This window comes from Rhodococcus sp. NPDC054953, from assembly GCF_053609225.1.
The window spans coordinates 1-115,343 of record NZ_JBSGXD010000009.1; the positions used below are offsets into that span (position 1 = coordinate 1).

General features: G+C 71.7%; 93 protein-coding genes and 3 pseudogenes (1 of these 96 running past the window's edge). 51 read left to right on the forward strand and 45 right to left on the reverse strand.

What is annotated here, in order from left to right:
- From ACWF62_RS08560 to ACWF62_RS08595, 8 genes are all read right to left on the reverse strand, one after another.
- Window positions 1-303 (reverse strand): hypothetical protein (locus ACWF62_RS08560; protein ID WP_452629830.1); only part of this gene is annotated, 303 nt, incomplete at its 3' end.
- Between the two features lie 120 nt (window positions 304-423).
- A complete protein-coding gene (locus tag ACWF62_RS08565; protein ID WP_378507137.1) occupies window positions 424-804 on the reverse strand; it encodes an RNA-binding S4 domain-containing protein in 381 nt (126 codons plus the stop codon).
- A gap of 21 nt (window positions 805-825) precedes the next feature.
- Window positions 826-2,256 (reverse strand): lipase maturation factor family protein, encoded by a 1,431-nt coding sequence (locus ACWF62_RS08570; RefSeq protein ID WP_378507138.1) that lies wholly within the window; start codon window positions 2,254-2,256, stop codon window positions 826-828.
- Window positions 2,257-2,322: 66 nt separating this feature from the next.
- Complete coding sequence (locus ACWF62_RS08575; protein ID WP_452629831.1) at window positions 2,323-3,195, reverse strand: SGNH/GDSL hydrolase family protein; 873 nt, start codon at window positions 3,193-3,195, stop codon at window positions 2,323-2,325.
- Window positions 3,196-3,268: 73 nt separating this feature from the next.
- Window positions 3,269-3,670 carry a YchJ family protein gene (locus tag ACWF62_RS08580; RefSeq protein ID WP_378507140.1) on the reverse strand — a complete coding sequence of 134 codons (402 nt, stop codon included), beginning with the start codon at window positions 3,668-3,670 and terminating at the stop codon, window positions 3,269-3,271.
- Window positions 3,667-5,052, reverse strand: a complete 1,386-nt coding sequence (locus ACWF62_RS08585; protein ID WP_452629832.1) for a metallopeptidase TldD-related protein — start codon at window positions 5,050-5,052, stop codon at window positions 3,667-3,669. The genes ACWF62_RS08580 and ACWF62_RS08585 overlap by 4 nt, the downstream gene beginning before the upstream one ends.
- On the reverse strand, window positions 5,049-6,563 hold the full coding sequence (locus ACWF62_RS08590; protein WP_378507142.1) for a TldD/PmbA family protein: 1,515 nt from the start codon (window positions 6,561-6,563) through the stop codon (window positions 5,049-5,051). Before ACWF62_RS08590 ends, ACWF62_RS08585 begins: the two co-directional genes overlap by 4 nt.
- A 21-nt stretch (window positions 6,564-6,584) precedes the next feature.
- A complete protein-coding gene (locus ACWF62_RS08595; protein WP_378507143.1) occupies window positions 6,585-7,358 on the reverse strand; it encodes a TSUP family transporter in 774 nt (257 codons plus the stop codon).
- Between the two features lie 234 nt (window positions 7,359-7,592).
- On the opposite strand from ACWF62_RS08595, the gene ACWF62_RS08600 reads away from it, so the two are divergent.
- Complete coding sequence (locus ACWF62_RS08600) at window positions 7,593-9,620, forward strand: TerD family protein (RefSeq protein ID WP_378569416.1); 2,028 nt, start codon at window positions 7,593-7,595, stop codon at window positions 9,618-9,620.
- A 13-nt stretch (window positions 9,621-9,633) separates the two neighbouring features.
- On the opposite strand, the gene ACWF62_RS08605 is transcribed toward ACWF62_RS08600, so the two are convergent.
- Entirely contained in the window at window positions 9,634-10,221 is a 588-nt protein-coding gene (locus ACWF62_RS08605) for a dihydrofolate reductase family protein (RefSeq protein WP_378569414.1), read from the reverse strand.
- Window positions 10,222-10,369: 148 nt separating this feature from the next.
- Between ACWF62_RS08605 and ACWF62_RS08610 the strand changes: the two genes are divergently transcribed.
- On the forward strand, window positions 10,370-11,422 hold the full coding sequence (locus tag ACWF62_RS08610; RefSeq protein WP_452629833.1) for an alpha/beta hydrolase: 1,053 nt from the start codon (window positions 10,370-10,372) through the stop codon (window positions 11,420-11,422).
- Here the strand turns inward: ACWF62_RS08610 and ACWF62_RS08615 are convergent.
- The 6 genes from ACWF62_RS08615 to ACWF62_RS08640 form a co-directional block, all read right to left on the reverse strand.
- Window positions 11,381-12,796: a sensor histidine kinase gene (locus tag ACWF62_RS08615; protein ID WP_378507147.1), complete on the reverse strand. Its 1,416-nt coding sequence runs from the start codon at window positions 12,794-12,796 to the stop codon at window positions 11,381-11,383. The two genes, ACWF62_RS08610 and ACWF62_RS08615, sit on opposite strands and share 42 nt — an antisense overlap.
- Window positions 12,793-13,488 (reverse strand): response regulator transcription factor, encoded by a 696-nt coding sequence (locus ACWF62_RS08620; protein WP_378507148.1) that lies wholly within the window; start codon window positions 13,486-13,488, stop codon window positions 12,793-12,795. The genes ACWF62_RS08615 and ACWF62_RS08620 overlap by 4 nt, the downstream gene beginning before the upstream one ends.
- A gap of 37 nt (window positions 13,489-13,525) precedes the next feature.
- Window positions 13,526-13,825: a hypothetical protein gene (locus ACWF62_RS08625; RefSeq protein WP_378507149.1), complete on the reverse strand. Its 300-nt coding sequence runs from the start codon at window positions 13,823-13,825 to the stop codon at window positions 13,526-13,528.
- 139 nt (window positions 13,826-13,964) lie between these two features.
- Window positions 13,965-15,029: a site-specific integrase gene (locus ACWF62_RS08630; protein WP_378507281.1), complete on the reverse strand. Its 1,065-nt coding sequence runs from the start codon at window positions 15,027-15,029 to the stop codon at window positions 13,965-13,967.
- A 197-nt stretch (window positions 15,030-15,226) separates the two neighbouring features.
- Window positions 15,227-16,378, reverse strand: a complete 1,152-nt coding sequence (locus ACWF62_RS08635; protein WP_452629834.1) for a sensor histidine kinase — start codon at window positions 16,376-16,378, stop codon at window positions 15,227-15,229.
- A 4-nt stretch (window positions 16,379-16,382) separates the two neighbouring features.
- A complete protein-coding gene (locus ACWF62_RS08640) occupies window positions 16,383-17,054 on the reverse strand; it encodes a response regulator transcription factor (RefSeq protein WP_378507282.1) in 672 nt (223 codons plus the stop codon).
- 100 nt (window positions 17,055-17,154) lie between these two features.
- Here ACWF62_RS08640 and ACWF62_RS08645 point away from each other — a divergent pair, with 100 nt between their 5' ends.
- The 8 genes and pseudogenes from ACWF62_RS08645 to ACWF62_RS08680 form a co-directional block, all read left to right on the forward strand.
- Window positions 17,155-18,240, forward strand: coding sequence for a heparan-alpha-glucosaminide N-acetyltransferase domain-containing protein (locus tag ACWF62_RS08645; protein WP_452629836.1), 1,086 nt, complete (start codon window positions 17,155-17,157; stop codon window positions 18,238-18,240).
- A gap of 85 nt (window positions 18,241-18,325) precedes the next feature.
- A complete protein-coding gene (locus ACWF62_RS08650) occupies window positions 18,326-19,174 on the forward strand; it encodes a trypsin-like serine protease (protein ID WP_452629837.1) in 849 nt (282 codons plus the stop codon).
- 49 nt (window positions 19,175-19,223) lie between these two features.
- Window positions 19,224-19,835 (forward strand): AAA family ATPase, encoded by a 612-nt coding sequence (locus ACWF62_RS08655; protein ID WP_452629838.1) that lies wholly within the window; start codon window positions 19,224-19,226, stop codon window positions 19,833-19,835.
- 210 nt (window positions 19,836-20,045) lie between these two features.
- Entirely contained in the window at window positions 20,046-20,828 is a 783-nt protein-coding gene (locus ACWF62_RS08660) for an alpha/beta hydrolase (RefSeq protein WP_452629839.1), read from the forward strand.
- Window positions 20,829-21,326: 498 nt separating this feature from the next.
- Window positions 21,327-22,406 carry a hypothetical protein gene (locus ACWF62_RS08665; protein WP_452629841.1) on the forward strand — a complete coding sequence of 360 codons (1,080 nt, stop codon included), beginning with the start codon at window positions 21,327-21,329 and terminating at the stop codon, window positions 22,404-22,406.
- 61 nt (window positions 22,407-22,467) lie between these two features.
- Complete coding sequence (locus ACWF62_RS08670) at window positions 22,468-22,857, forward strand: ArsR/SmtB family transcription factor (RefSeq protein WP_452629842.1); 390 nt, start codon at window positions 22,468-22,470, stop codon at window positions 22,855-22,857.
- Window positions 22,854-23,954: an ACR3 family arsenite efflux transporter gene (gene arsB, locus ACWF62_RS08675; RefSeq protein WP_452629843.1), complete on the forward strand. Its 1,101-nt coding sequence runs from the start codon at window positions 22,854-22,856 to the stop codon at window positions 23,952-23,954. Before ACWF62_RS08670 ends, arsB begins: the two co-directional genes overlap by 4 nt.
- A gap of 4 nt (window positions 23,955-23,958) precedes the next feature.
- A pseudogene (locus ACWF62_RS08680) lies at window positions 23,959-24,348 on the forward strand (arsenate reductase ArsC); the annotation flags it as partial.
- A 23-nt stretch (window positions 24,349-24,371) separates the two neighbouring features.
- On the opposite strand, the gene ACWF62_RS08685 reads toward ACWF62_RS08680, so the two are convergent.
- Entirely contained in the window at window positions 24,372-24,866 is a 495-nt protein-coding gene (locus tag ACWF62_RS08685) for an ArsI/CadI family heavy metal resistance metalloenzyme (protein ID WP_378507158.1), read from the reverse strand.
- Between the two features lie 94 nt (window positions 24,867-24,960).
- On the opposite strand from ACWF62_RS08685, the gene ACWF62_RS08690 reads away from it, so the two are divergent.
- The 5 genes from ACWF62_RS08690 (at window position 24,961) to ACWF62_RS08710 (ending at window position 30,097) form a co-directional block, all read left to right on the forward strand.
- Window positions 24,961-25,320, forward strand: coding sequence for an Rv2640c family ArsR-like transcriptional regulator (locus ACWF62_RS08690; RefSeq protein WP_378507159.1), 360 nt, complete (start codon window positions 24,961-24,963; stop codon window positions 25,318-25,320).
- 187 nt (window positions 25,321-25,507) lie between these two features.
- Window positions 25,508-26,068: an FxsA family protein gene (locus tag ACWF62_RS08695; RefSeq protein WP_452629844.1), complete on the forward strand. Its 561-nt coding sequence runs from the start codon at window positions 25,508-25,510 to the stop codon at window positions 26,066-26,068.
- Window positions 26,069-26,074: 6 nt separating this feature from the next.
- On the forward strand, window positions 26,075-27,652 hold the full coding sequence (locus tag ACWF62_RS08700) for an amidohydrolase (protein WP_452629845.1): 1,578 nt from the start codon (window positions 26,075-26,077) through the stop codon (window positions 27,650-27,652).
- On the forward strand, window positions 27,642-29,324 hold the full coding sequence (lnt, locus tag ACWF62_RS08705) for an apolipoprotein N-acyltransferase (RefSeq protein WP_378507162.1): 1,683 nt from the start codon (window positions 27,642-27,644) through the stop codon (window positions 29,322-29,324). Before ACWF62_RS08700 ends, lnt begins: the two co-directional genes overlap by 11 nt.
- The gene (locus tag ACWF62_RS08710; protein WP_378507163.1) at window positions 29,321-30,097 is read left to right on the forward strand and encodes a polyprenol monophosphomannose synthase; all 777 of its coding nucleotides are present in this window, start codon (window positions 29,321-29,323) and stop codon (window positions 30,095-30,097) included. Before lnt ends, ACWF62_RS08710 begins: the two co-directional genes overlap by 4 nt.
- A 62-nt stretch (window positions 30,098-30,159) precedes the next feature.
- Here the strand turns inward: ACWF62_RS08710 and ACWF62_RS08715 are convergent, their stop codons facing one another.
- Complete coding sequence (locus ACWF62_RS08715; RefSeq protein ID WP_378507164.1) at window positions 30,160-30,498, reverse strand: RNA polymerase-binding protein RbpA; 339 nt, start codon at window positions 30,496-30,498, stop codon at window positions 30,160-30,162.
- Between the two features lie 315 nt (window positions 30,499-30,813).
- Between ACWF62_RS08715 and ACWF62_RS08720 the strand changes: the two genes are divergently transcribed.
- The 8 genes from ACWF62_RS08720 to ACWF62_RS08755 all read left to right on the forward strand — a co-directional run bounded on the left by ACWF62_RS08720 (window position 30,814) and on the right by ACWF62_RS08755 (window position 61,550).
- Window positions 30,814-31,137, forward strand: a complete 324-nt coding sequence (locus tag ACWF62_RS08720) for a hypothetical protein (RefSeq protein ID WP_378507284.1) — start codon at window positions 30,814-30,816, stop codon at window positions 31,135-31,137.
- A gap of 190 nt (window positions 31,138-31,327) precedes the next feature.
- A complete protein-coding gene (locus ACWF62_RS08725) occupies window positions 31,328-58,225 on the forward strand; it encodes a non-ribosomal peptide synthase/polyketide synthase (protein ID WP_452629846.1) in 26,898 nt (8,965 codons plus the stop codon).
- A gap of 47 nt (window positions 58,226-58,272) precedes the next feature.
- The gene (locus ACWF62_RS08730) at window positions 58,273-58,869 is read left to right on the forward strand and encodes a hypothetical protein (protein ID WP_452629847.1); all 597 of its coding nucleotides are present in this window, start codon (window positions 58,273-58,275) and stop codon (window positions 58,867-58,869) included.
- 8 nt (window positions 58,870-58,877) lie between these two features.
- Entirely contained in the window at window positions 58,878-59,516 is a 639-nt protein-coding gene (locus ACWF62_RS08735) for an RES family NAD+ phosphorylase (RefSeq protein ID WP_378569391.1), read from the forward strand.
- A gap of 72 nt (window positions 59,517-59,588) precedes the next feature.
- A complete protein-coding gene (locus ACWF62_RS08740; RefSeq protein WP_452629917.1) occupies window positions 59,589-60,128 on the forward strand; it encodes a hypothetical protein in 540 nt (179 codons plus the stop codon).
- A gap of 58 nt (window positions 60,129-60,186) precedes the next feature.
- Window positions 60,187-60,666: a hypothetical protein gene (locus ACWF62_RS08745; protein ID WP_378507169.1), complete on the forward strand. Its 480-nt coding sequence runs from the start codon at window positions 60,187-60,189 to the stop codon at window positions 60,664-60,666.
- Window positions 60,663-61,019, forward strand: a complete 357-nt coding sequence (locus tag ACWF62_RS08750) for a hypothetical protein (RefSeq protein ID WP_378507170.1) — start codon at window positions 60,663-60,665, stop codon at window positions 61,017-61,019. Before ACWF62_RS08745 ends, ACWF62_RS08750 begins: the two co-directional genes overlap by 4 nt.
- 78 nt (window positions 61,020-61,097) lie before the next feature.
- A complete protein-coding gene (locus ACWF62_RS08755) occupies window positions 61,098-61,550 on the forward strand; it encodes a VOC family protein (protein ID WP_378507171.1) in 453 nt (150 codons plus the stop codon).
- Window positions 61,551-61,559: 9 nt separating this feature from the next.
- Here the strand turns inward: ACWF62_RS08755 and ACWF62_RS08760 are convergent, their stop codons facing one another.
- From ACWF62_RS08760 to ACWF62_RS08785, 6 genes are all read right to left on the reverse strand, one after another.
- Window positions 61,560-62,504 (reverse strand): diiron oxygenase, encoded by a 945-nt coding sequence (locus ACWF62_RS08760; protein WP_378507172.1) that lies wholly within the window; start codon window positions 62,502-62,504, stop codon window positions 61,560-61,562.
- Complete coding sequence (locus ACWF62_RS08765; protein ID WP_452629848.1) at window positions 62,501-63,373, reverse strand: prephenate dehydrogenase dimerization domain-containing protein; 873 nt, start codon at window positions 63,371-63,373, stop codon at window positions 62,501-62,503. Before ACWF62_RS08765 ends, ACWF62_RS08760 begins: the two co-directional genes overlap by 4 nt.
- Window positions 63,370-65,445: an aminodeoxychorismate synthase component I gene (pabB, locus tag ACWF62_RS08770; RefSeq protein WP_452629849.1), complete on the reverse strand. Its 2,076-nt coding sequence runs from the start codon at window positions 65,443-65,445 to the stop codon at window positions 63,370-63,372. Before pabB ends, ACWF62_RS08765 begins: the two co-directional genes overlap by 4 nt.
- Before the next feature lie 9 nt (window positions 65,446-65,454).
- Window positions 65,455-65,808, reverse strand: coding sequence for a chorismate mutase family protein (locus tag ACWF62_RS08775; RefSeq protein ID WP_452629850.1), 354 nt, complete (start codon window positions 65,806-65,808; stop codon window positions 65,455-65,457).
- A gap of 123 nt (window positions 65,809-65,931) precedes the next feature.
- Complete coding sequence (locus ACWF62_RS08780) at window positions 65,932-66,729, reverse strand: MBL fold metallo-hydrolase (protein WP_452629851.1); 798 nt, start codon at window positions 66,727-66,729, stop codon at window positions 65,932-65,934.
- Window positions 66,722-68,167: a flavin-containing monooxygenase gene (locus tag ACWF62_RS08785; protein WP_452629852.1), complete on the reverse strand. Its 1,446-nt coding sequence runs from the start codon at window positions 68,165-68,167 to the stop codon at window positions 66,722-66,724. The genes ACWF62_RS08780 and ACWF62_RS08785 overlap by 8 nt, the downstream gene beginning before the upstream one ends.
- A 94-nt stretch (window positions 68,168-68,261) precedes the next feature.
- On the opposite strand from ACWF62_RS08785, the gene ACWF62_RS08790 reads away from it, so the two are divergent.
- The gene (locus ACWF62_RS08790) at window positions 68,262-70,256 is read left to right on the forward strand and encodes an alkaline phosphatase family protein (protein ID WP_452629853.1); all 1,995 of its coding nucleotides are present in this window, start codon (window positions 68,262-68,264) and stop codon (window positions 70,254-70,256) included.
- 26 nt (window positions 70,257-70,282) lie between these two features.
- Here the strand turns inward: ACWF62_RS08790 and ACWF62_RS08795 are convergent, their stop codons facing one another.
- Together ACWF62_RS08795 and ACWF62_RS08800 are read right to left on the reverse strand one after the other, a co-directional pair.
- On the reverse strand, window positions 70,283-71,023 hold the full coding sequence (locus ACWF62_RS08795) for a GAF and ANTAR domain-containing protein (RefSeq protein WP_452629854.1): 741 nt from the start codon (window positions 71,021-71,023) through the stop codon (window positions 70,283-70,285).
- A 93-nt stretch (window positions 71,024-71,116) separates the two neighbouring features.
- Window positions 71,117-71,845: a GAF and ANTAR domain-containing protein gene (locus ACWF62_RS08800; RefSeq protein ID WP_452629855.1), complete on the reverse strand. Its 729-nt coding sequence runs from the start codon at window positions 71,843-71,845 to the stop codon at window positions 71,117-71,119.
- A 315-nt stretch (window positions 71,846-72,160) separates the two neighbouring features.
- Here ACWF62_RS08800 and ACWF62_RS08805 point away from each other — a divergent pair, with 315 nt between their 5' ends.
- Window positions 72,161-72,568 carry an ATP-binding protein gene (locus tag ACWF62_RS08805; RefSeq protein ID WP_452629856.1) on the forward strand — a complete coding sequence of 136 codons (408 nt, stop codon included), beginning with the start codon at window positions 72,161-72,163 and terminating at the stop codon, window positions 72,566-72,568.
- On the opposite strand, the gene ACWF62_RS08810 is transcribed toward ACWF62_RS08805, so the two are convergent.
- Window positions 72,552-72,725, reverse strand: coding sequence for a hypothetical protein (locus tag ACWF62_RS08810; RefSeq protein ID WP_452629857.1), 174 nt, complete (start codon window positions 72,723-72,725; stop codon window positions 72,552-72,554). The two genes, ACWF62_RS08805 and ACWF62_RS08810, sit on opposite strands and share 17 nt — an antisense overlap.
- Window positions 72,726-72,863: 138 nt before the next feature.
- On the opposite strand from ACWF62_RS08810, the gene ACWF62_RS08815 reads away from it, so the two are divergent.
- Window positions 72,864-73,277, forward strand: a complete 414-nt coding sequence (locus ACWF62_RS08815; RefSeq protein ID WP_452629859.1) for an ATP-binding protein — start codon at window positions 72,864-72,866, stop codon at window positions 73,275-73,277.
- A 74-nt stretch (window positions 73,278-73,351) separates the two neighbouring features.
- Window positions 73,352-74,059 (forward strand): SigB/SigF/SigG family RNA polymerase sigma factor, encoded by a 708-nt coding sequence (locus ACWF62_RS08820; RefSeq protein WP_452629918.1) that lies wholly within the window; start codon window positions 73,352-73,354, stop codon window positions 74,057-74,059.
- Window positions 74,060-74,080: 21 nt separating this feature from the next.
- On the opposite strand, the gene ACWF62_RS08825 is transcribed toward ACWF62_RS08820, so the two are convergent.
- Genes ACWF62_RS08825 through ACWF62_RS08835 form a run of 3 tightly spaced genes read right to left on the reverse strand, consistent with a single transcriptional unit; the run spans window position 74,081 to window position 76,041 of the window.
- Entirely contained in the window at window positions 74,081-74,323 is a 243-nt protein-coding gene (locus ACWF62_RS08825) for a CDGSH iron-sulfur domain-containing protein (protein WP_452629861.1), read from the reverse strand.
- Window positions 74,304-75,005 carry a methyltransferase gene (locus ACWF62_RS08830; RefSeq protein WP_452629862.1) on the reverse strand — a complete coding sequence of 234 codons (702 nt, stop codon included), beginning with the start codon at window positions 75,003-75,005 and terminating at the stop codon, window positions 74,304-74,306. The genes ACWF62_RS08825 and ACWF62_RS08830 overlap by 20 nt, the downstream gene beginning before the upstream one ends.
- Window positions 75,006-75,033: 28 nt before the next feature.
- On the reverse strand, window positions 75,034-76,041 hold the full coding sequence (locus ACWF62_RS08835; RefSeq protein WP_452629863.1) for an iron-containing redox enzyme family protein: 1,008 nt from the start codon (window positions 76,039-76,041) through the stop codon (window positions 75,034-75,036).
- A gap of 87 nt (window positions 76,042-76,128) precedes the next feature.
- Between ACWF62_RS08835 and ACWF62_RS08840 the strand changes: the two genes are divergently transcribed.
- Window positions 76,129-76,626, forward strand: coding sequence for a CinA family protein (locus ACWF62_RS08840; RefSeq protein WP_452629864.1), 498 nt, complete (start codon window positions 76,129-76,131; stop codon window positions 76,624-76,626).
- A gap of 19 nt (window positions 76,627-76,645) precedes the next feature.
- On the opposite strand, the gene ku is transcribed toward ACWF62_RS08840, so the two are convergent.
- Entirely contained in the window at window positions 76,646-77,779 is a 1,134-nt protein-coding gene (ku, locus tag ACWF62_RS08845) for a non-homologous end joining protein Ku (protein ID WP_452629865.1), read from the reverse strand.
- 115 nt (window positions 77,780-77,894) lie between these two features.
- Here ku and ACWF62_RS08850 point away from each other — a divergent pair, with 115 nt between their 5' ends.
- Window positions 77,895-78,911: an SDR family oxidoreductase gene (locus ACWF62_RS08850; RefSeq protein ID WP_378507286.1), complete on the forward strand. Its 1,017-nt coding sequence runs from the start codon at window positions 77,895-77,897 to the stop codon at window positions 78,909-78,911.
- Between the two features lie 3 nt (window positions 78,912-78,914).
- On the opposite strand, the gene ACWF62_RS08855 is transcribed toward ACWF62_RS08850, so the two are convergent.
- Complete coding sequence (locus ACWF62_RS08855; protein ID WP_452629866.1) at window positions 78,915-80,027, reverse strand: enolase C-terminal domain-like protein; 1,113 nt, start codon at window positions 80,025-80,027, stop codon at window positions 78,915-78,917.
- Window positions 80,008-81,822: a thiamine pyrophosphate-requiring protein gene (locus tag ACWF62_RS08860; protein ID WP_452629867.1), complete on the reverse strand. Its 1,815-nt coding sequence runs from the start codon at window positions 81,820-81,822 to the stop codon at window positions 80,008-80,010. Before ACWF62_RS08860 ends, ACWF62_RS08855 begins: the two co-directional genes overlap by 20 nt.
- A 147-nt stretch (window positions 81,823-81,969) precedes the next feature.
- Between ACWF62_RS08860 and ACWF62_RS08865 the strand changes: the two genes are divergently transcribed.
- From ACWF62_RS08865 to ACWF62_RS08875, 3 genes and pseudogenes are all read left to right on the forward strand, one after another.
- Window positions 81,970-84,876 carry an FAD-binding and (Fe-S)-binding domain-containing protein gene (locus ACWF62_RS08865; RefSeq protein WP_452629868.1) on the forward strand — a complete coding sequence of 969 codons (2,907 nt, stop codon included), beginning with the start codon at window positions 81,970-81,972 and terminating at the stop codon, window positions 84,874-84,876.
- A complete protein-coding gene (locus tag ACWF62_RS08870; RefSeq protein ID WP_452629922.1) occupies window positions 84,876-85,004 on the forward strand; it encodes a hypothetical protein in 129 nt (42 codons plus the stop codon). The genes ACWF62_RS08865 and ACWF62_RS08870 overlap by 1 nt, the downstream gene beginning before the upstream one ends.
- A pseudogene (locus tag ACWF62_RS08875) lies at window positions 84,953-85,228 on the forward strand (DJ-1/PfpI family protein); the annotation flags it as partial. The gene ACWF62_RS08870 and the pseudogene ACWF62_RS08875, both read left to right, overlap by 52 nt.
- Before the next feature lie 13 nt (window positions 85,229-85,241).
- Here ACWF62_RS08875 and ACWF62_RS08880 read toward each other — a convergent pair.
- Window positions 85,242-85,856, reverse strand: a complete 615-nt coding sequence (locus tag ACWF62_RS08880) for a flavodoxin family protein (protein WP_452629869.1) — start codon at window positions 85,854-85,856, stop codon at window positions 85,242-85,244.
- Window positions 85,857-85,960: 104 nt separating this feature from the next.
- On the opposite strand from ACWF62_RS08880, the gene ACWF62_RS08885 reads away from it, so the two are divergent.
- Window positions 85,961-86,188: a DUF6480 family protein gene (locus ACWF62_RS08885; protein ID WP_452629870.1), complete on the forward strand. Its 228-nt coding sequence runs from the start codon at window positions 85,961-85,963 to the stop codon at window positions 86,186-86,188.
- Here ACWF62_RS08885 and ACWF62_RS08890 read toward each other — a convergent pair.
- The 3 genes from ACWF62_RS08890 to ACWF62_RS08900 form a co-directional block, all read right to left on the reverse strand.
- On the reverse strand, window positions 86,181-86,618 hold the full coding sequence (locus ACWF62_RS08890) for an STAS domain-containing protein (protein ID WP_452629871.1): 438 nt from the start codon (window positions 86,616-86,618) through the stop codon (window positions 86,181-86,183). The genes ACWF62_RS08885 and ACWF62_RS08890 overlap by 8 nt on opposite strands.
- A 185-nt stretch (window positions 86,619-86,803) precedes the next feature.
- Window positions 86,804-87,994, reverse strand: coding sequence for a carboxylate-amine ligase (locus ACWF62_RS08895; RefSeq protein ID WP_452629872.1), 1,191 nt, complete (start codon window positions 87,992-87,994; stop codon window positions 86,804-86,806).
- Window positions 87,991-88,497, reverse strand: a complete 507-nt coding sequence (locus ACWF62_RS08900; protein ID WP_378507194.1) for a DUF2231 domain-containing protein — start codon at window positions 88,495-88,497, stop codon at window positions 87,991-87,993. Before ACWF62_RS08900 ends, ACWF62_RS08895 begins: the two co-directional genes overlap by 4 nt.
- 374 nt (window positions 88,498-88,871) lie before the next feature.
- Here ACWF62_RS08900 and ACWF62_RS08905 point away from each other — a divergent pair, with 374 nt between their 5' ends.
- The gene (locus tag ACWF62_RS08905; RefSeq protein WP_378507195.1) at window positions 88,872-89,027 is read left to right on the forward strand and encodes a DUF6131 family protein; all 156 of its coding nucleotides are present in this window, start codon (window positions 88,872-88,874) and stop codon (window positions 89,025-89,027) included.
- Between the two features lie 34 nt (window positions 89,028-89,061).
- Here ACWF62_RS08905 and ACWF62_RS08910 read toward each other — a convergent pair whose 3' ends face one another.
- From ACWF62_RS08910 to mbp1, 3 genes are read right to left on the reverse strand one after another with little or no spacing between them, the layout of a single operon-like run.
- Window positions 89,062-89,265: a hypothetical protein gene (locus ACWF62_RS08910; protein ID WP_378507196.1), complete on the reverse strand. Its 204-nt coding sequence runs from the start codon at window positions 89,263-89,265 to the stop codon at window positions 89,062-89,064.
- Between the two features lie 48 nt (window positions 89,266-89,313).
- On the reverse strand, window positions 89,314-89,481 hold the full coding sequence (locus tag ACWF62_RS08915) for a hypothetical protein (RefSeq protein ID WP_452629873.1): 168 nt from the start codon (window positions 89,479-89,481) through the stop codon (window positions 89,314-89,316).
- On the reverse strand, window positions 89,478-89,723 hold the full coding sequence (gene mbp1, locus ACWF62_RS08920; protein WP_378507197.1) for a microaggregate-binding protein 1: 246 nt from the start codon (window positions 89,721-89,723) through the stop codon (window positions 89,478-89,480). The genes ACWF62_RS08915 and mbp1 overlap by 4 nt, the downstream gene beginning before the upstream one ends.
- Window positions 89,724-89,879: 156 nt before the next feature.
- Between mbp1 and ACWF62_RS08925 the strand changes: the two genes are divergently transcribed.
- The 3 genes from ACWF62_RS08925 (at window position 89,880) to ACWF62_RS08935 (ending at window position 93,196) form a co-directional block, all read left to right on the forward strand.
- The gene (locus tag ACWF62_RS08925) at window positions 89,880-90,842 is read left to right on the forward strand and encodes a TIGR03557 family F420-dependent LLM class oxidoreductase (protein WP_452629874.1); all 963 of its coding nucleotides are present in this window, start codon (window positions 89,880-89,882) and stop codon (window positions 90,840-90,842) included.
- A 22-nt stretch (window positions 90,843-90,864) separates the two neighbouring features.
- Window positions 90,865-92,661, forward strand: coding sequence for a glycoside hydrolase family 15 protein (locus ACWF62_RS08930; RefSeq protein ID WP_452629875.1), 1,797 nt, complete (start codon window positions 90,865-90,867; stop codon window positions 92,659-92,661).
- Between the two features lie 76 nt (window positions 92,662-92,737).
- On the forward strand, window positions 92,738-93,196 hold the full coding sequence (locus tag ACWF62_RS08935) for a cupredoxin domain-containing protein (protein ID WP_378507200.1): 459 nt from the start codon (window positions 92,738-92,740) through the stop codon (window positions 93,194-93,196).
- Window positions 93,197-93,224: 28 nt separating this feature from the next.
- Here the strand turns inward: ACWF62_RS08935 and ACWF62_RS08940 are convergent, their stop codons facing one another.
- A complete protein-coding gene (locus ACWF62_RS08940) occupies window positions 93,225-95,342 on the reverse strand; it encodes a catalase (RefSeq protein ID WP_452629876.1) in 2,118 nt (705 codons plus the stop codon).
- 67 nt (window positions 95,343-95,409) lie between these two features.
- Window positions 95,410-95,937: a DUF6328 family protein gene (locus tag ACWF62_RS08945; protein ID WP_452629877.1), complete on the reverse strand. Its 528-nt coding sequence runs from the start codon at window positions 95,935-95,937 to the stop codon at window positions 95,410-95,412.
- A gap of 155 nt (window positions 95,938-96,092) precedes the next feature.
- Between ACWF62_RS08945 and ACWF62_RS08950 the strand changes: the two genes are divergently transcribed.
- The 6 genes from ACWF62_RS08950 to ACWF62_RS08975 all read left to right on the forward strand — a co-directional run bounded on the left by ACWF62_RS08950 (window position 96,093) and on the right by ACWF62_RS08975 (window position 102,023).
- Window positions 96,093-97,421: an NAD(P)/FAD-dependent oxidoreductase gene (locus ACWF62_RS08950; RefSeq protein WP_452629878.1), complete on the forward strand. Its 1,329-nt coding sequence runs from the start codon at window positions 96,093-96,095 to the stop codon at window positions 97,419-97,421.
- A complete protein-coding gene (locus ACWF62_RS08955) occupies window positions 97,418-98,137 on the forward strand; it encodes a DUF1365 domain-containing protein (protein WP_452629879.1) in 720 nt (239 codons plus the stop codon). Before ACWF62_RS08950 ends, ACWF62_RS08955 begins: the two co-directional genes overlap by 4 nt.
- Window positions 98,134-99,417 carry a class I SAM-dependent methyltransferase gene (locus ACWF62_RS08960; protein ID WP_452629881.1) on the forward strand — a complete coding sequence of 428 codons (1,284 nt, stop codon included), beginning with the start codon at window positions 98,134-98,136 and terminating at the stop codon, window positions 99,415-99,417. Before ACWF62_RS08955 ends, ACWF62_RS08960 begins: the two co-directional genes overlap by 4 nt.
- A 136-nt stretch (window positions 99,418-99,553) precedes the next feature.
- Window positions 99,554-100,195 (forward strand): ECF RNA polymerase sigma factor SigK, encoded by a 642-nt coding sequence (sigK, locus tag ACWF62_RS08965; protein ID WP_452629882.1) that lies wholly within the window; start codon window positions 99,554-99,556, stop codon window positions 100,193-100,195.
- Window positions 100,188-100,934 (forward strand): anti-sigma factor, encoded by a 747-nt coding sequence (locus tag ACWF62_RS08970; protein ID WP_452629883.1) that lies wholly within the window; start codon window positions 100,188-100,190, stop codon window positions 100,932-100,934. Before sigK ends, ACWF62_RS08970 begins: the two co-directional genes overlap by 8 nt.
- 126 nt (window positions 100,935-101,060) lie before the next feature.
- Window positions 101,061-102,023 (forward strand): SDR family NAD(P)-dependent oxidoreductase, encoded by a 963-nt coding sequence (locus ACWF62_RS08975; RefSeq protein ID WP_452629884.1) that lies wholly within the window; start codon window positions 101,061-101,063, stop codon window positions 102,021-102,023.
- 17 nt (window positions 102,024-102,040) lie between these two features.
- Here the strand turns inward: ACWF62_RS08975 and ACWF62_RS08980 are convergent, their stop codons facing one another.
- Window positions 102,041-102,472 carry an SRPBCC family protein gene (locus ACWF62_RS08980; RefSeq protein ID WP_452629886.1) on the reverse strand — a complete coding sequence of 144 codons (432 nt, stop codon included), beginning with the start codon at window positions 102,470-102,472 and terminating at the stop codon, window positions 102,041-102,043.
- Window positions 102,473-102,549: 77 nt separating this feature from the next.
- Window positions 102,550-104,124 (reverse strand): molybdopterin-dependent oxidoreductase, encoded by a 1,575-nt coding sequence (locus tag ACWF62_RS08985; RefSeq protein ID WP_452629919.1) that lies wholly within the window; start codon window positions 104,122-104,124, stop codon window positions 102,550-102,552.
- 177 nt (window positions 104,125-104,301) lie between these two features.
- Here ACWF62_RS08985 and ACWF62_RS08990 point away from each other — a divergent pair, with 177 nt between their 5' ends.
- From ACWF62_RS08990 to ACWF62_RS09005, 4 genes and pseudogenes are all read left to right on the forward strand, one after another.
- On the forward strand, window positions 104,302-104,949 hold the full coding sequence (locus tag ACWF62_RS08990) for a fasciclin domain-containing protein (RefSeq protein ID WP_452629921.1): 648 nt from the start codon (window positions 104,302-104,304) through the stop codon (window positions 104,947-104,949).
- Window positions 104,946-106,343 carry a cryptochrome/photolyase family protein gene (locus ACWF62_RS08995; protein ID WP_452629887.1) on the forward strand — a complete coding sequence of 466 codons (1,398 nt, stop codon included), beginning with the start codon at window positions 104,946-104,948 and terminating at the stop codon, window positions 106,341-106,343. Before ACWF62_RS08990 ends, ACWF62_RS08995 begins: the two co-directional genes overlap by 4 nt.
- 63 nt (window positions 106,344-106,406) lie before the next feature.
- Window positions 106,407-107,771, forward strand: coding sequence for a TIGR01777 family oxidoreductase (locus ACWF62_RS09000; RefSeq protein ID WP_452629888.1), 1,365 nt, complete (start codon window positions 106,407-106,409; stop codon window positions 107,769-107,771).
- Window positions 107,768-108,815, forward strand: a pseudogene (locus ACWF62_RS09005) (DUF2867 domain-containing protein). The gene ACWF62_RS09000 and the pseudogene ACWF62_RS09005 overlap by 4 nt, the downstream one beginning before the upstream one ends.
- An 18-nt stretch (window positions 108,816-108,833) precedes the next feature.
- Here ACWF62_RS09005 and ACWF62_RS09010 read toward each other — a convergent pair.
- Complete coding sequence (locus ACWF62_RS09010; RefSeq protein ID WP_452629889.1) at window positions 108,834-109,367, reverse strand: lipocalin family protein; 534 nt, start codon at window positions 109,365-109,367, stop codon at window positions 108,834-108,836.
- Between the two features lie 1,692 nt (window positions 109,368-111,059).
- Here ACWF62_RS09010 and ACWF62_RS09015 point away from each other — a divergent pair.
- The 4 genes from ACWF62_RS09015 (at window position 111,060) to ACWF62_RS09030 (ending at window position 114,667) form a co-directional block, all read left to right on the forward strand.
- On the forward strand, window positions 111,060-111,872 hold the full coding sequence (locus ACWF62_RS09015) for a NucA/NucB deoxyribonuclease domain-containing protein (protein ID WP_452629890.1): 813 nt from the start codon (window positions 111,060-111,062) through the stop codon (window positions 111,870-111,872).
- A gap of 111 nt (window positions 111,873-111,983) precedes the next feature.
- Window positions 111,984-113,105, forward strand: coding sequence for a hypothetical protein (locus ACWF62_RS09020; RefSeq protein ID WP_452629891.1), 1,122 nt, complete (start codon window positions 111,984-111,986; stop codon window positions 113,103-113,105).
- Between the two features lie 621 nt (window positions 113,106-113,726).
- The gene (locus ACWF62_RS09025) at window positions 113,727-114,104 is read left to right on the forward strand and encodes a TA system antitoxin ParD family protein (protein ID WP_378507203.1); all 378 of its coding nucleotides are present in this window, start codon (window positions 113,727-113,729) and stop codon (window positions 114,102-114,104) included.
- Window positions 114,101-114,667, forward strand: coding sequence for a zeta toxin family protein (locus tag ACWF62_RS09030; RefSeq protein WP_378507204.1), 567 nt, complete (start codon window positions 114,101-114,103; stop codon window positions 114,665-114,667). The genes ACWF62_RS09025 and ACWF62_RS09030 overlap by 4 nt, the downstream gene beginning before the upstream one ends.
- Before the next feature lie 423 nt (window positions 114,668-115,090).
- Here the strand turns inward: ACWF62_RS09030 and ACWF62_RS09035 are convergent, their stop codons facing one another.
- On the reverse strand, window positions 115,091-115,343 hold the 3' portion of the coding sequence (locus ACWF62_RS09035) for a hypothetical protein (protein ID WP_452629892.1). Its footprint extends 263 nt past the window's final position; 253 of the gene's 516 nt are visible here — the last part of the coding sequence; the start codon falls outside the window, past its right edge — the gene reads right to left on this strand; the stop codon is at window positions 115,091-115,093.

A 115,343-nucleotide genomic window follows, 5' to 3' on the forward strand; every position in this document is an offset into this window, starting at 1 on the left:
CTCGACGATCGCGCCGCGACCGCCCTGCGCGCCCCGACCGCTGCCGCCCTCGGCGATCACATGCACCGACACCACGTCCGCCGGAATGTCGAGGAAGTACTCCTCGATCCCGTGCAGGCTGTCGTACGCGCACGTCGTGTGCCCGTTCGCGACGCCGCACCCGGTGCTCGCGGTGGGCTGGGCGTGCACCCCGCCCGCGCCGAGGATCCCGGTCGCGGTGCACGCGGCAGCCACCACCGCGGCCGCGCGCACCGGCCTCGGTCCGCGCCTCCGCTCCCGTCGACTGCCGACCTGATCGAACATCAACCGCACCTCGCTCACTGCCGTCCATGCCGCGGCGGGCGCCAGCGGCGGCGGGAAGCATGACATGGACACGGGTCCAGGAGTGACGAAATGGGCGAATGATTGCGCTCGACGGTGCGCCTAGTCCTCGTTGAACCCGCGCAACCGATCTAGTTCGCGCCGTTCACGTTTCGTCGGGCGGCCGGTTCCGCGGTCCCGCTGCGGCACCGCGAGCAGCACCTCACGCGGCGGCGGTGGGGGAGACCGGTCGATCAGGCAGAGCGCGGCCTCGGGTGCCCCGACCCGCTTCCGGATCAGCCGGGCAACGACCACGATCCGTTCCCGGCCCCCGACCCGCATCCGGATCTCGTCGTCGACCCGAACCAGCTGGGCGGGCTTGGCGGACGACCCGTTGACCCGGACGTGCCCGGACCGGCAGGCCGCCGCGGCCGCGGAGCGGGTCTTGAACAGCCGCACCGACCACACCCAGCTGTCGAGACGCACACCCGAGGAATCTGACACACCGCCAGGTTACCGACGCGGTCAGGAACGCCCGAAACGCGCCAGGCTCACCGGCTGCAGGCACACGCCGATCAGCTCCCGCTCCCACCAGCGCCCGGTGGCGCGCCGGGTGCCGCGGTCGGTGAACCGGTACTCGAACAGCCGGGCCCGCACGAGACGCGGCGGGTGGTCGGGAAACGGGTTGCGGTGCAGCAGCGTCAGCGTGTCCGGGTCGTTCTCGAGCAGGCGCCGGACGAACCCGCCGAACCAGCGGTCCCCGTAGCTCGGCGAGATCGCGGCGAACCACATCAGCCAGTCCAGCCGCAGGTGATACGGCGCGTACTGCCGGGGCCTGCGGCGCGGGTCGCCGGGCTTGCCCCGGAACTCGTACTCGCGCCATACCGTGGTGTCGGTGACGGCGTCGTCCGCGGTGCCCTCGACGACGATCTCGGTACGCACCCGGGTCACCGTGCCGAACGCGCCGTAGGTGTTGACCAGATGCCACGGGCTGAACGAGGCGTTCATCAGCTGATGGCGCCCCGCCATGTTGCGGACCGGCCACCAGCTGAGCACCGCCACCCCCGCGGCCACGACGAGGGTGCTCGCGGTGAACCACGTCGGCGTCGGGGCAGGCTCGGGGACGTCGATCGGCAGGATCGGACCGAGCACCTCGTCCGGCAGCACCGAGCAGGCGAGGACCACCGCCAGCCAGTTCAGCCACGCGAAGTTGCCGCTCGCCACCAACCACAACTGGGTCACGATCAGCACGCCCGCCGCTCCGGCGGCGATCGGCTGCGGCGCGAACAGCAGGAACGGCACCACCAGCTGGGTGAGGTGAGTGCCCGCCGCCTCCACCCGGTGCAACGGTCGCGGCAGGTGATGGAAGTACCAGCTGAGCGGTCCCGGCATCGGCTGCGTCTCGTGGTGGTAGTACAGGCAGGTCAGGCGCCGCCAGCACGGGTCGCCGCGGATCTTGATCAGCCCGGCACCGACCTCGAGGCGCAGCAGCAGCCACCGCACCAGCAGCATCATCGTGATCGGCGCCGCGATGTCGGCGTTGCCGACGAAGATCGCCAGGAACCCCGCCTCGAGCAGCAGCGACTCCCACCCGAAGCCGTACCAGAGCTGGCCGACGTTGACGATCGACAGGTACGCCACCCACATCAGCAGCCACACCGCCATGCACAGCGGCAGCGGCAGTCCCGCGGTCACCCCGGCAACGGTGACCGCGGCCAGCGCGGCCCCCGCCCACGCGACCGCCGCGTACCAGCGGTCCGAGTAGTACCAGTGGAAGATGCTCGGCGTCCGGCGGAACGACGATCGAGCCAGGTGGTCGGGGATCGGCAGCATGCCCCGGCTGCCGAGCAGCGCCCGGAACTGGCGCGCCGCGGAGACGAACGCGACGAGGTAGATGACCGCGAGCCCCTCCGTGAAGAGCCACCGGCCGAGATACCCGACGCCGAACCAGTCCATCACCACCTGCCGCGACCGATTCGAACGCTACTCCGGTCCCCGCGACGCGGCAGGCGGGCGCAATGCTCAGCCGCGCACCACGGCAAGCACCCGATCCGCCATGTGCCGCATCCCCGCGGCGTTCGGGTGCAGCGGGCTCGCGGACGGGCCGGCCTGGCGTCCCTCGAACCACCGCTGGTCGGGTGCGGCACACCCGTCGTGCCCGCGCGAGGACACGGCGACGTCGACGTACTCGGCGCTGGCCGTCGCTGCCGCCGTCGCCAGCACCCCGCCCAGCATCGCGAAGAATCCATTGACCCAGACGGCGTCGGGGTCGCTGATCGGGAGGCTCGGCCAGCATCCGCGGTCCCCGACGATCCCGCCGTGCCCGACCAGGATGATGCGGGCGGCTGGCGCCTTCGCCCGGATCGCGGCGAGCGTCGACCACACCCTCGGGCCGAGGTCCGCCAGCGCCGCCATCGCATCGCGCGCCAGGGCGGGATCGGTGCGGCAGCCCGCGTCACCGCCGGGGGCCGCCGCGTAGCACCGGGAAACCAGGGTGGGCCAGCGGATGTCGTTCCCGCCGATGCTGAGGGTCACCAGGGTGGTGTCCGGCGGCAGCCCCACGATCTGCGGGGGCACCGCACCACCCGACGTCGGCTGCGGCGTCGTCGTCACGTGCTCGGTGCGGGCGCCGGTGCAGGACAGGTTGCGGAACGAGCTTGTGTTCAGCCCCCGCGCGACGAGGTTCGGATAGCCGAGGTCCGAGCGTTGGCACCCGTTGGTGTCCGCGACCCGATCCAGCGACGGCCCGGCGGCGCGGGAATCGCCGAGCGCGACGTATCGCACCGCGGGTTGCGCCGGGGCGGCGGCCGCGGCCGGGAGCACCGGCGGCACCGCGGTGGCGGTCGCGACGATCGCAGCGGTGATGGCGGCGCGAACTCCAGCGGACCAACTCATGGCGCCAGTATCCGCGACAAACGCGGTGACGGCGGGGAGGTGGTTGCCGTGTCGAACGACAGCGTGCCCGCCGTCACGCCAACGCGTCGACGTACCACCACTTCCCATGCTCGCGGACGAACCGGCTGTGCTCGTGGAGGGACTCCCGCGCCCGCCCGTACCGGTAGTGCGCCTCAAACTCGACGGTGCCCGCGGAGTCGAGGGGGCCACCCCCGGACCTGCCGAGGATGTCGAGGCGCAGCCACCGCTGCTCGCCGTCGAGGTCGAGCGATGCGGGACGGGTGCTCGGATGCCAGGTGCGCAGCAGATAGTCGGCGTCCCCGACCGCGAACGCGGAATACCGGGACCGCATCAGCGTTTCCGCGGTCGGCGCGTCGACCCCGCCGCGGTGGTAGCGACGGCAGCAGTTCCCGTAGGTCTCGCCGCTCAGGCACGGGCAGCGGGCGTCGTCGGCGAGCCGGATCTCGATACTCACTGCGCGGCACTCACCGAGGACATGTGGAAGTCCGGGATCCGCAGCGGCGGCATCGCGGTGCGGGTGAACCAGTCCTTCCACTCCCGCGGCAGCGTCGCCTCGGTTGCGCCCGCCTCGGTGACCCGCCGCAGCAGGTCGAGGGGGCTCTCGTTGAACCGGAAGTTGTTCACCGCGCCGGTCACCCGCCCGTCCTCGACGAGGTACACCCCGTCGCGGGTCAGGCCGGTCAGCAGCAGGGTCGCCGGGTCCACCTCGCGGATGTACCAGAGGGTGGTCAGGAGCAGGCCGCGCTCGGTGCCGGCGATCATCGCGTCGATCGTCGCGTCGGAGCCGCCGGTCAGCAGCAGGTTCTCGCCGGGCACCGCGACCGGCGCACCGAACTCGCGGGCCGCGTGCCGCGGATAGGCGAGCGCGGTGATCGTCCCGTCCCGGATCCAGTCGACCCGCCCGGCATCCATGCCGTTGTCGAACACCGACACCGACTCACTCGATCCGGCCGCCGTGACGAACGGTGTGTACTCGAGTCCGGGGGAGTGCGGGTCCGAGAACAGGGTCAGCGGCAGCCCGGTCAGGCGTTCCCCGACCCGGGTGCCGCCGGCCCGGGACAGGGCGGTGTGTCCCTCCTGCGCGCCGCGCCCCTCCATCGTCCACATCAGGTAGATCATCAGGTCCGCGACCGCGGACGGCGGAAGCAGCGTCTCGTAGCGTCCGGCGGGCAGGTCCACGGCGCTGCCCGCCCAGTCGAGGCGGGTGCTCAACTGCGCCAACAGGTTCGGCACGTCGATGTCGGTGAAGTCGACGGTGCCCGCCCCGACCCAGGCGCTGGCGTCGCCGCGTTTGCCGTTGATCTCCACCGACCCGGTCGGCTGCGTGAACCGGCGCCGCAGCCCGGTGGTGGTGCCCAGCCAGGTGGAGTGCAGCTGGTGGTGCGCGAAGCCGTACAGGCGGTCGGCCGCATCGGATCCGGCTGTCCCGCGGTCGAATCCCGCGGCCAACGCGTCCGCGAGCCCACCGAACACCTCGACCCCGGTGACGGCAGGTCCGTCGGCCCAGCCGGGGTCGGGGGTGCCGGACGGGCCGATCAGGTCCATCGCGTCCTCGGCCGGCCGGGCCGTGCGGGCGGCCTCCTCCGCGGACCGCACGACCGCTGCGACGGCGTCGGCGTCGACGCTGGACGAGGTGACGGACCCGACGCGGGCCGTGCCGCCGTCGCGGACGATCGCGACGACGGTCCAGCTGCGGAAGCGTGCGTCCCCGTTGGTGGTCATCGAACTGCCCGCCCACCGCAGCGAGGTTTCGGCGGCGTCGGTGACGAGGACGATCGCCTCGTCGACGGTGACCAGGGCCAACGCCTGCTCGATCAGCTCCTGTGCGGCGATCACTGGCCCCCCTCGGTTCGGGTGTTGAGCACGTTGACGCCGCGGAACAGCGCGGCCGGGCAGCCGTGGCTGACGGCGGCCACCTGTCCGGGCTGCGCCTTGCCGCAGTTGAAGGCGCCGCCGAGCCGCCACGTCGACGGCCCGCCGACCGCCTCCATCGACCCCCAGAAGTCGGTGGTCGTCGCCTGGTAGGCGACGTCGCGCAGCTGCCCGTCCAGCCTGCCGTCACGGATCCGGTAGAACCGCTGGCCGGTGAACTGGAAGTTGTAGCGCTGCATGTCGATCGACCAGCTCTTGTCGCCGACGACGTAGATGCCGTCCTCGACGCGGGCGATCAGATCCGCGGTGCTGGTGTCCCGGTCGGGGTCGGGTCGCAGCGACACGTTCGCCATCCGCTGGATCGGCACGTGATGCGGGGAGTCGGCGTAGGAGCAGCCGTTGGACCGGGACAACCCGAGCCGCGGCGCGAACACCCGGTCCAGCTGGTAGCCGACGAGGACACCGTCCCGGACCAGGTCCCAACGCTGCCCGGCCACACCGTCGTCGTCGTAGCCGACGGTGGCCAGCCCGTGCGCCTCGGTGCGGTCCGCGGTCACCTGCATCACCGGGGTTCCGTACCGCAGCGTGCCGAGCAGGTCGGGGGTCGCGAAGGAGGTGCCCGCGTAGGCGGCCTCGTAGCCGATTGCCCGGTCGTATTCGGTGGCGTGCCCGATGGATTCGTGGATGGTCAGCCACAGGTTGCTGGGGTCGATCACCAGGTCCGTCGGCCCCGCCGTCACGGTCGGCGCCGTCACCTTCTCCGCCAGCCACTCCGGGATCCGGGCGAGCTCGTCGTCCCAGTCCCAGCCGGTGCCGGTGAGGGCCTCCCACCCGCGGCCGACCGGGGGAGCGAGGGTGCGCATCGTCTCGAAGCTACCCGCCGCCGCGTCGACCGCGGTCGCCTCCAGTTCCGGGTGCAGCCGCACCCGCTGCTGCGTGATCCGCGAGCCGGCCAGGTCCGCGTAGTAGGTCTGCTCCTTGACCTGCAACACGCTGGCGGTGACGTGGTCGACGCCCGCGGCGGCGGACAGTCGCCCCGAGTAGTCGGCCAGCAGGGCCACCTTGTCGGCGGTCGGCACCGCGAACGGGTCGACGTCGTACTCCGACACCCACACGGCGTCCCGGTACACCGGTTCGTCTGCGAGGTCGACGGGGTCCCGGTTCAGGGATCGCAGCGCCAGCGCGACCTCCACCGCCCGCCTCGCCGTCCGGGCCGCGGTGTCCGCGGTGAGCTCGGCGTGCGACGCGAAACCCCAGGTGCCGTCGATGATCACGCGGACCGCCAGCCCGAGTTCGTCCGCGTCGGACACCGACTGAACGGCGCCGTCGCGCAGCCGGATCGACTGGGTGCGCAGCCGATGCACCCGCAGGTCGGCGTGGGTGGCGCCCGCGGCCCGCGCCGCCGTCAGCGCCGCGTCGGTGAGTGCCGACAACGGCAGGGTGAGGAAGTCCGGATCGACGTCGTGTGCGGCCACCCGGTCAACCTATCCGAACTCTCACCCGAACTGCTGCCACCCGAGCCGGACCACCATCACCACCACGACGACGAGCAGCACGATCCGGATGAACCCCGCGCCCCGCGCCAGCGCGGTGCGGGCACCGAGGACCGCACCGATCACGTTGCATACCGCCATCGCAAGGCCGAGCGCCCACCACACGTGGCCGGTGGCCGCGAAGTAGGCGAGCGCACCGACATTCGAGCCGAGGTTGATCACCTTCGCCATCGCGGCGCTGCGCACGAATTCGGTGCCGAGCAGCACCGCGAACGTGATGATCAGGAACGTGCCGGTCCCGGGGCCGAACAGTCCGTCGTAGAAGCCGAGAGCGCCCGCGGCGACGAGGACGGTGGTGACGATCCTCGGCCGGGACGGCCGGTGCCGGGCGAGGGTGGTGCCCACGGTCGGGCGTACGGTGACGAACACCGCCACCGCGATCAGCAACCCCATGATGATCGGGATGAACAGGTCCTTGTCGATCAGGGACACGGTCGCCGCCCCCGCCGCGGACAGCGCCGCGGCGAGCAGTGCGGCAGGCACCATCAGCCGCCATTCGAGGCGAACCTTCCGCGCGAAGGTGACGACGGCGGCGGCGGTGCCGTTGACGGCGGTCAACTTGTTGGTGGCCAACGCTTCCTGCGGCGACATCTGCGGCATCGTCAGCAGGATCACCGGCAGCAGGATCAGCCCTCCGCCCCCGACCACGGCGTCCACCCAGCCCGCCGCGAGCGCGGCAGCCATCAGAACACCCCAGTCGGTCCACACCACGAACATGACCCAACCACATGGCAGACGTATTGCCCCGCGGGTGTCGGCCTCGTCTTCATGTTCGGGCCGTCCGGGAGCGGCCGAAGAAGTCGTTTTCGCCTGTCCGCCTGTGTCGTTCACCTGAAGGACAGGTCATGACCGGGGTCCGTACCCAACTAGGATGCCGTCTGACGCGCCGGTTGCCGCAGCCGTGGTCGGCCGTGCATGCGACTACGTCTCCAAGTCAAACAAAGGTGTCCGATGACGATTCCGATGCTGTCCAAGGGGCAGAACTTGCCCCTCCCGACCGACGTGGTGCAGGTCGACGTGGTCATCGGCTGGACCGAGTCGGAGATCGACGTGGATGCGTCGGCGTTGCTGCTCAACACAGATGGCAAGGTTCGGTCGGATGACGATTTCGTCTTCTACAACCAGCCGGAATCCGCCGACGGGTCGATCAGGTTCCTCGGCACGGGTGCGACCGAGGACGGCGCTCAGGCCCGCATCGCGATCGATCTGCCCGCCATTGCCGATGACGTGTGCACCGTGGCACTCGTCGGTAGCGTCGGCACCGGAAGCTTCGGTGACCTCGGCAAACTCACCCTCCGACTGGTCGACGGAACGGGACACTCGCTCGCGGAGTACGTCACGGCCGACGCCACCACCGAGTCCGCATTCGTCTTCGGCGAGGTGTATCGACGTGGCACTGAGTGGAAGGTGCGGGCGGTCGGCCAGGGCTGGGAATCGGGGCTGCCCGGACTCGCCGCGGATTTCGGCGTGGACATCGACGACGACGCGGACCCTCACCCCACTGACGCCCTCGAAACCGACTCTGCCGACGCGGAACCCGCGTCGGCAGGTAGCGGTTCCTCCGGCCGGGTCCCGCAGGATCCGCCCACACCCACCACGGACCGATCGGCGAAAGCGAGCCGGCGCGGCGTGCGGACCGCGAAGCGGGTGGTGAAGAAGTCGAAACCGATCGAGTTCACGCTTGCCGAGCACGACACCTGGCAGCCTGCGCGGCTGTTCTCGGTCATCGGAGTCGGCGCCGGGGAGGAGCAGGAACGCCGCGCGACATCGGCCTTGATTGCCACCATGCAGGCAGTGCGTCCCTTCGCGCGCGCACTGTGTGCACGGATGGGCGCGCCTGCTGGCAATTTCGAAGGCTACGTCGAGGTTCAGTACGAACGGGGGGAGACGAAAGTGATCCCCGACGCCGTCCTCAAGGTCGCCCGCGGATCCCGTCAATGGACCGGGCTGCTCGAGGTCAAAACCGGCAACGGCAAGCTCAAACGAGAGCAGCTTGAAAGCTACCTCGACGTGGCCCGCAGGAAGAAGTACGACGTGGTCGTCAGCCTGTCGAATGACGTCCCTGCCAGTGCCGGAGAACTCCCCGTCGAGGTCGACCGGCGCAAGCTGGCCAAGGTCGCCCTCCGACATCTGTCGTGGGCCGAAGTGGCGCACGAGGCACGGATGCTCCTCTCACACGGAGACATCGATAATGCACTCCATGCCTGGATTTTGAGCGAGTTCCTCCGGTATCTCGATCACCCTCGGTCCGGTGCGACCGAGTTCGTCGACATGGGTCGTCACTGGGTCACCATCCGTGACGCGGTGACGGCAGGAACCCTCCGCTCAGGCGATCAGAAGGCGCTGACGGTGGCCGAGTCGTGGGTGGCCCTGTCGCGGCACCTCGCACTGCGGATGACCGCTGAACTCGGTGTCACCGTCAAGCACATCGTTGCTCGTCGATACAACAACGATCCTGCGGCACGAAACGCGTCTGTCGTGGATCGGTTGGCGGGCGATGGAGTATTCGAGGCCGTGCTCCGAATCCCCGAGACCGCTGGCGATCTCACCGTGATCGCGGATGTCCGTACCAGCAAGATCCGCTGCCGCACCACGGTGGACGCCCCGAATGAAGGAACGTCGAGCCGCAGGGTGGCGTGGCTTCTGAAGCAGTTGAAGGACGTTCCCGGCGATGTCCAGGTCGAAGCGGTGTTCTCCGAACGCGGCAACGAGACATGCGAATACCTGGATGTGGTGCGCGGGAATCCGAAGGTTCTGACCGACAATCGGTCCGGCGACATCGTGTCTTTCAGTCTCGAACAGACCTTCCCGATGAGTGGGCGGCGCTCGGGAACCGCGGCGAACTTCGTCACGAGCGTCACTTCATCGACCGACGCCTTCTATGGAGGGGTGGTCCAGAAGCTGCGCGAGTGGGTGCCCGCCGCACCGAAGCAAACCCAGCCTGCGGCTCCCGAGGCGGCCGACGAACAACCCTCGTAGGCCGTCAGGACACCTAGCGGCGCACGGGGTACCGCAGGTGCAGGGCGCGGCGCCCCTGAATCACGAACGGATCCTCGAGCAGTTGATGGCCGCGGGCCAGGGCCGCGAAATAGGGGATGCCCTCGCCGAACAGCACCGGAACGATGCTGACGCACACCTCGTCCACCAGGCCGAGGTCGAGTGCCTGCTGCGTGATCGCGGCGCTCGCGATGGTGACGTCCCTGTCGCCCGCGATCTCCCTGGCACGGGCGACCGCGGCGGCGACACCGTCAACGAAGGTCGTTGTCGGCCAGGCGGTTGCAGCGTCCTCCGGCGCACGATGGGTGACCACCACGACCGGGGCGCCCGCCGGGTGGGTGCCGCCCCAGCCGTGCGCGATGTCGAACAGGCGTCGGCCCGCGACGAGTGCTCCGCAGTTCTCGGTCAACTCGCGCAGCGCCTGAGCGCCCGCATCGTCGACCCGAAACGAGACGGTCTCGTTCGGGTTCGGCACGGTCACCTCGCCGCCCTCGTACCACTCGAACAGTTCCCCGACCTCGTCGTCCGGGTTCGCGACGAACCCGTCGAGTGACATCGTCATGTGACTGAACACCTTGCCCATCGTGGACCTCCTTCTGTGTGTGCTGACCTCCGTACCGACCGTCCCCGACCGTGGAACTCATCGGCCGCGCGAAACGGGTGCGCAGATCCGGGGACAGATCAGGGTTGGCCCCGATGTGGGGACGGGCCAACTTCCCTAGCGTCGAGGCATGGTTGATCGACAACGCGGAAACAAGCTCGGAGCAGGCCTGGCCGGCCTGCTGCTGACGGCATCACTGGTGGCCGGGTGCGGGACGGACACCGGACACCCTGCACCGACGCCCGCCGCGGGTGTGTCGGGTGCCGCGGTGACCGAGCAACAGCAGATCGGTGATCGGGTGGTCGACCTCACCGTCGACTCGCCCGCGCTCGGCGGCCCGGCCCAGGTCCGCCTGCTCACCCCGGACGGGTGGGGTGAACGGGCGCCCGGCCGCACCTGGCCGGTGCTTTACCTGCTGCCCGGTGGCGACGGCGATCACCTGAGCTGGACCAGCGACAGCAACATCGCGACCCTTCCGGAACTGCGGGACGTCCTGGTGGTGGTGCCGGGCATGCCGATGTTCGGTTTCTACAGTGACCGGTACAACCAGGGGCGCGGCGGGCCGCCCGCGGTGCGGTCATTCCATCTCGACGAGTTGGTCCCGCTGCTCGAACGCGACTACGGGGCCGGACAGGACCGGGTGATCGCCGGCCTGTCGCAGGGCGGATACGGTGCGCTGGTGTATGCGGCGCAGCGGCCGGGGATGTTCCGGGCCGCCGCGAGCTACAGCGGATGGTTGGCCCCGCTGCGGCGTGCCGAGGTGGTGCTGGCCGCGGCCCGGTTCGTCGGCGTCGACGACCGCGGCCTCTGGGGTGATCCGGTGCGCGACCGCGCGGTGTGGGAGGCGAACGACGTCTACCACCTTGCCGAGGCGCTGACCGGGCTGCCGGTGTATCTGTCCAGCGGTGACGGCACCGTCGGCGATCTGGACCCGCCCGGCACGGCAGCGGAAACGCTGTTTCCCGAGCTCGACCGGTTGGCCGCGGAGTTCCCGCCCGGCGTGGTGGACCTGACCGAGGCGGTGATGCACGAGAGCAGTCGCGCCGTTGCGGATCGGCTGCGGGCGCTTGGCGCCGAGCCGGTCACCCATTTCACGGCGGGAACGCACAGCCCGCCGTACTGGGAACGGGAACTGCACCGTTCACTGCCGATGCTGTTGGCGGCGTTGCATTCGGGCGGGTGACCCGGCCTCGGCGCGGCGTCCGGATCCCGCGGGCGGGCGGGGCAGCCGAAGCACCAACCGGACACCGCCGAGCGGACTGTCCTCGAACCATGCGGTGCCCCCGTGCAACTGGGCCTGCTGACGGATCAACGCCAGACCGAGACCCGATCCGGCTGGCGCCGCGCCGCTGCCGCGCCGAAACCGCTCGAACAGCGCCTCGCGCTCGCCCACGGGCACCCCAGCACCGTCGTCGGTCACCGCGATGTACACCGCGTCCCACCCGTCCCTGGCACCGATCTCGATCACCCGGGCCCCACCGTGCCGGACCGCATTGGTGACGGCGTTGTCCACCGCGAGCCGCAGCCCGGCGGGCAGCCCGACGACCGCGAGCGCGGACGGCACATCGAGCCGGATGTCGACCCCCGGGTGGGCGCGGCCCGCGTCCTGCGCGGCGCGGTCCAACAGTTCGGCCAGATCGACCGGCTCGAAGTCGGCTCCCGACGTCAGGTCACCGGCCGCGAGCCGTTCCAGCGCGCCGAGGGTGCCCTCCGCGCGCCGCTGGGTGCGCAGCGTGTCGGCCAGAATCTCGTCGCGGGTGTCGGCTGGCAGGTCCATCGTCGTCGCGACCTCGAGGTTCGTGCGCATCGCGGTCAGCGGGGTGCGCAGTTCGTGCGCGGACGCGGCCGCGAAGTCGCGGGCCGTCTCCAGAGCCGACGCGGTGCGGGCCCGCTCGTCCGCGTTGGCGGCGAGCAGCTGCCGCAGCGCCGCGGCCAGCTCTTCCGCTTCCCGCGCCCCCGACCCCTGCGGCGGCGGCGCCGCGGGGTCGGCACCGAGCCTCCGGGTCTGTTCGGCGAGCCTGCGCAGCGGCGCGACCGCGACCCCGGCGAACAGCCACCCGAGCCCGGCGGCAACGAGAACCGCCGCGACACCGATCGCCACCGTCCACCGGTGCAGACCGGTGATCGTCGCCCGGGCAGGCTCGGTCGGCGCGCCGACCGAGATCGTCGCGTCCAGCCCGCTGATCACCACGACGGTCCGCACCCGATACGGCGTCCCGTCCACGGTGGCGTCGCTCCAGCCTTCGGGGGACGGGGGGAGGGTCGCGGCGGTCGTCGACAGCACGATCCCGCCCGCGCGCACCGTCCCCGCATAGTCCGGGGGCAGCGGCAGCGGGCCCTGCAGCACGCGCAGGCTGGTCAGGTTGGCGGCCGTCACCTGGGCGACGGAGTCGAGTTTCGCGTCGAGCTGCGCGGTGACCTGCCGTTCGATCCCGATCCAGGCGACCGCGCCGAGCAGCAGCACGACCACCGCGGTCCCGAGCGCCGCCGCCGCGGTCACCCGCGCCCGCAGCGACACCGGCCCCCGGCGCCCGGTCCCCGCCCGCGGCGTGGTCATGGGTCCCGGAGGACGAAGCCGACGCCGCGAACGGTGTGCAGCACCCGGGGTGCGCCGTCGGCCTCCAGCTTGCGTCGCAGGTAGCTGACGAACACGTCCACCACGTTCGTCTCCGTCTCGAAGTCGTACCCCCACACCGATTCGAGCAGCCCCTCGCGGGTGAGCACGATGCCGCGGTTCTCGGCGAACGCCGAGAGCAGGTCGAACTCCCGCTTGGTCAGGTGCACCGCCCGGCCGGCGACACCGACGCGGCGGCCGGGCAGGTCGACGGTGACCGGTCCGACGCGGACCGTCCCGGCCTGCGTCTGCGCGGTCGGATCAGGCCTGCGGCGCAGCAGGGCGCGGATCCGCGCGACCAGTTCACCGAACTCGTACGGTTTCACCATGTAGTCGTCCGCGCCCGCCTCGAGGCCCGCGATCCGGTCGCCGACCGCGCTCCGCGCGGACAGCACGCATACCGGCACGTCGTTGTTCAACGCCCGCAGGGCGGTCACCACCCCCACCCCGTCGAGGACGGGCAGGCTCAGGTCCAGCACGATCAGGTCCGGATCGTGCTCGTTGACGGCACGCAGGGCGGCCGCCCCGTCCTCCGCGGTGACGGTCTCGAACCCGGACAGTTCGAGACCGCGCCGCAGCGCGGTCAGGACGTCGGTGTCGTCCTCGACGATCAGTACCCGGTGGACAGCGACCACTCCCTCATCTTGCCGGGTGACGCCGGTTGCCGCCGGGTCATGCCGCCTCGCCCGCCGCTCCCCGGCTCAGCAGGGACTCCATCGCGGCGGCCCAGGCTCGGTAGTCCTCGGTCCACTGCTGTGCCGGTTCGGTCGCGAACAGCAGGACATCGGCCTCGTCGTCGGGCGTTGCGCCGGGAAGGACGGACGCCATCCATCCGCGGCCGGGTTCGGTGACGAGGACCTCACCGCACTGCGGCTCGGCGGCGACGATCACGGCGAGGCCCCTGCTGCGCAGCTCGGCGGTCGTCGTTGTGATGCATCGCCGCTCCCGACCAGCCCTCCGAATGCTCGACATGACATCTCCCATCCTCGAAACATCCTGGTTCCCAGTGGGATTCGATTCCCGGAACCTCTATGCCCTCAAGGCTAGGGGGAGAGCGTGGGGGATTGATTGCCGGCGAATGAGAACTCCGTGAGAGTCGGGCGGCGGCCGGTCAGAGGCCGAGCGCGGTGACCGCGTTGCCGTGCAGGCCGGCGTGTTGCCGGGAGTAGAGGGCGATCATCCGCTGGTCGGTGTGCCCGCTCTGCGTCATGATCTGCTCGGCGGAGGCCGCATTGCGGACGGCCTGGGTGACGAACCCGGCCCGCAGGCTGTGCCCGCCGAGCATCGCGACAAACTCCTCCGCGTAGCCCGCCTGCCTGGCGCGGCGTTGGATCATCGACGCGATCGCCTGCCCCGACAGCGCGGTGGCGCCGAGCCCGCCGGTGCGGTGCACCCGCCGGAACAGCGGCCGCGGCTCCGAGTCCGGGGATCCGGAGACCCCCCGGCACCGGTGCTCGGGGTGCCCGTCCTCCGGGCCGGACAGCAGCGCCGCGACCGCGGGCCTGCCCCCGCCGTCCCAGGCGTCGACGACCTCCCGCCACCGCCAGTACGCGCAGACCGGGCAGGTCACCGGCGAGGCCCCGTAGGGGAGGGTCACGGTGCGCCCGGCCGCGGCCTGGTCGGTCTTCGACCGGCGGATCGTCACGTAAAGCCCGTCTGCGCGGTGCGGTCGGGCGTCGGACACCAGCAGTCCGGCGAGTTCGGAGCGTCGCATCGCCCCGGTCAACCCGATCAGCAGCAACGCCGAATCCCGGCGTTCGGCAACCCGATCCGGCCACGCCGCCGCCGAGGCCCGGGTGCGCATCTGTTCGACGATCACCCGAACGTCGTCGGTCAGCAGCGGTTCCCGTCGTGCGGGTGGCGTTGCCCGGGTGCGGGCGATGCCGCGCAGGATCTCGCGGACGGCCGCGGCCTGCCCCGGCTTGGGGTGCCCGGCCAGCGAGTGGATCGTGTTGATCGATGCCACCCACCGCGTCATCGTCGACGGCGCGTATGCGGGACGCCCGTCCGGACGCACCTCCGCCGACTTCTCGGTGAGGAACCACCCGAGCAGGTCCGGGGTGGCCGGGAGCGGCCGCTGCCCGACCCGCTCGCACCAGCGGGTGAAGATCGTCCAGTCGCTGATCTGCGCGGCGCGGGTGTTCGCGGACACCGACTCGAACCGGAGCCGGTGCATCGCCGCCGCGACGTCCTCGGGGACCGGGGTCACCGGGGCGGGCAGGGCGCCCGCCCGCGCGGGCCACTCACCGACATCGCCCATCTCGTTCCTCTTCTCCGGTCCCGCCGCGGTTGCCACCTCCGTGACGATACGGTCCGCCGGGGACATCGTGGCGGCGCGTGCGTCCGCCGCGGCGGGGCGGGTCAGGGCGCAGGCTAGCGCGGCACCTGCAACAGCGCGGTCAAGCCACCGCCGGGATTCGCGGTGAGGGTCAACTCGCCGGCGTGCGCCCTGGCCACCGCCGCCACGAGCGCCAGCCCCAGCCCGTGGCCGCGGTCGTTCGTGCGGGCGCGGCCGCTGCCGCGCACGAACGGCTCGGTCAGCGTTGCCAGCAGCTCGGCCGGCACCGGTGGGCCGTCATTGCGCACCAGGATGCGTACCGCCGCCGCATCGACCTCGCACCCCAGTTGCACGGCACCGCCGGGCCTGTTGTGCCGAATCCCGTTGCGGAGCAGATTGATCACGGCCTGCCGCAGCAGCACCCGGTCGCCGTTCACCGTCGCAGGCCGCGACGGGGGCGGCGGTAGGGCAACCCCTACCGCGGCGGCCTCGGGCGCAACCACCGTCAGGCTGTCGCGCACGAGGGCGGTCACATCGACCTCCTCGCGTGTCAGCAGACCGGACTGCGACTTGGCCAACTCGAGCAGCGCGGTCACGGTGTCGGCGTTCGTCCGATTGATGTCCCGGATGCGTTCGGCGAGCGTCCGCAGTTCCGCCGCGGTGGCCCGCGGGTCCGCGAGCGCAACGTCGATCATCGTCTGTGTCGCGGCGAGCGGCGTGCGCAGCTCGTGCGACGCGTTCGCCGCGAAACGGCGGTGCGAGTCCATCGACTCGGCGAGAGCGGTCAGCATCCGATCGAACGTATCGGCCAGGTCGCGCAGCTCGTCACGCGGGCCGCTCAGCGCGAGCTGCTGACTCAGATCGCCGGCGGCGGCGCGGGTCGCGGCCGCGTTCAACGCGGCCAGCGGAGCGAGCATCCGCCCCGCCACGTACCAGCCAACGGCCGCGGAGGCCAAGGCCAGGATGGCCAGCGTGACGATCGAGGTGACGAGCATGGTGTCCAGGAAGTTCGTCATCGCCGTGAGCGGGACATCCACCTCGAGAACGCCGTCGGGGGTCGCCGGCACCGCCAACCGAAAGTTGACCGACATGACGTACATGAATAGGTAGACGATCGCGATCAGCGCCGCGCCCACGGCCGTCACCAGAGCGGCATAGGTGAGGGTGAGCCGGGCGCGAATGGTCAACCGGCGGGCCCGGCCGATCGGCGTCTGCGGCGCGGCCGCGGCGAAACCATGGACATGCACGGCGTCAGTCCTCCTCTGCCGCCCCGAAACGGTAGCCAACGCCGACCACCGTCTGAATCACCCACGGTTTGCCGAGCCGCTTGCGCAAATGGGAGATGGTGACCCGCGGCGACGCCGTGAACGGATCGGCGTTCGCGTCCCACGCCTTCGCCAGCAGGGTCTCCGCCGACAGCACGTCACCGGCGGCCTTCATCAGGGTGTGCAGCACCGCAAACTCTTTGCGGCTCAGCCGCACCGGCTCACCATCGCGCCACACCTCGTGCCGCAGCGGATCCAGGCGCACCCCGTTGGCGTCCAGAATGGGTGCCCGCGCGGGCTGGCTGCGCCGCTCCAACGCGCGCAGGCGCACCACCAGCTCGGGAAACTCGAACGGCTTCACGAGATAGTCGTCGGCACCGATCTCGAAACCCTCGACACGTTCGGCCAGCGCGTGCGCGGCGGTCAGCATCAGGACACGGACCTCCGGGTGGGTGGCGGCGATGTGCCTGCAGACGTCGTCACCGTGCACCGTCGGCAGGTCGCGATCCAACACCACGACGTCGTAGTCGGTCAACGCGATCAGGTCGAGGGCCTCGGCGCCGTCGCCGCTGACGTCCACCGCCATCGACACACGTCGCAGGCCGGTGGCGATCGCCTGCGCCAGATAGGGCTCGTCTTCGACAACCAGGACGCGAATGGTGACTCCTCGATACGGTGGCCGCCCAGCCCGGCGGCTGCTGGTCGCAGCGGACGTCCTTTAACACTATGACAACACCGCCGTTCGTAGCGTTGTGCACATGCTCGATACCCAGTCGTTCGCCGCCGCCGCGGCACAGTCACCGCCGACAGCCGGCGGCGGCGGTCGCGCGCGCATCGTGGCCGTCGATGTTGCGCGCGCCCTCGCCCTCATCGGCATGATCGTGTCCCATCTCATGCCGCCGGAGGGCGCGTGGGGGCGGCTATTCCTCGGATTCCCGTCGGCACTGTTCGCCGTGCTGTCGGGTGTCTCGCTGGCGATCATGGCCGACCGCGGCATCCGTTCGGGTGGTGACGAACTCGCAGGCAGCCGCCACGCCCTGATGGTGCGCGGCGTGCTGTTGATCGCGCTCCAACAACTGGTGGCCCCGGTATCGGGCACGATCTTCGTGGTGCTGCAGACCATCGGCATCTGCTACATCGCACTGGCCTGCGCGCCGCGGTGGCGCACCAGAACGCTTGTGGTGCTTGCGGCGTGGCTGGTCGCGGCCTCGGCCGTCATCCACGCGGTGGCCAGTGTCACGGCGCTGCCCGTCCCTCTGCTGCCGCCGTACCCGGTGACCGTGTGGGCGGCACTGACCGTGGCCGGCATCCTGACGTACCGCCATCTTCTCGGTTCCACCACGGCGCAGGTGTGGACGCTCGTCGTCGGCGCCGCCATCGCGATCGCCGGTGCGGCACTGCGCAACGGTGCGATCGACTACGAGGCCACGCGGGCCGCCCGGGATCGCAACGGGCTCATCGGCGTTGCCCTCGTCGACCCAGCCCCGCACAGCGGGGGACTGCTCGATACCGTCACCGTCGCCGCCGGGGCGCTCGCGGCGCTGGCGCTGTGCCTGCTGGTGTGCCGCGGGCCGGTGAGCTGGACGCGGCCGCTGCAGGCGATGGGCTCGATGTCGCTCACGGTGTACGTGGCCCACCTCGTCTCCGCCGGACCGTTCTCGACCCCGAGCGCACCCGCATCGCTGCCGGTGCTGGGGTGGACCACCATCGTGGCGGCGCTTGCCGGTTCGACCCTGCTTTCGCTCTGGTTCCGGCAGGGGCCGTGCGAGTGGGTGATGACGCGCTGCTGCGCGCGCGCCGCCGACCGCACGTTGCCGCCACGCCCCGCACTCGCGCGCGGGTAGCGCGCCACCGACATCCGCCCTCGCAATCACATTCCGCTACGGACTCGTGGCCGCGCCGAATGCGCGGCCCATGGAAAGGATCAACATGTTCACCTCCCGTATGTTCGCCGCCGGTGCCGCCGGGTTCGCGCTCGCGGCGATGGGGCCGGCGGGAACGGCGCACGCCCTGCACAGCGACACCTTCGCCGAGGACAACGCCGAGTCCGCTGCGGTGGTGTCCGCGCAGATCTCCGACACCGGTTCGCTCGACGGCGACTGCACCGGCACCGCGATCGCGCCGCACTGGGTGCTCACCGCCCGGCACTGCATCGAGCCCTTCCCGACCCCGGGCGGCAGCATCCGGTTGGGCCAGGGCGACCAGCAGCGCCGGGTGCAGGTGGATCACTGGGAGGCCGCCCCTGCGGGGGACATCGCGCTGCTGCACACCGTCGAGGACATGGGGTTGGCCAGCTACCCGACGGTGTCGGACACGGTGCCCGGGTTGGGTGCCGCACGGCTGTACGGCTGGTCGCCGGACGGCAGCGGCAAGACAACGAAGCTACCGGTCGCGGAGGGGGAGATCACGGAACTCTTGGACATGTCGCTGTTCGAGGGCAAGCAGATGATCAACGTCGACACCCACAACGGCGGCAAGACGCAGCCGGGTGATTCCGGCGGCCCGCTTTTCGTGGACGGAAAGGTGGTCGGCACGCTGTCGGCCTCCCTGGGGGACGACAAGGACGGGATGTCCGATGTTGCCGCGTATGCGGTCGTCGCCGAGCAATACGACTGGGTGATGGAGACCATCGGCGGCAGGCAGGGCGCCGATGCGGGCACGTCCGGCGGCGGTGACCTCAACGCGGCCTGGCTGGTCGGCGGTGGTGGCGGCATGCTGGTGGCGATCGGCGCGTCGGTCATGGTCCTGCGCGGGCGCGGCAAGTCCGACGCGGGATAGCCGGCGCAGCGTCGATTGTCCCGGCACGCATATCGCTACACTCGGCACGATGCTCATCTGGATCAACGGTGCGTTCGGTGCGGGCAAGACACAGACTGCGTTCGAGCTGCATCGCCGCCTGCCGAACTCGCTGGTCGCCGACCCCGAGCTCATCGGGTTCGCGATCCACAAGATGCTGCCCGCTGGGGCGCGGGGCGACTTCCAGGACCGACCCCAGTGGAGATCGGCGGTGATCGAGACGCTCACCGACGCGGTGGCCGCCCACGACGGACCCGTCCTCGTTCCGATGACCCTCGTGCATCCGGACTACTTCGACGAGATCATGGCCGGACTCTCCGACAGGAACGTCGAGGTCAGGCACTTCGCCCTCGTCGCTGCACCGGACACCCTCCGCCGCAGGCTGCGGGCGCGCGGCGACTACTGGCTTGGCCGTGCCACCGGGCGCCAGGACACCTGGGCGATGCGCCAGATTCCTCGCTGCGTTCGGGCACTCGCGACCGAGCGCTTCGACGAACACGTCGGGACCGATGGTCGAGCCGTCGACGACGTCGTTGAGGAGATCGCGGCCCGCGCCGGTCTGGACCTCGCGCACGCCCGCCTGAGCGGCGCCCGCTCCCGGCTCCGGCGGGTGGCGGTCGGGATCCGCCATATCAGGATGTGAGGGCCTCCGCGCCTGCCCGCACGCTCGGAAATTGTGTGGACGCCCCTCCGTCGGGGTTGATAGCGTGCGCGGGACCGTGACATCACGCCAGGAGGTGAGACCCATGACCGCAGTAACCATGTGGGTGCTCCCACTCGTGTTCACGGTTCGGCGAACGACGTAGGTGTCGCCGGGAGCGCCCGAAACGAGGCACTCCCGAAAGGCAACACCATGCACTTCACCTCTGAGAACCTGCACGTCACGTGGGGGACGACCGCGGACGGCGTCGTCGAACGACACTTCACCCTCGGCGACATCACCGGTGTGCTCTGGTCACCGGCGGCCGGGACCGCGGGTGCACCGCTGCTGCTGTCGGGGCACGGCGGCGGCATGCACAAGAAGGCGCCGGGATTGGTGGCCGCCGCACTCCACGGCGTGACCACCCACGGATTCACCGTCGCCGCCATCGACGCACCCGGGCACGGCGACCGCCCCCGCAACGCACGGGACCAGCAGTGGGTCGACGCGATCCACCGGGCCCGGGCGGCATCCGAGCCGATCGCGCCGATCGTTGTCGATTTCAACCGGTCGGTCGCCGAGCGTGCGGTACCGGAATGGCGGGCGACCCTCGACGCCCTGCAGGCACTGCCGGAGATCGGTCCCGAGGCGCCGGTCGGCTACGGCGGCGTCATGCTGGGGGCCGTGACCGGGATGCTGCTGGCGGCGGCCGACTCCCGGATCGCGGCACTCAGCCTCGGGGCGGTGTTCGTGGACGACGCACTGATCGAGGCGGGGCGGAAGGTCACGGTCCCGGTCGAATGCTGGATTCCGTGGGACGCCGAGGGCATCGACCGTGCGGCCGCTGTGGCGTTGTTCGACGCCTTCGAATCGACGGACAAGACCCTCCACGCGTACTCGGGTGGACACCATCAGGTGCCCGACCCCGAACGCACCTGCTCGGCGCCGCTCTTCGTCCGACACCTCGGCCGGGGCGCAGGCCCGGCAGCGAGCTGACGTCACCGGTGGCGGTGTCCGGCGTTGTGCCGGGCACCGCCACCGCGTTTTTGCCGGTCAGGGCCGGAGCGGGACGCGGCTTCCGGCGCTGAACCGTGCGCCGATGCCGGGGTGAGACGACGCGGTTGCCAAGACATCTGCCGTCACAGTGACGTTTTGACCGAGGCCCCCGGGGGTCCAGTGTCGCTCGCGCAGGACGCCATCCTGCCGGGCCGCCGCGAGGGCGGCGAAACACCCCGCCTGTTGACGCGCGTCAACAGGCGTCCTCCGTGTCGATGCCGCAGTTCCCGGTCCGGCGCCGCGGCCATCCCAGTTTTCGCATCCCGGCTTCGCGGGCCACAGGGTCGCCCGCCACCCCCGTCGAGGGCAGGATCACGCCTGGTTCGGAGCGGATCCGGGCCGGATTTCTAACTCACCATAAGGGGGGATTATGACGATTAGGATCTCGCGTTTCATTACCACCTCCGTTACGTAACGTGTCGTGTAATGTTACGAAACATGATCGAGGATGGCACCGCGCCGGAACCCGCACCCGGAGACGACGGAAGCGCGCCTCGCGCGCGGCCGGGGCGCCCACGCAAGTACGCCAGCGACGCCGACCGGGTCCGCGCGTTTCGCGCCCGCCAGAAGACCCGCGACCAGCAGGGAGACATCGACGCCACCTCGTCCGCGGCGCCCGACGAGGTGGTCGGGTCCCTCGAACGCACGCTGACGGATCTGCGGACGGTCACCGGCACCGCGCTCGACCAGTTCACGCTCGCCGCTCGCCAGATCACCGCGGCGGTCGACCGGCTGACCGATCCGGCGGCGATCGACGGCGCCCTGCACCGCGCGGGCATCGAACTCGCGCAGACGAAGGCGGCCTACGAGACCGAACTGAAGGACCTGCGTGCCCGGCACGAGACCGCCCTCGACGATCGAACCAATGCGGACGCCGCGGTGGAGGCGGTCGATGCCGAACTGGCCGCCGCGCTGGCCGACCACCGGGCCGAGGTCGACCGGCTGACGACCGACCACCGCGGCGTCGTCGACGATCTCGAACGGGCACACCGGATCCGACTGGGGGAGACCACCGAGCAGATCGTGGCGCTCGAGGAGGACCGGGATTCCCGACTTGCCGCGGCAGCGGCGGAGGTCGAGGCGCTGCGCATCCGGCTGCGCGAGTCCGACGGGCGGGCGGAGGCGGCACACCAGCGGGCCGCGACCGCCGAACTGGCCGCCGACACCGCCCGGCAGCGGGCCGCCGAGGACGGCGAGACCGCCGCGCGACACCTCGCTCAGGTCACGGCGGTGTCGGAACAGCGCATCGTCGAACTGCGGTCGGCGGCCGAGAAGGCCGCCGCGGCCGCAGCCACCACCATCGCGCGGCTCGAGCAGTCCGTCGAGCACGAACGCGGCGCCGCCGCCGATGCCCGGCACCGGGTCGACACGCTCCGCGACGAACTCGAGCAGTCCCGCGTCGACGCCGGGCAGGCGCGGACCGCGGAGTCCGCGCTCCGCGAGCAGCTGGCTGACCTTCGCGCAGCGACCGCCGCTCCGCGGAAACCGACCGGTGACCGCGACCGGGCAGCCGGGTGATCCCCGGGGTAGTGGTCACCCGCACGTTGAACACTGATTCGACGTCTGTCAATATTGATGTATGTCGATATACAATGGTTCGGGCGGCGAGCTCTGCTGCTCACCGCTGACGAGCGAGCCCCTGACCGAGGACTGGGCCGGGGACTTGGCCCGAATGTTCAAGGCACTCGGGGATCCGGTGCGGCTGCGAATGCTGAGCCTGATCGCCAGCCACGAGAGGGGAGAGGCCTGCGTCTGCGACATCTCGCCCGCGTTCGACCTGTCCCAGCCGACCATCTCCCACCACCTGAAGGTGCTGCGTGAGGCCAGCCTGCTCGACTGCGAGCGACGCGGGACCTGGGTGTACTACCGGGTGATCCCGTCCGCGCTCGCGCAGTTGTCGGCCGTGCTGTCCTCCGAGTCCGGCGTCGTCGCTGGCTCGGCCTGCGGGTCCGCGGAGGCATCCCGGTGACCGATACCACCGCCCACCCCGCTGTTGTTGGCAAGCTCTCGACCCTGGACCGGTTCCTGCCGGTATGGATCGGCGTCGCGATGGTTGCCGGACTGCTGCTCGGCAGGGGAATCCCCGGCCTCGGCGACGTCCTGTCCGCCGTGGAGATCGACGGCATCTCCCTGCCGATCGCCCTCGGCCTGCTGATCATGATGTACCCGGTGCTCGCGAAGGTCCGCTACGACCGCCTCGACACCGTCACCGGCGACCGCAGGCTCCTGATCGGATCGCTCGCGCTCAACTGGGTCCTCGGCCCGGCCCTGATGTTCGCGCTCGCCTGGATCTTCCTCGCGGACCTGCCCGAGTACCGGACCGGGCTGATCATCGTCGGCCTGGCCCGCTGCATCGCCATGGTGATCATCTGGAACGACCTCGCCTGCGGGGACCGCGAGGCCGCGGCCGTCCTGGTCGCGATCAACTCGGTGTTCCAGGTGATCATGTTCGCGGTCCTTGGCTGGTTCTACCTCTCGGTCCTGCCCGGCTGGCTGGGTCTGGAGCAGACCACGATCGACGCCTCACCGTGGCAGATCGCGAAGTCGGTGCTGATCTTCCTCGGCATCCCGCTGCTCGCCGGGTTCGTGACCCGCCGCTACGGGGAGAAGGCCAGGGGCCGCGAGTGGTACGAGTCGACGTTCCTGCCGCGGATCGGGCCGTGGGCGCTGTACGGGCTGCTGTTCACGATCGTGATCCTGTTCGCCCTGCAGGGCGAGCAGATCACCTCCAACCCGGTGGACGTGGTCCGGATCGCGATCCCGCTGCTGGCGTACTTCGCGGTCATGTGGGGCGGCGGCTACCTGCTCGGCGCGGCGATGGGTCTCGGGTACGAGCGCACCACCACCCTCGCGTTCACCGCGGCGGGCAACAACTTCGAACTCGCGATCGCCGTCGCGATCGCCACCTACGGCGCCACGTCGGGGCAGGCCCTGGCCGGGGTGGTCGGGCCGCTGATCGAGGTGCCCGTCCTGGTCGCGCTGGTGTACGTCTCACTCGCCCTGCGTCGGCGTTTCGCTGCACCGGCACCGACGATCGGCGCCGCGGCGCCGGTGAAGGAGTCCTGACCCGATGGCAACACCGTCCGTGCTGTTCGTCTGCGTCCACAACGCCGGCCGCTCCCAGATGGCCGCCGGTTTCCTCGCCGCGCTGGCCGGCGACCGCATCGAGGTCCGGTCCGCGGGCAGCGCGCCCGCGGATCGGGTCAACCCGGCCGCCGTGCAGGCGATGGCCGAGGTCGGCATCGACATCTCCGCCGAGAACCCGAAGATCCTGACCGCCGACGCCGTCGAGGCGTCGGACGTGGTGATCACGATGGGGTGCGGCGACACCTGCCCGGTGTTCCCCGGCAGGTCCTACCGGGACTGGACCCTCGACGACCCGGCGGGGCAGGGTGTCGAGGCGGTGCGGCCGATCCGCGACGCGATCCGGGGCAGGGTCGAGGCCCTTGTCGCGGAACTGACCGTGCAGCCGGTCACCGGCGTTCAGCAGCAGCCGCGTCCTGCCGCCGCGTCCTCGTCCACACGCTCGTCCGCGGGCGCGCCGGTGCCGCAGCAGACGCCCCCGTCGGCGCCGCGCGGGCCGTCGAGATGCGCCGGGCTGGTGCCGAAGGTGTCCGAGTCGGCGAGGACGGTGTAGACCTCCCACCGTTCACCGGCGGGGCCGGTGACCCACACCTTGTCCTGGGTGGCGAAGCAACAGGTGGTGCCGATCTCCTCGTCGGTGAACAGTCCCTCCTCGGTCAGCCGCGCGATCTCCGCGTGCACCCGCTCCGACGATTCGACCTCCACCCCGAGGTGGTTGATCGTGCCGCCCTTACCGGGGTTCTCGAGCAGCACGAGTTTGAGCGGGGGCTCGGCGATCGCGAAGTTCGCGTACCCGGGCTTCAGCTTCGCGGGTGCGGTGCCGAACAGTTTCGAGTAGAACGTGACCGCCTCCTGCAGGTCGTCGACGTTGAGTGCGAGTTGTGCGCGTGACATGACCGCCTACCTTTTCTATATATGTCGAAGTGTTCCGACTACAGAGTGCGCCACCTTTTCGACATAAGTCAAGAGCCTAGGTAGGATCGGCGTCATGCCGAAAGCCCTGCCGGTCATCGACGTCAGCGCACCGATCTGCTGCGCACCGGTGTCCGCCGCGCCGATCAGCGACGACGACGCCCTGCACCTGGCACTGCGCCTCAAGGCGCTCGCCGATCCGGTCCGCATCAAGCTGATGTCGATCCTGCTGACCGCCGCCGACGGCGAGGTGTGCACGTGCGACCTCGCCGCAGGCGTCGGCCTCGCCGAGTCCACCGTCAGCCACCACCTCGGCCAGCTCAAGCGGGCAGGCATGGTCGAGTCCGAGCGGCGCGGCATGAACGTCTTCCACCGCCCCCGCGCCGACTCCCTCGACGCCCTGCGCCTGGTCCTCGACCCGCACTGCTGCGCCTGACCGGGGGATCGGCGGCGCCCGCCGCTCGCGAGTTGGTCGTTTCCCCACCGATCCGGCGCCGAATCACGGGAAAACAACCAACTCGCGTGTGACGTCTTCCGTCCCCGGCCCGGGAGAAAATCGGGCGTCTCGGACGTTGACAGGACGAGAGCCTCCCGTGACGGGCGCTTCCATCGAAAGGACCGACATGATCCCCGCGCTGTTCGTGCTGTACCTCGTCGTCGAGGTCGCGGCGGTGGTCTGGATCGGCAGCGCCATCGGCGTCGGCTGGACCATTCTGCTGTTCCTCGCGATCTGGGCCGTCGGCCTGTGGCTGGTCCGCTCGCAGTTCCGCCGGGTGCTCGCGCAGTTCCGGGACGCCGGCCAGGACACCGCCGCGGTCGGCGGCGCGGTCGCCGACGGCGCCCTTGTCACCGCGGGCACCGTGCTGCTTGTCGTGCCCGGCCTGGTCACGGGCGTCCTCGGGCTGCTGATGCTGATGCCGCCGACGCGGTGGGCACTGCGCCCGCTTGCGGTGCTGCTCGGTGGGCGCAGGCTCGCGATGGCCACCGCCGGTGGCGCCGCGGGCGCCGGGATGTATGCCCGCACCCGCCGCACCACCGTCGTCGACGGCGTGATCGTGGAGGACGTCGTGGTCGACCACGGCGCCGACAGCCCGACCCGGATCACCGACCCGCTCGCGATCGAGGGCGAGGTGGTCCTTCCCGATCCCCGTCGACACCCCGGAACGGGCGGGCGGGCACACTGAGAACCCGTGAGTACCCAACTGTTGGTCGGCGGCCGCATCTACAGCCCGTCGGCACCGGATGCGACGTCCATGGCGGTCACCGACGGCACCGTCGTCTGGGTCGGTGAGGACCGGCCCGGGCGGGCCCTGCACCCGGACGCGGAGATCGTCGACCTCGACGGCGCGTTCGTCGCCCCCGGCTTCGTCGACACGCACGTCCACACCACCGCCCTCGGTCTCACCCTGACCGGGTTGGACGTGGCGGGCGCCCGGTCCCTGCGCGAATGCCTCGACCTGCTGCGGGCCCACGCCGCCGAGCACGACGACGCCGTCATCTGGGGGCAGGGCTGGGACGAGACCGGCTGGCCCGACGCCGACCGCGGACCGACCACCGCCGAACTCGACGCCGCCGCCCCCGGCCGCGCCGTCTACCTGTCCCGGATCGACGCGCACTCCGCCGCCTGCTCGACGCCGCTGCGCAGCGCCGCCCGCGTCCCCGGCGAGACGCCCGTCACCGCGGACGAGCACCATCGGGTCCGGGCCGCCGCCCGCGACCTGCTCACCGCGGGGCAACGGGCCGCCGCCCGGGCCGCCGCCCTGGACCGGGCCGCCTCCTACGGCATCGTCGCGGTCCATGAATGCGCCGGGCCCGACATCGCGGGCCGAGCCGACCTCGCCGAACTGCTCGCCACCGACCACGGCGTGCAGGTCCGCGCCTACTGGGGGCAGGCCGTCACCAGCCCCGACGAAGCGCGGGCGATGATCGCCGAGACCGGGGCGCACGCCCTCGGCGGCGACCTGTTCGTCGACGGCGCGATCGGCTCCCGCACCGCGTGGCTGTCGCAGCCGTACGCCGACCGGCCGCACACCGGCACCGCCCACCTCGACGTCGACGCGATCGCCGCGCACGTGCGGTCCTGCACCGAGGCCGGGATCCAGGCCGGATTCCACGTCATCGGCGATGCCGCCGTCGCCGCCGCCGTCGCGGGCATCGAGCGGGTCGTCGCCGAACTCGGCGGGCCCGCGGTCGCGTCCTGCGGGCACCGCCTCGAACACGTCGAGATGATCGACGCCGAGCAGTCCGCGAAGCTCGCCGCGTGGGGTGTCGTTGCCAGCGTCCAGCCCGGATTCGACGCCCAGTGGGGCGGACCGGACGGCATGTATGCCCGCGCGCTCGGCGCCGACCGCGCGGCCGCGATGAACCCGTACGCGGCGATGGCCGCGGCCGGGGTGTCGCTCGCGATCGGCTCCGATGCCCCGGTCACGCCGCTGAACCCGTGGGACTCGCTGCGCGCGGCTGCCCACCACCGCACCGAGGGCGCCGGCATCTCGCCGCGTGCCGCGTACGCCGCGGCCACCCGCGGTGCGTGGCGGGCCGGCGGCGTGCGGGACGGGCTGGCAGGCACCCTGGTTCCCGGCGCCCCCGCCTCGTACGCGGTGTGGGAGGCGGGCGACCTGGTCGTCACCGCGGCGAAGGACACGGTGCAACGGTGGTCGACCGACCCGCGGTCCCGGGTGCCCGCGATGCCGCGGCTCGACGACGACGCCCCGAACCCGGTGTGCCTGCGCACCGTGCACCGCGGCGTCACCATCCATGAGCGCTGACGTCGACGCGGCGCCCGGCCTGCTGCGGCGGGCGGCGCCGATCCTGCGGGATTCCGTCGCCGCGGTCGTCGCCGGGCTGCTGCTGTTCGCGAGCTTCCCGCCGCGGCCGCTGTGGTTCCTGGCCCCGGTCGGCATCGGGCTGCTCGTCCTCGTCCTCACCGGATGGGGGAGCGGCCCGCGCCGGATGCGGGCCGGGTTCGGGTACGGCTACCTCGCCGGGCTCGGGTTCCTGCTGCCCCTGCTGCCGTGGATCGGCGTGTACGTCGGCCCGGTGCCGTGGCTTGCGCTGTCCGCCGTCGAGGCGCTGTTCGTCGGGCTGTTCGGTGCGCTCGCGGTCACGGTCGCACGGCTGCCGCTCGCGCCGCTGTGGATCGCCTGCACCTGGTCGATGACCGAATGGCTGCGGTCATCGGTGCCGTTCGGCGGATTCCCCTGGGGCCGGCTGGCGTTCGGCCAGTCCGAGGGCCTGCTGCTGTCCCTCGCGAGCATCGGTGGGGCGCCGCTGGTCAGTTTCGCGGTCGCGCTGACCGGTACCGGCCTTGCCGCCCTGGTCGCCGGGCTGACCGGAACGCCGCGACGCTGGGCACCGGCCGCCGCGCTCACCCTGATCGCCCCGGTCCTCGCGGCCGCGCTGTCGCCGACCCTGCCGGGCATGGACGCCGCGGACAGCGACCTCACCGACACCGGCACGATCACCGTCGCCGCCATCCAGGGCGGCGTCCCACGCCTCGGCCTCGACTTCAACGCGCAGCGCCGCGCCGTCCTCGACAACCACGTCGCCGAGACACTCGACCTCGCCACCGACGTCGACGCCGGGGACGTGCCCCGGCCGGACATCGTCATCTGGCCGGAGAACGCCTCCGACATCGACCCCCTCCGCAATCGTGATGCCGCCGCCGCGATCACCGCCGCCGCCCGCGCCGTCGGCGCCCCCATCCTCGTCGGCACAGTGCTCGTCAACGGCGACGGCACCACCACCAACTCGGTCATCGTCTGGGACCCCGCCACCGGCCCCGGCGACCGACACGACAAGAAGATCATCCAACCGTTCGGCGAGTACCTGCCGTACCGCGACTTCTTCCGGCACTTCTCCGAGTACGCCGACCGCGCGGGCAACTTCGTCCCCGGCGACGGGGACGGCGTCGTGCAGGTGACCACCGGCCGGGGGTCGGGGGAGCCGACCACCATCCCGGTCGGCGTCGCCACCTGCTACGAGGTCGCCTTCGACCGGGCCCTGACCGAGGCCGTGCGGGGCGGCGCCCAGCTCATCGCCGTCCCCACCAACAACGCCACGTTCGGGGACACGGAGATGACCTACCAGCAGCTCGCGATGTCGCGGCTGCGGGCGGTCGAGCACGGCCGGACCGTTGTCGTCGCCGCAACCTCCGGCGTCAGCGCGATCGTCGGCCCCGACGGAACCGTGCAGGAATCTTCATCACTTTTCACCCCGACGACCCTGGTGGCGCAGGTTCCGCTGCGCGACTCCACTACGCTGGCTACTCGGTTCGGCCCGATCCCGGAGTTCGCTCTGTGCGTCGGCGCCGCCCTGGCCCTGCTCGCCGCCGCGCTGCACTCCGCAGCGCAGAGGCGGGCGCGGCAGGCCGCACCCTCAACTGACGGTGTGGATGTTCACGGAAAGAACCAGCCTCGGCTGGGGGAGAGGATCGAATGAGCGCGGGCACGCCGACCGGGGACACGCCGAGCTCCCACACCCTGGTGATCATCCCGACGTACAACGAGCGGGAGAACATCGCACTGATCATCGGGCGGCTGCACGCGGCGCTGCCCGGCACCCATGTCCTCGTCGCCGACGACGGCAGCCCCGACGGCACCGGCGACATCGCCGACAAGCTTGCCGCCGACGACACCGCCGGGCGCATCCACGTCATGCACCGCACCGAGAAGAACGGTCTCGGCGCCGCATACATCGCTGGCTTCCGGTGGGCCCTCGAACGGGACTACCAGGTGATCGTCGAGATGGACGCCGACGGCAGCCACGCCCCCGAACAGCTGCACCGCCTGCTCGACAAGATCGACGCGGGCGCCGACGTCGTCGCGGGCTCGCGGTACGTGCCCGGCGGCAGCGTCGTCAACTGGCCCAAGCGCCGCGAGATCCTCTCCCGCGGCGGCAACATCTACTCCCAGCTCGCGCTCGGCGTGAAGATCAAGGACATCACCGGCGGCTACCGGGCCTACCGGCGCACCGTCCTCGAGACCCTCGACCTCGGCGCCATCGAGTCCGCGGGCTACTGCTTCCAGATCGACATGGGGTGGCGGGCACTGCAGGCCGGGTTCACGATGGTCGAGGTGCCGATCACGTTCACCGAGCGGGAGCTCGGCGAATCGAAGATGTCCGGCAACATCATCACCGAGGCGTTCACGAAGGTCCTCGGCTGGGGCATGACCAACCGGTGGCGCAAGCTGCGCGCCCTGGTCGGCAGGTAGGCCGCAGCGGACAGAAACGGCCCCGGAGGATCACCCTCCGGGGCCGTTCTCGTCGATGTCCGCTACGCGCCGCGGCGCTTGGTCTTCAGGAGTTCCAGGCGCTCCTTGAGCAGCTCGTCCAGCTCCTCGATGGAGCGGCGCTCGAGCAGCATGTCCCAGTGGGTGCGCGGCGGCTTGACCTTCTTCGCCTCGGGCGCTGCACCCTCGAGGAGGGTGCCCTCCAGCCCGTTCTTGCACAGCCAGGTGCCGGGGATTTCGGCCTCGTCGGCGAACGGGACGTCAAACTCCTCGCCGTTGTCGCAGCGGTACCGGGCGATCCGTCGGGGCGCGAGATCGTGATCACGGTCGGTCTCGTAGCTCACCGCACCGAGACGGCTGCCCCGAAGTACGCGATCTGCCATGGTGGTGATTCCTCTCCTCGGTCGTCACGCGAGCACGCCTGGGCCGGTGGGCCCTGGGCGTTCACTCCACTACAACGACACGTACTCCCGAATGGTTCCCGCGCTGAGCGCAGAATCAACCGCCATCCTACCGGTGGGGTGGGCGGATCCCACCCCAAGGGTGACTCCCGGCCAGCGTCCGGTTGCGGCAGTGTCGACCCGTGACAGGCCACCCCACCGGCATCCGCAGGAGCCCCCATGAACTGCCGAGACGACACGTGCCGACGGCACCGTCCGCACCTCCTCCTACCCGCGAGTAGGGTGGGACGCGTGCCCATCTCCCGTCGCCTCGAATCATGTGTGTGGTGCGGCAGGGAGGTTCCCGACGCCGGTGTCGGCCGTCGGCGCCGCTACTGCAGGCAGTCCTGTCGGCAGCGCGCATATGAGCAGCGGTCGGCGGTGAAGGGCACGACGATCGCCCCGGACTCGACGATCCTCACCGCCGCCGAGGCCGAGGCCGCGATGGATCGGATGTTCGAGGTGCGCTGCGCCGCCGAGGACGTCGCCACCGCGGCGGCGGAGGGCGCGGATCCGGAGGAGATCGCTCGACTGTGCGCGACCCTGGTCGGGTTGGCCCGGAACGCCGAACGGCTTCGGTGACCTTTTCGTCACCTGTAAAAGCCCTGTACAGGGGCCCGTTCGGGTAACGCTGGTGTCCGTGGTCTCGACAAAGCCACAGACGAACAATTACACAGGCGGCGGTGTACGGCGCCCATTACGCTGAACACAACGTTGAATCTGAGAACACGCCGAAACCGCATCGCAACTATCCCTTTGCGTGAGGATTACGATGAAGGATTCTTCCTCTGTTGATCCCGGCCGCGACGCAGACTCCTCCGTGTCGGGCGCGTCCGGTGCCTTCCCACTGTCCGCGGTCCAGCGGACGATGTGGTTCTCCCAGCAGCTCAACCCCACCGTGCCGACATTCATCGCGCAGTACGTGGAACTGCACGGGGACATCGACATACCGCTGCTGCGGGAGGCCGCGCTCACCGCGGCGCACGAGTTCCAATCGCCGTTCCTGACGTTGGTCGAGATCGACGGCGAGCCGCGGCAGATCGTGGACCCGTCGATCGACACCCAGATCGGGTTCTTCGACTTCCGCGGCGAACGGGACCCGATGGCCGCGGCGCACGCCTGGATCGACACCGACTACGTGACGCCGATCCGGATCACCAGGGACCGCCTGGTGGAGATGACGATTCTCCAGGTCGGCGACCGCGACTACCTGTGGTACACCAGGATTCACCACGTCGCGCTCGACGGCTACAGCGGCATGACGATGGTCAACCGGATCGCCGCGCTGTACACCGCGGCCGCGAAGGGCGTCGAACCGGAGCCGAGCCGGGCGCTGGACCTGCGTCAGGTGTACGACCTGGACGTCAAGTACCGGGAATCGGGCAGATTCGCCTCCGACCGCGAGTACTGGGCGGAGCACGTGCGCGGCATCGAGAACGGATCCACCCTCGCCGGGCGGGAGGGTCCGGTGTCCGCGCGCAGCCGCCTCGAAAGTGCCGCCCTCTCACCCGAGGGCCTGCACCGCCTCGGCGCGTCCGACGACCGATACGGCGGCACCTCGGCCGCGGTGCTGATCGCCGCGTTCGCGTGCTACCTCTCCCGGATGACCGGGCGCCGCGACGTGCTGGTCAACCTTCCGGTGTCGGCGCGGACCACCGCACCGCTGCAACGCTCCGGCGGCATGCTGGTCAACGTCGCACCGCTGAACATCACCGTCGCCGACGACGACACCGTCGGGACCCTGGTGCAGCGGGTGCAGCTGGAACTGATGGGCGCGCTGCGGCACCAGCGATGCTCGATCGAGGACATCCGCCGCGACGCCGGACTCACCGGCGCCCGCCAGGGCCTGTCCGGACCGATGGTCAACGTGATGCTGTTCCGGCAGGAGATCACCCTCGGGTCGGTGGTCGGGGAGTACCACATCGTCACCTCCGGCCCGGTGCAGGACCTGCTGGTGAACATCTACCAGAGCGGATCGCCCGCCCGGACGCTGGTGGACTTCCGCGGCAACCCGAACCGGTACGGATCGGACGAACTGCACGACCATCACCAGAGCTTCGTCGCCCTCACCGAGGAGTTCCTCGCCGCGGGCCGGGACACCCCGATCACGACGATCCACCCCGAGTCGGCGGCCGTCGGCGCCGAGGCGATGCGGGCGGCCGCCGACGTCGACTTCTGGCGCACCGAGCTGGCCGGGCTGCCCACCGCGCCCACCCTGCCCGGCGTCGACCCCGGCCTGCGGCAACCCGGCTACACCACCACCGAGTTCGATCTCGATCCCGACACCGTCGCCGGGGTGCGCCGCGTCGCCGCGGCGCTGGGCGTTCCCGACGCCGCGGTATGCCACGCCGCCGTTGCGGTCCTCGTCGGACGCCTCACCGGCACCGACGATGTTGCGATCACCACCAACGTCGCCGCGGCGGGCGGCGGTGGCCTCCCGATCCGCACCGTCCTCGATGGGGCCGCCCCGTTCGCCGACCTCGTCAGCGCCGTCGCCGACCGGTATCGCCGCGCCGCCGACCACGGCGGCACGGCAGGCACCCGGATCGCCGCCGACCTCGACCTCCCCACCCTCCCGGTCGCGATCCCCGCGCCCGAATCCGAGCCCGCGCCCGACGACGCCGACCTGGTGCTGCAGTTCCGCGAGCCGACCGCGCCGGACCTGCCCCCGTCGCTGGTCGTGCACCACGCCAACGACGTGGCCGTTCCCGAGGTCGTTGCCGCGCTCGTCGCCCGCCTGGACCGGGTCCTGACCCGCGCCGTCGCCGAACCCGACCGGCCGTGCGGCGACCTGCCGCTGATGTCCGCGACCGAGGCCGGGGCCCTGACCCCGGTGTGGGGTGGTGCGCCAGCCCCGGACCGCACCCTGGCCGGGATCCTGGCGGACGCCGTCGCCGCCGGACCCGACCGGGTCGCCGTCGTCGACGGCGACCGCGCCCTCGACTACCGGGAACTCGACTCCCGGTCCGACACCCTCGCCGCGCTGCTCGCCGCCCGCGGGATGGGGCCGGGTTCCGTCGTCGCGCTGTCGATCGCCCGATCCGTTGACTCGGTGACCGCGGTGTGGGCGGTCGCGAAGACCGGGGCCGCATTCGTTCCGGTGGACCCGAACTATCCGGCGGACCGGATCGAGCACATGCTCACCGACTCCGGCGCCGCCCTCGGACTGACCACGCGGGACCACCGGCGGCAGGTCCCCGACCTGGTCGACTGGCTCGACGTCGACGACCTCGACCGGCTCGCCGCCGCCGCACCCGACAGCCCCGCACCCGACGGCGGCGCGGCGGGACCGCGGCACGGGACCCGCCTCGACGACGCCGCCTACCTGATCTACACGTCCGGCTCGACGGGCGTCCCGAAGGGCGTGGTGGTCACCCACCGGGGTCTGGCGAACCTCGCCGAGGACGTCCAGGAGCGGTTCACGATCACCCCCGACTCCCGCACCCTGCACTTCTCGTCCCCAAGCTTCGACGCGTCGATCCTGGAGCTGCTGCTCGCCGTCGGCGCCGGCGCGACGATGGTGATCGCGCCGCCCGCCATCTACGGCGGCGCCGAGCTCGCCGAGCTGCTGCGCCGCCACCGGGTCACGCACGCGTTCATCACCCCGGCCGCGCTGGCGTCCGTCGACCCGACCGGGCTCGACGCCCTGCGCTGCGTGATCACCGGCGGCGACGTGTGCCCGCCGGAACTGGTCCGGCAGTGGGCTGTCTCACATACCCCGAGTCCGCGAGGAGTGCCCGGCCGGGTGCTGTTCAACGCGTACGGACCGACGGAGTCGACGGTGGTGGCGGGGATCAGCTCCCCGCTCGACCCCGACCGCCCGGTCACCATCGGCGGCCCCTCCCTCGGTAGCGGCTCGATGGTGCTCGACGAGCGGCTGCACCCGGTGCCGGTCGGGGTGACCGGCGAACTGTACGTGACGGGCCCGAGCCTGGCCCGCGGCTACCGGAACCGGCCCGGCACCACCGCCGAACGGTTCGTCGCCGACCCGTTCCGGCCGGGCAGCAGGATGTACCGGACCGGGGACCTGGTGCGGTGGAACCGGTTCGGGGAACTCGAGTACCTGGGCCGCAGCGACTTCCAGATCAAGATCCGCGGATTCCGGATCGAGCTCGGCGAGATCGACTCGGTCCTGCGCGGCGACCCGGCCGTCGCGTTCGCGGTCACCGCCGGGCACGCCCGGCCGTCCGGGGACACGGCACTCGTCGGGTACGTCCTTCCCGCCGACGGCGCGGCGGTCGACACCGCGGCCCTGCTGGCGCGCGCCGCGGACGCCCTGCCCGCGCACATGGTGCCCGCGGCGATCGTCGTCCTCGACCGGGTGCCGCTGACCCCGGCGGGCAAGGTGGATCGACGGGCGCTGCCGGAGCCCCGCTTCGACGCGACCGGCACCGAGTACCGGGAGCCGTCGACGGACACCGAGCGCCGCATCGCGGCCGTGTTCACCGACGTCCTCACCGCCGCCCGGGTCGGCGTCGACGACAGCTTCTTCGACCTCGGCGGCGACTCCCTGATCGCCACCAGGGTGATCGCGCGGACCAACGCCGCGCTCGGCAGTTCGCTGGGGGTGCTGGACCTGTTCGAGGCGCCGACCGTCGCGTTGCTCGCGCGGCGCGCCGGGGAGGCGGGCGGCGCGTCCCGTCCGGAACTGGTGGCGCGGGAGCACGTCGGGCCGGTGCCGGTCTCGATGGCGCAGCAGCGGATGTGGGTGGTCAACCAGCTCGACACGACGTCGGCGGTGTACAACATTCCGATCGCGGTGCGCCTGACCGGCGACCTGGACGTGGCCGCCCTGACCGCCGCGCTCGGGGACGTGGTGCAGCGGCACGCGACGCTGCGGACCGTCTTCCCGAACACCCCGACCGGGCCGGTGCAGCAGGTCCGGTCCGCTGCCGAGTCGACCCCCGACCTGACGCCGGTGGACGTGCCGGTCGACCGGCTGCGCCCGCGGGTGCGGGCGCTGGCAACCGCCGGGTTCGACGTGACCGCCGCCACCCCGCTGCGCGCGACGCTGCTGCGCATCGACCCGACCACGCACGTGCTGGTGCTGGTGGTGCACCACATCGCCGCCGACGGCCTGTCGATGGGGCCGCTGTCCCGGGATGTGCTCGCCGCGTACGCCGCCCGGGTTGCCGGCGCGGCGCCGGACTGGGCGCCGCTGCCGGTGCAGTACGCGGACTACGCGCTGTGGCAGCGGGCCCTGCTCGGGTCCGTCGACGACCCGGACAGCCTGATGTCCCGGCAGCTGCGGTACTGGACCGACGCCCTCGACGGCGCCCCGGAGGTGTTGTCCCTGCCCGCCGACCGGCCGCGGCCCGCGCAGGCGTCGATGCGCGGCGGCACCGTCGACGTCACCGTCGATCCGGTATTGCACCGGCGGCTGCACGCTCTCGCGCACCGGCACGGCACCAGCCTGTTCATGGTGCTGCACGCGGCGCTGGCGGTGCTGCTGTCCCGGTCCAGCGGAGAATCCGACATCTCGATCGGATCGCCGGTGTCGGGGCGGGGGGAGGCGGGCCTCGACGACCTGGTCGGCATGTTCGTCGGCACCCTGGTGCTGCGGGCCCAGGTCGACCCCGCCGAACCGTTCACCGCGCTGCTGGACCGGGTCCGCGCCGGCGACCTGGCCGCGATGGGGCGGACCGACCTACCGTTCGAGATCCTCGTCGACGCGATGCACCCGACCCGGACCACGGCGCACTCGCCGCTGTTCCAGGTGATGCTGGTGCTGCAGGGCGCGGTCGAGGCGCACCTCGAACTGCCCGGCGTCGACGCCGACGTCACCGATGTGGACACCGGCACCGCGAAGTTCGACCTGCAGGTGATCGCCACCGAGCACACCGGCAGCGATGGGGAACCGGGCCCCCTCGACACCCAGTTCGCCTACGCCCGTGACCTTTTCGATCACACCACGATGTCGTCGATGGCCGACCGGTTCGTTCGCGTCCTCGAGGAGGTGGCCGCGGACCCGGAGGCCCTGGTCGGGGACCTGCGGACCGTCGGCGCGGACGAGCGGCGTCGGGTCGTGCAGGACTGGAACGACACCGCCGTCGCCGTCGACGGCGCCCGCACCCTCCCCGAACTGCTCCGGCAGCAGGTAGACCGGACCCCCGACGCGGTCGCGGTGGTCTTCGGGGACCGGTCCTGGACGTACGCCGCGTTCGCGGACCGGGTCGATGCGCTCGCCAGCGTGCTGCGCGCCCGCGGGGTGGGGCCGGAGTCCCGGGTCGCGGTGGCGTTGCGCCGTTCCGACGACCTGCTCCTGGCGATCCACGCGGTGATCCGGGCCGGCGCCGCCTACGTGCCGCTCGACCCGGATCATCCGCCCGCCCGCACCCGGCATGTCCTCGACAGCGCGGCACCGGTGTGCGTGTTGACCGCAGGCGAGCACCGCGGCGTTCTGCCCGACACCGTGGACGTGCTCGACCTCGACACCCTCACCGCACCCGACACCGCCGCCGCCGACTTCCCGGTGCCGCACCCGGACTCGGCCGCCTACGTCATCTACACGTCCGGGTCCACCGGCACCCCGAAGGGGGTCACCGTCACGCACCGGGCGATCGTCAACCGGCTGCGGTGGATGCAGGACGGCTACCCGCTCGACGGGTCCGATGTGGTCCTGCAGAAGACGCCGGTCACCTTCGACGTGTCGGTGTGGGAGTTGTTCTGGCCGCTGATGACCGGTGCCCGGCTGGTGATCGCCGCCCCCGACGGGCACCGCGACCCCGACTACCTGTCCCGGGTCATCGCCGCCGAGCACGTCACCACCGTGCACTTCGTGCCGTCGATGCTGGCGACGTTCCTGTCCGCCGCCCGACCCGAGGAATGTGCGGGGCTGCTGCGGGTGTTCACCAGCGGCGAGGCGCTGCCGCCCGCGACGGCCGAGGTGTTCCGCCGGTTCTGCGGCGCCGCCCTGCACAACCTGTACGGGCCGACGGAGGCGGCGGTCGACGTCACTGCATGGGAGGTGTCCGCCGCCGACACCACCGACATCCCGATCGGGGCGCCGGTGTGGAACACCCGCCTGTACGTGCTCGATTCGCGGCTGCACCCGGTCCCGGTGGGGGTGCGAGGCGAGCTGTACCTGGCGGGCGTGCAGATCGCCCGCGGCTACGTCGGCCGCCCGGACCTGACCTCGGACCGGTTCGTCGCCGACCCGTTCGGCGGCGCGGGCGAGCGGATGTACCGCACCGGCGACGTGGTGCGCTGGCTCGAACGCCCCAGCCGCGCCCCGGGGCACCCCAGCGCGGGCGTCCTCGACTACCTGGGCCGCACCGACTTCCAGGTCAAGCTGCGCGGGCAGCGCATCGAACTCGGCGAGGTCGAGGCCGCCCTCCTCGCGGCGCCCGGCGTCGCGCAGGCGGTGGCCGTCACCCACCACGACGACATCACCGGCGACTCCCTGATCGGGTACGTCGTCGCGGAGCCGGGCGTCGACGTGGACCCGGCGGCGGTGCGGGCGGCGGCGGCCGCCGAGCTGGCCGCGTACATGGTGCCCGCGCAGATCCTCGTCCTCGACGAGTTCCCGCTCGGGCATTCCGGGAAGCTGGACCGCCGGGCGCTGCCCGAACCCGAGTTTGTGCTGGCGTCGGCGGAGTTCGTCGCGCCCCGCAACCCGGTCGAGGAGATCCTCTGCGCCACCATCGCCGACCTGCTGGGCGCCACCCGGGTGGGGGTGCACGACAACTTCTTCGACCTCGGCGGCAACTCGCTGATCGCGGCGCGTCTGGTCGCCCGCGTGAACGGCGCGCTCGGCGCCCGGATCGGGGTGCGGGAGGTGTTCGACGCGCCGACGGTGGCGACGCTGGCGCTGCGGGTCGCGTCCGCGACCGCGGCCGCGGTGGACCGCCCGCCGCTGCGGCCGGAACCGGGGACCGCCCGCCCCGACCCGGCCCCGGTGGCGTTGGCGCAGAAGCGGATGTGGTTCGTCAACCAGTTCGACACCGCATCACCCGCCTACAACATCGCGATGGCGATCCGCCTCGACGGCGACCTGGATGTGCCGGCGCTGACGGCCGCGGTCGCGGACGTGCTGGAACGGCACGAGTCGCTGCGCACCCGGTTCCCGCTCGTCGACGGGGCGCCGGTGCAGCAGGTGCGCCCCACCGACACCGTCACCCCGGATCTGACACCCGAACCGGTCGCCGAGACCGACCTCGAGGGTCGGATCGCCGACCTCACCGGGGTCGGCTTCGACGTCACCGCCGCGCCGCCGCTGCGCGCCCGACTGCTCCGCACCGGCGCCGACCGGCACGTGCTGGTGATCGTCGTCCACCACATCTGCGCGGACGGCTTCTCGATGGCGCCGCTGGCGCGGGACGTGATGGGCGCGTACGGCGCCCGCACGGCGGGACTGGTCCCGCAGTGGGCGCCGCTGCCGGTGCAGTACGCCGACTACGCGTCCTGGCAGCGGCGGGTGCTCGGCGACCAGGACGACCCGCAGTCGCTGATGGCGCGGCAACTGAAGTACTGGACCGCCACCCTCGACGGCCTGCCCGATCTGCTTCCGCTGCCCACCGACCGGCCGCGGCCCGCGACGCAGTCCCTGCACGGCGCCGAATCCCCGTTCCGGATCGACGCCGACCTGCACCGGCGGCTCGTCGCGATCGCCAGGGACCGCGGCACCACCGTGTTTATGGCGATGCACGCCGTCCTCGCGGTGCTGCTCGCCCGGTCGTCGGGGACCTCCGACATCGTCGTCGGCACCCCGATCGCCGGCCGCGGCGAACCCGAACTCGACGACATGGTCGGCATGTTCGTCGGCACCCTGGTGCTGCGCAGCGCGGTGCCGGGGGACCGCTCGTTCACCGACCTGCTCGCGTCGGTGCGGGACCGCGATCTCGAGGCATTCCACCAGTCGGACCTGCCGTTCGAGCGTCTCGTCGACGCGCTCGCCCCCGGCCGCAGCACCGCGCACTCGCCGCTGTTCCAGGTGATGTTCGAGTTCCGCAACAACGAGCGGCCGCACCTCGAACTGCCCGGGCTGACGGTCAGCACGGTCGAGCAGGCCGTCACGATCGCCAACTTCGACCTGCAACTGACCTGCACCGAACAGTTCGACTCGGACGGCGCACCCGCGGGCATCGACGCCGGATTCACCTACGCCACCGACCTGTTCGACCCCGACACCATCGACGAGATGGCGCGCAGGCTGCTGCGCATCCTCGACGGTGTCACCGCCGACCCCGACGCGCCGGTCGGCGACGTCACGGTCCTCGACCCCGACACCGTCACCGCGCTCGCCCCGGTCCGGGGACCCGCCGGGGTGCGGGCCAGCACCCTGCCGGAGCTGCTCGCCGCCGCGGCGGCTGCCAACCCGGACGGGGCCGCGGTGATCGACGCCGACGACACCACCCGCAGCTACCGCGACCTGGACGCCGAATCGAACCGGCTGGCGCGGCTGCTGATCGGTCTCGGCGCGGGCCCGGAAGCGGTGGTGGCGGTCGCGGTGCCCCGCTCGCTGCGGTCCGTGCTCGCGGTGTGGGCGGTCGCGAAGACCGGGGCCGCGTTCGTCCCCGTCGACCCGCACTACCCGCACGACCGGATCCTGCACATGCTTGAGGACTCCGGTGCCGCGATCACCGTCACCCTCGACGCCCACCGCGCCATCGTGCCCGACGGGGTGATCGCCGTCGCCCTCGACGACGCGGCCACCACCGCGGACGTCGCCGCCCGGCCCGCGGCCGCGGTCACCGACGCCGACCGGACGGCCGCGCTGCGCCTCGACCACACCGCCTACCTGATCTACACCTCGGGATCCACCGGCGTCCCGAAGGGGGTGATGGTCACCCACCGGGGGCTGGCGGACTTCGGCGCCGACGAACGCGTCCGGTACGCCGTCACCCCCGACTCCCGCACCCTGCACTTCTCGTCCCCGAGCTTCGACGCGTCGATCCTGGAACTGTTCCTCGCGGTCGGTGCCGCGGCCACGATGGTCGTCGCGCCGCCGCAGGTCGTCGGCGGCGCCGAACTCACCGATCTGCTGCGCCGCCGCCGCGTCACCCACGCGTTCGTCACCCCCGCCGCCCTCGGGTCGGTGGACGCGGACGCGCTGCCGGACCTTCAGTGCGTCGTCACCGGCGGCGACAACTGCCCGCCGGAGCTGGTCCGGCAGTGGGCCGTACCGCACGGAGTGCCCGGCCGGTCGATGTTCAACGCGTACGGCCCGACCGAGGCGACCGTCGTCGCGTCGGTGACCGGCCCGATGCACCCGGACCGGCCGGTGACGATCGGCCGCCCCCCGACCGGCGGCGCGGTCACCGTCCTCGACGACCGGCTGCACCCGGTGCCCGCCGGGGTGACCGGCGAGCTGTACGTCACCGGGCCCGCCGTGGCCCGCGGCTACCGGAACCGGCCCGGCACCACCGCCGAACGGTTCCTCCCCGACCCGTTCGATCCGGGACAGCGGATGTACCGGACCGGGGACCTGGTCCGGTGGAACCGGTCCGGTGAACTGGAATACCTGGGCCGCAGCGACTTCCAGGTGAAGGTCCGCGGGTTCCGGATCGAGCTCGGCGAGATCGAGTCCGCGCTGATGCGGCACGAGTCGGTGGCGCGGGCCGTGGTCACCCCGCACGTCGACGACACGGGCCGCACCCGCCTCGTCGGCTACGTGGTGCCCCGGGCCGACGCCACCGTCGACGCGGGGGAGGTGCTGGCGTTCGCCGAGACACTGCTGGCGCCGTACATGGTGCCCGCCGCGCTGATGGTGCTCGTCGACCTGCCCGTCACCCCGGTCGGCAAGCTCGACCGCCGGGCGCTGCCCGCACCCGACTTCACCGCCCGCGCCGCGACGCACCGCGCCCCGGACGGGCCGGTCGAGACGGTGCTCGCCGGGCTGTTCGCCGAGGTCCTCGGGGCCGACGAAGTCGGGGTCGACGACTCCTTCTTCGCGCTCGGCGGCGACAGCATCATGTCCATCCAGCTCGTCGCCCGCGCCAAGGAGTCGGGCGTCTATCTGTCCCCGCGGGACGTGTTCGAGCACAAGACCGTCGCCGCCCTCGCCGCGGCCGCGGAGACCGGCGACGTCCCGGCGCCCGCGCTCGAGGAACTGCCCGGCGGCGGGGTCGGGGACATGCCGCCGACCCCGATCGTGCGGTGGCTGCTCGAACGCGGCGGCGGCTTCGAGCGGATGTCGCAGCCGACCCTGCTGCGCGCCCCGGCGGGCCTGACCTCCCTGGAACCGCTGATCGCCACGGTCCAGGCGGTCGTGGACCGGCACGACATGCTGCGGGCGCGGCTGCGGATCGTGGACGGGGCCGCCGACGGCGACCCGGTGCTCGAGGTGCGGCCGGTCGGCGCCGTCGACGCCGCGACCTGCGTGCGGCGCGTCGCGGTGCAGGCGGCACCGGGGACCGACGAGTACGCGGCGACGGTCCTCGCCGTCCTCGACGCCGCGCAGGACCGCCTCGACCCGGCGGGCGGGGTGATGCTGCAGGTGGTGTGGCTGGACTCGGCGACCGGGGAGGACCGGCTGCTGGTGGTCGTGCACCACCTCGTCGTCGACGGCGTGTCGTGGCGGGTCCTGGTCCCGGACCTCGCGGTCGCGTGGGCGCACGTGACGGCGGGGCAGGAGCCGGCGCTGGCCCCGGTCGGCACGTCGATGCGCCGGTGGGCGCACGCCCTCGTCGACGCGGCGACCGGCCGCCGCGACGAGTTGGCGTTGTGGCGCGGCATGCACGACGGGCCCGACCCGCTGCTCGGGTCGCGGCCCCTCGACCCCGACGTCGATGTCGAGTCGACGGTCGCGCGGGTGACCGTCGAGGTGCCCCCGGCTGTCAGCGAGGCGGTGCTGACCGCGATCCCGGACACCTATCGGGGCAGTGTCACCGACGGACTGCTCACCGCACTGGCGATGGCGCTGACCCGCTGGCACCGGCGGCACGGCAGGGACGTGGACGCCGACACCCTGATCGGGTTGGAGGGGCACGGCAGGGAGGACCAGGTGGTCGGCGGCGCCGACCTGTCCCGGACCGTCGGCTGGTTCACCACCATCCACCCGCTGCGGCTGCGGCTGCCCGACCTCGACCTCGACGCCGCGTTCGCCGGGGCGGCCGCGGCGGGCGCCGCACTCAAGGCCGTCAAGGAGCAGGTGCTCGCCGTCCCCGACAACGGGGTCGGCTACGGGCTGCTGCGCTACCTGGACCGGGAGGCCGGGGCGGAGCTGCGCGGGCACCGCGCCCCGCAGGTCAGCTTCAACTATCTCGGCCGGTTCGCGACCGACCTCACCGACGACGGCGCGGACGCGATGTGGACCCCGACCGCGGACGTCGACATGCAGCGGGCGCAGGACCACGACCGCCCGGTCGCCGCGGCGCTGGACGTCAACGCCGTCACCACCCTCGTCGACGACCGCCCGGTGCTGCGGGCCACCTGGGCGTACCCGTCGGGGGTCCTCGACGATGCCGACGTCCGGGAGATCGCGGACCTGTGGACGGCCGCGTTGGCCGCGCTCGCCGGCCACGTCGCCGGGCCGGACGCGGGCGGCCTCACCCCCACCGACCTGGACCTGGTCGAGCTCGACCAGCCCGCCATCGACCGGCTCGAACGACGCACCCCGGACCTGCAGGACGTGTGGTCGCTGTCGCCGCTGCAATCCGGGCTGCTGTTCCACGCCGCGAGCGCCAGGGACGGCGAGGACGCGGCCGGCGAGCGCGCCGTCGACTCGTACACGGTGCAGCTGACCCTCGAGGTGCGCGGCGCGGACCCGGCGCGGGTGCGTCGCGCCGGGCAGGCGCTGCTGGACCGGCACCCGAACCTGCGGGTCGCGTTCGTCGCCGACGACACCGGCCGCGCGGTGCAGATCGTGCACCGGCACGTCGACCTGCCGTGGACGGAGATCGACCTGACCGGGCATCCGCCCACCGAGCAGGCCAGGGCGCTGGACCGGCTGATGACCGAGGACCGGGCCCGCGGCTTCGACATGGACACCGCGCCGCTGCTGCGCCTGATGCTGATCCGGCTCGGACCGGACGAGCAGCGGATCGTGCTCACCAACCACCACATCCTGCTCGACGGCTGGTCGATGCCGCTGGTGCTGCGGGACCTGCTGACCCTGTACGTCACCGACGGCGACGACCGGCAGCTGCCCCGGGTCCCGTCCTACCGCGACTACCTCGGGTGGCTGGCCCGCCGCCCGCGGGAGGAGTCCGTGCGCGCCTGGCGGGAGGCGCTGGCCGGGGTCACCGAACCGACCCTGCTCGGGCGGGGCCGCCCCACCGGACCGACCGCCGACGAGGTGCGCATCGACCTCGGCGCCGACACCGCGTCCGCGCTGCGCACCCTGGCCCGCGACCGCGGCACCACCGTGTCGACGATGATCCGCGCCGCATGGGGAATCCTGGTCGGCGAACTGACCGGCCGCGACGATGTCGTCTTCGGCGGCACGGTGGCGGGCCGGCCCCCGCAGGTGCGGGGCATCGAGACGATGGTCGGCCTGTTCATCAACACGCTGCCGGTGCGGGTGACCCTCGACCCACGCGAGACGCTGCTCGAACTGCTCACCCGGCTGCAGGCCGAGCAGGCCGATCTGCTCGACCACCATCATGTCGGCCTGTCCGACATTCAGACCGCGGCCGGTCCCGGCGCCGTCTTCGACACCCTCACCGTCTTCGAGTCGTACCCCGTCGACCGGGACGCGTTGACCGCCGCGACCGACATCGCCGGGATGCACGTGACCGGCATCCACGACACCGCGAACACCGCGCACTACCCGCTCGCGCTGATCGCGTCCGACGACGACGCGCTGACCCTGAAGGTGGAGTACTTCCCGGAACTGTTCGATCATGCACACGTCGAACGACTCGGCCGCCGCGTCGAACGCATCCTCACCACCCTGGTCGCCACCCCCGACCTGCCGCTGGCGCGGCTGCGGCTGCTCACCGCCGACGAGAACGCCGACCTGGTCCCGGCCAGGGGTCTGCCCGCGACCCCCCACCGCACCCTGCCGCGGATCCTCACCGACGCGGCCGCGATCGACCCCGACGCGATCGCGTTGCGCGATCCCGGCGCCGGCGGCGGCCGCTCGGTCAGCTACCGGGACCTCGACGCGACATCGAACCGGCTGGCGCGGCTGCTGATCGCGCGGGGCGCGGGCCCGGGGACGGCCGTCGCGATGGGCCTGGCCCGGTCGGTGGAGTCGGTGACCGCGATCTGGGCGATCGCCAAGTCCGGTGCCGCCTTCGTCCCGGTGGACCCGAACTATCCGCCCGACCGCGTCACCCACATGCTCACCGATTCCGGCGCGGTCCTCGGCATCACCGACACCGCCACCGTGGACCGGCTGCCGGACCGGGTGATCTGGCTGGTCAACGACGGCCCGGACGCGGCCGAGCTGCTCGGCTCGGTGTCCGCCGCCCCGGTCACCGACGCGGACCGCCGGGCGCCGCTGCGCCTCGACGACACCGCGTACGTCATCTACACCTCCGGGTCCACGGGCACCCCGAAGGGGGTGGTGGTGCCGCACCGCGGCCTGGACAACTTCACCCGCGAACTGCAGCACCGGCTGCGCACCCACCAGCACGGGCGCACCCTGCACTTCGCGTCGCCGAGCTTCGACGGCTCGGTCCTGGACTACCTGCTCGCGTTCGGTCCCGGCGCGACGATGGTGATCGCCCCGCCCACCGTGTACGGCGGCGCGGAACTCGCCGACCTGCTCGCGAGCGAGCACGTCACCCATTCGTTCGTGACGACCGCCGGGCTGGAGACGGTCGACCCGGCGGGCCTCGACGAGTTCACCGGTGTCGTGGTCGGCGGCGAGGCCTGCCCGCCGGAACTGGTGACCCGCTGGGTCGAGGCGTCACCGACCCGACGGTTCTTCAACGGCTACGGGCCGACCGAGGCGACGGTCATGGCCGACATCAGCGGCCCGCTGCAGCCCGGCCGACCGGTCGGCATCGGCGGACCGCTGCTCGGGGTGTCCGAGGTGGTGCTCGGGACCCGGCTGCAGCCGGTGCCGCCGGGGGTGCCCGGCGAACTGTACCTGTGCGGTCCCGGCCTGGCCCGCGGCTACCACCATCGGCTCGGGTTCACCGCGGGCCGCTTCGTCGCGAACCCGTTCGGCGGTCCGGGGGAGCGGATGTACCGGACCGGGGACCTGGTGCGTTGGATCCCCGCCGATCCCGCCGAGGCGGGCGACGTGGTCGGGGTGACATCGACGGCGGGGGACCTCATCTACCAGCTGGAGTATCTGGGCCGCACCGACTTCCAGGTGAAGATCCGCGGCTTCCGGATCGAGCTCGGTGAGATCGACTCCGCCGTCGCCGCGCACCCGGACGTCGACTTCGCGGTCACCCTCGCCCACCAGGTGGGGGAGGCCACCCATCTCGTCGCGTACGTCACGACGCACGGCACCCGGCCGTCGGTGGCGGCCCTGCGCGAGTTCGTCCGCGACCGGCTGCCCGCGCACATGGTTCCCGAGACCGTCACGTTCCTCGACGCGATCCCGCTCACCCCGGTCGGGAAGCTGGACCGCTCCGCGCTCCCCGCACCAGATTTTGCTGCCGCACAGTATGTTCCGCCGTCCAGCCCGATCGAACAGACCGTCGCCGATGTCTTCGCCGACGTGCTCGGCGTCGACCGGGTCGGCGCCGACGACGACTTCTTCGACCTCGGCGGCAACTCCCTGATCGCGACCCGGGTCGCGGCCCGGCTCGCCGCGACCCTCGACAGCCCGGTCGGAGTGCGGGCCCTGTTCGAGGCGCGAACGGTGCGGGAGGTCGCGCACCTGATCGCGCACAGCACCGGCGGCGCCGACCGCCCCGCACTCGTCGCCGGGCCCCGGCCGGAGCGAGTGCCGCTGTCCGCCGCGCAGCAGCGGATGTGGTTCCTCAACCAGTTCGACACCGGCTCACCCGCATACAACATTCCGCTCGCCGTCCGCCTGTCCGGCGACCTGGACGTCGATGCGCTCGCGGCAGCGCTGCGCGACGTGCGGGCCCGGCACGAGACCCTGCGCACCGTGTACCCGCTCGGGGCGGACCGCGAGCCCGAACAGGTGGTGCTCGGCGTCGACGACGCCCCCGCCGAGCTACCGGTGCAGCCGGTCACCGAGGAGGACCTCGCCGCGCGGCTCGCCGACTTCGTCGGCGACGGCTTCGACGTGACCGCGGCCGTCCCCGTCCGGGTGGCCCTGTTCGCGGTCGCGCCCACCCCGCTCGAGGACGTACCCACCGAGCACGTCCTCGCGATCGTCGTGCACCACATCTGCGCGGACGGCTTCTCGATGACCCCGCTGGCCAGGGACGTGATGGCCGCGTACGGCGCCCGCGCCGCGGGAACGGCTCCCGGCGGGCAGCCGCTCGCCGTGCAGTTCGCGGACGTCGCGCTGTGGCAGCGGCGGCTGCTCGGCGACCCCGCCGACCCGCAGTCGCGGCACGCCGCCCAACTCGACTTCTGGACCACCGAACTCGCCGGGCTGCCGGAGGTGCTCGCGCTGCCGACGGACCGGCAGCGGCCCGCGCAGCGGACCCTGCGCGGCGGCCGGGTCCCGCTGCGCCTCGACGCCGACACCCACCGCACGCTGGCCGAGCTGGCCCGCACCGGCGGCGCGACGATGTTCATGACGATGCACGCGGCGCTTGCGGTGCTGCTGGCGAAGCTCACCGGCGCCGACGACCTCGCGATCGGCACTCCCGTCGCGGGCCGCGGCGACGCGGCGCTCGACGAGATGGTCGGCATGTTCGTCGGCACCCTGGTGCTCCGCAGCCCGGTCCCCGCCGAGCGCACCTTCCGGGAACTGATCGGGGAGATGCGGGCCCGCGACGTCGCCGCGTTCGAGCACACCGATCTGCCGTTCGAGGTGCTCGTCGACGCGCTCGCACCGGACCGCTCCACCAGCCACACGCCGCTGTTCCAGGTGCTCCTCGAGTTCCAGAACAACGAGCTGCCGACGCTGACGCTGCCCGGGCTGACCGTCACCCCGATCCAGCCCGACCTGCCGGTCGCCAAGTTCGACCTGCAGCTGACCCTCGCCGAGACGTTCACCGAGGACGGCGCCCCGGCGGGCATCACCGGCGCCCTCACCTACGCGAGCGACGTCTTCGACGAGGCGACCGCGGCGTCGATCGTCGACCGCTTCGGGCGGCTGGTGACGGCGCTGCGCGCCCACCCGGACCGGGCGGTGTCCGAGATCGACCTGCGCACCGCCGCCGAGCGGGACGCGATGGCCGCCGACTGGAACCTGCCGGGCAGGCCGACGCCCCGGACCACCCTCGCCGACGCGTTCACCGCCGCCGCGCAGGCCGACCCGGACGCGGCGGCCGTCACCGCAGGCTCTGACACCCTCACCTACCGGGAGCTGCGGGAACGGGCGAACCGGCTGGCCCGGGTGCTGGTCACGGCGGGCGCCGGCCCGGACACCCTGGTCGCGGTCGCGCTGCCCCGCGGCATCGACCTGGTCGTCGCGCTGCTCGCGGTGATCGAGTCCGGCGCCGGATACCTGCCGCTGGACGTCAGCTACCCGCCGGACCGGCTGGCATTCATGCTCGCCGACGCCGCGCCGGTGTGCACCCTGACGGCGTCCACCGACCTGGACCGGCTGCCCACGGGCGACGTCCCGACCCTGCTGCTCGACGACCCCGCGGTGGCGGCCCGGGTGGCCGCCGCGTCCGCGGACCCGGTCACCGACGCCGACCGCCGCGCACCCCTGGCCCCGGAGTCCATCGCCTACGTCATCTACACCTCCGGGTCCACCGGCCGCCCCAAGGGTGTCCTCGTTCCGCACGCCGCCGTGCTCACCCTGTTCGAGAACACCCGCGACAGCTTCGGTTTCGGGCCGACGGACGTGTGGACGATGTTCCACTCCTTCGCCTTCGACTTCTCGGTGTGGGAACTGTGGGGTCCGCTGCTGCACGGCGGCAGGCTCGTCGTCGTCGACCACGACACCGCCCGCTCCCCGGAGCGGTTCCTCGACCTGCTCGAGCGGGAACGGGTCACGGTCCTGAACCAGACCCCGACCGCGTTCTACCAACTCGCGGAGGCGGACCGGACCGTCGGCGGCGCCGACACGGGGGCGGACGGCGGTGCCGACCTGCTGTCGGGCCTGCGGTACGTGATCTTCGGCGGGGAGGCCCTCGACTTCGCGCAGCTGCGTCGCTGGTACGCCCGGCACGGAGCGGCACAGCCGGAACTGGTGAACATGTACGGGATCACCGAGACCACCGTGCACGTGACCCGGCTGCCGCTGACCCCGGCGCTCGCCGCGGCGTCCTCGGCGAGCGTCGTCGGACGCGCGATCCCCGGCCTGCGGGTGACCATCCTGGACCGGCGGCTGCGCCCGGTGCCGCCGGGCGTCGTCGGGGAGATGTACGTCGCGGGCGATCAGCTCACCCGCGGGTATCTCGGCCGCCCGGAGCTGACCGCGGGACGGTTCGTCGCCGACCCGGCCGGGACGCCGGGCACCCGGATGTACCGGACCGGCGACCTGGCGCGCTGGAGCCGCGGCGGCGAACTCGAATACCTGGGCCGCAGCGACATGCAGGTGAAGATCCGTGGCTTCCGGATCGAGCTGGGGGAGATCGAGGCCGAGATGCTCCGCGTCCCCGGCGTCGCCGCCGCGGTCGCCTCGGTCCACGACGACGGCGCGGGCCGGACCCGGCTCGTCGGCTACGCGGTTCCCGAGCCGGGCACCACCCTGGACCGCGCCGTGCTGCGCGAACACCTCGCCGCCGAACTCGCGTCGCACATGGTGCCCGCCGCGTTCGTCGCGCTGGACCGGCTGCCGCTGACCGCGAACGGGAAGCTGGACCGCAAGGCCCTGCCGGAACCGGACTTCGGCGCCCTCGCTGGCGCGGGCCGGGCCCCGGCCAGCGGCACCGAGGCGACCCTCGCCGACCTGTTCGCGGAGGTCCTCGGGACCGGGGATGTCGGGGTCGACGACTCGTTCTTCGCGCTCGGCGGCGACAGCATCATGTCGATCCAGCTGGTCGCCCGGGCGAAGGACGCCGGGCTGACGTTGACGCCGCGCCAGGTGTTCGAGCACCGGACGGTGGCGGCGCTCGCGGAGGTCGCGGAGCTCGCGTCCGCGGACGACGGCGCGGTGCTCGCGGAGCTGCCCGGCGGCGGGATCGGCGCGTTCCCGGCGACCCCGATCACCCGGTGGTTCCTCGACCGGGCCAGCGGCACCGCCGATCTGGGTCGGTACACCCAGACGGCGCTGCTGACGCTGCCCCCGGACGCGACCGGGGAGCGGCTCGAGCGGGTCCTCGGCGCGGTGCTCGACCGGCACGACATGCTGCGGGCCCGGCTCGACCGGGCGACCGGCACCGTCGTGGTGCCGGAGCCGGCGACCGTCGACCCCGCCACGCTGGTGACCCGGGTGCCCGTCGACGCCGTCACCGGCCCCGGCTTCGAATCGGGCGCGGCGCTGGCGCTGCGCGACGCCGCCGGGCGGCTGGACCCGGAACGCGGCATCGTGCTGCGGGCGGTGTGGTTCGACCCGCCGACCGGCGCCGGGCGGCTGCTGCTCGTCGTGCACCACCTGGCCGTGGACGGTGTGTCGTGGCGGGTGCTGGTCCCGGACCTGGCGATCGCGTGGTCGCAGCTCGCCGCCGGGACGGAACCGGACCTGGCCCCGACCGGCACGTCGATGCGGACCTGGGCGCACGCCCTCGCCGGCACCGACCACAGCGCTGAACTCGACCACTGGGCGTCGGTGCTCGCCGGACCGGACCCGCTGCTCGGTGCCCGCGCCATCGACCCGGCCGTCGACGTGGCCGCCACCACCCGGCGGGTCCGGGTGCAGGTGCCGCCGGACGTCACCGAGGCGCTGCTGACCGCGGTCCCGGAATCGTTCCACGGCAGCGTCAACGACGGCCTGCTGACCGGGCTCGCGTTGGCGTTGACCCGCTGGCGCGCGGACCGCGGCCAGTTCCACGCCGACGCACTGATCACCCTCGAGGGCCACGGCCGCGAGGAGGACGCCGTCGGCGCCGGGTCGGCGGGCAGCGCGGACCTGGCCAGGACCGTCGGCTGGTTCACCACCATGTTCCCGGTCCGCCTCGACCTCACCGGCATCGACCTGGACGAGGCATTCGACGCGGGCCCCGCCGCGGGCGCCGCGATCAAGGCCGTCAAGGAACAGCTGCTCGCCGTCCCCGGGCATGGCATCGGCTTCGGGATGCTGCGGTACCCGGCGGCCGGCGACTCGCCGCTGGCCGACGCCCGGACCCCGCAGGTCGGCTTCAACTACCTGGGCAGGCTCGGCGGCGGCGCGAGCACCGACACCGACGACGGCTGGATGCCGGTCTCCGACGTCGACCTGGACGACGCCCCGAACCCCGCCCTGCCCGTCGCGAACGTCCTCGACGTCAACGCCGTCACCCTCGCCGGTCCCGACGGCCCCCGCCTGCGCGCCACCTGGGACTTCCCGTCCGGGGTGCTGTCGGCGGAGGAGGTCACCCTGCTCGCCGACCTGTGGGTGCAGGCGCTGACCGCCGTCGCCCGGCACGCCACCGACCCCGCCGCCGGCGGCCTCACCCCGTCCGACGTGCCACTCGTCGACCTGGACCAGCCCACCATCGACCGGCTCGAGCGCCGCTACCCGCAGCTGACGGAGATCTGGTCGCTCGGGCCGCTGCAGGCCGGGCTGCTGTTCCAGGCCCGGCTCACCGAGCACACCGTCGACCCCTATGTCGTGCAGCTGACCCTGGACCTGCGGGGCACCGTCGACGCCGACCGGCTGCGCCGCGCTGGCGAGGCGCTGCTGCAGCGGCACCCGAACCTGCGGGCCGCGTTCGAGGTGGAACCGGACGGCACCGCCGTCCAGGTGGTGCCCGCGCGGGCCGCGCTGCCGTGGCGGGTCGTCGACCTGTCCACGATGCGCCGCGGCGTCGCCGAGGCCGAATTCGTCCGGATCCTCGACACCGACCGCACCACCGGCTTCGACATGACCGCGCCGCCGCTGCTGCGGATGCTGCTGGTGACCATCGCGCCGGGGGAGTACCGGCTGGTCCTGACCAACCACCACATCCTGCTCGACGGCTGGTCCACCCCACTGATCCTGCGGGACCTGCTCACCCTGTACGCCACCGACGGCGACGCGTCGGTGCTGCCGCGGGTGCGGCACTACCGGGACTACCTGCACTGGCTCGCCCGCCGCGACCGGTCCGGGTCCGAGCAGGTGTGGCGCGACTACCTCGGCGACCTGGGGGATCCGACGCTGCTCGCGCCGACCGCGCCGGGGCAGCCCGCCCCCGCCGGGTCCCGCGAGTACTCCCTGCGGCTGCCCGCCGAGGACACCGCGGCGCTGCACGAAACGGCCCGCGCCTGCGGCGTCACCGTCAACACCGTCGTGCAGGCCGCGTGGGGCGTCGTGCTCGGCGCGCTGACCGGCCGCGACGACGTCGTGTTCGGTGCCACCGTCTCCGGGCGGCCGCCGCAGATCCCCGGCATCGAGGAGATGGTGGGCCTGTTCATCACCACCATCCCGGTGCGGGTGACCCTGCGCCCCGGCGACACCCTCGCCGAGCTGCTCGAGACCCTCCAGGCCGAGCAGGCCGGCCTGCTCGACCACCACCTGCTCGGGCTGCCCGCCATCGCGCAGGCCGCGGGCCCCGGGTCGGTGTTCGACACCCTCACCGTCTTCGAGTCGTATCCCGTCGACCGGGCCGGGTTGAGCGAGGACACCGACATCGCCGGGATGCGGGTGGCCGGTGTCGACGGCCGCGACTCCGCGCACTACCCGCTGGCGCTGGTGGCCTCCGAAACCGACAGCCTGAACCTGAAATTCGAGTACTCCGACGCGTTCGGCCGCGGCGAGGTCGCGGTGATCGCGGACCGGGTGCACCGGGTGCTGCGACTGTTCGCGCTGCACCCCGACACCGGCGTCGCGCAGGCCCACGCCCTCGACGCGGTCGAGCTCGCCGAACTGCTGCCGGTGTCCGGGCCGACCGGCCGCTCGGTGCGCACCCTGCCGCAGATCCTCGCCGACGCGGCGGCCCTCGACCCGGACGCCGCCGCCCTGAGCTACGAGGGGCACACCACCACCTACCGCGACCTCGACCTCGAGTCGAACCGGTTGGCGCGGGTCCTGATCGGGCTCGGCGCCGGACCGGAGTCGTTCGTCGCGGTCGGCATCGCGCGGTCCCCGTCGTCGGTGCTGTGCATGTGGGCGGTCGCGAAGACCGGCGCCGCGTTCGTGCCGGTGGACCCGAACTATCCGCCGGAGCGGATCACCCACATGCTCACCGACTCCGGTGCCACCGTCGGCCTCGCGCTGACCGCGCACCGCGGCACCCTGCCCGAGTCGGTGCCGTGGCTGTACCTCGACTCCGACGCGGTCGCCGACCGGTGCGCCGCCGAGTCCGACGCCCCGGTCACCGACGCCGACCGGCGCGCCCCGATCGCCCTCGCGAACGCCGCCTACCTGGTGTACACGTCCGGCTCGACCGGCACCCCGAAGGGTGTCGTGGTCACCCACACCGGCCTCGACAACTTCGCCCGCGACCAGCTCGACCGGTTCGCCGCGGCGCCGGGATCGAGGACCCTGCACTTCTCGACGCCGAGCTTCGACGGCTCCGTGTTCGAGTACCTGCAGGCGTTCGGGGCGGGCGCGACGATGGTCCTCGCCCCGCCGACCGTCTACGGCGGCACCGAGCTCGCGCAGCTGATCAAGGCGGAACGGATCACCCACGCGTTCGTCACCACCGCCGCCCTGGCCACCGTCGACCCCGACGGGCTCGGCGAGTTCACGCACGTGGTGTTCGGCGGCGAGGCCTGCCCGCCGGACCTGGTCACCCGCTGGGCACCGGAGCGGTTGCTGCACAACGCGTACGGCCCCACCGAGACGACGGTGATGTCGAACATCAGCGACCCGATGTCCCCGGATCGGCCGATCACCCTCGGCGGCCCGATCCGCGGCGTGCAGGAACTGGTGCTCGGCGCGCACCTGCAACCGGTGCCGGTGGGCGCGCCGGGCGAGCTGTACATCTGCGGACTCGGGCTGGCCCGCGGCTACCACGACCGGCCCGGGTTCACCGCGGGACGGTTCGTCGCCAACCCGTACGCCCCCGGCGAGCGGATGTACCGCACCGGCGACATCGTCCGCTGGACGCGCAGCGTCGGCACCGGCGACTACACCCTCGAATACCTGGGCCGCAGCGACTTCCAGGTGAAGATCCGCGGCTTCCGGATCGAACTCGGCGAAATCGACGCCGCGATCATGGCGCACCCGGGCGTCGGGTTCGCGGTGACCGTCGCGGTGCCCGGCCCGTCCGGGGACACCGCCCTCGCCAGCTACGTGATGCCCGCGACCGGGCACCGCCTCGACCCCGCCGACCTGACCGCCGGACTCGCGCACCGCCTGCCCGCGCACCTGGTGCCCGCCGCGATCACCGTCCTCGACGAGATCCCGCTGACCCCGGTCGGCAAGCTGGACCGGGCGGCGCTGCCCCGGCCGGAATTCACGACCACCACCGGCGGGTACGTCGCCCCGACCACCCCCCTTGAGCGGTCCATCGCGGACGTGTTCGCCGACGTCCTCGGCGTGGACCGGGTCGGCATCGACGACGACTTCTTCGAGGTCGGCGGCAACTCCCTGATCGCGACGCGGGTCACCGCCCGCCTCGCGAGCGCCGTCGGCGCCACGGTCGCGGTCCGGGCCCTGTTCGAGGCGCCCACCGTCCGGGCCCTCGCCGCCCACATCGACGCGGGCGACCGCGACCGCGCCCGGCCCGCGCTGACCGCGGGCCCCCGCCCCGACCACATCCCGATCTCCCTCGCGCAGCAGCGGATGTGGTTCCTCAACCAGTTCGACACCACCTCACCGGCGTACAACATTCCGCTCGCCGTCCGGTTGACCGGCACCCTCGACGTCGCGGCGCTGCGCGCGGCGGTCACCGACGTGCTGGACCGGCACGAGTCGCTGCGCACCCTGTTCCCGGTCGTCGACGGCAGGCCGACGCAACGCATCGTCGGGACCGATGCGGCGCTGACCGAGTTCAGCCTGGAGACCTCGACACCGGGCGACCTCCCGTCGCGGATCACCGAATTCGCGGCCAGGGGCTTCGACGTCGGTGCCGCGGTCCCGGTCCGCGCCGCGCTGTACACCCTCGCCCCGCACGACCACGCCCTGGTCGTGGTCGTGCACCACATCAGCGCCGACGGCGTCTCGCTCGCCACCCTGGCCCGGGACGTGATGTCCGCGTATGTCGCCCGCAGCGCGGGCCGGGCCCCGGCGTGGGCGCCGCTGCCCGCGCAGTACGCCGACTACACGCTCTGGCAGCATCGCGTCCTCGGCTCCGAGGACGACGAGCAGTCGCTGCTCGCCCGGCAGTGGCGGTTCTGGCGGGACGCGCTCGACGGCCTGCCGGACGTGATCGCGTTGCCCGCGGACCGGCCGCGGCCGCTGCAGCAGACGATGCGCGGGGACCGGGTCGAGTTCGCGGTGCCCGCCGACCTGCACCGCGCGGTCACCGACCTGGCCCGCGGCGAGGGCGCGACGGTGTTCATGGCCGTGCACGCCGCCTACGCGCTGATGCTGGCCCGGCTCGGCGACACCGACGACATCGCGATCGGGACCCCGATCGCGGGCCGCGGCGACGCCGCGCTCGACGAGATGATCGGCATGTTCGTCGGCACCCTCGTGCTGCGTTCCCGGATCGACGCTGCGGAGTCGTTCACCGACTTCCTCGCCCGCGTCAAGGACTTCGACCTCGACGCGTTCGCCAACGCGGACCTGCCCTTCGAGCTGCTGGTGGAGAAGCTGAACCCGCCCCGGTCCACGTCCTATTCGCCGGTGTTCCAGGTGTCCCTCGAGTTCCAGAACGCCGAGACCCCGCACCTGGAGCTGCCCGGGCTGACCGCGGAGGCGATGGACCTGTCCACCCGGGTCGCGAAGGAGGACCTGGAGCTGATCCTCGCCGAACGGTTCGACGACGACGGCACCCCGGACGGCATGACCGCGGCGTTCGACTACGCCACCGACCTGTTCGACCCGGCGACGGTGCGCGCGCTCGCGGACCGGTTCCTGCGGATCCTGCGCGCGGTCACCGCCGACCCGGCCTGCCCGGTCGGCGACGTCGGCCTGCTCGGCGCCGTCGAACTGGCCGAGTACGCGCCCGCGCACGGGCGGACCGGCGGCACCCCCCGGCTGTGGCCGGACCTGCTCGCCGACGCGGCCGCCGTCGACCCCGATGCCGTCGCGTTGACGTTCCGGGACCGCCGGGTCAGCTACCGGGAACTCGACGAGCGGTCCAACCGTCTCGCCCGGGCCCTGATCGCCCGCGGCGTCGGGCCGGAGACGTTCGTCGCGCTCGGGCTGTCCCGGTCGCTGGAGGAGGTGCTCGCGATCTGGGCGGTCGCGAAGGCCGGTGCCGGCTTCGTCCCGGTGGACCCGACGTACCCGACGGACCGGATCGAGTACATGCTGCGGGACTCCGCCGCGGTCCTCGGCCTGACCGTCCCCGACCACCGCGACGGGCTCCCCGACACGGTGTCGTGGCTGGTCCACGACGACGCGCTGCGCCGGGAGCTGGGCGCCCTGTCCGCGGACCCGGTCACCGACGCCGACCGCGTCGCCCCGCTGCACCTGGCGCACCCGGCGTACCTGATCTACACGTCCGGGTCCACCGGCCTGCCCAAGGGTGTCATCGTCACCCACCGCGGCATCGCCAACCTGACGGCCGAGGAACACGACCGGTTCCGGGTGACACCGGACTCCCGGGTCTCGCACCTCGCCTCGCCCAGCTTCGACGCCTCCGTGTTCGAGTTGATGATGGCGTTCGGTGCTGGCGCGCACGTGGTGATCGTGCCGCCCACCGTGTTCGGCGGCACCGAGCTGGCGGACCTGCTGCGCCGCGAACGGGTCACGCACGCGTTCATCACCCCGACCGCGCTGGCGTCGATGGACGACGACGGGCTCGACGACCTCGCCGTGCTCGCCGTCGCCGGCGAGGCCTGCCCGCCCGAACTGGTCGCCAAGTGGGCCCGGAACCGGCACATGTTCAACGGCTACGGCCCCACCGAGACCACCATTCAGGCCAGCGTCAGCGAACCGATGAGCGCCGACCGGGCCGTCGACATCGGCCGCCCCGCGATCGGGTTCGAGGAGATGATCCTCGACACCCGGCTGCACCCGGTCCCGGTGGGGGTGCCCGGCGAGCTGTACATCGCCGGGCCGGGCCTGGCCCGCGGCTACCACCATCGCCCCGGGCTGACCGCGGGCCGGTTCGTCGCCAACCCGTTCGGCGAACCCGGCACCGGGATGTACCGCACCGGCGACGTCGTCCGGTGGCGGGCCGTGCCCGACCGCCCGGCGACCGACGGCACGGCCGGGGCCGACGGGGCGACTAGGTACGTGGTGGAGTATCTGGGCCGCAGCGACTTCCAGGTGAAGGTGCGCGGGTTCCGGATCGAGCTCGGCGAGATCGACACCGTCCTGTCCGGGCATCCGGCGGTCGGCTTCGCCGCCACCCTCGGCTACACCGGACCGTCCGGCGCGACGATGCTCGCCGCGTACGTCGTCGGCGTCGACGGCCTGCGCCCGGACCCGGGGGAGCTGCGCGCCTACACCGCGGCGCGGCTGCCCGCGCACATGGTGCCCGCCGCCGTCACCGTCCTGGACCGGGTCCCGATGACCCCGGTCGGCAAGCTGGACCGTCGCGCGCTGCCCGCGCCGGAGTTCGGCTCCCGCACCGACCTGTACCAGCCGCCCGCCACCGCAACCGAACGCGCCGTCGTCCGGATCTTCGAGGAGGTTCTCGAGGTCGAGCGGGTGGGGGCGGTGGACAGCTTCTTCGACCTCGGTGGCAACTCGATCGTCGCGACCCGCCTGGTCGCGGAGATCCAGTCCCGGCTCGGTGTGCGGTTGCCGCTGCAGGCGGTGTTCCTGGACCCGACGCCGCGCGGGATCGCGCTCGCCGTCGACGAACCCGGCGGTTCCGCTCCCGTCGACCGGGCCCTCAGCGTGCTGATTCCGCTGCGCACCCAGGGCAGCAAGGCACCCCTGTTCTGCATCCATCCCGGGATCGGGCTGTCCTGGGGCTACTCCGGGCTGATGCGGCACCTGTCCGCGGACCGCCCCGCGTACGGGTTGCAGCTGCCCGTCCTCAGCGGCGGACCGCACATCACCTCGGTCACCGACCTCGCGGCCCGCTACGTGCGGGAGCTGCAGGAGGTGCAGCCGCACGGGCCGTACCACCTGCTCGGCTGGTCCCTCGGCGGGGTGATCGCGCACGCGGTCGCGGTCGAACTCCGCTCGCGCGGTGAGGAGGTGGCGACGCTGGCGATCATGGACAGCTACGTCGAGGCCGACGACGACACCCCCGACACCCTCACCGTCGGGGAACTGCTGCACGGCCTCGGCATCGAGGACCTGCCCGCGGGCGACGACGACCTGACCTACGAGCGGGCGGTCGAGCTGCTCGACGAATCGTTCGGACAGGACACCGGCCTGACCGCGGAGCACCTGCAGCGGATCAACGCCGGATTCACCGACTCGACGCGCCTGATGCGGGCGTTCCGGCCCGACGTGTTCGACGGCGACCTGCTGTTCTTCCGCGCGGGCCGGTCCGCGACCGGGGACCACTCGCCGCAGGAGTGGCGCGGCGCCGTCACCGGCGGCATCCGGGAGGTCGAGGTGGACTGCGAGCACAACCAGATGATCGAACCGGAGGTCCTCGCCGTCGTCGGGCCCGTCCTCGACGAGTATCTGGCGACGCACCACGCGCCGTGACGACACGGAAGGTACGCGATACAGTGGTGGCACCCGAGGAGGCCGCCATGCTCGCCAACAAGGATCGCGTCCGCGACTCCATCCACGCCCTGTCCGACGAGGACCTCGTCGAGCTCGTCGCCGCGGAGATCTCCCGGCGGCCGACCCTGCGACCGGTCCGCGACGACGTCACGGCGCTGCTCGCGATGAGCCCGACGCTCGCGCTCCACCACGAGCGGGTGGTGACCAATCCCGCGGCCGCGGCCGTCGCCCGCACCCGAATCGTCACCGACGCCCTCGGCGCGATCGTCGACGCCAACGAGATGCTCGACTCCACGACCGTCAGCCGGGTGCTCGGCCGATCCGCCACCAGCCGCAACACCGCAAGTCGCCTCACCGCGTCGGGCACCGTCGTCGCGCTGCCCGTCGGCGGGCAAAAGCTCTATCCGGCCTTCCAATTCGATGCCGCGCGCAAGCGGGTGCTGCCGATCGTCGCCGAGATCAATGCCCGCCTCGGCGCGAAGGATGACCCGTGGGGCGTCGCCTCCTGGTGGCTCACCCCGACCGCGTTCGCCGATGACCCCCGCCCGCCCGCCGAGCTCGCCGCCGCCGGCGGGCACGACCAGGACCTGCGCGACATGGCCGATGACCTGACCGCAGACTGAGCCGCGGCGTGACCTACCCGGATCCACCCGTACCGCTTCCCGCCGCCCGGATCACCACGATCGCGGCGGGTACCTCCCTCTGGCGGATTCACAGCGCCGCCCGCGGCGCGGCCGACCTGAATCCCACCCCCCGGCCGCGACCACGCGTCGGAGGCCGGTACGACAGTCTCGACGGCTCGTATGCCTACCTGTACGTGGGCGACAGCCCGGCGGCCGCCGTCGCCGAGACGCTGTGCCGGAGCCTGCCCGTCGGCCAGTCACCCCGACTGATCCCGCGCGTGCGGATCGCGGGCCGGGTGCTGAGCGAACTGCAGACCACCCGCGCGGTGCGGGTGGTCGACCTGACCGGGACCGGGGCCGCCCGGATCAACGCCGAAGTGTGGCTCACCAAATGCGATCCGTCCGGCTACCTCCACACCCGGCGATGGGCTGCGGCCATTCTCGCCGCCAACCCGGACGCCGACGGCATCGGGTTCCGGCCCCGACACGACGAGAACACGCTGTCCTGGATGCTCGCCGCACCCCCGGACGTGCCCTCGCATCCGGCCGTCGTCGCGGTCGGCGGCGTCATCCCGTTGGACTCGGCCGACGGCCACCACCTGCTCGGCGCCCTGCTCACCCCGCACAACGCCGCGCTCGCACCCTGACGCCGTAATGAATTCCGTTGCGCGAACGAATAACCTGGCAGGACCATGCTTCATGACCAAGGGGAGGACATGATGAGTACTCGACTCGTGCGCCGGGCGGCCGCCGCGGCCGCCGTCACTGCCGGGCTGGCCACCGCGACCGTCGTCGGGGGAGTCGGGGTTGCGGCCGCGGACCCGGCACCGACCTCGACGACGATGACCTGCTCCAGCGCCAATCCGCTGTTCTGGGCGCCGCCGTTCACCTGGACCGTGCACGCCGCGTCGGGGGAGTCCCGCCCGCCGGGCGGCGAACTGGAACCGGCGATCCTGCTCAGCGGCGGCAACGAACTGCCGACGCCGCCCGGCGGCCTGATCCCGAGCATCGGCCCCAACTGGTACGGCACCCGCGTCCTCGTCGACTGGCGCAACACCACCACCGGCGCGTCCGGCCGCAGCGTCAGCGACGAGGCCGCCTGGCAGCAGAAGCCGGGCATCCCGATCAACCGCACCTGGACCGGTGTCGGGACCGTCGACTTCACCGTCACCGTGCAGACCGGCGCGGGCTGGTGGTTCGTCAATCCGCAGAACGCGGTGTGCACCGGCACGATCGCGGTGGTGCCGGGGCGCGGCTGACCATGGCCGATCCTGTCGGAAGCTCGACTTCCGCAGACTTTAGAAGTAGTTTAGATGCATGACGGTGGATGAAGTGTCGTTCTCCGACCTGCAACTGCGAGGGAAGGCGACGGTCGAACGGTTGCGGCGTTCGACCGCCCAGTCGCTGCTGGTGCGCCGTCGCGACGCCGAGGACCTGGTACTGACCACGGCGGCGCGGGCCGAGCTCGAGCACACCGCGGCGTCGGTGACGACGCGGATGTTCGTGGCGGTGATGCAACGTGACCCGCGGGCACGGGAGGTGGTGACCGATGTGCTGCCCGAGGTGTTCCCGTGGGTGGCGTTCCTGCCCCGCGACGACGTGCAGGAGTTCATCGTCGAGCTGGTCGCCACTTTGCGGGCGGCCGAGTCGCTCGACAACCCGACCCCGGTGGTGCACGTGATCGACGCCTGGCGGCACACCGCCGAAGCGTTCGCCGACCCAGAGCTGGCCGCGATCCTGGCCGCGGACACCGGCGACGACCTCGGCGAGGTTCCCGCGCCCGGCGACGCTGCGTGAGCCCGAAACGCGGCGACCGGGTCGCCCCGCCAGCGGACCCGGCCGGCGGGTGGGAGCTGCGGTTCGCCACCACCGACGCGGTCAAGGGCTGGGAGGCGCTGTGTCAGCAGGCGCAGGCGAACACCCTCGCCTGCTGGCGCGAGCTGCGGTCGCGTCCGGACACTCCCGCCCCGACCTCGCGACACCATCAGCTCAAGGGCTCGCTGGCGACCGCCGTGCACGGTGGGTCGGTGATGGAGCAGTGGCAGTACGAGGTCACTGCCGGCGGCCGCTTGTGGTATCTCGTCGATCCCGGTCGGCGCACCCTGTGGTTCAAGGCCGCGGGCACCGGACACCCCAAGGCCACGGAGTAGGACGATCTCCAGGCCGTGGGGCACGGCGCCCACGGCATGCCGGGAACGCAAGCAGCACAGACGCGTTAGCCTACAGGTATGCCCATTCGACTCGAGAACGTCGGCATCGCGGTCCGGGACCTCGACGAGGCGGTCGGCTTCTTCACCGACCTCGGCCTGACCGTCCTCGGGCGGGACACGGTCAGCGGCGAGTGGACCGACACCGCCGTCGGCCTCGACGGCAACCACGCCCGCATCGCGATGCTCCACACCCCCGACGGCACCGGACGCCTCGAACTCTTCGAGTACCTGCACCCCGATCCGATCGAGACGACACCCACCCGCCCCAACGAGATCGGCATGCACCGCGTCGCGTTCGCCGTCGACGACCTCGACGCCGCCCTCGCGACCGCCGCCCGGCACGGCTGCCACCCCCTGCGCGGCGTCGCAACCTACCGGGATCTCTACCGGCTGACCTACGTCCGCGGCCCCAGCGGCATCATCGTGATGCTCGCCGAGGACCTGACGCGCAGCGCCGCCCGCGACTCCTGAGCGTGCCGATCACGGACCTGGCACGGCGAACCGGTCAAGCAGGCGGTCAATCGCGGTGCAGTCCTGCAGGAATCGGCGCCGGTCGGGGTCGGCGGCGACCTCGCGCAGCATCGCGTCGGCGCCGGTCACGTTCTCGGCGTGCAGGATCGCCGACCACACCGACAGGTCGGTGGCGGTGAACGCGTCGACACCGGCGCGCAGCGCCGCGATCAGCGTGCCCCGGTCGCGGGCGTCGAGCCCCGCGTGCACCAGCACGAGCAGCTCCGCCGCCACCGACGCGTGCGCGCACTCGTCGCGGCGGTGCAGCGCGATGGTCGCCCGGTGCACCGGCTGGACCGTGTCGTCGTCGGCAATCAACGCCAGGTAGTCGCCGATCGACGTCTCCGCGACCGTCGCGTACGCCAGCGTGGTCAACGCGGCGGCGCGGGGCGTGTCCGCCGCGGCGACCGCGTCCCGGTGCCTGCGCACCAGCAGCGCGTCGGGGAGCGCCGCGTCCGGGAGCGGCCATCCGCGCCTGCGCCGGACCAGCGCGGACCCGTTCAGGTGCATCAGCGTGTGATATTCCTCGTCGACCATCGCCTGCAGCACCGATGCCCGCGCCGTGTCGGACAGGCCGGTGCCGAACGCATCCCGGAACAGCAACCCGAAACCCGGTGTCACCACGTCCTGCTCGACGTCCATCACGTTCTTGTTGTAGGCGATCCACGCCCACGACCGGATCCGGGCCCGCGCGGTCCCGTCGAGCCCCTCGTACACCGGATGCCCGGTGAACGGCAGCAGCGCCGCCGGGTAGTCGGCGCGGGCCGGGTCGAACAGGTCGTCCATCGTCGGCCCGTCCAGGTCGGGTTCGGTGCGCCGCACCGTCGCCCGCCGCGGCCAGCTCCGGACCAGGCCGCGGATCACCGCCGTCTCCACCGGATCGGCCGGATCGTGGGCGGGCAGCCTGCCGGTCATCGGACCGTCCCCTCGAACAGGCGCGCGCACAGGTCGGCGTACCCGACGGCGTGGTCGGCGAGGGGTGCGCCCGCGTCGGCGAGCAGGCCGGCGAAGTCGCCCGGGTCGGCCGCCGCGGCGGCCGACAGCCGGGACACCGCCCGCGCCAACGCCTCCCGCGCCGCCGCCGCGCCCGGGTTCGCGACCTGCACGTCCCGGTACACCTCTGCGGTGCCGCCGGTGACCCGCGCGAGCAGCGCCGACAGCACCGCGAACGGCGGCGGCGCCAACGCGGCCGTCTCGTCGGCGTCCACCCCGAGGTCGGCCAGCGCCAACCCGAACGAGAGCACCGCGGCGTGGGTGAGGGCCTGCATCGCCGCGCACACCCGATCATGCCGGTCCGCGGTCGTCGGCCGCACCCGCGCGCCCCACGACCGCAGCTCCGCGAGCACCGTGTCCGCCGCGCCGCCGCCGCGGTGGATCACGGCCGCGACCGGGCGTCCCGGCATCGCCAACGACGGCGCGAACATCGGGTTGATCCCGAGCACCGCGACCCCGTCGCCCCAGGGGAGGGAATCGACCCGGTCGGCGAACCGGGACTTCACCGACAGGGTCTCCACCAGCACCGACCCGGACCGCAGCAGCGGGGCCACCGATGCGGCCGCCGCCAGCGCCACCCCCTCCGGGACCGCGAGGACCAACACGTCCGCCGACCGGATCAGCCGCTGCACCGGCGGCGGCGGGTGACGGATGTCGCCGCCGGGACCGTCCCGGACGTCGACCGCGACCACCGACGCGCCGTCCCCGGCCCACGAGCGCGCCAGCAGCGCCCCGACCGCACCCGCACCGCCGGCGACGACCACGGTCCTGCCCGCGGCCGGACCGGTCACGGCCCCTCGCCGGCCACGGACAAGCACCGCCGCATCGACAGCGCCTTCACCATCGTCTCCTCGAACTCGTCCTCCGGGTCCGACAGCGCGACGATCGCGCCGCCGACCCCGAACGTCACCTCCGCGCCCGCGGCGACCATCGTGCGGATCACGATCGAGAAGTCCGCGGTCCCGGACAGCGAGAAGTAGCCGATCGCACCGGAGTACACCCCGCGCGGACCCGCCTCGAGCTTGTCGATGATCTCCATCGTCCGCACCTTCGGCGCCCCGGTCATCGACCCGCCGGGGAACGCGGCCCGCACGCACGCCACCGTCGACGTCCCCGCGCGCAGGGTGCCGCGCACCGTCGACACCAGCTGATGCACCGGGGTGTACGTCTCGACGTCGAACAGCGACGGCACGTGCACCGACCCCGGAACACACACCCGGGACAGGTCGTTGCGGACCAGGTCGACGATCATCAGGTTCTCGGCCCGGTCCTTCTCGCTGAGCAGCAGGTCGCGGCGCAGCGCGCGGTCCAGGTCCGGGTCGGCCGAGCGGGGGCGGGTGCCCTTGATCGGTTTCGACTCCACCGTCCGGTCCGCCCGCACCCGCAGGAAGCGTTCCGGGGACGCGCTGAGCACGGACGCGCCCGCGAACTGCAACAACGCCCCGTACGGCATGGGGCTGATCTCCCGCAGGCACGAATACCCGGCCAGCGGGTCGAGGGCACGGTGCACGGTCGCCGCGTTGGTCAGGCACACCTCGTACGTCTCGCCGGACCGGATCTCCGACATGCACTGCTCGATCAACCGCAGGTAGGTGTCCCGGTCGTGCCGGAACACGATCGGCACGTCCGCGGCCGCGGGCACCAGCGGGGGAGCGGCCGCGGGGGTACCGCCCGCACCGCCGCCGTCTGCGACGTCGACGACGGTCGCGGCCGTCTCCCGCAGCCAGCGGTCGGTGTCGGGGTCGGTGGTCCCGTCGTCGAGGGCCAGCAGGTGCACGCACCCACCGTCGTGGTCGACGACCACCGCCCGGTCCGCGAACACGACGGCGGCGTCGTCCCGTTCGGAGGCGTGCGCCAGCTGACCGCAGGTGTCGGCCTTCAGCTCGTACCCGAGATAGCCGACGTAGCCGAGGCAGAAGCCGAACGGCAGGTCCGACCGGGGCGGGACCGCGCGCACCCGCAACTGCTCCTCGAGGTAGTCGAACAGGGTGCTCCGCACCTCCTCCGTCGATCCGTCCGAACGATGCACCCGCACCGTCGTTTCCGTCACCCGGTAGGTGACGTACTCGGCGCGCGGTCCGGAGGCATCGCCCAGCACGGAGAACCGGCCGTCGGCGGCGGCCGCGGCGGACCCGTCGAGCCAGAATCCGTTGGGCCCCGCCGCGAAGAGCCGCGCGTACAGCGCCTCCGCGTCGACGGCCCGGTCGACGCGGACGCTGCGCACCCGGTACCGGTGATCGGGCACCGCGGCGGCGGGCTCGGGATCGGGTGGGCGGGCCTGCGGCCGCGACCGGATCGGCGTCAGCGCCGCGAAATTGCCGAGCAGGGCGCGTCCGTGCTCGGTGCAGATCGACTCCGGATGGAACTGCACCCCCCACAGCGGGCGCTCCCGGTGCCGCACACCCATCAGCACGCCGTCCTCCGCCCACGCCGTCGGCGCGAGGTCCGGCGGCAGGTCGACCGCCGCCAACGAGTGGTAGCGCACCGCACGGAACGGCGACGGGAGGCCGGCGAACAGGTCGCTACCGTCGTGCCGGATCACGCTGATCCGCCCGTGCCGCGGCTCCGGCGCCGCGATCACCCGCCCCCCGAACAGGTGCACCAGCCCCTGATGCCCGAGGCACACCCCGAGCACCGGCAGGCCACTCTCCCGCAGCGCCTGCGCGCTGATCCCGAAGTCCCGGAATCGGTCCGGCCGGCCCGGGCCCGGCGAGATCACCACATTGTCGAAGTCCGACAGCCGCACCGACGCCCAGGACGCGTCGTTTGTGAGCACCGTCGGCGGTTGCCCGTTCACCTCGGCCAGCAGCGCGTAGAGGTTGTAGGTGAACGAGTCGTAGTTGTCGATCAGCAAGGTCCGCATCGCGCCCCCTCAGTCCCGATCGGACTCCGGCACCAGGACCGAGCCGGGCGCCGCCTCGGCGATCACCCGGTCCTCGACCCGGCAGGTCTCCGCGATCAGCAGGTCGTACACCGCTCGAAGAAACTGGGGCGACAGGTCGTGGCGCGCCGCGTAGCTGCGCGCGTGCTCGTGCACCGCCCCCATCCGGTGCGGCTGCACCACCGGGATCGAATGCCGCCGTTTCACCACGGCGATCCGGGTGCAGATCTCGATCCGCTCCCGGATCGTGTCGAGGAGTCGGTCGTCGACGCCGTCGAGTTCGGCTCGCAGGCCCGCCAGCTCACCGTCTCCGGGACGAACACTCACACCGGCCGAATCGCTCATGCTCGGTACCACCTTGCGCTGTCCGAAACAGATACCCGACCAGTTCGATGCTGCCACCGTTTCCCGGTGGCCGCGGCCCGAGCCGGTTACCCCCAGGTCACGATTCGCAAACCCTGCGCGCGGTCACCGCACCCGCAGGCGCTGCCCCGGCGCCAACTCCACCGCCCTCATGCCCTCGGCGGTGACCCGGCGGACCAGGTCGCCGCCCGGCTCGGTGAACCGGCGCGGCCGCACCGCGTCCATCCCGATCGGCCACAGCGTCCCGAAGTGCACCGGCACCGTCAACGCCGCGGACACCAGCCGCGCCGCCCGGGACGCCGACGCCGGATCCAGATGTCCCGGACCGAGATTCGGCCCCCACCCGCCCACCGGCAGCAGCGCGAGATCGCAGCCGGGCACCCACGCCGCGATCCCCGGATCGAGCGCGGTGTCGCCGGCAAAATAGGTGGTCACCGCCCCCTCGATCACGTACCCGACCGCCCGGACCCGCGGACCCCGCGGCCACCGCCGCCCGTCGTGGTCGGCGGGCACCGCCCGCACCGTGACCGTGCCCACCGTCGCCTGCTCGCCCGGCGCCAACTCGACCAGCCGATCCCGGAATCGGCGCAGTCCGGCGAACGCGTCCACCGCCCCGCGCGGCACCACGATCGGGACCCGCCCGTCGAGCAGCCGCAGCGACGGAACGTGGGTGTGGTCGGCGTGCAGGTGGGAGAGCAGCACCGCGTCCGGCCGGGTCGGGGGATCCGCGCCGCGCAGCGGGTCCGGTCCGCGGCGCCGCCGCAGATGCCCGACGCGGGAGGTGAGCACCGGGTCGGTCAGCAGCGTCGTCGGCCCGTCCTCGAGCAGGACCGTCGCGTGCCCGACCCACCGGACCGCGGCCGACGGACCGCGCGCGGGCGCTCCCGCCGCGCGGTCAGTCACGCGAAAACACCATCACCTCGTCCGTCACCGGGCCGTACCGCAACGCCAGCACGTCGAGCGGATAGTTCTGGTGCAGCCGCCACGGCGCGCGGTCGCCCTGGCGGGGGAACCGGTCGATGCCGCGCCGGATGTACCCGGAGCTGAAGTCGATCGCGGGCAGGCGCCGCATCGCGGGATCCCCGGTGCCGGGCGTGCAGCGCCGATACCCGTGCTCACTCATGTGGGCCAGCAGCCGGCAGACGTAGGTGGCCGTCAGATCGCACTTGAGGGTCCACGACGCGTTGGTGTACCCGATGCAGAACGCCAGGTTGGGCACCCCGCCGATCATCATGCCCTTGTAGGCCACCGTCGACGACAACGCCACCTCCACCCCGTCGACGGTCAGGGTGAGGCCGCCGAGCGGCAGCAGGTCGAGCCCGGTCGCGGTCACCACCACATCCGCGGGCAGCTCCGCACCCGACCCCAGCCGGATCCCGGTCTCGGTGAACGACTCGACGGTGTCGGTGACCACCGACGCCGACCCCGACCGGAGGGCCGCGAACAGGTCCCCGTCCGGGACGAAGCACATCCGCTGATCCCACGGGTCGTATCGCGGCGTGAAGTGCCGCAGGTCGAAGCCGGGTCCGAGCGCCGACCGCACCCCCCTGCGCAGCAGCCCCTTCACCACCGCCGGCCTGCGCCTGCTCAGCTCGTAGAACACCGCCATCCGCAGCACGTTCTTCCACCGGATCAGCGCGTAGACCCACCTGTCCGGCAGCACCGTCCGCAGCCGCCGCGCCAGCGTGTCCCGCGCGGGCAACGACAGCACGTAGCTGGGGGAGCGCTGCAGCATCGTCACGTGCGCCGCCCGCGCCGCCATCGCGGGCACCAGCGTCACCGCGGTCGCGCCGCTGCCGATGACCACCACCCGCTTGCCGGTGTAGTCGAGCGTCCCGTCCCAGTGCTGCGGGTCGGCGACCGCGCCCCGGAACCCGTCCATGCCGGGGAACCGCGGACGATACCCGCCGCGGTAGTCGTAGTAGCCGCTGCACACGAACAGGAACGCGCAGGTGAACTCCACCGGGCCGTGGTGGTCCGCGGTGACCGTCCAGCGGGCCGTCGCCGAGTCCCACCGGGCCGCAACCACCCGGTGCCCGAACCGGATCCACTCCTGCACGTCGTACTCCGCCGCCGTCTCCCGGACGTAGTCGAGGATGGCGGCGCCGTCGGCGATCGCCATCGCATCGGTCCACGGCCGGAACGAGTAGCCGAGGGTGTACATGTCGGAGTCCGAGCGCACCCCGGGATATCGGAACAGGTCCCAGGTGCCGCCGATCCGGTCCCGCGCCTCCAGCACCGCCACCGAGGTTCCCGGCCGGTCCCGCCGCAGATGGCAGGCCGCCCCGACACCGGACAGTCCGGCACCCACGATCAGCACGTCGACGTGTTCGATCGCCATCGCAATTCACCCTTCCCGGGTGCGGGCATTCGTCGTGCCTCGACGGTAGCACCGGCCCGTCCGCCTACGATCCGACGGAGAAGGAGGTCCGTCGATGCGTGCTGTGCGGTCCGCGGCCCGATCCGCCACCGAATTCGCGGTGCTGTGGCTGATCTCCGCGCTGGCGTTGGTGCTCACGGACCTCGCGCTGCCGGGCGTCCGCCTCCACGCGGTGCCCGGCGGCGGCCCCCTCTCGACCGTGCCCGCGGCGCTGCTGCTCGCCCTGGTGTTCGGTGCGCTGTCGGTGATCCTGTGGCCGATCCTGGTGCGGGCGATGCTGTGGGTCGGGCCGGCGCTGCTGTTCATCGGCGCGTTCGCGGGCAACTGGCTGCTGATGGTGATCGCGGTGTGGCTGGTCCCGCTCGCCGCCGTGGACCGCGCCCGCGACCTGCTCGCGCTGTCCGTGGTGCTGTCCCTCGTCGGGTCCGTCGTCGCGGGCGCCCTCGCCTCCCGCCGCGACGACACCTACCGGATGATGCTGGTGCGGCGCCAACGATCCCGGCTGCGGCGCAGCGGACCGCCCGTCACCGGCTCCGACGATCCCGGGCTGCTGTGCATCCAGATCGACGGCCTCGGGCACGGCGTCCTGCGGCGCGCGATCCGCGACGGTGTCGTACCCCACCTGGCCGCCCTGGTGCACCAGCGCACCCACCGTCTGGTGCCCTGGCACACCGACTGGAGCAGCCAGACCGGGGCGAGCCAACTCGGAATCCTGTACGGCGACAACCACAACGTGCCCGCGTTCCGGTGGTACGACAAGACCCGGGATGCCGTCGCGGTGTTCAGCAACCCCGCCGACAACGCCGCCCGCGAGGTGGAACGGGCGCACCGCGGCGGACTGCTCGCCGGCGGCGCCAGCCGCGGCAACCTCTTCACCGGCGGCGCCGACGACAACGTGCTCGTCGTCAGCCGGATGCGGGGCGCCCGAATGGGCGGCGGCGCCACCGGCTACGCCCACTACTTCGCCGACCCCGCGAGCGCGGCCCGCACCACCATCCGGCTGGTCGCGGAGGCGGTCCGTGAGGTCCGGCAGGCGCACCGTCAGCGCCGCGACGAGGTGACCCCGCGGATCCGGCGCGGCGGCCTGTACCCCCTGGTCCGCGCGTTCACCACCGTCGTCGAGACCGACGTCGTGGTCGCCGCCGTCATCGGCGACCTCATCGCAGGCCGCAGCCCGGTGTACGTCGACCTGGTCGGGTACGACGAGGTGTCGCACCACTCCGGCGTCGAACGGCCCGAAACCCTCGCCGTGCTCCGCAAACTCGACGCCGAGATCGGCATGATCGTCGCCGTCGCCGTGCAGGCCGCCCGCCCCTACCGGATCGTGGTGCTGTCCGACCACGGGCAGAGCCAGGGCCCGACGTTCAGGCAGCGCCACGGCGCAACCCTCGAGGAGGTGGTGCTCGCGGCGTGCGGACAGCCGGGTACCGCGCCGCAGCCGGGCGCGATGGGCGCGACCGGCCGCGGCGCGGAGGGGCTCGGCTACGTGCAGGCCAGCCTGCGGATGCCCGCCCCGGCGGCCAGCACGGCGGGGGACCCGCGGACGCCGGTGGTGCTCGCCTCCGGGAACCTCGGACTGGTCAGCTTCCCGCAGACCCCCGGCCGGGCGACCCGCGCATGGATCGACGCCCACCATCCGGGACTGCTGCCCGCCCTGACCGCACACCCCGGCATCGGGTTCGTCCTCGTCGCCCGGGACCACGGCGGGTCCATCGTCCTCGGACCCGCGGGCAGCGTCGATGTCCGGGAGGGCGCAGTGACCGGGGAGGATCCGCTGGCCGGATTCGGCCCCGGCGCGCTGGACCGGATCCGCCGCACCGACGGCTTCGACAACGTCGCCGATCTGATGATCGGCGGCCGCTACCGACCGGACATCGGGGAGGTCGCCGCGTTCGAGGAGCAGGTCGGGTCGCACGGCGGGCTCGGCGGGCCGCAGACCGTGCCCTTCCTGCTGTACCCGGCGGACCTGCCCGCGCCGCCGCAGCCGCTGCAGGGCGCCGAAGCCGTCCACACGGTGCTCGCCGGGTGGCGCGACCTGGGTCGCCGGTGAGGGTTCCGCATCGAACCGCGATCAGATCAGAGACGGGCCGTCAGCAACGCCGCAGGCGGCATCTCCCCGGTCACCACCGCGTGCGCGACCTCGGAGAGCCGGCTGCTCGTGCTGCGACTGTGGTCGCGGAGCACGTCGAACGCCTGCCCCATGTCGAGGCCACCGGCCTGCGCGAGGATGCCCTTCGCCTGCTCGATCGTCACCCGGTTGTTCAGTGCGGTCTGTAGCTGCTCGGTGAGGATCTCCGCGCGTCGCAGCGCCCGCTCCTGCAAGATCCCGATCGTCGCGGTGTCGGCGAGCGCGCGGGCAACCTGGATGTCCTGCTCGGACAACCTTCCCGGCTGCGTGCCGAACAGGTTCAACGCACCAATCGTCTGCTGCCGCAACCGCAGCGGCAGCGCGTGCACCGACCGGAAGCCCTGGGCGACAGCCTCGGGCGCGAAGCGCGGCCACCGCTCGATCTCCGTCGTCAGGTCCGTCGCCGCGACCACCTCGCCGGTGGAGAACGCCTCCAGGCAGGGGCCCTCGTCGACCTGGATCTGGAAAAGTTCGAGCAGCCGCGTCCGCTCCGACGAGCACGCGAGCACCTGCAGGCCACCGCGCTGATCCGAGAGCAGCAGTCCCGCGGCTGCGGCGTCGAGCAGGTCGACGCAGTGGTTGACCAGCTGGTGCAGAATGTCGGCGATGTCGTAGTCGTCGACGAGCGTGTCCGCCATTTCCACGAAGGCGTGGACCAACCGCGACTCCCGGTCAGCACTGGAAGGCATTGTCATCTCCTGCCGCTTTGCCGGTGCACATGCCTCTCTGCGCCCCGAATCCCAGCGTAGTCGGGTTCGTGGGGGTCGGTGCTGGTCGAATGGTCACGTATCCATGTCCTCAAGGTTCAGTTGACGGGTGGTGACGTCACGGGCAACCGCCTCGACGAGGCGGCCGTTGGCGAAGGCGTAGCCGCGCAGCCGCGCCAACGCCGCGCCAACCGAGATCTGATACCGGGCGACGAGCATTCCGGTGGCTTGATGGACGACGTCGGTGTTGTGCGACATGTCAGCGAACCAATGGTGTTCCGGCATCCCCGGTTCGGTGCCGAGCCCGAGCACCGCGAGGGTGATGACGTCGACCACCTGCAGCGCGACAGCCAGTTCGTCGGTGTCCAGCCACCCAGCGGCGGTGCGGTACAGGTCCATCGATCCAAGAACGAGCGCACCGGATTGCAGCGGGAACGCGAAGATGGCCGCGACCGGGAGCGCGCCGACCTCGCCTCCGAACACCGGCCACCCCCCGGCGGTCCGCGCCGCCAGGTCGGGCACCAGAACCGGCCCCCTGGCCCGGACCGATTCCAGGCTCGGGCCCTCCCCGAGCGAGAATTGCAGCGCCTCGATCTCCGCGGCCAGCGGATCGCTCGCATACAACGTCTGACGATGCCCGGCAGCGGTGGTCATCACGACCGACATCCCGTCCACCGCGAGGACGTCGAGGCACTCGGAACAGGTACGGAGCAGCGCCTGCAACGGATCCACCCGCGCGCGCAGTGCCGCGGTCAGCGAGTCGCGGATCGCTGCGACCGGGTTCCGGCTTCCGGAGGCGGTCACCGGAGGCCGACCGGCGGCCATTGCGGTGCGGCGACCACAGGCATCGCGCACCTCCGTCGTGTCGGTCCGGAGCGAGCCGACCGTGGGACACTCCCGGCATCGAGGCTACCGAACCCGCATCCGTTCGGCGCCTCGCCTGGCCGGCAGCACATCGGGTTTATCGGCCGCCCCACCCGGGTACGCCCCATCGAAGCGTCGCGGCACGTCAGGGGAGCGGTTCTCGCCGAGGGGACGCACCGCTCCGCGCATCGAGGTGAGGGTGGCGGTATGCCGGAGAACGGCCCGGTACGAACCGGAAGGTGGACCACCACGTCCGTGGAGGTCCGGGTGGGTGGCGGCTTCGAGGAACTGCCGCTGCTGCGTGCGGTCACCGAAGCCGTGGCGCTGCTCGGCGACTTCACCCTCGACGAGGTGTCGGACGTGACGCTGGCGGTGGACGAGGTGTGTTCGGTGCTGATCCGGGACGCCCTTCCCGGCGCCGAACTGGTGTGCCGGCTCACCCCCACCGTCGGAGCGCTGCGCGTCGGCGTGTCGACGGACACCGCGACCGATCACCATCCCGACGAACGCACCTTTGGCTGGCACGTGCTGCGCACCCTCACCGACAACCTCAGCGCGCATCGATATCCACTCGACCCCAACGGGTTTCGCACCGACGTCGGATTCGTCAAGACCGGGGACGGCGGCGGTCCGCCGACCCCGCTCATCACGCCGTCTGGTTGAGCCACGCGATCAGCAGCAACCCGACGATCACGAACCCGATCACCAGCGCTCCGAGCCGCAGCAGGTGCGGCCAGCTGTCGTTGACCCGCCGGTCGGCGTTCTCCCCGCGGCCGGTCGGCTGGTCGGCCTGCTCGTCTGGTCCCTGATCGGTAGCCACCACCCGATCGTGGCCCTGCCCGCGGGTCGGCGCCACCCCGGACCCGTCAACGCCCGCGACCGACGGCCTCCGCGGCGGTAGCCTTGGCGCGACCACAGTCCACCTGCAGGGACGGGGGTACGGATGTCGAAAGGTGACGTGACACGGCCGGGTGCGGTGGTGCCGCGATACCCGGTCGAGGTGCGGGTCCGCGCCGATCTGGGGGAGCTGCCGGTGCTGCGTGCGATGGCCGAAACCGTCGCCCTGCTCGGAGGGTTCACCCTCGACGATGCGGCCGATGTGAAGCTGGCGGTCGACGAGGTGTGCTCGGCCCTGATTGGGGACGCGCTCCCCGGGGCCGACCTGAGCTGCCGGTTGCACTCCACCGCCGGTGCGCTCCGAGTGCGGGCGTGGACCGACACCGCGTCGAACCGCCATCCCGACGAGCGCGGCTTCGTATGGCACGTGCTGCGCGCGCTCACCGATGCGATCGACGTGACGCGGGAACCGCTCGCGGAGGGCGGGTTCCGCACCCGCGTCGAGTTCGTCCGGTCGAGGGGTGGCGACGCCTAGTGGAGGTCGCCGGCCGCGGACGCGACCCGAACCCATCCGACTCCTACGACGACCTGACCGACCTGTTCGAGCGGATGCGCCGGGACCCGGAGCAGGCGAGCGCCGTCCGCGACGAGATCATCACTCGCGCACTGCCGCTGGCCGAACACATCGCCCGGCGCTTCCGCGGCCGGGGCGAAGCGCAGGACGACCTGATCCAGGTGGCGCGACTCGGCCTGCTCAGCGCCGTCGACCGCTTCGACGTCGACCGGGGGACGGACTTCATCGCCTTCGCGGTCCCCACGATCATGGGGGAGATCCGGCACCACTTCCGGGACGCCGGCTGGTCAATGCGGGTGCCGCGGAAGCTGAAGGACCTGCACCTCGCGATCGCGCGCGCCGTGGAAACCCTGTCGCAGACCCTCGGCCGGTCCCCGTCTGCGGGCGAGATCGCGCGGGAGATCGGCGTCGACCCGGTCGAGGTGGCGGAGGGTCTCCTGGCCGGCTCCGCCTACCAGACGGTGTCGATCGACGCGGGCGCCAGGGACGGCGACGCCGAGGCCCCGCTGCTCGACGCCCTCGGCGAGGACGACGACGCGCTCGAGAACGTCGAGGGACTCGTCACGATCGCGCCTGCCGTGAACAGACTCCCCGAACGGGAACGCACCATCCTCGTGCTCCGCTTCTTCAGCGGACTGACCCAGACGCAGATCGCGGAGCGGCTGGGGATCTCGCAGATGCACGTCTCCCGCCTGCTGGCCCGCACCCTCGCCGACCTTCGTGCCGACCTGTCCGACGACTGATCATTCGCAGCGCGCGCCATATCAGCCTCCGTCGTCGCGCCGGCGGTGGGCGAGCGCTCGATGGCTGGTGTCGCAGAGCGGGTGGATCGAACTGCGCAGGCAGCGGCACACGGCGACAACGAACCGGTCCGCCACCACGACCCGGCCGTCGTCGGTGGTGATCCGCACCGGACCCCGCACCAGCACCGGGCCGCCCGGCACGCGCCGGAGCACCTCCGCCTCCGGCGAGTTCCATTCGGGCGGGTCATCCCGCCGGTCGGTCACCACGAATCACCACCACCTCTTCCCAGGCCTGTCCCGCCGCGATGAGCCCGTGCGCGGTCAGCGCCGCCGCCCTGCTGCGCATCACCGGCCCGAACGGAATCAGAGCCCGCCGCACCCGGCCCGCGCGCACCCCGTTGGCTCGCAGTTCGGCGAGCGTCCGTTCGGGGTCGGTGACCTCGGAGTGCACGATCAGCAGCACGCCGCCGGGCCGCAGCAGCGCCCGGGCCTCCCGGCACAGCGGCCCGACGACGTCCCTGCCGTCCGGGCCCGCATCCCAGCAGCCCGACCGGCACGCGGAGTCCCCGGCGCCGACCGGGACGTAGGGCGGGTTCGCCAGCACGACGTCGTACGGCCCGCAGCGGCGGGCGACGTCGAGACCGCCGCGGCGCACCTCGATCGGTAGCCGCCGCAGGCGGGCGTTGGTCCACGCCGACATCGCCGCCCGCACCGAGACGTCGACGGCGACGACCCGGTCGGCACCGCGCCGCGCGGCGGCCACCGCGACCGCGCCGGATCCCGTGCAGTAGTCCAGGACGCGGGATCCGCGGGGGAGGGTGAGCGACGCGAGCGCCGCACACAACAGGTGGGTGTCCTCCTGCGGCCGGTACACGCCGGGCAGGCGCACGATCCGGTCGGGGCCGGGCCGAACGGTGTCCGGCCGGGGGCCGTTGCGCACGGTCATCCGCCTGCCCTCGCCATCTCTCGCCGGCTCATGTCTCATGCACCGGCAGAAGGGAACTCGTCCCCCCGCGCCAGCAGTGCAGCAGGTGCTCGGCGAGCCTGGACTCGAGCAGCTGCGTGGCCTGGACCCCGAACACCACGTCGGACGCGAGCGCCGGCTCGTCGTCGAGCAGCGCCCCGACCACGTCGTGGCGCAGCACCTGCTCGTGCACCGCGTCGGCCTCGACGTGCTCGGCGTAGAAGCGGGTGCATGCGGGCGGCGCATCCATCCGTTGCAGCGCCTGCACCAGCGCCCTGGCGCTCGGTGGGGTCGTCGTCTCCGCGGTCGCGAAATGCCCGACGAGCGCGCCCCGCAGGCTGCGCCGCAACCCGAACAGCGTCACCAGATTGACCGTTGCCAGGGTCTCGGGGGGCACATCGTCCAGGTAGCCGAGGTAGCGGTGGTCGAGATCGGCGGCGCGGAGCAGATCCTCAAACAGCCTCGAGTGCATGTGTCCCGGCCTGCCCGCACCGAACTCGTCGAATTCGACGGCGACGAACGCGCATTTCGGCGCGCCCCGCAGCCGGGGCACGGCCCACACCAGCGGGTCGGCCTCCTTGAGGTGGTAGATCGACCGGTGCGCGAAGTACTCGCGCATCTGCTGCCACGTCCCGGTGTCCCGCAGGTGCGCCGCGACGGACCCGTCGTCGACACCGTCCGCGGCGACCTCGGCGAGCGCGGCGTCGGCGTCGGTGCCGCCGGGCAGCGCGGTATGCAGCCGGTCCAGGAACCGCCGCTCCATCGCCGCCCGCACCCCGAGCAGGTCCGGATCCCACTCCCAGTCGGGGTCGACGCCGACGAAACCGCGATAGTGCACCTCGTAGCACACCTGCAGCGCCAACTGCAGGTCCCCACCGAGCGGATCCGCGTGCTCGGGGTCCGGTGGCCTACCCACCGACCCGGCCGGGCCTCCGCGCAGGACGGACACGACCGCACAGGACAGCGGGCCGCGCGGCATCGGCAACCGCGCGGAGCCGTCGTCGTCGTTGTCACCCATCCGACCGGGATACCCCGCACCCGGCCCCGGCAAACCCGCCTGCCGCACCCGGTGTGGCATCGGCCCGGACCGGGTAGTCCACCGCTCATGAGACACCGACCGCCGCCGCACGCCGCACACACCACCGAGGTGTGTTCGCGACTCGCGGAGGCCGCGCTCGCGCGCGGCCTCACGGTCGGTTGCGCCGAATCGCTCACCTCGGGCCGGGTCGCGGCCGCGCTCGGCGCCGCCCCGGACGCGGCGAGCTGGTTCCGGGGCGGCATCGTCGCCTACGCACGCGAGGTCAAGCACGGGCTGCTCCGCGTCCCCGCGGGCCCGGTGGTGTGCGCCGAGGCGGCCCGGATGATGGCGGACTCGGCCGCCGCACTGCTCGGCGCCGACATCACCGTCGCGGTGACCGGGGTCGGCGGGCCCTCCGAACAGGACGGCCGCCCGGTCGGCACCGTCTGGTTCGCAGTCGCGGGCGCGGGTCGAACCACGGTGGAGGAACGGCACTTCGACGGTGACCCCGCCCGCGTCGTCGAGGCCACCGTGGCCCGCGCCGTTGACCTGCTCACCGCCCGCGTCGTCGACCCCGCCCGGTGACCGGCAGCCGGGTGACCGGTCAATGATTCCGCAGCGCGTCGATCAACGTCTTCTTGTTCATCGACGAGTATCCGGTCAGCCCGATTTCCTTGGCACGCTTGCGCAATTCCGGAACGGTGCGGTCCTCGTAGGACTGCCCGGCACCGCCCTTGCGGCCGACGGCGCTGCGCCCCCGGGCCGCGGCCGCGTTGGAGATTCGAGCGGCCTTCTCCTTCGAGTCACCCCGGTCCCGCAGGTCCTCGTACAGTTCCTGATCCTTCAGATGCGGATCCGATCCCTTCCTCGGCATCGTGCTCCCTCCTTCACTGTCGTCGGTCTCGTTGGGTTTGGTGGGCTCGGCCCGCTGACCGGGCGTCCGCGCCGCCGCCGATTCGACGGACTTCGAGTCGATGGACTTCGCGAGCGCATCGAGGAGGCTGCTCACGTCGGTGTCGGCGGTCGGCTGTTCCCCTGGCCGTTCGACGGTCTCGTGCCCCTCAATCTTCGCCTCCACCAGGGCCGTCAATGCGGCGCGGTAGTCGTCGTGATAGCCGTCCGGGTCGAAGACCGGCTCGGACATCGCCTCGATGAGGCCCGCCGCCATCGTCATCTCCTTCGCCGTGACCTGCGGCGGATCGGTGTCGAGGAACGCGAAGTCCGGGCTGCGCACCTCGTCGGGCCAGAGCATGGTGTCGATCACGACGACATCCCGGTACACGCGCAGCAGGGCGAGCGACTCCCGTTGCCGGAGCGCGATCTTGGTGACGGCGACCCGGCCGGACTTGTGCATGGCGTCGCGCAGCATCACGAACGGTTTGACCGCCGACTTCTCCGGTTCGAGAAAGTAGCTCCTGTCGAAGTAGATCGGGTCGACCGACTCGATCGGGACGAATCCGAGGACGTCGATCGTGTTGGCGCTCGGCAGCGGAAGGTCGGCCAGGTCGTCGTCGGTGAGGATCACGACCCTGCCGTCCTCGGTCTCGTACCCCCGACCGATCTCGTCATAGGGGACCTCCGCGTCCTCGGCCGCGCAGAACCGGCGATGCTGGATACGGCTTCCGTCCCGGACGTGCACCTGATGCAGCGTCAGGTTCCGGTTCTCGGTCGCCGCGTACAGGCGGACCGGAATCGCGACCAGACCGAACGCCACCGTTCCCTTCCACATCGAACGCATGCCCGTCGGCTACCCACCACACGGCGCCGGGAAACGCGGCGGGTTTCGCGACCGCCGCATGCGGGCATGCGGATCGGCAACGCGTCCACCACGTTCAGGGAGGTCAGTCGCAGTGATTCATGGGGATCATCCGAGGGTCGTCGTCGTCACCGGCGCCAGTGCGGGCGTCGGGCGCGCCACGGCAACCGCATTCGCTGCGCGAGGGGCTGCGGTGGCGCTGCTCGCGCGCGGGACCGAGGGGCTGCGTGGCGCGGCCGACGACGTGAACGCGGCGGGGGGCACCGCCTTCCCCCTCGCCGTCGACGTCGCGGACCCGGTGGAGGTCGACGCCGCCGCGGGGGACGCCGAGGCCGAGCTCGGACCGATCGACGTGTGGGTGAACGCGGCGTTCACGTCGGTGTTCGCCCCGTTCGACCGGATCACGCCCGCCGAATTCGCCAGGGTGACGCAGGTGAGCTACCTCGGCTACGTGTACTCCACGATGGCGGCGCTCGCACGGATGCGCCCACGCAACCACGGTGTCGTCGTGCAGGTCGGCTCGGCCCTGGCCTACCGGGGCATCCCATTGCAGTCCGCGTACTGCGGGGCGAAGCACGCCATCCAGGGCTTCACCGAGTCGGTGCGCTGCGAACTGCTCCACGACGGCAGCGCCGTCCGCACCACGATGGTGCAGCTGCCCGCGGTGAACACCCCCCAGTTCTCCTGGGTGCTCTCGCGCCTCCCGCACCACCCGCAGCCGGTGCCCCCGATCTATCAGCCCGCCGTCGCGGCGCGGGCGGTGCTGTTCGCCGCCGACCACCCGCGCAGGCGCGAGTACTGGGTGGGCGGCAGCACCGTCGGCACGCTGCTCGCGAACGCGATCGTCCCCGGACTGCTCGACCGGTACCTCGCCGCAACGGGTTTCGACTCCCAGCAGACCGACACCCCCCGGCCGGACGATCAGGCGACGAACCTGTGGGAGCCCGCGGACGGCCCGGACGGACGTGACCACGGCGCGACGGGGATCTTCGACGCGCGCGCGACCACCCGGTGCCCGCAACTGTGGGCGTCGCAGCACCATCGCGCGGTGGCCGCGGCGGCGGCGGTGCTGGGCGGCGCGGGTGCGCTCGCCGGGGTCCGCCGCAGGCGCTGACGCTCACCGCACCCGGAACCGCTCGACGTCGGCGGTCCGCAGGGTGAGCCCGGTGCCGGGCGCAGCCGCATCCGGGGTGACCGCACCGCCCGACGGGTCGAGGACGCCGTCGAAGAACATCGATTCGAGCCGCACGTGATCGTGAAACCACTCCAGGTGCCGGATGTTTGGGGTCGCCGCGGCCACGTGAGCGTGCAGGTGCGGGGCACAGTGCGCCGACACCTGCAGTCCGTGGGCGGCCGCGATCGGTGCAACCCGGGTCCACCCGGTGATGCCCCCGCAACGCGACGCGTCGACCTGGAGACAGTCCACGGCCTCCGCCGCGCACAGCCGCAGGAAGTAGCCCGGATCACCGCCGTATTCGCCAGCGGTGACATCCGGGTGCACGGCGGCCCGGACCTGCCGCAGGCCAACGAGATCGTCGGAGCTGACCGGTTCCTCGAACCAGCTCACCCGCTGCTCGTCCGCGCGGCGGGCCACCCGAATCGCCTCCTTGCGCGAGTAGCCGCCGTTCGCGTCGACGTACAGCGCCGCGTCGTCGCCGATGATGCGCCGCGCCTGGGCGATCCGCGCGAGATCGCGGCCGGGCCGCGCCCCGGCCGCCTCACCGATCTTGATCTTGACCCGCGGGATTCCCTGCTCCCCGACCCACCCCAGCAGTTGGTCACGCAGGCGCGTCCGGTCGTAGTTGACGAAGCCGCCGCTGCCGTACACCGGAACCGACTCGTGAATCCGGCCGAGCAACGAGCACAGCGGGACGTCGAGCATCCTCGCCTTCAGATCCCACACCGCCGCGTCCACCGCGGAGATCGCATACCCGACCGCCCCGGGCCGACCGTCGTTGCGGACCGCCCGCACCATCCGCTCGTACACCCCGCCGACGGCGAGCGGATCGGCGCCGCGCACCAGCCCGGCGAGGGTCGAGTCGATGTACGCCGCGCACGCCGCGGGCCCATAGGTCCATCCCGTCCCGACGGTGCCCGCCGCCCGCACCTCCACCAGCACCATCGTGGTGCTGTCCCAGGCGAGGGTGCCGTCGGCCTCCGGGGTCTCGGTCGGCACCGTGTACGCCGACGCCCGGACGCTGCCGATACGGTCACCCGTCGTCCGGTCCACGATCACCCCCTCGACGCGGCAGAAGCTCAGTGGCCTTCGCCTTGATCCCGATCTTCACCAGGTCCCACGCGTTCTCGTCGCCCTGCAGGACCGCCGCCGCCGTCATCCGCGCCTGGTCGAGGGTCGCGTGCGGGGGAATCGGCGGCATGTGCGGCGAGCAGTGGACGTCGAGAACACTGGGCCGGTCCGCGCCGAGCGCCTGCTCGCAGGCCGCCCCGACCGAATCGGGGTCCTCCACGGTGATCCCGTTCAGGCCGAGTCCGGCGGCGAAGCCGGCGTAGTCCACATCGGGGAGGGCCTGCGATTCGACGAACTTCGGTGCACCGCTCATCGCCCGCATCTCCCACGTCACCTGGTTGAGATCGTCGTTGTGCAGTACCGCAACGACCAGGCGGGGATCGCTCCACTCATGCCAGTACCGCTTGACGGTGATCAGTTCGGCGAGGCCGTTCATCTGCATCGCGCCGTCCCCGACGAACGCGACGACGGGCCGATCCGGTCTGCCGAACTTCGCACCGATCGCGTACGGCACCCCCGGCCCCATCGTGGCCAACGTGCCGGACAGGGATCCGCGCATCTCACCGCGCATCGTGATGTTGCGGGCATACCAGTTCGCCGACGACCCCGAGTCGGCGGTGACGATCGCGTCGGGGGGCAGCCGCCGGGAGAACTCGTCGAACAGCCGCATCGGGTTGACCGGCGGGGCGTCGAGCATCGCCTGCGCGTGCATCGTCTGCCACCACCGGTCGACGGCCGACTCGATGGACTCTCGCCAGGACCGGTCCGGCTGCCTGCGCAGCAGCGGAAGCAGCGCGCGGAGCGTCGCGCCTGCGTCCCCGACGAGGTTCACCTCGTATGGGTAGCGCATGCCGATCATCCGCGGATCGATGTCGATCTGCACCGCGCGCACCTGCTCGTAGCCGGGCAGGAACTGCGAGTACGGGAAGCTCGACCCGACCGTGAGCAGCACGTCGCAGCCCGCCATCATCTCGTAGCTGGGCCGGGTGCCGAGCAGACCGATGGAGCCGGTCACCCATGGTAGGTCGTCGGGCAGCACGTCCTTGCCCAGCAGCGCCTTCGCCACCCCCGCCCCGAGCAGCTCCGCGACCTCGGTGACCTCCGCGACCGCGCCGCGGGCGCCGGAACCGATCAGCATCGCCACCCGCGATCCGCTGTTCAGGACGTCCGCGGCGCGGCGAATCGCGTCGTCGCCGGGCCGTCCGGTCGCCTTCTCGAACCCGAGGCTGGAGGGGACCATCTTGAACGCGTGTTCCGGCGGCGCATAGTCGAGGTCCTGCACGTCGGCGGGAACGATGACCGCGGTCGGTGCCCGCCGGGTCAACGCGGTCCGGATCGCCCGATCGAGAACGTTCGGCAGCTGCTCCGGGACGGTCACCATCTGCAGGTACTCGCTGGCGACATCCTTGTACAGGCTCATCAGGTCGACCTCCTGCTGATAGGAGCCGCCGAGGGCGCTGCGGTTCGTCTGCCCGACGATGGCGAGCACCGGGACGTGATCGAGCTTGGCGTCGTAGAGGCCGTTGAGCAGATGGATCGCCCCCGGTCCCGACGTCGCGAAGCACACCCCGAGCCTGCCGGTGAACTTGGCGTAGCCGACGGCCTCGAACGCCGACATCTCCTCGTGTCGGGACTGGACGAACTTCGGGTCGTTGTCGGCGCGCCCCCAGGCCGCGAGGATCCCGTTGATCCCGTCACCCGGATAGCTGAACGTGACCTCGACCCCCCATTCCCGCAGGCGTTCGAGAATATAGTCGGAAACCTTGGTGCTGCTCATGAATCGTCCTCCTCGACGCATCCGTCGCTCTCCCCGCGAGGTACCCGCGCGGCGGTCGCGGTAAACGAGGGGACCGTTTGCGCTCGCCCGGATCGTGGTACCCCATCCGCGGCGGACCGATACCCGCGGCGAGAGGATCCGAATCGAATGTCGCCCCTCTACCAGGCGCTGGAGAAGGCCCTCCGCGGGCGCATCGCGGGTGAGGTCCGGTTCGACCCGGGCAGCCGCGCGGCCTATTCGACCGACGCCTCGAACTATCGCCAGGTCCCGATCGGTGTCGTGGTGCCCCGCACCCCCGGCGACGCGGAGACGGCCGTCACGGTGTGCCGCGACCACGACGTGCCGGTGCTCTCCCGAGGCGGCGCCACCAGCCTGGCGGGGCAATGCTGCAACACCGCGGTGGTGCTGGACTGGACGAAGTACTGCACCCGCGTCGAGTCGGTCGACCCCGCGGCCGGGACGGTGCTGGTGCAGCCGGGCATCTCGCTGGACGGTCTCAACGACCGGCTCGCCGCCGACGGATGGATGGTCGGGCCGAAACCGTCGACTCACGTCAGCTGCACGATCGGCGGGATGATCGGCAACAATTCGTGCGGGTCGACCGCGCAGGCGTACGGGAAGATGGCCGACTCGGTGCGTCGGCTGGAGGTACTCACCTACGACGGGCTGCGGATGTGGGTCGGGGCAACCCCGGAGACCGAGGTCGACCGGATCGCGGCCGCCGGGGGAGCCCGCGGCGACCTGTACCGGGGATTGCGGCGGCTGCGCGACGAGTACGCCGACGACATCCGCCGCACCTACCCCGACATTCCGCGGCGGGTCTCCGGCTACAACCTCGATGCCCTGCTGCCGGAGAACGACTTTCATCTCGCACGGCTGCTGGTCGGCTCGGAGGGCACCCTGGTGACGGTGCTGCGGGCCGAACTCGAGCTGGTGCGGGTGCCGAACGCGCGGAGCCTCGTGCTGCTCGGGTTCGACGACATCTGCGCCGCCGCCGATGCGGTACCCGACGTCCTTGCCCACCGGCCTGCGGCGCTTGAGGGCATCGACCATCGGCTGGTCGCCCTCGAACATAGTCAGCGACTCGCGGAGGCGGCGCTGCGGGAACTACCCGACGGCAACGCCTGGCTGATGGTGCAGTTCACTGCGGACAGCAAGGACGCGTCCGACCGCGCCGCCCGGTCGATGATGTCGGATCTCGCATCCCGGTCCACCACGCCCGGCACCCTCCTCGACGACCCCGCACACGAGGACCAGGTGTGGGCGGCCCGTGAGGCCGGGCTCGGCGCGACCGCCTACCCGCCGGGGGAGCCGGAGACGCACGAGGGCTGGGAGGACGCGGCGGTGCCACCGCAGCGGCTCGGCGACTACCTCCGCGACTTCCGGGCGCTGCTCGACCGCTACGACTACGGAACCGCCTCCCTGTACGGGCATTTCGGGCACGGCTGCGTGCACACCCGGATCCCGTTCGACCTGCGCACCGCCGACGGCGTCGCCCGCTACCGCGCCTTCGCCGAGGACAGTGCCCGCCTCGTCGTCGATCACGGCGGCTCGCTGTCCGGCGAGCACGGTGATGGCCAGTCCCGCGCGGAACTGCTGCCGATCATGTTCGGTGATCGGCTCGTCCGGGCGTTCGGCGAGGTGAAGGCCGCGTTCGATCCACGAAACCGGATGAATCCCGGCAAGGTGGTGCACCCCTACCCGCTCGACGAGAACCTGCGGCAGGGCGCCGACTACTTGCCAGCCGAACCGGCAACCCGCTTCGCGTACCCCGACGACGAGCACCGATTCAGCCGCGCCGCCGCCCGCTGCGTCGGTGTCGGCGCGTGCCGCGGCACCGGATCCGGCGTGATGTGCCCGAGCTACCGGGCGACCGGCGAGGAGGAACACTCCACCCGCGGCCGGGCCCGTCTGCTGTTTGAAATGCTGCGGGGTGAGGTGATCACCGACGGCTGGCGGTCGACGGAGGTGCGGGACGCGCTCGACCTGTGCCTGGCCTGTAAGGGCTGCCTGAGCGACTGTCCCGTCAACGTCGACATGGCAACGTACAAGGCCGAATTCCTCGCCCACCACTACCGGCACCGGCTTCGCCCCCGGTCGCACTACGCGATGGGCTGGCTGCCGTTGCTGGCCAGGGCCGCGGCGGCGACGCCGGCAACCGTCAACGCGCTCACCGCCGCGCCCGGACTGTCCACCGCACTCAAGGCGGCGGCGGGTGTCGACCCCCGCCGCACCCTGCCGCGGTTCGCCACCGAACGCTTCACCGACTGGTACCGGCGCCGGCCGCCGCGGCGGACCCAGGCCGAGCGGGGGCGGGTCACCCTGTGGCCGGACACCTTCACCGACAACTTCGACCCGCAGATCGCCCGCGACGCCGTCACCGTGCTCGAGGCCGCCGGGTTCGACATCCACGTCCCGGATCGGGTCGGCTGCTGCGGGCTCACCTGGATCTCCACTGGTCAGTTGACCACCGCCGTCCGTGTCCTGCGCCGCACCCTGCGGCTGCTGCGGCCGACGCTGCGGTCCGGCGATCCGGTGGTCGTGCTCGAACCGAGCTGCGCTGCGGTCTTCCGCAGCGACCTACCCAACCTGCTGTCCGGGAACGAGGACGCCCGCCGCCTCGCGGGGCAGACGGTGACCCTCGGGGAGCTGATCCGGGATCGGGCACCGGACTGGGAGCCACCGCACCTCGGTGGCAGCGCGCTGGTCCAACCGCACTGCCATCACCACGCGGTCCTCGACGTGCCCGCCGACCGCGACCTCCTCACCCGGGCGGGGGTGCACCCGGAGGTCCTCGACGCCGGATGCTGCGGACTGGCCGGGAACTTCGGCTTCGAACGCGGCCACTACGACATCTCCGTCGCCTGCGCCGAGGACACGCTCCTTCCCGCGGTGCGTGCCGCCGACCCGAGCACGCTGCTGGTCGCGGACGGATTCAGTTGCCGCACCCAGCTGCGTGACCTGCAGCCGGGATCGATGCCGCGGCACGGGGCGCAGGTCCTCGCCGCCGCCCTCACCCGACGACCCGACGACCACCACCGGAGGGAGCCCTGATGACACCGACACTGCAGGACAAGAGGATCGCTTTTCTCGTCGCGGCGGAGGGGGTGGAGCAGGTGGAGCTGACCGCGCCGTGGACCTGGTCCGCGCCATTGTCGCCGCGCGCCGACCGGTGGCGGTGATCTGTCACGGGCCGTGGACGCTGATCGAGGCGGACGCGGTGCGGGGCCGGACCCTGACCTCGTGGCCGAGCCTGCGGACGGACATCACCAACGCGGGCGGACGCTGGGTGGATGACGAGGTGGTCACCTGCACCGACGGAGCGAATGTCCTGGTCTCCAGCCGCCGACCCGACGACCTGCCCGCGTTCTGCGACCGCCTGCTGCACGAGTTCGCCGCCCGGTGAGGGCGGCGCGCGATCACTGCGGGTAGGCCGGATACCCGCCGTCGCGGAGCAGCGCGGCCAGCGCGGCCGCGTTGCGTGCCGCGGCGGCCGTGGTCCGGGCGACCGCCTCCGGTACCTCGTCGAGGTCGCGGTAGTCGACCCCCGACATCGCGGCCCCGTTCCAGTAGGTGCAGCCCTGGGCGGGAATCGTGAACCCGATGTCGTTGAGCGCCTGAAACACGTCCGCGACGATCTTGTGGGCGCCGTCCTCGTTGCCGACCACCACGGCGAGCGCGACCTTGCCGAGCATCGCCGGGCGCCCCTGATCGTCGACGTTGCTCAGTTCGGCGTCGAGCCGTTCGAGCACTCGCTGCGCCACGCTGGACATGTGCCCGAGCCAGGTGGGCGTCGCGAAGACCACAACGTCGGCAGCCAGCACCCGCTCGCGGATCCGGGGCCACTGATCGCCGCCGCCCATGTCGGCATCGACGCCCGGACGGATGTCGTGGTCCACTGCCCGCAGCAGATCACCGGGCATCCCATGATCGGCGAGGGCCGACAGCACCTGCCCGGCGAGCAGGTCGGTGCTGGATTCGGCGGGTGAGGGCTTGAGCGTGCAGGAGACGGCGAGTGCGCGTCGAGTCGTCATGCCCGGGGGATACCCCAGCCATCGTCGGGCCAATCATCGGTCCGGCGAGCGGGGCGATCCGGGGTTCCGGTGTGGCGCGGGCCAGCCGGGGGTACCCGTGCACCATGACCACCCCACCTCCTGACCCCGACCCGGCCCGCACACCCGACCTCGAGCCCGGCGGCGGCGTCCAGCCAGGGGCGACGCCCCCCGAATCCGCTCAGACCTCCGGGTTGTCGGCGCCGGAACCCCGGACCCGCAAGGGTTTCCCCGGCTCCGGGATCGGCACCCTGCTCGCGGTGGGCGCGATCGTCGTCATCTTCGTCGTCGTGATCGTCGCCCTCGTCATCTGAGCCCGACCACGACGTCGAGGTCGACGTGCGCGCTCAGCTCGGCTCGTCGGTTCTCCACCGCCTGCCGCACGGTGGGGAAGCAGCGGAACCATCCCGCCATGCCCCCCGCCTCCATCGCGCGGTGCGTCGACCAACTGTCGGTGGCCAGCAGCAGCGCCACCCCGCCCCGGTCGGCGTGATGCTGGGCCGCGACGAGCGCCTGGACGCCGGAGATGGAGACGAAACCGACCCGGGTCAGGTCGATGATCAGGGTGCGCCCCGCCTCGTCGATCGCCGAGTCGACGCTGATCTCGAACTCAGGAATCGCCGGGGCGTCGAGATCCCCGGTGAGCGCCATGACCGTCGGGCCAGGGCCCTGGATCCGGCACCGGCCGGGGCCGTTGACCGATTCGACGAGCGGGTGTTCGAGACAGTGAACGTGAACTCTCATGGTGAGGGCCTTCCCGTGTCGGGCTGCCGAGACCACGGCCTCCGATGGCAGCGTGCGTCGTTGCCTGGGATTCGGGGCAACCAACAGCAAGGTCAGGGCCGTCGGCGTCAAGGGACCTCTCCTCCGTGTCTACCAGTGCGGCACTCGCAATGCACGAACCGTGCGTCCAGTTCCATCCGCAGTCGTCAGCACATTTCGCGGGGCGCGGCGGACGGAGGGATGCCCGATGCCCGACGGCCACCGGGCGACAGGGCGTCCTGCAGCGTCCGCGTCGCCGCCAGCCCGACCACCCGCGCCGGGTCCCGATGTTCCCGCAGTGCCCGCCGCTGCCAGTCCGCGCCGTTGCCCGCGTCGAGCTGCCGGTGCAGCTGATCGCGCACCCGGTCGTACTCGCCCAGTTCCTCCAACTCGTCCCGAACCATCCCGACCAGGCGGGTGAGCATGGCACGGGCGGACGTGGGGTTCCCCACACCGGGGTCGATCGCGCGTCCCGCGAGACCGTCGCGGGCCGCGATCCAGGTCGCGGCCCGCAGCGTTTCGAGGGGCACCGCCGGGGCCGGGACACCCGCACCGACGGCGCGGGACGCCGCCATCACCAACGCCCGAATCATGGTGGCCAGCAACACCGTTTCGTCGACGGTGCCCTGCACATCCGCGACCCGGATCTCGACGGTCGGCAGGTGGCAGGAGGGCCGAATGTCCCAGTACACCATCCGCTCGTCCATCAGCAGACCCGAATCAACCATCGTGTCCACCAGCGCGTTGTAGTGCTCCACGGACCGGAACAGCGGCGGCGGGCCCGACGCGGGCCAACGCGACCACAGGATGGATCGCCAACTCGCGTAGCCGCTGTCGAGGCCGCGATGCACCGAACTGTTCGCCGCCAACGCCAGGACCGTCGGCAGCCACGGCCGCACGTGATTGCACACCTGGACGGCGGTCTCCCGGTCCGGCACGTCGACGTGCACGTGACATCCACAGACACCCTGCTCAACGGCAAGGATGCCGAACCGGTCCTGCATGTTCCGGTAGCGCTCCGAACTGCTGATCGGCAGTCGCCACGGCCCAAGGATCGGGGCGCCGGTGGCGATCAGCCGACATCCCTCACGCAGCGCGACCGCCGCGACCTGCGACCGCAGCGCCAGCAACTGTTCACGCAGAACCCGACTGGTCCAGCACACCGGGGTGTTCGTCTCCACCTGGCACTGACTCAACTCCAGTTGCAGGGCCACCCCCTCGGCCCGCGCAGCCGCCGCGACCCGCTCGTTGCACAGCAACGGCTGCCCGGTCGCGGGATCGACGAGCAGGAACTCTTCCTCGACCCCAATCGAGGGGCGGCGCGGATCGTGGGGGTTCGCCGCGGCCGCATCGGTCATGCCGAGCCACCGCCGAAGGCGATGTGCCCGCCGAGAGTGCCACTCACCCCGACGACGGCGAGTCCGGCGACGCTCCACGCCTGCGCCCGCGCCCCCGCCGAGCCGGAGCGCAGCAGGTAGGACCGCAGCATCGCCAGGGTCCCGAGCGTGTTGCCCGCCGCGTGCACGAGCCCGGCCCGGCGATCCCGCTCGTCACGGACCGACCAGTCGGCCCAGCCGGTCGCGACCGCAACCGGGACACAGACGAGGCCGAGCCCGATCAGTCGACGCGCCGCGTGGTGGTCCCGCAACACCATTTCCAGGACCACCGCCGCGGTCCAGGCGCCGACCGGCAACGCCACCACCGCCGGATGCACGGGGTGGCCCACCCAACGCCCGCGCAGGACGGCCGCCGCCGCGGGGTTGCGGTCGGCCACCCTGGTGAGGCGGCGATGCAGGGGAACGGCGACCCGGTCGAGTCCGGTAGCGCGTTCGGGTGCCCTCAACAGTTCGTCGATGCTCATGCCCGGGAGGTACCCCGACACCGGAGCCGGAAAACCTCACCACCGTCCGGTCGTCGCGATCGGCCCCGGGACCGGCGGCGGCGCAGGGGGAATCGGATCGGGACCGGGCCCGGGGACCGGGGCGGGCCTCGGGGGCATCGGCCCCGGCGGATCGGGATCTGGTTCCGGACCGGGAATCGGCGCGGGCGGCACCGGCGGCGGGGGCGGCTGGGGCGGGGGCGGCTGCGACATCGTGCCGGGATCTGCTGGCCCATCGAATCTGCTCATGCCTGCAGTGATGCCCGCGGTCGGCCGACCCAAACATGTTTCCCGAGCCGACGGTCCGGGCATCCCGCCATGACCGAACACCCCTACATTCCGATCAGGAGACGATCATGATCATCCTCGGGCTCATCCTGCTGATCGTCGGCTTCGTGTTCGACATCCCGATCCTGTGGACCATCGGGATCGTTCTCGTGGTGATCGGCCTCATCCTGTGGCTGCTGGGCAGGGCCGGTCACGCTGTCGGCGGCCGCGCCCACTACTACTGACCAAGGACCGCCGACCGAGCCGCGCCAGCAACGGTCACGAACTCGGCTGGGGAACGGAACAATCCGCAATCTTCGGGTTCACCCCGACATAGTTCAGCGGTCCAGCGACCACGGTGAGGGCGATGGTCCCCGCTGTCGCGCAGTCGGTTGCGGCGTCATTGCTGTAGTAGCCGCGTTGCCCCGCCGCGACCGCGCCGATGACGAGCCAGATCAGCGCGATCAGGATGACGATCCTCATGGCTCCTCCACGTTCTCGTGGCCGAGCAGCATCGGTGCGCGGGCCGAATCACGCCACGGTCGGCGGCGGCGGCCCGCCGCGGCGCAGCACGGCCTCCCACCACGGCGTCAACGGGCTCGGATCCGGCCACACGACGACCGGATCATCGTCACCCGCCGCAGGCCTCGGCTGCGATGTCGGCGCCTGGCGGCCCTGACGGCCCCCGCGACGCCTCATCGGTCCTGCTCGGCGCGCTGCCGTGCCTCCTGCGCCCGTTCCTCCGCCCGGGCCTTCTCCGCCGCGGTTTCCTTCTCCGCGACCTCCCGCTGGGCATCGGCCTTGTCCTGCTGGGCCTGCCCCTCCCTGGTCATGTCATCGTTTCCGGTTACCGCGCCGAGCGCCTCCTTGGCCTTGCCCTTGACCCCCTCGACGACACCCTTCACGCCTTCCGCGGGTCCCGACCTGTTGTTGTCCGCCATCGTGGACACCTCCTGTGCTTCGTGTGGACCGGTACCGAACGAGACTTCCCCGGCGGCAGACCGGATAAACCCCGCGGACGACGACCGCCGTGTGCCGGGACGGCGTCCTGGGTAGTCACAGGGGAGCGGCACCGACACCGGAAGCAGGAGGTCACCATGGACGTCGGATACAAGCTGTTCGCGGAGGGCCACGCACCGCCGGAACTGGTGCGGCAGGCCATCCGCGCCGAGGACGCCGGCTTCGACTTCGTCGAGATCAGCGACCACTTCCACCCGTGGCTCGACGTCCACGGCCATTCCGGCTTCGCCTGGTCCATCCTCGCCGCCATCGGCGCCAGCACTGACCGCATCGGCCTGGCGACCGGGGTGACCTGCCCGTTCCTGCGCTACCACCCCGCGGTCATCGCGCAGGCCGCCGCGACGACGGCGGTCCTGACGGACGGTAGATTCGTGCTCGGTGTCGGGACCGGGGAACGCCTCAACGAACACGTCGTCGGCCGCGGCTGGCCGCCGATCGACGTCCGCCAGGACATGCTGCGGGAGTCCATCGAGATCATCCGGCTGCTGTGGTCGGGCGGCTTCCACTCCTACCGCGGACGATTCCTGAACCTGGACGACGGGCGCGTGTTCGACCTGCCCCCAGCGCCGCCACCGATCGTGGTCGCGGCCGGCGGCGGGGGATCGGCACGCCTCGCCGCCTCGGCAGGCGACGGCCTGTTCACCACCGAACCCGACCCGGACCTGGTCGACGACTACACCCGCGCAGGCGGAACCGGACCCCGGTACGCGGAGGTGTCCCTGTCCTGGGCGCCCACCGAATCCGCGGCAGCCGAATCCGCGCGCACCCTGTTCCGGTTCGGGGCGCTCGGCTGGCCCGTCCAGGCGGAACTGCCCACCCTGTCCGGCTTCGATTCCGCGTCCCGCTTCGTCACGGCCGACGACATGCGGTCCTCGTTCGGCTGCGGCCCCGACGTCGACGCCCATCTCGCCGCGGTCCGGCGCTACATCGACGCGGGATTCGACCACCTCGTGCTCACCAATGCGGGACCGGACCCCGACGGCTTCCTCGACTTCTACGCCCGCGAACTCGGACCGGCGATTCGCGAACTCGGCAGCTAACGCGGCGGGGGAGGGCACGGCGGTGGCATCGCGGCGAACGGCGAGAGCGGGACCGGTCGACCTGGGGCGCGCACCGTTCGCGCCCCAGGTGCTGCGGGAGTACGCGCTGCTCGCCGACGGCGAACGCGGCGTACTGATCGGGCCGCAGGGCGAGTGCGCGTGGATGTGCCTGCCGCGCTGGGAATCCGGCGCGGTCTTCGCGTCGCTGATCGGCGGCGCTGGCGGCTATGCGGTCACACCGCTGACCCGCTTCGTCTGGGGCGGCTGGTACGAGACCGGGTCGCTGATCTGGCACAGCCGCTGGGTGACCGACGAGGGCATCATCGAATGCCGCGAGGCGCTCGCCTACCCGGGGGACCCGCGCACCGCCGTCCTGCTGCGCCGGGTGATCGCGGTGCGCGGCGCCGCCCGGGTCCGGGCCACACTCGAGGTGCGCGCGGACTACGGGTCCCGCCGGATGTCCCGGGTGCAGGCAGCGGACGGGGTGTGGACCGCCCTCTCCGGCGCCGTGCACCTGCGGTGGACCGGCGCACCGCGCGCCACCCGCACGGGCACCGGCCCCCTCGACACCACGATCACCGTGCCGGAGGGCGCCGTGCACGACCTTGTCCTCGAACTGTCCGACCGCACCCTCGGGCCGACGACCCCCGCCGACGAACTGTGGCAGCAGACCGAACAGCAGTGGTCCCGGGTCGTTCCCGACGCAGCCGGGTCGATCGCCACCCGCGACGCGCAGCACGCGCACGCCGTCCTCCGCGGCCTCACTCCCGCCTCCGGCGGCACGGTCGCCGCGGCGACAATGTCGCTGCCGGAGCGGGCCGAGCAGGGCCGCAACTACGACTACCGGTACGCCTGGATCCGGGACGAGTGCTACGTGGGGCAGGCCGCGGCGGCCTCCGGCGGCGACGCCCTCCTCGACCGCACCGTCGCGTTCGTCGCCGAACGACTCCTCGCCGACGGCCCCCACCTGCAACCGGCATACACCGCCAGCGGCGCCCGCGTGCCGGACGAGACCGAACTCCCGCTGCCCGGCTACCCCGGTGGCGGCGCCCGCACCGGAAACTGGGTCAACGGGCAGTTCCAACTCGACACCTTCGGGGAGGCGTTGCTGCTGTTCGGCGCCGCCGGGAGACGCGACCGGCTCGACAGCACCCATCTGCGCGCTGTCGGGCAGGCCGTCACCGCGATCGAGCAGCGGTGGGCGCAACCCGACGCGGGCATCTGGGAACTCGGCGACGCGCGCTGGGCGCATTCACGCCTGATGTGCGCGGCGGGCCTGCGCGGGGTCGCGGGCATCGCGTCCCGCACCGACGCCAGCCGCTGGACCGCGCTCGCCGACGCGATCGTCGCCGATACCGCCGCGACGTGCACCCACCCCTCCGGCCGATGGCAGCGCGCGAACAACGACACCCGCGTCGACTGCGCACTGCTGCTGGCCGCGATCCGCGGCGCCGTCCCGGAGGACGATCCGCGCACCGTCGCCACTTACGAGGCGGTGCGCGCCGAACTCGGCAGCGACGGCTACGTGTACCGCTTCCGGCAGGACGCGCGCCCCCTCCCCGCCGCGGAGGGCGCGTTCCTGCTGTGCGGGTTCCTGATGGCCCTCGCCGCCCACCAGCAGGGACACCCGGTCGAGGCGATGCGCTGGTTTGAACGCAACCGCGCCGCCTGCGGCCCGCCCGGCCTGTTCACCGAGGAGTACGACGTGGACCAACGTCAGCTGCGCGGCAACCTGCCGCAGGCGTTCGTGCACGCCGCCCTGCTCGAATCGTCGGTGCGGCTCGCGCAGCCCTGGACGACGGTGCGGCACTGGCGATGACTCCGGCCGCCGAGGTGTGCCGCCCGCCCGCTACGGGTAGTCCCACCCCGTGCGACGAACCCAGGAGGAGGACGGCATGACCAGAACACGCACCGTCATCGGCGCCGTTGCCGCCGCCGCGATGGCAGCGGCGCTGAGCGCGGGATGCGATTCGGCGGACGGCCCGACCACGCCGGAGGCACCGGTGGTGACACCGGGACACGAGATGCACGACGGCGACGACGACATTCCACCCGGCGACCTCGACGACGACGGCCCGGCATCGACGACCGGCACCGTCCCCGCGGACCAGACCGTGTCCATCGAGAGCCACGCATTCGTGCCCCCCGTGCTCACCGTCCGCCCGGGCGGCGAGGTCACGGTCGGTAACCGGGACGACGTCGAGCATTCCGTCACCTCGGACACCGCCGGATACTTCGACGAGGACGTCGACGGCCGCTCCAACGCCGACTTCACCGCCCCATCGACACCGGGAAGCTACCCGTTCCACTGCACCTACCATCCGGAGATGCGGGGCACCCTGATCGTGCAGTGACACCGCTCGCGGCCGGTCCGCCAGGCAGTCAGGCGCCGGTGAACCGGTCCCACGCGCGGTGCCGGGACAGCGCGTCGGCGAACCGCTCCACCAACTCGGCCGGGAGTTCCTCGGCAGCAGCCCCGGAGGTCACCACGCCGTGCTCGGCGACGACCCCGACATCCTCGGCGAGCGGTTCGCTCACCTCCGCCCGGCGCAGCAGCTCCATCCCGGCCCCGAACGCCGCGATCGGCTTCGCGTGCAGGTACGCCTCGCGGACGAACCGCACCGCGTCCGGGTCGTCGACGAGTGTCGCCACCGCCGTCGGCCCGCACGGCGCGACCACCGCGTCATAGAGCACCGAGTTCATCGTCGCGATCGCACGGTCGGCGCGCAGCGCACCCCCGGACCCGCCAGCGAACTCCGCCTCGGCGGGTCCGAGCACCTCGGTGACCGCCCCCCGGTCGTGCAGCGCCGCGCGCAGCGCCCGCACCCCGACCACGTCCACGCCGTCGGCGGCGAGAATCGCGACCCGCCTCGTCTCGATCCCGGCCGGCTCCTGCCCGGCCTGGGACAGCGCGGGGGAGCGGACGCTGGTGTCGAACAGCAGGTCGTGATCCGGTGCCGCGGACCCGATCAGCGGCGCGACCCGGGCCGCCAGATCGTGATCGATCAGGTTGAGTTCGGCGAGCACCGCCACCCGGACGTCGGCGTCCCGGACCTTGCCAAGCTCGAAGCCAAACGCCGACACGATGTGGTCGCGCTCCACCCCCGACATGCTGTTCCAGAACAGCCGCGGCTGACCGTAGTGGTCGCGGAACTTCTCGGCGCGCACCCGCAGCTTCGGGCCGTCGACGCGCGCACGGTAGTGGGTGAAGGCGCCGTCCGCCGCCAGCGCGGGGCATCCGCCGCCGAGCGTGTTCGTCGAGTAGGCGGTCCGCCCCATCGGGATCCGCTGCTGCCCGTACCCGTCCTGCTGATTGGTCACCACGTCCGCGACCGGGCGGTTCACCGGCAACTGCGCGAAGTTCGGGCCGCCGAGCCGGATCAGCTGAGTGTCGAGGTAGCTGAAGTTGCGGGCCTGCAGCAGCGGGTCGTCGGTGAAGTCGATGCCCGGCACGATGTTCGCGGTGTGAAAGGCGACCTGTTCGGTTTCGGCGAAGAAGTTGTCCGGGTTCCGGTCGAGGACCATCACCCCGACCGGCTGCACCGGCACCTCCTCCTCGGGGACGAGTTTCGTCGCATCGAGCAGGTCGAAGTCGAAGGTGTGCTCGTCCGCCTCCGGGATCAGCTGAACGCCGAGTTCCCACCGCGGATACCCACCCGCCTCGATGGCCTCCCACAGGTCGCGTCGGTTGAAATCCGGGTCGCGGCCCGCGATCTGCTGACACTCGTCCCAGACAAGCGAATGGGTTCCCAGCAGCGGCCGCCAGTGGAATTTGACGAAGGTGCCGCGACCGTCGGCGTCGACAAGGCGGAAGGTGTGTACCCCGAAGCCCTGCATCATCCGGTAGCTGCGCGGGATCGCCCGGTCCGACATCAGCCACATCACCGCGTGCAGCGTCTCGGGCTGGGCTCCGACGAAGTCCCAGAACGTGTCGTGCGCGGACTGCGCCTGCGGGATCTCGTTGTCCGGCTCGGGTTTCACCGCGTGGATCAGGTCGGGGAACTTGATGCCGTCCTGGATGAAGAAGACCGGAAAGTTGTTGCCCACCAGGTCGTGATTGCCCTGCCTGGTGTAGAACTTCGTCGCGAACCCGCGGACGTCCCGGACGGTGTCCGCGGAGCCCCGCGACCCGGCGACCGTGGAGAAGCGCACGAACACCGGCGTCCGCACGTCCGGGTCGGTGAGGAACTCGGCGCGCGTGTACTGGGCCAACCGGTCGTCGTACGGCGCGAAGTGCCCGTAGGCGCCCGCGCCACGGGCATGCACAACCCGCTCCGGTATCCGCTCATGATCGAAATGGGTGAGCTTCTCGCGGAAGTGGAAGTCCTCCAACAGGGTCGGTCCCCGTTCACCCGCGGTGAGCGAATCATCCGTCTGGTCGACGAGGATCGCCTGCTGGGTGGTCAGCCGGGTGTCGCGGCGGTCCAGCCGTGACGGCTCGAGCTGTTCATTCTTCGGGTCGCGCACCGGATCCCGGTCGCGGGGCGATGTGTCCGCCATCGAGCGCACCTCCTGTGTGCTGTCGTGTGACAGCGGACATGCCCCACGGCCGGGCACCGCAAACCCGTCAGGACCGCCTGCGCAACCACCACGGCCAGATCAACCCGACGAAGGCGAACAGCGACGCCACCGCAGCCCCCGCCACCACGCCCCACGCCACGTTCAGCACCACCCCGACGGTGAGGATCACCACGCAGGTCAGCGCGAGCCCGAGCAGCACCACCCCGGCGAGCGCGCATCGATGCGCTGCCGCGACCAGGGGTTGCAGCTTGTGCTGGCGGAACAGGATCCGGTGCATGCCGACCGGAGCGGCCAGCAGCACCGTCGATGCCACCGCCGACAGCACCGCCGCCAGGTACACGCCCCGCTCGAAGTCGGAGAGTCGGTCGAACGTGGATTGGAAGGGGAGGATCAGCAGGAATCCCGTCAGCAACTGCACCCCGGTCTGGGTGACCCGCAACTCCTGCAACAGGCTCGCCCAGTTCCGGTCGAGCTGCTCGGTGGGCGTCTCGTTCCGCGCCGCCCGATCCCAGCCGCCGTCCCGCTCGGGGTGATCGACCGGCGTGCCAGCCGCATCCGCGGACCCTGCACTCATCGCACTTCCCATCACACCACCCGCCAGCCGCCGGTGCCCGGTGAGGCTACCTACCGACTACCCGCCCGGGCCGTCCCGCAAACCCCCAAACCCGCAAACCCGCGCGGCCCCATCCGAATCACCACCGGCTCCGAACCTCCGATGTGGGAGATCGAGTGAATGGCCAGAAGGTACGGCGGATTGCGGTCATCGGAAGTGGGGTGTCCGGGTTGACGGCGGCATGGGTGCTGGCGCACGACGCGGAGGTGACCCTATACGAGGCGCAAACGCGCTTCGGTGGCCACGCGCACACGCACCACCTACCCGTCCGCCCCGGCACCGACACCCGGATCGGGGTCGACTCCGGGTTCATCGTGTACAACGACCGCACCTACCCGACCTTGCTGCATCTGTTCGCCGACCTGGGTGTCGCCACCCAGGAGTCGGACATGTCGATGTCGGTCCGCTGCGAGGGCTGCGGACTCGAGTATGCCGGGGCGAAGGGCCTGGCGGGCCTGTTCGCCGACCCTCGCTCGTTGGCCCGGCCTCGGTACCTAAGGATGCTCGCCGAGATCACCCGCTTCCACCGGCTCGCCCGCATCGAACTCGACCGCAGCGACGGAGACCAGGTGATGCTCGGTGAATTCCTCACCGCGGCACGGTTGTCCCGCTACTTCACTGCCCACTTCATGGTGCCGTTGGTGGCGGCGGTATGGTCGTGCCCGCCGGACGTCGCCCTCGACTACCCGGTCCGGTACCTGCTGACCTTTCTCGAGCATCACGGCATGCTGACCGTGTTCGGGTCACCGACCTGGCGGACCGTCACCGGCGGCTCCGTCCGCTACGTCCAGGCCATCACCGATCGTCTGCACACCGTGCACCGCGGTGTCCCCGTCCGGACCGTCACCCGCACCGCTGCAGGGGTGAACGTCCGCGACGCCGCGGACCGGGTCGAGGAGTTCGACACCGCCGTGGTCGCGACCCACCCGAACGAGGCTCTCGCGTTGCTGGCGGACCCAACATCGGCCGAATGCGAAATCCTCGGCGCGTTGACCTACTCGGTGAATCACACGGTGCTGCACACCGACACGTCCGTGCTGCCGACCCACACGGGGGCGCGGGCGTCCTGGAACTACCGGCTGCCAGCCTGCGCCGCCCGCCCGGACCGGGTACTGGTCAGCTACGACCTCAGCCGGCTGCAGCGACTCGACGCGGCGGTCGACCGCCGGTTCGTGGTCACCCTCGGCGACGGCGACCGCGTCGACCCCGCCGCGGTGATCGACACGATGGTCTACGAACATCCGCAGTACACGCCTCGATTCCTCGCCGCGCAGCAGCGGTTGCCGGAACTGGGTGATCACCGGCTGGTGTTCGCCGGGGCCTACCACGGGTGGGGGTTTCACGAGGACGGGGCACTGTCGGGGGCGGTGGCGGCGCAGCGGCTCGGAGTCCGCTGGGCCAGCCCGATACCTGCGGCCCGACGCACAGCCGGGAGCCCGGTATGAGTGCCCCGCGGATCGTGCGGACCAGGATCCGTCACGTGCGCCAGACCCCGGTCCGGCACGGGTTCGGCTACCGCAGCTACAGCTGGCTCGTCGACCTCGACGACCTACCGAACCTGCCGCGGCCGCTGCGCCCGTTCGCGCGGTTCCGATCCGCCGACCACGTCGGCGACCCGCACCGAACGCTGCGCGAGAACCTGGACGCCTACCTCGCCGAACACGCGATCACCCTGCGTGGGGGTCGGATCCTGATGCTCACCAATGCCCGCGTACTGGGGTTCGTGTTCAACCCGCTGACCCTGTTCTGGTGCCGCGACCGGGTCGGCGCCCCGGTCTGCGTGGTGGCCGAGGTACACAACACCTACGGCGACCGGCACCGGTACCTGCTGCGCCCAGACCGAGATGACTCCGCGACCGTGGCCAAGGCGTTCTATGTGTCCCCGTTCAACGCGGTCTCCGGCGAGTACCGGCTGCACGTTCCCGAACCCACCGGCCAGCTCGGTGTCGCGATCACGTTGCGCGGACCGGACGGCGCCGTCGTGTTCACCGCGACCATGGCCGGACCGGTCCACCCCGCCACCACCGCCATCGTGCTGCGGGCGTTGCTGACGGTACCGGTGGCGCCACTCGCCGTGGCGGTGCGGATCCGATGGCAGGGCCTACGGCTGTGGGCGCGCGGTCTGCCGATCGTTCCCCGACTCCAGGAGGTACCTCGATGACCCTCGACCAGAGCCGAGCCGGGGACAGGCCCGCGCCCGCGGTCTCACCCCGATGGGAAGCCATCGCCCACGTCCCGCGCGGCCCCCGCGCGGTGGTCGGCGCCCCGATCGTGGCGGCACTGTTCCGGCGCGCGGTGGCGGACCTGCCGCTGCGCGTCGAGTACCCGGACGGCGCGGTCCTCGGCTCCGCACCCGAGTCGGGGCCGCGGCTGCTGCTGCACCGGCCCGACGACTTCGTCGCCCGCGTCGCCGCCGGCGGCCTAATCGGGTTCGGGGAGGCGTACATGGCCGGGGACTGGTCGGCGCCCGACCTCGCCGCCGTGCTCACGGTGCTCGCGTCCCGCATCGACACCCTGATCCCGGCCCCACTGCAGCGGCTGCGAGGCACGTGCCTGCCGCGGCACCCGCGCAGTCACCGCGGCACCCGCGCCGGAGCGCGGGCGAACATCGCCCACCACTACGACCTGTCCAACGAATTCTTCGGCCTGTTCCTCGACGAGACGATGACCTACTCGTCGGCCCTGTTCGATGCACTCGATCCGGCTCCGCAGTGGCCGGATCTGGCCGCGGCGCAGCGCCGCAAGATCGACCGTCTCCTCGACGCCGCCCGGGTCGGTCCCGGCACCCGACTGCTCGAGATCGGTACCGGCTGGGGTGAACTGGCGATCCGCGCCGCCCACCGCGGGGCGGTCGTGCATTCGGTCACCCTCTCGCGCGAGCAGCAGTTACTGGCCCGCGAACGGATCGCCGCGGCGGGCCTGGCGGACCGGGTGACCGTCGCGCTGCAGGACTACCGCGACGTCACCGGCAGCTACGATGCGATCGTCTCCGTCGAGATGATCGAGGCCGTCGGCTACGACTATCTGCCGACCTACCTGCGCACCTTCGACCGCCTCCTCGCGGACGGCGGGCGGGTCGCGGTGCAGGCGATCATCATGCGGCACGCCCGGATGCTGGCCACCCGACACACCTACACGTGGGTGCACAAGTACATTTTCCCGGGCGGATTCCTGCCGTCGACGGAGTTGCTCGAGCAGCTCACCGCTGCGCACACCGGGCTGCGGATCGTAGACCGGTTCTCGTTCGGACCGCACTACGCCCACACGCTACGGTTGTGGCTGCACCGGTTCACCGCGCACACCGGCGGCGCCGACGCGCTCGGTTTCGACCGGGTCTTCCGGCGGATGTGGCGGTTGTACCTCGCGTACTCGCAGGCCGGGTTCGCCTCCGGGTACCTCGACGTCCAGCAGTTCGTCCTCGGCCGGGACACCCGGCCGTGACCGCCGCAATGATCGCCGCGGTGACGGGGTGAGGGCCGAGACGCCGGCGGTGCGAGCGCGCGGCGCGGAACAATCCGGTGCCGGCGGGGAGGGTGAGGAGCGCCCGACCCGCGCCGCGGTGTGCGAGGATCGCAGGATGGACAGCCCCCGCCGGAGCGGTGACGACACCGGCGATCCGGTGTCGTGTCCTGTCCCCGCGCACCCAATCCGCGACGACCGTGCCGCAGCGGAACTCGCTTCCCGGCTCGTCGCGATCGCCAGCGGGGACCGGGGCGCGTTCGCCGAATTTTATGACCGCACCAGTACCCGGGTGTTCGGGCTCGCCACCCGAATCGTGCGCAACCCGGCCCTGGCCGAGGAGGTCACCCAGGAGGTGTATCTGCAGGTGTGGACGTCGGCGGCCCGGCAGTACGACCCCGCGTTGGCGAGCCCGATCGGCTGGCTGATGACCCTGACCCACCGGCGCAGCGTGGACCGGGTGCGCTCCGAGCAGTCCGCAAGCGATCGCAACAACGCCTACGGTGCAACGCATTTCGGTCGCGACCACGACACGGTGTCCGAGCAGGTCGAGCAGCAACTCGACGAACAGCGGGTGGCCGATTGCCTCGACACCCTCACCGACACCCAACGCGAGTCGATCGGCCTGGCCTACTACGGCGGCCGCACCTACCGTGAGGTCGCCGACCAACTCGACGTCGCACTACCGACCGTCAAGTCCCGCATCCGCGACGGACTGATCCGACTGAAGAACTGCCTGGGGGTGACCACCGATGCGTGAGAGCAACGCCGACGACGAGCACGACCTGCTCGACCTGGCGCACGTGTACGCCCTCGATGCCGTCTCGGAAGCCGACCGCACCGAGATCGCGGGCCGTCTCGGCGCGGCGGCCCCGCACACCGCGCGCGCCTTCGCCCGGATCGTCGCCGACACTCACGAGACGATGGCCCTGGTCGCCGCGGGTGACGCGGCCGCCCCGCCGCCGGAGCTGCGCGAGCGACTGCTGCGGGCGATCGACACTGAACCCGCCGGTCGAGTCGACGACGAGCTCACCGACCGGCGCACCCAACGGCGCCGACGGATCACCCGGGCGGTGCTCGCCGCCGCCGCTGCCGTCGTCGTCGGAATCGGGACCACGGTCGCGATCCGGCAATTCGACCGGCCGACGTCCCTGCCGACGGTCGAACAGGTGCTCGCCAGCCCCGACGCCCGCACCAGAACCACCGAGGTCGCCGGCGGCAGCATCACCCTCAGCTCCTCCGAGCAGGCCAACGCGGTGGTCGTCGAGATGTCGGACGTGCCGCCGCCACCGGACGGGCACGTCTACCAGATGTGGTTCGTGCCCGATTCCGGCGCGCCGCGCTCGGCGGGCACGATGAGCGCGGCCACGATGCCGCCGCCCGGCGGTGAGGTGATCCCGGCCCTGGATTCGGCCGCCGCGGTCGCCGTCACCGTCGAACCCGGTACCGGTTCGACCCAACCGACCGGGGCCCCGGTGGTGACCATCCCGCTGGCATGACACGGCGGCCCGCCGCCCATCCGGTGCGGCGTCCGCACCGAACCCCTGTCGACCACCTCGACAATCGGCAGGGAACCAGGCCATGACGTGCATGCACCGGCGGTGCCGCCCGGAAGCAACAGGCAGATGACGGCCACGGACCTACTCGACGACGTGCTCGACCGCACCATCGCGGTGGGGTACTCGCGCCTCGGATTCGCGGCCCGGCAGCGGTGCTGGCCTGCAGCGGACCCGGCCCCCGGAGCTCTGACCGGAGCGACGGTGCTCGTCACCGGCGCGAACTCCGGCATCGGGAAGGCCGTCGCCACTGGTGCCGCGGCGCTCGGTGCCACGGTGCTGATGACGGTCCGGGACGTCACCCGCGGTCGGGCGGCCCGCCGGGACGTGCTCGCGGCTGTTCCGGGTGCGGACCTGGTGGTCGAGCGGTGCGACATCTCACGACTGGCGGAGGTGCGGGCGTTCGCCGCGGACCTGTGTGGGCGATGCACCCGAGTGGATTCGGTCATCCACAACGCCGGGGTGCTGCCCGCGCACCGAGCCGAGACCCCAGACGGGCACGAACTGTCCCTGGCCACACACGTGCTCGGCCCGATCCTGCTCACCGAACTGCTGCTCCCCGTACTCGCCGCGGCGCCGGATCCGCGGGTGGTGCTGATGTCCTCCGGCGGCATGTACACCCAGAGGCTGCCGGTCGACGATGTCGAGTACCGCACCGGCGGCTACCGCGGCGCCACCGCGTATGCCCGCAGCAAACGCATCCAGGTCGCGCTGACCCCACTGCTCGGGGAGCGGTGGGGTAGCCCTGCGGTGACGGTCGCGTCGATGCATCCCGGTTGGGCGGACACCCCCGGTCTCGCCGACGCCCTGCCCGGCTTCCGCCGGTTGACGCAGCCGTTGCTGCGAACCCCGGAGCAGGCCGCGGACACCGCGGTGTGGCTGGCCGCCACCACACCCATACCGCCGAACGGTCGGTTCTGGCACGACCGGCGCATCCGTCCCGTTCACTACCTGCCGACCACCCGGTACACCGCCGACGACGTCGAGCGGGTGTGGCGGTACTGCGCCCACGCGGTCGATCTCCCGCATTGATGCACCATCGGGGTAGCTCAGATGCGGGCCAGCTCCCGGCGAAGCCCGCCGGTGCCGCGGTCGAGCAGGCGAGCGACGGCGATCCGAAGGAACGGTTCCGCCCATCGCAGCCAACCCTGGAACGTGAACCGGACACGATAGGTGACCACGGAGCCGTTCGCGTAGGGGTGGACGTTGATCGTGTCGCGGGCGATCAGCGCGGTGTTCTCACCGCGCAACTCGAGCGACGTGTCGGGGGTGAGCGCGACGACCTCGTAGACCAGGTCGCTGGTCCGGCCCGCGAACCGGGACGTGTTCGCGTACCGGGTACCGACACCGCCATCCCCGGAGATCCGCACGGTGCGGACCGTGCCGGGATCCCACCGCTCGGTCGAGGTGAAGTCCGCCAGGTACGCGAACACCGCCTCCGGTCGCGCGTCGGTGGTCAGCCCACGCTGCATGTCGATCATGGCCCTTCCTTTCCTCCAGCGGCACCGCGACTGTGACTGCGGCGCTGCATGTGTGGTTTCATGGCCGACGCCCGTCGTCAGAGGATGGTGACGGTGCGGGTGTGCCATCCACTCGCACCGTCGGGGATCGGTGCGGCCCGCTGCTCGGTCTGCACGGCGCCGCCCCGGTCGGTGGCACGCACCTGCAGGGTGTGGGTTCCGGGGGTGGCCTGCCACCGCCACGTCCACTGCCGCCAGGTGTCGATCGAATACTCCTCGGCGAGGGCGGCTTCCCGCCACGGCCCATCGTCGACGCGGACCTCGACCCGGCCGATACCGCGGTGCTGCGCCCACGCGGTGCCCGCGACCAGCACCTCACCCGCGGCGACCCGGCCGAAGGACGCCGGCACGTCGATGCGGGACGCCGTCTTGATCGGCGCCCGCTCCGCCCAGCCGCGCCGGGTCCAGTACGCGCTGACCCGATCGAATCGGGTGACCTCCCAGTCGACGACCCATTTGGTCGCCGAGACGAACCCGTAGAGCCCCGGCACCACCTGCCGGACCGGGTAGCCGTGCTCGAACGGCAGCGGCTGCCCGTTCATCGTCACCGCGAGGATCGCATCCCGGCCGTCGCGCAACACGGCGATCGGGGTGCCGACGGTGAACCCGTCGACGCTGGTCGAGAGCAGCATGTCGGCGTCGGGGTGCACCCCGGCCTCGTCGAGGAGGTCCCCGATCGGGTACCCGATCCAGGTGGCGTTGCCCGCGAGCGGTCCGCCGACCTCGTTGGAGACGCAGGTCAGGGTGATGGCCCGTTCGATCGGTGTCCGGGCGACGAGATCGTCCCAGTCCAGGGTGATCTCGCGGTCGACCATGCCGTGGATCCGCAGCCGCCAGTCGTCGGTGGTCAGCATCGGCACCTGCAGGGCGGTGTCGATGCGGTAGAACACGTCGTTGCCGGTGACGAACGGGGTGCCGTCCGGGACGGCGATGTCGGCGCCCGGCGGTATCGGCAGCGCCCGGTTCGAGGCGGCCACCGACGGGATCAGGAACGCCATCCGGTTGCGGACCGCTCCGGCGAGGGTGTCCGCGAGCCGCCGTCCTGCCGTCCCCGCCGCGGCAGCCGCTGCGGCCGCGGTCGCCGCGAGGATAAGGAACCTGCGGCGCGAGATTCCCTCGGGGCGTGGTCCGGGTCCGTCGAGCGCACGGGACCGCGCGGTGAGCAGTCGCAGCACGACGATCCCGGCGGCCACACCGACGACGGTCGGCACGGCATCCGCCGCCGTCGCACCGGGGCGGCTCGTCGCCGCGTACACCCCGACCGCCCCGAGGGCGAGGAGGATCGCGCTGCCGTACGGGCGGCGCGTCCGCTCGACGGTGCCGGCGACCGCCGCGAGGACCACGATCAGGACGCTCATGCCGATGAATAGCGCTGGCTTGTCGTTGGTTCCGAATGTGGAGATCGCGAACTCGCGCGCCCACGCGGGGCTCCGGTCGACCGTCGTCGCTCCGACCGCGAAGAACGGGGACGAGCCGGAACCGGTGGGCGCCGCCACCAGCTCACCCACGCCGAGCACCACCGCCGCGGCGAGTATCCCGGACAGGGCGCGCGCCGGGATCGTGCGCCACCGCGACACTGCCGCGGTCGGTTCTCGGTGCGTCTGCGTCTCCATGTGAACGGTTCGCAGCGGCAGCGGAATCGGATGGGTCACGATCGCCAGCGAGGCCGGGCCGGAAGATTCTCGCGACGTTCACCCATCCGCGCCGCAAGCTGCCCCGAAACCCTGGCGACACCGGGACATCAGCGCAGTGCTGAACCCGCCCAGAGAACGATGAAAGTGGGAATCACGATGAACGCGCACCGCACCTCAGCCGCCGCCGTCAGCCTCGCCGCCGCGGCGGTCCTCGGGCTCTCGGCCTGTTCGTCCGGCAGCGACACCGCCACCACGACCGAACCGATGACGCCCACGCAGACCACCGGGTCGATGGCGGCCGAGCCCGCCGCGGGCCTGGTCGGGCCGGGCTGCGCCGCATACGCCGCGCAGGTGCCCACCGGCGCCGGCTCCGTCGAGGGCATGGCGCAGGACCCCGTCGCCGTGGCCGCCTCGAACAATCCGATGCTGACCACCCTCACCCAGGCCGTCTCGGGACAGCTGAACCCGAACGTGAACCTCGTCGACACCCTTAACGGCGGACAGTTCACCGTCTTCGCACCCGTCGACTCCGCCTTCGCGAAGATCGACCCGGCCACCATCGACGCCCTGAAGACCGATTCGGCGACACTGACGAAAATCCTCACCTACCACGTCGTTCCGGGCCAGCTCGCCCCCGCCGACGTCGACGGCACCCACACCACCGCCGAAGGTGCGACCGTCACCGTCACCGGATCCGGTGACGCCCTCAAGGTCAACGACGCCGCCGTCGTGTGCGGTGGGGTCAAGACCGCCAACGCCACCGTCTACCTGATCGATTCGGTCCTGATGCCACCGGCCCAATGAACGCGAACCCCACGGCCCGGCTCCAGGAAACTGGACCGGTGAACTCCGTCGACCTGATCTGGTTCCGCCGCGACCTACGCCTGTACGACCTGCCGACTCTGCTGACCGCCGCCGACTCGGCGAACACGGCGGCGGCGGTGTTCGTTCTCGACGACACGCTGCTTCGTCCCGGGCCGCGCCGCGTTTTCCTCGAAGGCTGCCTACGCAGTCTCGACGAGGCCCTCGGGGGGCGCCTGCTCGTCACCCGCGGCGATCCCGTTGCGGTGATCCCGGCCCTGGTCCGGGAACTCGGGGCGGGCGCGGTGCACGTCTCCGCGGACTTCGCCCCGTACGGGTCCCGCCGCGACCGGGCCGTCGAGGCGGCGCTCGGCGACGTCCCGTTGGTGCGGACCGGGTCGCCGTATGCCGTCGCACCCGGTCGGGTCCGCAAGCCGGACGGCACCCCGTACAGGGTGTTCACCCCGTTCCGGCGGGGCTGGCTCGAGCACGGTTGGCGGCCACCCGCGGACACCGGGCCGGCTACGGTGTCCTGGCTCGACCCGGCGGGACTGGATATGCGGGTGCCGATCCCGGCCGGCGACGACGAGTCCGTCGGATTGCCGTCGGCGGGGGAGACGGCGGCACTGACTCGGTGGCGGGAGTTCCGCGACGACGGTCTCGACCGGTATCACCTGGACCGGGACCGCCCGGACCTCGACGGAACCACCCGGCTGTCCCCCTATCTGAAGTTCGGGTGTCTGCACCCGCGCACGCTCCTGCAGGACCTGGCCTCCTGTTCCGACGAGGGGTCGACGACGCTGCGTAGCGAACTGTGCTGGCGTGAGTTCTACGCGGACGTGCTCCATCACCGGCCCGACACGGCCCGCGCCAACTTCGATCCACGCTTCGACGCACTGCGCTACGACACCGGTCCCGACGCGGATCGTGCGTTCGAGGCGTGGACGCAGGGCCGGACCGGGTTCCCGTTCGTCGACGCAGGCATGCGGCAACTGCTCGCGCAGGGCTGGATGCACAACCGGGTCCGGATGATCGTCGCGTCCTTCCTGACCAAGGATCTGCACCTGCCGTGGTGGTGGGGTGCCCGGCATTTCATGGCGCATCTCGTCGACGGCGACCTCGCTTCGAACCAGCATGGCTGGCAGTGGGCCGCCGGGTGCGGCACCGACGCCGCGCCGTACTTCCGGGTGTTCAATCCGACCGCCCAGGGGGAGAAGTTCGACCCGGACGGCGACTACGTGCGGCGTTGGGTACCGGAACTGCGTGCCGTCCCGGGCAGACGGGTGCACCGCCTGCCGGACGGCCACCCGATCGGGTACCCGGATCCGATCGTCGACCACGTCCACGAACGGCACGACGCCCTGGCACGCTATGCGGAGCTCTTCGCACGCTCGTGAACCATCCGGAGGTTGGGTGGTGTCGAACCACCCTCACCGAGATACCGCCACCAGGGAGGTGCCGTGGGGATCGAGTTCAGCAGTGTCGTCTACGAAACGCGTGAGCATGTGTTCGGCTGGCATAACCGCCCGGGCGCTGTCCGGCGACTGTTGCCGCCGTGGCAGCCGCTGACGGTCGTCGAGGAGGCATCGTCGCTGGCCGACGGACGTGCCGTGCTGGGACTTCCGGGTGGTCTGCAGTGGATCGCGGACCACGAACGCTGCGGATACGATCCGCCCTCCCGTTTCGTCGACACGCTCGGCCACGACGGTGCCTGGTCGTTTCCCGCTCGACTGATCGGGTCGTGGCGGCACGAGCACCGGTTCGAGGACGCGGGCGGTGGCGGCACCCGCGTCGTCGATCGCGTCGACACCCCGGTTCCCGGTGCACTGCTCCGGCAGACGTTCCGGTACCGGCACCGCCAGCTCGCGCAGGACCTGGCCGCTCACCGGTGGGCCCGCGAACACCGGGCGCCGCCGACGACGGTGGCGGTGACCGGGGCCTCCGGGCTGATCGGCACCGCACTGACCGCGTTCCTGTCCACCGGCGGCCACCGGGTGATCCGGCTGGTGCGCCGCGACCCGCGCGGCGACACCGAACGTCGGTGGGATCCGGATGCGCCGGCTCCCGGCCTGCTCGACGGGGTCGACGCGGTGGTGCACCTGGCCGGGGCGTCGATCGCGGGCCGGTTCACCGAGGCGCACAAGGTCGTGGTGCGCGGCAGCCGCATCGACCCGACCCGACGACTGGCCGAGTGTGCGGCCGCCGCGGCGGACGGCCCGGCGACGTTCGTGAGTGCCTCGGCGATCGGCCTGTACGGATACGACCGGGGGAGCGACGAACTCGACGAGTCCGCTGCCCGCGGTGGCGGGTTCCTCGCCGACGTGGTCGCCGACTGGGAGGCGGCGACCGCGCCCGCGACGGCGGCGGGACTGCGGGTGGTCACCGTGCGCACCGGCATCGTGCAGACACCCCGCGGCGGCACCCTGCGGCTGCTGCGCCCGCTGTTCGCCGCCGGCTTCGGCGGCCGGCTCGGCAGCGGCCGGCAGTGGGTGTCGTGGATCGACCTCGACGACCTGCTCGACGTCTACCTGCGCGCCCTGGTGGACCCGGGGGTGCGGGGACCGGTGAACGCGGTCAGCCCGTATCCGGTCCGCAACACCGAGTACACCCGCACCCTCGCCCGGATCCTGCACCGGCCGGCGTTGCTGCCGGTGCCGCGGTTCGGGCCGGCGCTGCTGCTCGGGGAGCAGGGGACCCGCGAGCTCGCCGAAGCCGGTCAGCGTGCCGTTCCGCAGGTCCTGCTCGACGTCGGGCACCGGTTCCGGCGCCCGACCCTCGAACAGTGCCTGCGCCACCAACTCGGGCACCTGCAGGAGTTCCCGTGACCGCCGCGCGCGGAACCGACACCCCGTTGCTGGTATTGGTCACCGGCGCCACCGGATACATCGGCGGCCGCCTCGCGCCACGTCTCGTCGACGCCGGGCACCGTGTGCGGGCCCTCGCCCGCCACCCCGACAAGATCAGCGACGTACCCTGGGCTGCGGACGTGGAGGTCGTTCGCGGAGACCTGGCAGACCTGAGCTCCCTCGAAACCGCGTGCCGTGGCGTCGACGTCGTCTATTACCTTGTCCATTCGATGGCTGGCGGTGGCGAGTTCGTCGACGCCGAACGTCTCGGCGCGCAGAACCTCGCCGCCGCGGCCCGCGGCGCTGGCGTGCGCCGCATCGTTTACCTCGGCGGCCTGCACGCGGACTCGGACCGGCTGTCGACGCACCTGCGCTCCCGTCGCCAGGTCGGGCAGATCCTGATCGGCTCCGGGGTGCCGGTCCTCGTGCTGCAGGCGGGGGTGGTCATCGGATCAGGTTCGGCGTCGTTCGAGATGGTCCGGCACCTGACCGACCGGCTGCCGGTAATGACTACGCCACGCTGGGTAAACAACCGCGTCCAGCCGATCGCGGTCCGCGACGTGCTGCACTATCTGCTCGCCGCCGCAACCGCACCGCTGGTGCGGAGCCGCACCTACGACATCGGCGGCCCGGACGTGTTGCGGCACGGCGAGATGATGCAGATCTACGCGGAGGTCGCTGGTCTGCACCCGTGCCGGATCCTTGTCCTGCCGGTGCTTACCCCCAGACTCGCCGGGCTGTGGATCGGGCTGGTCACCCCGATTCCGTCCGGCCTCGGTCGAACGGATCGAACGCCCTCTCCTGCTGCGGCTGCGCGCGGAGATGCGCACTCCCGGCGGCGCCTGGCTCGAGTGGCGACTCGACGCACCCGACCCCGGCACCACCATGCTGCGACAGCGGGCGGTCTTCGTCCCGAAAGGGCTTGCCGGGCAGCACTACTGGTATTCGTTACTGCCGTTTCACGGTGTCATCTTCACCGGCATGCTCGCGAACATGGCTGGCGCAGCCCGGACCGGCCGATGAGCATCCCGGCGGTCGCGGTCAGGTCGTGCACAGGGGACGGATCTGCTGATATCCGTCCGTGTTCGGGGAGGTGAGCATCAGGCACGAGTTGTAGCCGTGCTGCTCGACAACCTCGCGGACCTCCTGCCAACGAGCCGCGTCGACGACCGGTGACCGCGAGAGCACGAACCCGGACAACCGGGTCGAGTCGCCGACCAGCGCCAACGAGTAGTCGTCGGCGATGTGGGCGACGAGGTAGTTGCTCGGGCCGTCGAGCGACTCCTGGAATGGCACGCTCGGGAACGAGACGTGCAACTCTGCGGGCCCGTTGACCCGGGCATTGCCGACGATCCCGCGCCGACCGCCATCGACGGTGGTACACGAGTTGTCGATGCGAATGTTGCGTTCGTCCAGCAGCGTGTAGGTGGCGGCGGTGTCGCGAACACAATCGAGGTTGAACGGCGCCGGGTTCGCCGCCAATTGGTGCCACACGCCGACGTAGCGGGTGATGTCGAGGCGGGGGACCGGGGTGAGCGGCGCGGCCTGCGCCGACGACCCAGCGCTCAGCGCCACAGCCGCCAGTGTTGCTACTCCGAGGGTGATGACCGATCTGGTCACAAGAACTCTCCTGTTCGCGCGGGGGCCGCAGATGGCCCGGAGTTTCCTGTATGGGGTTCGGCGCTGAGGCCGCTGGAGATGGGCAGGCCCCTCTGCGTATGTCGATGAGAAGCACCGCTCAAAAGCAGGGCCACTGAGTCGGTGCAGACATCCGACCGGTCGACGTTATCCTCGACGGCCCGCGCGCAAACCAGCCCGGCTCACTTTCCGACGATATTTATGTCACGTGACGTATCCAGAGGGGCTGCGCGGGCTCAGTCGGGGAGAATCCGTACCGGCGTCGGCGTGGCGGTGCGGCGACCAGCCAGCCGGCCGACCGGCCGAGCACCGATGCGACATCGCGCCGAGCCCGCACGGCGACCCGGTGCACGCGCCGCGACACGCGTGTCCGCCAGAACATCGACGACCCGGATGCACCGAACAGCGACGACACCCAGACGACACGTGCGCGTAGACACATGTGCGGCAGGTGCCCACGGGTCAGGCGCCCCGATTATCACCGCAGGTCAGCGTCCACCCGATAAGGAACATTATGTCAGATTGCGGGCGGAGGGGTGTCCCCGCGGAGGCCTGCACCCTCGAACCCTCGGATCCCGGACCCGACCGGGCACCCGCACGTCCCGGCACACTCCGCCAGGACCGGGCGGCGGGCCCGCACCTCCGCTCGAGGCACGCCGGCACCGGTTCGACCGTGACGATCCGGCGCGCGGGCGCGCAACTCGGATCAGCGCTGCGGCGCGCGATGGGCGGTTTCGCGCGCACGTATCGACCCACGCGGCGTGTGGCACGCGCTCGCAAGGCGCTGCGGGCGCCGATCCTCCCCGACGGCGGCGCCGACCCCCTTCCCGCTTTCATGGATAATTGCGGTTATCCACGAAAACCGTTGGAGCGCCCTGGAATCGCGCGCATGTTGTGCGTGTGAATCGTCATCACAAATGACCATTCGTCAAGATAGTTGGCCAGAGTCCGGCGTTGCCTCGGCCTATTCCGTGCGCAGCAGGTGGGTGCGCTACACGATGCCGTCGCGTTCGTGCGCCCACAGCGTCAGCTCCACGTCATGCGCTCCGCGGCGTCGGGGTGAGAATCCCCCCTCCTTCCCCGCCGAGGAGGAGGGGCGGCTAGTGAAGTTCGACGTCGAACCCGACGACGCCGAGTTGGAGTTCGGTTCCGGCAGGGACGGGATCCGGGTCTTCCTGCGGTTCGAGATCATCACCGGCGCCCACCCCGGCTTCCCGTCCACCCCCCGGCCATCGCTGAGGATCGGACCAACGCCGCTCCCTGTCTCTCATCGTGTCGACGATATCGGTGGGCAGCAGGTTCGACAGCAAATAGCAGCGTCACCCACCGGCAGACTGACCGCGGCTCCGTGCCGAACACGTGACGAAAACCATGGCTATTCGGCGCCGCATTCCGCTCCCTTCCGGATGGCCGGGTGAATCAGCTTGATCTACCGACACCTTCGTGACCGAAGCGTGACCGTGTCGAATGGGGCATTCGTCCGACATGTCCTTAGGTTCACTCAGGAATATTCACGTTCACAGAAAACTCTCAGGAATGAAGGATGGACTCGATTTGAACCACCGATCTCAACTCCGGTCGGTCGACCGGAGGACCCGGCGGAGAACGGGTGTGCGAGCCCTCGGCGCCGTGGCTCTCGCAGCGACACTGGCCCTGAGCGGTGGTGCGGTTGCGCTCGCGCGGCCGACCACCACGACGCCAGCGCCGGCCTCCGCCACCACGACACCGTCGTCCACTGCGCCGACGACATCACCCACAAGCACGACACAGTCCGTGCCGCAGGTTCCTTCGGAGGGTACGCACCAGCAGGGCGGCGGCGATCCGTCACCGCTGGTCGACGGAGACACAGGTACAACCGATACCACCGAACCGACGTCGGCTCGCACCACGAGCCTCCAAATACCATCCTCAACAGCCGAGATACCGAGCTCGACGCCCACCACCACGCCTGCCGAAGAGCAAGTGCATCCTGTGAGTGGGAAGAAGATCCCGTTCACAGGCAAGCCGACCGAGAACCCGAACGACAAGGTCATCCCCGGGAAGATGCGGTCGGACCGCGAGGAAATTGGCTCTTCCCCATCGGGAGTGCCTGGAACCCCTCTTCGGCGCACGATGGACCAGCAGCAGATCCAGGACAACCGGAACGACTCGTGCAACAAGATCGTTGGCGGACGCACGGGAGGCAAATCTTGCGACGAGTACCCGTTCGCGTCGACAAGGGAGGGCGCCGATGCGAATCCCACTGGGGGTCGAACGTTCAGCAACTGCGGTATCACCTCTATGACGCCGTTGGACCCGGTCACCGATATCGGCCCGAATGGTTTCAGCATGTGCATGATCAATGCCCGGCAGAACAGTCGAGGAGGAGGAATTGCCAGCTGGTTCTACGCCAAGAACCGCCTTCTCGACGGTGAGACCTTCTACGTCAACGCCACCTACTAGCGAGCACAGGTAGCGAGCGGGTCCGCCCCATTGACGAACCGTCAGTGGGGCGGACCGCTTCGTGCGTGTCGACCGATCGATGCCGGTTCCGAGCTGCTCTAGGGTCGAACCATGACTGCCAACGGTGTTGTCCGAGTCGATCACCATCAGTTCATCCTCGGATCGGCGGAAACTGACACCCTCGCCACCACCACAGAGGGATCGCTGATCGACCTCGGTCCCGGCTTCGTCACCGTGCGAACGGGAATCGCATACGGCCCTGCCTTGCTGTCGGTCGAACTACACGGCCAATCGCCCGCCCCATCCGCCAGCGACTGGGAGGTTGTCGAGGAGGGCAGCATCACCGTTGATGAACCCATCCATGTTCTGACCCTCGACGGCGAGGTGGTCTCACCGTTCGACGAGACCCTTCGGCACGTCGATGCAGACACGTATCGGGTCCGGGTCTCGGCACGAGGCCGAGACCTGAAGTGGGATATGGATGTATCCGAGCCCGTCGAGTCCTACTCGATGGACCTCTGGCGCGCACCGTTCGGAAAGTTCGAACAGATCAAGAAGCAGGACCAGGCATGGAGCGAGGACGCGAAGTCTGACGACACCAGCCCCGCGGCCGAAGACACGCACTCGCTGGGTGACTTGGTGGATTCGGGCGTGAGCGGCATCCGGGGTACCCCTCGACTGGATGTGTCGTTGGATCCGCAGTTATGGGACGGTCGCCCCCCTACCGGAGCCCTCCTCGACACCGTCTCCGAACTCGCCGAATCGAAAGCCAACCGTCAGACCATCAAGCAACTGATGTGGCTGTCCTTCCTGAACCGCGACGCACTCGAAGTTGTCGTGGGCTCAGATGCCCGGCAGAAGGATGAGATTGCCCGGTGGGCAGTGGAAAGGGCATACCAGGAGGCGGGTCTGCTTGAGTTCGAATGGGCCAGGAAGGGGATCGAGGCGCTGTTGGCTCATCAGCCTCTCCCGGACCCGTTCGACGGGAAGAGTGGAGAGCGCGACGTAATCGCTGGCGACCCGGATTTCTCGCGTACCCGGGTCCACGCGATCTCGATCCTGTATCCCGCGAGTCAGCCGTACGAGCGGTGGAACATTGCTTCCTACACGATCTACCAGGCGACGTCGGGTTCACCGCACGCAGTGTTCAACACATTGTGGAACGCGGTCATGACCGCAGGCCAGGAGGGCTACCAAGAGCTGCTCAAGGATCTCGTGGGGCGATTCTCCTAGGGCGTCGAACGGCTCAACTGTCAGGTGCCGCTGTGCAGACACCGAAAAGGGGTCGAAGACCTCCGGCCACGGCACAACACAGCCATGCGGATTGGCCACTTCACCAACAACAGTCGAGTAGTGGCTAGAGACCACCGGCCCGGACTCGAAGGGGAAGGGACTTCGCCCGCGAGCCGCCAGCCATCGAGAAGGCCGCGGGGAGAGTCCCCTGGAGTGGTGGAAGTCGGTAAGGCCCTGACCAGCCGACTTGGCCGCGCGTTGAAGCAAGGTGGGATGTCCCGAGCAGTTCAGAGCCAGCTGAGCGGGTCGCGGCCGTCTACAGACAGGTCGATGCACCCGGAAGGCTGCATCGCCAACCAGATGATGTGCCCAACGAACCGCTGCGAACAATTGCCAACTTCGATGACAACGATCGCGACCGGTCGTGGTCAGGATAGTTGTCACACCCAAGGTCAGAGCGTCAGTAATTGCCGACTGTGTTGGCGATTCACAGTTGTCCCGCACGCAACCGCCGCGCACGCCGCCCTGCTCAACCGCACTCCCTGCCCGGACCCGCCCGGACCCTGTAGCAGATTGCTACACTGGAGCTCGGAGCGTGGCACATCGTCCCAAGGAGGAGCCATGACGAGCGTCGTCGACAAGGTGACCAGGTTTTCATCGGAACTCGTCGACGCGGCCGCGTCCGAGGGTGAGCGGGAGAACCGATCCGCGCGTCAACAGCTCGAACACTGGGCACGAGTGGGCCGCGAGGTGTCGAACCAGCGGCAGGTGGCCCGCCGCCGGGTCGAGGCCGCCCTCGCTGGCAGGCTGCCGCTGAGCGAACTGTCCGACGAGGAGGGCGTGGTCTTCAACGCCGAGGTCGCCGCGGCGCTCGAGGAATCGCTCGCCACCGGAAACCACGTCGCCGATCGCGCCGCGCAGGGCCGAGCCACGATCGCGCTCGACAACGAGGGCCGCGTCGTCAAACACCTGCCTGACGGCACCCAGATCATCCTGTGAGACGACTCGACCTCGTCGTCGGCCCCAACGGTGCGGGCAAGTCGACGTTCGTCGAGCAACGGCTCGCTCCCCTGCTCCCCGGCAGCGTCTTCGTCAACGCCGACGTCATCGCGAAACAGCGGTGGCCCGATAGCCCCGAGGAGCATTCGTACGAGGCCGCCCGGATTGCCGCGACCATCCGGGACACACTGATCGATCAGGGCGAGTCGTTCATCGCCGAGACCGTGTTCTCGCACCCGTCGAAACTGGACCTGATCGACCGGGCCCACCGCGGCGGGTACGTGCTTGCCCTGCACGTGGTCCTCGTCCCGGTCGACCTGTCCGTCGCCCGCGTCGCCGAGCGGGTCATCGAGGGTGGCCACCGGGTTCCCGAGGACAAGATCCGGGAACGCTTCGCTCGACTGTGGCCGCTGGTCGCCGACGCCATCGGCCGCGCCGATCACGCCACCGTGTACGACAACTCCGCCCCCGACCTCACCCGGATCGTGGCCCGCTACGTCGACGGCGACCCGGTCGGCGACACCGCCTGGCCCGCCTGGACACCGGCCGACCTGACCGGTTGACCAGCTCCGCCGTCGTCAACGTCCGGGTCCGCGGGGTGAATCAACGACACGGCCCTGAACACCGCCACCTCGTTCGTGGTGCCGTTCGACTACTCCCCCGATCCCGACCACGACCGACGCCGCGAGCAGTACGTGCGCCTTCGGCTCGCAACCCTCGCGGCCGAACGCGACGCACTGATCGGTGCCCGCTCACGCGGCGTGCACCGCTCGCAGACCCTTACCGCCGCACAGCGGCGCCTCGACCTCGAGGAACTCGCCTGCAGCTCGTCAGCGACAGGTCGGGTCACTGGGCCCACCCCACCCGTCAGGGTGGGGTGGGAACGTGAGGCGGACGGTTCTACCGGAACCGACCCGAGTGCCGATAAGCTGCGTTATGACATTATTTCATGGGGAGTCGACCGCGTCATTCGTCGTCACCGCAGGTCAGAGCGCTCTTGCGCGGGCCGAGAGCGCCCGGTACTCGGCTCGGTGGTGCGCGATGTGCGAGTCGACGCGCATGTGGTCCCGCATCGTGGGGATCGCGATCGTGTCGTCGACGGCGACCCCCCGCCGGGTCAGCCATGCCTGCACCTCACCCCAGAGCCACGTCTGCCCGAGGGTGAGGTTGAACGGCAGCGGGAACGGATCGCCCTGGTGGCGTTGCCCGTTCACCCACAGCGCGACGGCCTGCCGGGTA

What these genes read in the sequence shown, in the direction of transcription:
- ACWF62_RS08570 (WP_378507138.1), bottom strand. Translation starts at nt 2,256, where the DNA reads ATGGACTGGTTCGGCGTCGGGTATCTCGGCCGGTGGCTCTTCACGGAG.
- ACWF62_RS08575 (WP_452629831.1), bottom strand. Translation starts at nt 3,195, where the DNA reads ATGAGTTGGTCCGCTGGAGTTCGCGCCGCCATCACCGCTGCGATCGTC.
- ACWF62_RS08595 (WP_378507143.1), bottom strand. Translation starts at nt 7,358, where the DNA reads ATGTTCGTGGTGTGGACCGACTGGGGTGTTCTGATGGCTGCCGCGCTC.
- ACWF62_RS08600 (WP_378569416.1), top strand. Translation starts at nt 7,593, where the DNA reads ATGACGATTCCGATGCTGTCCAAGGGGCAGAACTTGCCCCTCCCGACC.
- ACWF62_RS08605 (WP_378569414.1), bottom strand. Translation starts at nt 10,221, where the DNA reads ATGGGCAAGGTGTTCAGTCACATGACGATGTCACTCGACGGGTTCGTC.
- ACWF62_RS08610 (WP_452629833.1), top strand. Translation starts at nt 10,370, where the DNA reads ATGGTTGATCGACAACGCGGAAACAAGCTCGGAGCAGGCCTGGCCGGC.
- ACWF62_RS08615 (WP_378507147.1), bottom strand. Translation starts at nt 12,796, where the DNA reads ATGACCACGCCGCGGGCGGGGACCGGGCGCCGGGGGCCGGTGTCGCTG.
- ACWF62_RS08625 (WP_378507149.1), bottom strand. Translation starts at nt 13,825, where the DNA reads ATGTCGAGCATTCGGAGGGCTGGTCGGGAGCGGCGATGCATCACAACG.
- ACWF62_RS08630 (WP_378507281.1), bottom strand. Translation starts at nt 15,029, where the DNA reads ATGCACCGGCTCCGGTTCGAGTCGGTGTCCGCGAACACCCGCGCCGCG.
- ACWF62_RS08645 (WP_452629836.1), top strand. Translation starts at nt 17,155, where the DNA reads ATGCTCGATACCCAGTCGTTCGCCGCCGCCGCGGCACAGTCACCGCCG.
- ACWF62_RS08650 (WP_452629837.1), top strand. Translation starts at nt 18,326, where the DNA reads ATGTTCACCTCCCGTATGTTCGCCGCCGGTGCCGCCGGGTTCGCGCTC.
- ACWF62_RS08655 (WP_452629838.1), top strand. Translation starts at nt 19,224, where the DNA reads ATGCTCATCTGGATCAACGGTGCGTTCGGTGCGGGCAAGACACAGACT.
- ACWF62_RS08660 (WP_452629839.1), top strand. Translation starts at nt 20,046, where the DNA reads ATGCACTTCACCTCTGAGAACCTGCACGTCACGTGGGGGACGACCGCG.
- ACWF62_RS08665 (WP_452629841.1), top strand. Translation starts at nt 21,327, where the DNA reads ATGATCGAGGATGGCACCGCGCCGGAACCCGCACCCGGAGACGACGGA.
- ACWF62_RS08670 (WP_452629842.1), top strand. Translation starts at nt 22,468, where the DNA reads ATGTCGATATACAATGGTTCGGGCGGCGAGCTCTGCTGCTCACCGCTG.
- ACWF62_RS08685 (WP_378507158.1), bottom strand. Translation starts at nt 24,866, where the DNA reads ATGTCACGCGCACAACTCGCACTCAACGTCGACGACCTGCAGGAGGCG.
- ACWF62_RS08690 (WP_378507159.1), top strand. Translation starts at nt 24,961, where the DNA reads ATGCCGAAAGCCCTGCCGGTCATCGACGTCAGCGCACCGATCTGCTGC.
- ACWF62_RS08695 (WP_452629844.1), top strand. Translation starts at nt 25,508, where the DNA reads ATGATCCCCGCGCTGTTCGTGCTGTACCTCGTCGTCGAGGTCGCGGCG.
- lnt (WP_378507162.1), top strand. Translation starts at nt 27,642, where the DNA reads ATGAGCGCTGACGTCGACGCGGCGCCCGGCCTGCTGCGGCGGGCGGCG.
- ACWF62_RS08710 (WP_378507163.1), top strand. Translation starts at nt 29,321, where the DNA reads ATGAGCGCGGGCACGCCGACCGGGGACACGCCGAGCTCCCACACCCTG.
- ACWF62_RS08715 (WP_378507164.1), bottom strand. Translation starts at nt 30,498, where the DNA reads ATGGCAGATCGCGTACTTCGGGGCAGCCGTCTCGGTGCGGTGAGCTAC.
- ACWF62_RS08725 (WP_452629846.1), top strand. Translation starts at nt 31,328, where the DNA reads ATGAAGGATTCTTCCTCTGTTGATCCCGGCCGCGACGCAGACTCCTCC.
- ACWF62_RS08730 (WP_452629847.1), top strand. Translation starts at nt 58,273, where the DNA reads ATGCTCGCCAACAAGGATCGCGTCCGCGACTCCATCCACGCCCTGTCC.
- ACWF62_RS08740 (WP_452629917.1), top strand. Translation starts at nt 59,589, where the DNA reads ATGAGTACTCGACTCGTGCGCCGGGCGGCCGCCGCGGCCGCCGTCACT.
- ACWF62_RS08745 (WP_378507169.1), top strand. Translation starts at nt 60,187, where the DNA reads ATGACGGTGGATGAAGTGTCGTTCTCCGACCTGCAACTGCGAGGGAAG.
- ACWF62_RS08755 (WP_378507171.1), top strand. Translation starts at nt 61,098, where the DNA reads ATGCCCATTCGACTCGAGAACGTCGGCATCGCGGTCCGGGACCTCGAC.
- ACWF62_RS08760 (WP_378507172.1), bottom strand. Translation starts at nt 62,504, where the DNA reads ATGACCGGCAGGCTGCCCGCCCACGATCCGGCCGATCCGGTGGAGACG.
- pabB (WP_452629849.1), bottom strand. Translation starts at nt 65,445, where the DNA reads ATGCGGACCTTGCTGATCGACAACTACGACTCGTTCACCTACAACCTC.
- ACWF62_RS08775 (WP_452629850.1), bottom strand. Translation starts at nt 65,808, where the DNA reads ATGAGCGATTCGGCCGGTGTGAGTGTTCGTCCCGGAGACGGTGAGCTG.
- ACWF62_RS08785 (WP_452629852.1), bottom strand. Translation starts at nt 68,167, where the DNA reads ATGGCGATCGAACACGTCGACGTGCTGATCGTGGGTGCCGGACTGTCC.
- ACWF62_RS08790 (WP_452629853.1), top strand. Translation starts at nt 68,262, where the DNA reads ATGCGTGCTGTGCGGTCCGCGGCCCGATCCGCCACCGAATTCGCGGTG.
- ACWF62_RS08795 (WP_452629854.1), bottom strand. Translation starts at nt 71,023, where the DNA reads ATGCCTTCCAGTGCTGACCGGGAGTCGCGGTTGGTCCACGCCTTCGTG.
- ACWF62_RS08820 (WP_452629918.1), top strand. Translation starts at nt 73,352, where the DNA reads ATGCGCCGGGACCCGGAGCAGGCGAGCGCCGTCCGCGACGAGATCATC.
- ACWF62_RS08830 (WP_452629862.1), bottom strand. Translation starts at nt 75,005, where the DNA reads ATGACCGTGCGCAACGGCCCCCGGCCGGACACCGTTCGGCCCGGCCCC.
- ACWF62_RS08835 (WP_452629863.1), bottom strand. Translation starts at nt 76,041, where the DNA reads ATGGGTGACAACGACGACGACGGCTCCGCGCGGTTGCCGATGCCGCGC.
- ACWF62_RS08840 (WP_452629864.1), top strand. Translation starts at nt 76,129, where the DNA reads ATGAGACACCGACCGCCGCCGCACGCCGCACACACCACCGAGGTGTGT.
- ku (WP_452629865.1), bottom strand. Translation starts at nt 77,779, where the DNA reads ATGCGTTCGATGTGGAAGGGAACGGTGGCGTTCGGTCTGGTCGCGATT.
- ACWF62_RS08860 (WP_452629867.1), bottom strand. Translation starts at nt 81,822, where the DNA reads ATGAGCAGCACCAAGGTTTCCGACTATATTCTCGAACGCCTGCGGGAA.
- ACWF62_RS08865 (WP_452629868.1), top strand. Translation starts at nt 81,970, where the DNA reads ATGTCGCCCCTCTACCAGGCGCTGGAGAAGGCCCTCCGCGGGCGCATC.
- ACWF62_RS08870 (WP_452629922.1), top strand. Translation starts at nt 84,876, where the DNA reads ATGACACCGACACTGCAGGACAAGAGGATCGCTTTTCTCGTCGCGGCG.
- ACWF62_RS08880 (WP_452629869.1), bottom strand. Translation starts at nt 85,856, where the DNA reads ATGACGACTCGACGCGCACTCGCCGTCTCCTGCACGCTCAAGCCCTCA.
- ACWF62_RS08885 (WP_452629870.1), top strand. Translation starts at nt 85,961, where the DNA reads ATGACCACCCCACCTCCTGACCCCGACCCGGCCCGCACACCCGACCTC.
- ACWF62_RS08890 (WP_452629871.1), bottom strand. Translation starts at nt 86,618, where the DNA reads ATGAGAGTTCACGTTCACTGTCTCGAACACCCGCTCGTCGAATCGGTC.
- ACWF62_RS08895 (WP_452629872.1), bottom strand. Translation starts at nt 87,994, where the DNA reads ATGACCGATGCGGCCGCGGCGAACCCCCACGATCCGCGCCGCCCCTCG.
- ACWF62_RS08900 (WP_378507194.1), bottom strand. Translation starts at nt 88,497, where the DNA reads ATGAGCATCGACGAACTGTTGAGGGCACCCGAACGCGCTACCGGACTC.
- ACWF62_RS08905 (WP_378507195.1), top strand. Translation starts at nt 88,872, where the DNA reads ATGATCATCCTCGGGCTCATCCTGCTGATCGTCGGCTTCGTGTTCGAC.
- ACWF62_RS08910 (WP_378507196.1), bottom strand. Translation starts at nt 89,265, where the DNA reads ATGAGGATCGTCATCCTGATCGCGCTGATCTGGCTCGTCATCGGCGCG.
- ACWF62_RS08915 (WP_452629873.1), bottom strand. Translation starts at nt 89,481, where the DNA reads ATGAGGCGTCGCGGGGGCCGTCAGGGCCGCCAGGCGCCGACATCGCAG.
- mbp1 (WP_378507197.1), bottom strand. Translation starts at nt 89,723, where the DNA reads ATGGCGGACAACAACAGGTCGGGACCCGCGGAAGGCGTGAAGGGTGTC.
- ACWF62_RS08925 (WP_452629874.1), top strand. Translation starts at nt 89,880, where the DNA reads ATGGACGTCGGATACAAGCTGTTCGCGGAGGGCCACGCACCGCCGGAA.
- ACWF62_RS08935 (WP_378507200.1), top strand. Translation starts at nt 92,738, where the DNA reads ATGACCAGAACACGCACCGTCATCGGCGCCGTTGCCGCCGCCGCGATG.
- ACWF62_RS08940 (WP_452629876.1), bottom strand. Translation starts at nt 95,342, where the DNA reads ATGGCGGACACATCGCCCCGCGACCGGGATCCGGTGCGCGACCCGAAG.
- ACWF62_RS08945 (WP_452629877.1), bottom strand. Translation starts at nt 95,937, where the DNA reads ATGAGTGCAGGGTCCGCGGATGCGGCTGGCACGCCGGTCGATCACCCC.
- ACWF62_RS08955 (WP_452629879.1), top strand. Translation starts at nt 97,418, where the DNA reads ATGAGTGCCCCGCGGATCGTGCGGACCAGGATCCGTCACGTGCGCCAG.
- ACWF62_RS08960 (WP_452629881.1), top strand. Translation starts at nt 98,134, where the DNA reads ATGACCCTCGACCAGAGCCGAGCCGGGGACAGGCCCGCGCCCGCGGTC.
- sigK (WP_452629882.1), top strand. Translation starts at nt 99,554, where the DNA reads ATGGACAGCCCCCGCCGGAGCGGTGACGACACCGGCGATCCGGTGTCG.
- ACWF62_RS08970 (WP_452629883.1), top strand. Translation starts at nt 100,188, where the DNA reads ATGCGTGAGAGCAACGCCGACGACGAGCACGACCTGCTCGACCTGGCG.
- ACWF62_RS08975 (WP_452629884.1), top strand. Translation starts at nt 101,061, where the DNA reads ATGACGGCCACGGACCTACTCGACGACGTGCTCGACCGCACCATCGCG.
- ACWF62_RS08980 (WP_452629886.1), bottom strand. Translation starts at nt 102,472, where the DNA reads ATGATCGACATGCAGCGTGGGCTGACCACCGACGCGCGACCGGAGGCG.
- ACWF62_RS08985 (WP_452629919.1), bottom strand. Translation starts at nt 104,124, where the DNA reads ATGGAGACGCAGACGCACCGAGAACCGACCGCGGCAGTGTCGCGGTGG.
- ACWF62_RS08990 (WP_452629921.1), top strand. Translation starts at nt 104,302, where the DNA reads ATGAACGCGCACCGCACCTCAGCCGCCGCCGTCAGCCTCGCCGCCGCG.
- ACWF62_RS08995 (WP_452629887.1), top strand. Translation starts at nt 104,946, where the DNA reads ATGAACGCGAACCCCACGGCCCGGCTCCAGGAAACTGGACCGGTGAAC.
- ACWF62_RS09020 (WP_452629891.1), top strand. Translation starts at nt 111,984, where the DNA reads ATGACTGCCAACGGTGTTGTCCGAGTCGATCACCATCAGTTCATCCTC.
- ACWF62_RS09025 (WP_378507203.1), top strand. Translation starts at nt 113,727, where the DNA reads ATGACGAGCGTCGTCGACAAGGTGACCAGGTTTTCATCGGAACTCGTC.